Raw genomic sequence first — 115,343 nt, 5'->3', positions numbered from 1 at the left:
AATAACATAACCAAGGTTCGGACCATGGAATTTGGCCCAAGGGTTTGTCGTTGTATTCTTCCTCGTCATTTGTTTAAACCTCCCAATGCATGTAATCCTTCTTTCATAATGCGAAAGAATGCATTTTGCTCTTTTCATAATTGATGAACCAGTAATGAATGTAAATGTTATCTTTACTCTTATGTTATTACGATAATTTACATAATACCAAACATTATTACTTATCCGTTTTGTAAAAAAGCATTCACAATTACTTATCACCCAAGTTAATCTTTCATGTTATAAAGTAATTTTAAGGAAAAAATAGGTGATTTCATCTGGTACATCCGCACTTGGAACAAAATCTTCCATATGAAAATATAAGGTGAATTGTAAGAATGTTTTGTTAAAATGCGGTTTGATTTATGTATATTAAAATAATAAGCGCTTTCAAAAATATTATACAACAATATAACAGGATATAGTATAAAAAATAAAAAATTATGAATTTATCGTAAACTTTATTTCAATAGTGTTAAATATTGAAAGGAAAAAAGAAAAATTTGCTTGTAAGTGATGATTATGATTTGAAAATGGTTCATAAATCGTTAGTTTTTGCAAATATAGCAGAAAATAGCTTAAAAAGGGTAGCCAGCTTCATTCGTATAGGAGAAAAAATGTAATATTTTAAAAAGATAAAGTGCAGATAACAATATTAATTTTTCTCATTACAGAGGGATAAATATAATGAAAACCATCTATACAAATAAAGTTAACTATATGTTCCATTTTAGTTATGACAATAGTCGTGATCAAAAAGAATAGGCGGGAGTAAGAAGGATTGGAAAAGTTATGTAAATAATGTAAAGGATACTTGACGTAAAGGATGCTTTACATTTATACTCTGTTCAAGGAGGAGGGGGGATTTTCTTTGGAAAACAAAATGGTAGAATACAGAAAAAAATTGGGACTGTCTCAAGAGAAGTTAGCCGAAAAACTTGGTGTTTCTAGACAGACGATTATTTCAATTGAAAAAGGAAAATATGATCCATCACTTCCTTTAGCATTTGAAATTGCGAAAACATTTCAGACAACCATTGAGAATGTATTTATTTATGAAGGGAAAGAACGGGAATGATAGAGAAGGGGGAATATTAATGAATTATTCACAGAAGTACTTTTTGATTATAGGAATGTTTTTTTTAATTATGAGTGGATTCATGGTATTAGCAGGGATTATGACACATTCTGCGCCGCCAACTCCGACTTATACATTAGCATCGATGATGATTATGTGCTTTTGTTTAAGTTATCTTCACCCACAATTTAAAGAGAAAGACGAAAGGATGAAGTTAATCCGTCAAAAAGGGATGTTTTATTCTTTCTTTGCGTTATTGATATATTTCATTGTTTTTTCAATTGGGTTACATTTAGAAATCATTATATTGACAGCTGGAGAACTACTTAATATATTAGCTGCTTTAACGATTAGTACGGTTTTTATTTCGTTTGTTGTCTTATCTAAAAGATATTAAGTGGAAAATAATGAATTATAGGTCTTACATATAGGAAGGAGAAAAAATGCAATTTTTTTATGCGTTTAGTATAAGTATTATTTTAATTCTATTCATGTATTTCTTCGTTCGCAAAGATATTACGAAAGATAATACGCTGACAAAGAGAGGTTTTTATAAACTGATTGGATGTTTAGCGGCTATGTTTGTGGGGATTATTGTGTTGGTGGTATTGATGAGTAAGAAATTATAAGCTAGTAAAAGAGGTAGAAGATAGCAGGAATAAAACAGAATCAAGTCCAGTATGCAATAAGTTTGCATCTGGATTTCATTCTGTTTTATTTTTATTACATTTTTGTTACTACTCTTATTCTTATCTTAGAAACAATTATACTTATACATAGTATGATGATTTAGTCAATGGCCAAATTTAGGGAAAAGGAATGAATTTATGAAAAAACAAATCACAGCACTTTCTTTAGCTATGGTTCTGGGCTTCGGTTTCCAACCGATTGCTAGTTTAGCAGAAACATCAAATAACATAACGCAAGATTCTACTCAACAAGCTGGATGGAAATTAGAAAATGGTGAAAGGTTTTATTATGAAAATGGTAGTAAAAAAACAGGTTGGATTGTATTAAATAATCAATGGTATTACTTAGATGAATCAGCTGGCGGAGCGATGAAAACAGGTTGGTTGAAAGAAGGGAATAATTGGTATTACTTAGATGAAGCAGCCAGTGGAGCGATGAAAACAGGTTGGTTGAAAGAAGGAACTAATTGGTATTACTTAGATGAGGCAGCCAGTGGAGCGATGAAAACAGGTTGGTTGAAAGAAGGAACTAATTGGTATTACTTAGATGAATCAGCTGGCGGAGCGATGAAAACAGGTTGGTTGAAAGAAGGAACTAATTGGTATTACTTAGATGAATCAGCTGGCGGAGCGATGAAAACAGGTTGGTTGAAATACGGAGTAAATTGGTATTACTTAGATGAGGCAGCTGGCGGAGCGATGAAAACAGATTGGTTGAAATACGGAGAGAATTGGTATTACTTGGATGAATCAGCTGGCGGGGCAATGAAGACAGGCTGGTTGAAAACAGGTGGTAGTTGGTACTACTTGGATGCGGCAGCCAGCGGAGCGATGAAAACAGGTTGGTTGAAAGAAGGAGTAAATTGGTATTACTTGGATGGAGCAGCTGGCGGGGCAATGAAGACAGATTGGTTGAAGTACGGAGAGAATTGGTATTACTTGGATGCGGCAGCTAGCGGGGCAATGAAGACAGGCTGGTTGAAAACAGGTGGTAGTTGGTACTACTTGGATGCGGCAGCCAGCGGAGCGATGAAAACAGGTTGGTTGAAATACGGAGTAAGTTGGTATTACTTGGATGGAGCAGCTGGCGGGGCAATGAAGACAGGCTGGTTGAAAACAGGTGGTAGTTGGTATTACTTAGATGAAGCAGCCGGTGGAACGATGAAAACAGGTTGGAATAAGATTGACGAAAAAATGAATTATTTCAAAGATAGTGGACAATGGATAGGAAATACGCGTGAGCTAACGGTTAGATCAACAGCATACTCAAACGACCCGGAAGAAAATGGTGCGGAACCTGGTGAACATGTTTATACGAGTATGGGAGATGATTTAACTGCTAATCCAAATTTAAAAGTGATTGCTGTGGATTCTTCAGTTATTCCACTTGGCTCGAATGTATATGTAGAGGGATATGGACCAGCTGGAGCTAGGGATACTGGTGGAGCTATTAAAGGGAATAAAATAGACGTATTTATACCTTCAAAGCAGGAAGTTTGGAACTGGGGAGTTAGAACAGTAAAGGTATATGTATTACCTTAAAGTCATTGTAGTTCATGTACATATTGTAAAAAAATCATTATTACTATAGTAATATGCTTTTATTAGAAACAGCTTTTTCAAGTGAAGACTTGAAGAAGCTGTTTTGTTTAGTGCTAATATACTAGATTCTTTATTGTGTAAATTTATTGAGTGGGTGCAGCATGATGTAGGGTCGGTTTATGTTATGAATTTTGAATGGGCATTAGCTTCCTGGATCGGAATTCCGTCACCAGTCTGTATTTTTTCGGAAGAGTGTGGTAGAGCGGTCGCTATGGAACATAATGGTGATCTGTTTTCTTGTGATCATTACGTTTATCCTAAATATCGATTAGGAAATATTACAGATGGATTAGTAAATATGATAAATTCCCCATCACAGCTTGCCTTTGGTAAGAAGAAGCGAGATACACTGCCCTCAGTGTGTAGAAATTGCGAGGTTCGATTCGCTTGTCATGGCGAATGTCCTAAAAATAGATTTCTAGTTTCAAATCAAAATGAGCCAGGATTAAATTATCTATGCGCATCCTATAAGAAATATTTTAAGCATATTAATCCTTATATGAAAATGATGAAACAGCTGTTACAAGACGGCTTGCCTGCTTCCTATATGAAAGAAATACTTGCGGATCAAGGAGGTCTTTCGAAAATCTAAAATAGTATATTTCTAATTTTTCGAAAGCGTTGGGACTGTAATCACTTTAGTTGATCCAATTATCTAATACGAAATGCGTTAGTTCATATTCACGAATGATATCCGATATCCTTTTGGTTGGGTATTTACGCTGAAGCAGCAAGAATTTGTTGTTTTTTACGCATTAATTTGATTTTTTATGGAAAGATATGTTAGTAGGTATGCGATTTGAACGCTCTATTTTTTAGAGTATGAAAGGAGGAGTACGAATATGGTGGAAATTGAAGTAGGCGAAACTTTTACCATTAGCGATGAGAGTGATCAGGAGCAGGAAGTTGAAGTGCTGGGAACGATGAATGTCGAAGGAGCAGAATACATTGCTGTCGGCTTTGTAGAAGACCTTCAAAAGGAAACAGATGAAGACATTGACATCTTCTTTTTAAGAGTAGAAGATGATGGTGAATTGTCATACATTGAGAGTGACAAGGAGTTTGAAAAAGTGTCTGCTGCGTTTGAGGAAATGATGGATGAGCAAGATTAATATTGATTGGACAGAAGAGAGGGATAAATATATGCCCTCTCTTTGTGTATATATAGTTGAAAAATATTTCCCATAATTGATTATAAATAAAGGGAAAGTGACATTGATGTTTATTAAATATCTCATTGAATTCTTTTGTATAGCTTGAATCAGCAACCATGTTGGCTAAATCAACGAGTAAATTATCGTATAAAAATAGCGTTCTACCAATTGGTAGAACGCTATTTTGCCGTATTTTATCCCGCATTAACGGGCAGTAAGACCCCCACCTCAAGATTCAGAGAGAAACGAGGAAGATAGGTGGGGGATCAACTGTCCGTAAAAGCCCGATTGGTTCAACTAATAATCAGTGGGGGATGAAGAAAACCCCCACTGATTAAAGTTTCACTTTATGATCCCGACTGGTCTCGAACCAGCGACCTCCACCCTGTCAAGGTGGCGCTCTCCCTGCTGAGCTACGGGATCATGATAAAAGTGATGAATTATATATCTGATAATTCTGTCTGTTTGATTATACAAAATTAAGTGACACCTTACAATAGTTTTTACTATAATCTTTAAAATGGAACCTGATAGAATGACATGATTATATTTATTGCGAGCACATTTACATGTAGTTTAATAGTAAATAGTAAGGGGATTACTCACTCATGAAGCTAGAGTGATTTTTCGCCTTTCATCAAGTTGAATATTAATTTCATAAGATAATACGATTTAAAATTGATATAATTTAGGAGGTTACCTAAATAACTTGAAGGAGTGTGTCACTTTGTTTAAAAGGATAGGAAAAGGAATTGCTTTTGTTATTGGAGGCCTTGTTTTATTTGGATTAATATGCGGTGGCATTATGTTGTTTCATAAAGCAGATAAGAAAGAAATGAATGCTGAAAAGACTGAGCAAATCGAAGAGGTAGATAAATCAAAAGATATTGGAATGAAGATAAGAGAAATGCATAGTGATTTAAATACGATTACAGGTTGGGAAAGGTATGAGAATCTTGAGAAGACCGGATGCTCCAGCTTGGCAAGAGAACGAATGGGGATTCAAGTTAATTGATACCACTTTAAAAGAAGCTGCTTCGTTGACTAAAGGCAATTTATAAAGAAGATTTAGACCGAGCTAGAAAATTACTTCATATTTCAATTCAAAATCATGATACAACAGCTTTAGTATATGTTCACCGTATTTTACATGATCTTGATATCGGACAAAATGGATTGAAAGCAGGAAATAATTTTAACAGTGCGAAAGCTGATGCTGGTGATGCTAGCGCAATACCTATTTATGAGGATTATATGAAGCAACATAGCAAATGAATATTACATTTATATTTGTTTTGGTAGGATCTTCTTTTTACAATTTCATGGAAATAGGGTATAACAGAGATAGAAAATAGATTTATAAATATTTTATAGATTAAAGAGGTATATAAGAATGGTAAGAAAATCTTTCAAGATGCGTGTATCTAGAAATAGAACGATTTCAATAAATGGTGCGATTCTTGATGTTGATGTCTCTCATGATGAGTTTTTAGATGAGTTTATTGAATGGATAGATTCAAAGGGTTGGTCCTTCATGGGCATGACCGATGAGATTACAGAAGAGGAAGCTGGGAATAATTTAATAGATTTATTGGCTGATGAGAAGGATAAGAAAGAATGAGTCCTTCTTATTTTTATGTGTGTGATTATGTCTTTCCTTGTAAAATTATGATATAGTGAAAAATGGTAATTAATTTTCCATTTAAATACCAATTTAATGTCGGATTGGTAGAATTAGTATATAAGGTAAAAGAAAATAGAAAAGGGAGAGTCATATGGTAAATTGTAAGAAGATTTCGGTTTTCATTATGGTGATTTGTTTATTTTTTTTAACGCCTATGACATTGTACGCTGAAACTGGAACTGAACCAGTGTCGGCACCTGGTCCGGGTCCAAATGTGTTTGGGCAGTTTGCAGTTTCAATTGATGCAAAAACAGGGGATGTTTTGTATGACAAAAATGCACATCAACATGCATTTCCGGCAAGTATGACGAAAGTATTGACTGCTATTTTATTAATGGAGCATACGAAGCCAGAGGAGCAATTTACGTTTTCACAACCTGCATTAGATCAGGAAAAGAGTAATTATCAACTTGAATTTCAGGTAGGTGAAACAATCAATCGTAATACAGCACTAACAATTTTAATGGTATTAAGTGCAAATGATGTTGCGTATGCAATTGGTGAACGTATTGGTGGAAGTATAGAAAACTTTGCGAATATGATGAACGAGAAAGCGAAGCAGTTAGGAGCAAAGGATAGTCATTTTGTAACGCCGAATGGTTTACATGATCCGAATCATTATACGACGGCATATGATATGGCAATGATCACGAGAGGGGTTCAACAATACCCTGAGATTTTACAAGCTATGAATACGAAACGAACAACGGTTACAACATCTAGACAAACGGTTTCTATTTTTAATAAGGCTACTTATTTCGAAAATTCATATAGTATTGGTGGAAAAACAGGTTTTACAAATGAAGCACGCAATACACTTGTATTATTAAATGAGAAAGATGGTAATTGTATTGTCAATGTTGTGATGGCGTCACAAAGACCAGAGATTTACGAAGATATGCGTCAAATTGCAGATCATTCTTTCTCGCAATTTGCTAAGCAAATGGTTTTAGATAAAAATAATTGGCATCAGAAAGCAACATATTTAGATAAAAATATAGATTGTGAACTTGAAAAAAGTGCAGAATTGATGTTAAAGAAAGACGAAGGAAAGAATGTAAAAACAGTCTTTAGAACGGCTCCGGTTGATAAAGAAAAGCTATATCAAAAGGGGATTCATCGCGGGGATGTAATTGGAACAGTAGACGTGACAAAAAACAATCAAATGATTGAAAGCATTAATGTTCTGTCTAAGGAAGATATTACATTTGCAATGCCGAAAAAAAATATAAAGCCAGCTGAGCCTACGTATCCTTTTGGGTTGATGGTAAGTATTGGAGCTGGAATTATTGCTTTAATAATAATTGGTTTATATGTGGTAAGACGAGCTAAAAAGAATGCAGTTTCAGAAGTGGAATAGGCAATGATCAATTGCCTATTTTTTATTGCGTTTTTTATTCGTTCATTATAGTATTAATTTGGGTTCTCTTTTAAGAACATCTTAGGATATCCTAGTTTTTACGTGCATATACATAATAAAGAGGAGGAGATACAGATGAAACTAGTTTGGAAGATTATGAGTAACGTCATTTCATTTGTTTTATTTGCGTTAATGGTTTTTTTAGCGTTTATTGTCATCTCATCAAAAGCAAGCGGCGGGGATCCGACTGTAATGGGATATCAATTTAAAACAGTACTATCTGGATCGATGGAACCAACATTTTTAACAGGATCAATTATTGCAATCGAACCAACGAAAGATGGATCTAAATATAAAAAAGACGATGTAATTACTTTTAAAGAAAGCGATAAAAAAATTGTAACTCACCGTATTATTGATGTGAAAAACGTAAATGGGAAAGTAATGTATGAAACAAAAGGTGACAATAATAATGGCCCGGATTTAAAACCAGTCTTAGCAGAAAATGTTATTGGGAAATATGGAAATATTACAGTTCCATATGTGGGATATTTGTTGAATTATGCGAATTCAAAAGCAGGAGCAGCCTTACTTTTAATTATTCCAGGCATATGTTTACTTGGGTACTCTGCAATTTCTATTTTTAGTGCAATCCGTAGCATTGATAGCGAAAAGAAAAAGAAATCTGCAGATGTAGGACAATCTGTATAATTCCGTTATTTTCTCCATTTTAGAGATTATAAATATAAAGATATTATTGGGGAAACCTTCAATACTAGTTAATAATGATGCACAGCAAACAGTTGGTAGAGAGAAATAATTATATAAATAGGCTATCAAATTGATAGTCTATTTATATATATTATTTTCGAACTATTATACGGAGATATGTATACGAGAGATTAGATTGATGGAATTAGGTTTTTTACCACGCGAAAAGGTCATGTGTAACAAAAATGTAAAAAAATACTATATTTTTTATTTCATTTTCGGATTTTATTCTATATAATGAAATTATGTTCTTTATAGAGAATTGAATACGAGTAATGGGAGAGGTTGGAATGATGAAATCATCAAAAAAAATAAAAACAATACTCATGTTACCATGTATGTGTTCAATAGCTTTCTATATGGGATCACAAGTAGTTACGTATACAGAGGCTGCTTTTGTAAATGAGACAAAAATACATTCTACTGTTTCAACTGCAATTGTATTTCCAAAAACGATTGATACTTTGGTGAAAGAAGCAGAGCAGCATGAGAATTTGATTTTAAATGGAGCTGAAGGAATGAATCAGGAAACACAAGCTGATTCTGTAGAAGTACTCGAACAAAAAGCGCAGCAATGGAGAGAACAGTTTGAAAAAGTGAAAGTGGAACGTGAAGCCTTGCAACACATATATACAGAAATAGAAGATTATTATAAGCAATCAGTAGAAAATGTAAGAGTAAATAATAGCGATTCAAGTAAGCAAGTGCTTCAATATGTACAAGCGAGTTTTACTAAAGTAGGGAGTATTAAGGATAATGTTGATAAGAAAATATCAGTACAAAAAATGGAAGAATTTATTCTAACCCTACAAAAGAAAATAGAAGAGAAAAAAGCGCAACAGGTTAATAACACGTCTGGAAAAACAGAGCAAGAACAAGTCGTACCTTCTTCTGAGCAAAAAGAGTCAAACAGCCAGGAAGAAATAAAGCAACCATCAAACCCTAAACAAGAACAAGTCGTACCTTCTTCTGAGCAAAAAGAGTCAAACAGCCAGGAAGAAATAAAACAACCATCAAAACAAGAACAAGTTGTACCTTCTTCTGAGCAAAAAAAATCAAATAAACAAGAAGAAATAAAGCAACCATCAAACCCTAAACAAGAACAAGTCAATCAAGCTCAATAAGCGAAAAAGACCAATCCAGTATTACAACAGCCTGAAGAGAATAAAGAAGAAGTGCAGAAACAAGATTCAAGCGCTGTACATGAAAACCACTGATTTTTGGGTTATACCTTCTACAAATGTAGAGGTTAACATAAAAAAATGAAGTTCAGGGGGAATACGGAATGGGAATTAAGAAAAAATTAGGAATGGGTGTTGCATCAGCTGCGTTAGGACTATCTTTAATTGGTGGAGGAACATTTGCATACTTTAGTGATAAGGAAGTATCAAATAATACATTTGCAGCAGGTACATTAGATCTTTCTGTAGATCCAACTACGATTATTGATGTTAATAATATTAAGCCAGGGGATAAAATGACACGTGACTTTAAGCTTGTCAATAATGGTTCATTAGATATAAAAACTGTGAAATTATTAACTAATTATAATGTAATAGATTCAAAAGGAGATAATTCAGAAGACTTTGGTAAGCATATCCGTGTGAATTTCTTCTGGAATTGGGATAAATTAAGTGAGCCTATTTTCTCAACGACATTGGCTGATTTAAAAGCTATGTCTCCAGATGCAGTGGAAGAAAGTATTTTTGCAGGTTGGTTTGCTGAAAAGGGTGGTTTGAAGCATGGTGATTCCGACTATCTTTGGGTACAATATGAATTTGTAGATAATAAGCAAGATCAAAATCAATTCCAAGGTGATAAACTTGAGTTGAAATGGACATTTGAAGCAGAACAAACAGAAGGGTCAGAAAAATAATAGGATTGATAGAAAAAAGGTAGGTTTTTCCTGCCTTTTTTTCATACCAATTCTTGTTATATGAGGGATGTACATGAATAAGAAGTGGTTATTTATCATGAGTATATGTCTGATTCTAGTAGTTTTCATTGGTATTACAAAAAATATTGACCAAGTGTATGCAGAGGAGCGGCGAGAAATAGATATAAGCCTTGAGCCAAAAGAAGTACTATTTCATGTTTTAAATATGAAGCCAGGAGACTGGGCAAATCGAAGTATACGTATTAGTAATGAAGGAACAAAGAAATTATCATATAGTATAAAGAGCGAGGCTTCAGAGGGGTCTACGAAATTATATGAAGCTCTTACGGTCACTGTAAAAGATAAACAAGGAGTGCTGTACGAAGGAAGTCTAAAAGAACTTCAAAGTATGGAAAAGCGTACATTAGCAGTTGATAGAACTGACGAGCTTATCTATACGATACATGTTCCTAAAGAGTTAGGAAATGAGTATCAAGGATTACAAACAATGGTGAAATTTCTTTTTTATGCGGAAGAGCCAAACGGAAATGGTGCGGGTACAGAAAATGAAACGGGAAGCAATCAAATGCAACCTCCTGCATCCATAGATTCTAATAGTAACTGGCAGCTGCCACGTACAGGTGTGCAACAAAGCAGTATGGTTTTAATAGGAATTGGTTTAGTGGGGTGTGGGCTTTATTTTTATAAAAGGTATATTCAAATGAAGTATAGGAAGGATTAAGTCTTTTTAAGGATGAATAGAGAATAGTTTCAAAATTAATATTATTTTATAGTTGCAATTACACCTATATGTTCTTTATAATGAACGTATAGGTAGCTTTTTAAAGAACAGATAAATTCAAGGGGTATTGTACATACATTGGCCGTAGAAAAATAACAGGCGTTCGATTGGTTATACCTCTTATCCTACATTAAGAGATAACAATAAAAAAAAATAGCTAGGGGGAATTTACAGTGAGTTTAAAGAAAAAATTAGGTATGGGAGTCGCTTCAGCGGCATTGGGATTATCTTTAATCGGTGGAGGAACATTCGCTTACTTTAGTGACAAAGAAGTATCGAACAATACGTTTGCAGCGGGTACATTAGATCTTACTTTGGACCCTCAAACAATTGTAGATATTAAGGACCTTAAACCAGGCGATTCTGTTAAGAAAGAATTCTTATTAAAGAACAGCGGCACGTTAGCAATTAAAGATGTTAAATTAGCAACGAAGTACTCAGTTACAGATGCGAAAGGCGATAACGCTGGGGAAGATTTCGGTAAGCATATTAAAGTGAAATTTATTTGGAACTGGGATAAACAAAGCGAGCCTGTATATGAAACAACATTAGCAGATTTACAAAATGCTGATCCAGATCTTCTAGCAAAAGACATCTTTGCTCCAGAGTGGGGTGAAAAAGGTGGCTTAGAAGCTGGAACAGAAGACTACCTGTGGGTACAATTTGTATTTGAAGAAAATGGTAAAGATCAAAATAAATTCCAAGGCGATAAATTAAACTTAGAATGGACATTCAATGCAAGCCAAACTGAAGGCGAAGAGAGATAATCAATAAGGAAATAACAAACAAAAAAGCGGGGATTCCCCGCTTTTTTTGTAAATAAAAAAAGAGCGCCCCCCAGTATGCACTCCTCCTTGTATATATTATTCCTGGTTTTTCTTCCATTTTGTAAACTCTAAAAATTCACGGAATTGCTCTTTTGAGACACCGGAGTTCATAGCTTCTTTGACGAGGTGTGTCCATTCCGAATCCAATTGGTTTTCGGATGATGTTTCGTCATGAAGGAGTGTGTCCACTGGTATTTTCAGAACATTCGCAATTTTTTCAAGAAATTGAATGGAAGGGTTCTTTTGTAAATTACGTTCAATGGAACTAATATAAGACTTTGCAACACCTGCTTTTTCAGCAAGTTCTGTTAAAGAAATCCCTCTTTGCAACCGAAGGCGTTTTATACGTTCTCCTATCATCTTTGTGCACCTTTCTGTAAGTATGTAGTCGGCTTATGATGTCATTATTATAACACAAATTTCGTTAAAAAGAACGCCTCTGCTACGCTGCTAGTTTCTGGTAGGCTGGTTCATACGTTGGAAAAAGTGTTCGATATCTTGAATAGCGATCCCAGCATCTAAAGCTTCAAGCATTAAATCAATCCAATCCTGATCTAGCGTATCTGCCTTTTGTTTGTACAAAGTGTATTCCTCCCTAATGTGTAATGAATCGTACAAAATAAACAACCTTTTAAACACATTATAATATTTCAAAAAGTTAATTTGGTAAAAATAATGTTAATTTATTGTATATTTTGTAGGTAACACTAATAAAAAGTTACTAGTTTGTCATTCTATAAAGAAATTGTAATAGTTTTATCAAAAATTATCAATATCTTCAGAAATAACTGATATATAGAGGGATATTTTTGTGAAAAATATGTTATTTTTACAAACGTGTTACAAAAGTTACAAAATAGCACAAAATCAAACAAAATATTGAAAAGTTACTGAATTTTTATTATTATCTAAATATTGGTACATATTTTATTGGGGGAGGAAAAAAGGGATGAAAAAGAAACCGTTTAAAGTGTTATCAACACTTGCTGTAGCAGCTGTTCTTGGCTGCTCGTTTGGGGCTGGTAGCCAGTCTGTTTATGCAGAAACACCTGCAAAAACAGTACCTACAAGCCCGATTGATGATCATTTAATTCCAGAAGAGCGCTTAGCTAATGCTCTTAAAAACCGAGGAGTAATTGATTCATCAGCTTCAAATGAAGAGACAAAGAAAGCTGTCGAAAAGTATGTAGAGAAAAAGAAGGGTGACAAACCTGGAAAAGAAGAAACGACTGGGGATTCTGTTACAAAAGAAGCGTCTGATTTCCTGAAGAAGGTTAAAGATGCAAAGGCAGATACAAAAGAAAAATTAGAAACACCAGCAAATGGAAATGAAGCTGGAGCAGTTCCCGTTAAAGGCGCATTAAATGGTAAAGTGCCAACTACTTCTGCAAAGGCAAAAGAGTATAATGGAAACGTTCGTAAAGACAAAGTACTTGTTTTACTTGTAGAGTATGCTGATTTCAAACATAATAATATCGATAAAGAGCCTGGTTATATGTATTCTAGTGATTTTAACCAAGAACATTATCAAAAAATGTTATTTGGTAACGAACCATTTAAATTAGAAGATGGGACAAGCATTGAAACATTTAAGAAATATTATGAAGAACAATCTGGCGGTAGCTATACAGTAGATGGAACGGTTACAAAGTGGTTAACAGTTCCAGGTAAAGCGTCTGATTACGGTGCAGATGCTGGAGACGGCCATGATAATAAAGGCCCACTAGGACCTCGTGACCTGATCAAAGATGCATTAAAAGCAGCGGTAGATAGCGGTCTTGATTTATCAGAATTCGATCAATTTGATCAATATGATGTAAATAAAGATGGCAATCAAAATCAACCAGATGGCTTGATCGACCACTTAATGGTTATCCATGCTGGTGTTGGACAAGAAGCTGGTGGCGGTAAATTGGGTGATGATGCAATTTGGTCACATCGTTGGACAGTTGGTCAAAAACCATATGAAATAGAAGGTACAAAATCAAAAGTACCATACTGGAATGGCAAAATGGCAGCGTTTGACTACACAATTGAACCAGAAGATGGAGCGGTCGGTGTATTCGCGCATGAATATGGTCATGATTTAGGTCTTCCAGATGAGTATGATACAAAATATTCTGGCGGCGGCGAGCCAGTTCAGTCATGGTCTATTATGAGTGGTGGTAGCTGGGCTGGTGAAATTGCTGGAACAACGCCAACAAGTTTCTCTCCGCAAAACAAAGAGTTCTTCCAAAAAACAATTGGTGGAAACTGGGCGAATATTGTGGAATTAGATTATGAGAAGTTAAACCGAGGAATTGGTTATGCAACATACCTAGATCAAAGTGTAACAAAAACGGCTCGTCCAGGTATGATCCGTGTTAATTTACCGGATAAAGATGTAAAAGGAATTCAACCTGCGTTTGGTAAGAAGTACTACTATAGTACAAAAGGTGATGATCTTCATACAACATTAGAAACACCTTTATTTGATTTAACAAATGCAACAAATGCAAAGTTTGATTACAAATCATTATATGAAATTGAAACAGACTATGATTTCTTAGAAGTACATGCAGTAGCAGAAGATGGATCGAAAACATTAATCGATACAATTGGTAATAAAAATGTAAAAGGTGGTGCAGATACCACTCTTGGAAAATGGGTAGACAAATCTTATGATTTAAGCCAATTTAAAGGTAAGAAAGTGAAGCTTGTATTTGAATATATTACGGATGGTGGTTTAGCATTAGATGGATTTACTCTTGATAATGCAACATTAACAGTAGATGGTAATGTTGTATTCTCTGATGATGCAGAAGGTACACCAAAATTCAAACTAGATGGCTTCATTGCTTCTAATGGAATTGAAAAGAAAAAGCACAACTACTATGTAGAGTGGAGAAACTATGCTGGTGCTGACGAAGCGTTAAAATATGCTCGCGGTCCAGTATATAACACAGGTATGGTTGTATGGTATGCAGACTCAAGCTATACAGATAACTGGGTTGGCGTGCATCCAGGATACGGATTCCTTGGTGTAGTTGATTCTCATCCTGAAGCAATTGCAGGAACTTTAAATGGTAAGCCAACATTTAAAGATAGCACACGTTATCAAATTGCTGATGCAGCGTTCTCTTTCGATCAAACACCGGCATGGAAAGTTGTATCACAACCTCGTGGAACATTTGAATACAGTGGACTACCAGGTGTTGCGAAGTTCGACGATTCTAAAGCTTATATTAATAAGCAAATTCCAGATGCAGGACGCATTTTACCAAAACTTGGCCTGAAATTTGAAGTAGTTGGCCAATCGGATGATAAGTCTGCAGGTGCAGTTCGCTTATATCGTTAATTATGAAGAAGCTGTTGAAGGTTTTCCTTTCAACAGCTTTTTTTATGAGCAAATGTATTTTATATGAAATGCAAACTCGTATATAATTAAACTTTAAGAATAGGAAAATGTTAAGTAAAAGGTGGAATATATATTGAAGAACCAATATAAACCCTTTTTAAGGTGATAGAGAGCATCCGTCCAAGCGTAGAAGCGGTCAGATCTTTTTCCTGCCCCATGCCAAGTGAAAACAAAGAGAGAAAATGAGTGTAGGTCACTTTTTGTTTTCGTAACAGTAATGTATATGTTGAAATAGCAATGTAAATATAGAAGGAGGGATAATAGATGGATATCACTTCTATTGTGAACGAGCAAAAGTCATATTTTTATAAAGGTCACACAAGAAATATAGAAGAAAGAAAGCAACATTTAAAAAGATTATATGAAGGGATTCAGCGTTTTGAATCTGATATTTTTCAAGCGTTAAAATTGGATTTAAATAAATCAGATCATGAATCATTTACGACAGAGGTTGGATACGTATTAAAGGAGATTTCCTTTTTAATGAAACATCTTTCTTCATGGAGTAAGCCAAAGCGCGTTCGTACAGCACTTACACACATTGGTTCGAAGGGGAAAGTCGTTCCAGAGCCTTACGGTGTTACTCTTATAATGGCTCCGTGGAATTATCCCTTTCAACTTGCGATTGCACCCCTTGTAGGGGCAATAGCCGCTGGAAACACGGTTGTATTAAAGCCGTCAGAATTGACACCTAATGTTTCTAGTCTTCTTGCAAATATGTTACAAGAGTTATTTCCGGCTGAACTTGTTGCGGTTGTTGAAGGCGGTATTGAGGAGAGTACAGCACTGTTAAAAGAGCCGTTTGATTATATTTTTTTCACCGGTAGCGTTGGAGTGGGTAAAATTGTTATGGAGGCGGCAGCTAAAAGTTTGATTCCCCTTACGTTAGAGCTTGGTGGAAAGAGCCCATGTATTGTGCATAATGATGCAAAGTTAGAAATAGCAGCAAGGCGCATAGTTTGGGGGAAATTCTTGAATGCGGGACAAACATGTGTTGCGCCTGATTACATATATGTTCATTCTTCTGTAAAAGAACAATTTATTGAAGCACTACGAATTGAAATTAAAAATCAATATGGCGAAAAACCACTGCAAAATGAAAATTACGTTCGGATTGTCAGTAAACGTCATTTTGAAAGATTATGTTCTTTCTTACAAGATGGCAGGGTGGAAATTGGTGGGAAATATAATGAAGAAACGCTGCATATTGAGCCTAGTATTGTAACGAATATTACATGGCAGGATTCCGTTATGGAAGATGAAATTTTCGGTCCAATTTTGCCGATTATAGAGTATGAGAAAATAGAAGACATCATTGAAAGAATTCAGCGACAACCTAAATCATTAGCTTTATATGTATTTTCAGAGAGTAAAGAAATTCAAAGACAAATTACACGTAATATCTCATATGGCGGTGGGTGTATAAATGACGTTGTATATCATCTTGCTACGCCATATCTACCCTTTGGTGGTGTTGGGAGCAGTGGATTAGGAAGTTATCATGGAAAACAAAGTTTTCGCACATTTTCACACTATAAAAGCATTTTGTCCCAATCTACAGTATTTGATATGAAAATTCGTTATTCTTCTACAAAAAGTGCTTTAAAATTCATACGAAAGTTGTTAAAATGATGATGGTGTTTATCAGTAGGCGTAGCCGTATGATAAAAACCCCTTCTCACCTGAAGGGGTTTTTCTGTTCGACATATGTATCATGGGAAAATGAATCAAACATACTACATAAAGAATAGCTAAGGACGCTGTTAAACAATCGTTTTTGTTTGGATCGAAACAAAAGAATTGATAGAAAACTAATATTTATTCATGAATATAAAGATTAAAAATTTGAGGTAGATAGGACGGGAAAATGAAAAAGATTATTAAAGTTGAAGCAGTAGAAAAACATTTTGGAGATCAAGTGATTATACCACCTCTTTCTTTAGATATTAAAGAAGGAGAATTTTTAACAATTCTTGGACCGAGTGGGTGTGGTAAAACAACTTTACTTCGTATGATTGCAGGTTTTGAAACTCCTACAAAAGGGAATCTCTTACTTGACGAGGATAGAATTAACGATTTACCACCTTATAAGCGTCATATGAACCTAGTGTTCCAGCATTATGCATTATTTCCACATATGACGGTGGAGAAAAATATTTGTTTTGGTATGAAGATGCAAAAAGTATCAGCGGCAGAACAAAAAGAACGTGCAGAAGAAGCGATGCGCTTAACTCAGCTCCTTGAATTCCGTGATCGTAAGCCTACAAAACTTTCTGGTGGACAACAACAGCGTGTTGCAATTGCAAGAGCAATCGTAAATAATCCGCGTGTGTTATTACTGGATGAACCACTTGGAGCGCTTGATTTTAAGTTGAGAAAAGATTTGCAGCGTGAATTGAAAAATTTGCAGCGTAATTTAGGAATTACGTTCATTTATGTAACACATGATCAAGAAGAAGCAATGAGTATGAGTGATCGAATTGTTGTTATGAATAAAGGACATATTGAGCAAGTCGGAACGCCAAAGGAAATTTATAAAGAACCGAAAACATTGTTTGTTGCGACGTTCATTGGTGAAAATAATATTATAAAAAATGGGAAAAGCTACGTAGCAGTGCGCCCTGAAAATGTAAAAATACGTTCGGTTGAGCAACCGATTTTAAAAGAATACCATCTTGGGCATATTGAAGATGTTGAATTTGTTGGAAATATGGAAAAGCTTTATGTACGCGATGAAAAAACATCAGAACTATTAATGGCATATCAAACTGCCGAAGAAGCAGCGCAGTGGAGTATCGGTGATAATATATATGTAGGCTGGGAGCAAGAGGATGAGGTGACCTTAAATTGAAAAAAGGGAAACTACTCGCATTACCTACAGTTACATGGTTGCTAATCTTCTTTTTATTTCCGCTTGTATTCGTATTAGCATTTGCGTTCTTACAGCGCGGAGCATACGGGACAGTGGAAATGCAATTTACATTAGATAATATATCGCGCGTGTTTGATCCGTTGTATATGAATACATTATGGGAAACAGTGAAAATTGCAGTTATTACAACAGTACTTTGTTTACTCATTGGTTATCCATTTGCATATACAATTACAATTGTTGATCGTAAATATCGTTCTATTCTTCTATTATTAGCAACGATTCCGTTTTGGATTAACTTTCTTGTGCGCTCATATGCATGGATTGTTATTTTACGTTCACAAGGTCTTGTAAATACATTATTGCTGAAGTTAGGCATTATTAATGAACCTTTAAATTTATTATATAATACACCATCTGTAATATTAGGAATGGTATATTCTTTACTTCCATTTATGATTTTACCAGTGTATGCAGCGATTGAGCAGCTTGATAAACGTAAGTTAGAAGCAGCATATGATCTAGGGGCAACACCAATGAAGGCATTTTGGAATGTGACATTGCCAATGACGATGTCAGGGGTCGCTACTGGTTCGATTCTAGTATTTGTTTCATCTATCGGAATGTTTGTTGTATCAGACGTCATGGGTGGATCAAAAGTAGCATTGATCGGAAACGTGATTCAAAACCAATTCTTAGGTGCGCGTGACTGGCCATTTGGATCTGCATTATCAATGATTGTTGTTCTGTTCTCTGTTCTGTTAATTTACTTATATTATCGTGCAACGAAAGTATATAAATACGGAAACGGAGGGGAATAGACAAAGATGAAGAAGTTTTTAGTATCTTATTCTTGGTTGATTTTATTGTTCTTGTATTTTCCAATGATGGTTCTAATGGTATATTCTTTTAACGATTCGCGTATTAACGCAGAATGGGAAGGATTTACCTTCCATTGGTATACAGATTTGTTTCAAAAGCAAGATGTCATTGATGCATTTGTAAATAGTATTACAATTGCAATCGTGACGACAGTTGTGACAACGGTTCTTGGCGTGATTTTTGCTGTTGCATTACATCGTTATAAATATCGTTTTGAAGGAGCAATTAATGGTCTTGTATATTTACCGATTCTAATTCCAGATATCTTAATGGGATTATCATTACTCATTTTATTTAGTCAAATTGGGATGGAACTTGGACAAGTTACCATTATTATTGCACATATTACATTTAGTATTTCGTTTGTTGTTGTGATTTTAGCAGCACGTCTTTCTGGTATGGGACGTGATTTAGAAGAAGCGGCGAATGATTTAGGTGCAACCCCATGGCAAACGTTTCGTTATGTAACGCTTCCAGGAATTGCACCTGGGGTTATTTCAGCGGCATTATTAACATTTACATTATCAATCGATGATTTTGTGATTAGTTTCTTCGTGTCTGGACCAGGATCAACAACATTGCCATTATATATTTACAGTATGGTGAAACGCGGAGTAACACCTGAAATTAATGCTCTTTCTACAATATTAATTGTTGTTATTGTTGGATTAATGGTTGCATCGGAAATATTCCGTAATAAAGGTGCAGATGGTGAAGAAAACTCTGGAGGACATCTTCCATTATAAGAGAGAATTATAAAGAACGAGGAGGCAATGAATCGATGAAATGGATGAAAACAATAGCTGGTGCAGCAATTAGCTTCAGTCTTGTTGCCGGCGTACTTGCTGGCTGTGGTGAAAAGAAAGAAGAGCTAAATATTTATAGCTGGGCTGATAACTTTGATGAGCAAGTGTTAAAGGATTTTGAAAAAAAATATAACGTGAAAATTAACTATGATAAATACGCAAGTAATGAAGAAATGCTTGCGAAATTACAAGCTGGCGGTGCAAAATATGATTTAATTCAACCGTCAGATTACATGGTTAAAACGATGGCAAAAATGGATTTATTAGAGCCATTGGACAAGAAGAACATTCCAAATGTAAAAAATCTTGTTTCAAATTTTAAAACACCTTCATTTGATCCAGAGAATAAATACTCACTTGTATACACTTGGGGTGTAACAGGAATTGCTTACAATAAAAAGTATGTAAAAGAAGCGCCAACAAGTTGGAGCGACTTATGGAATGAGAAATATAAAGGACATGTTACTTTATTAAATGATTCTCGTGAAGTGTTAGGAGTGGGTCTGAAAAAGAACGGATTTTCAAACAGCACACAAAATGATGCAGAGTTAAAGACGGCAGCTGCTGACTTGCAAAAATTACTTCCTAACTTACTTGCATTTGATACAGATAATATTAAACAAAAGTTTATTACAGAGGATGCTTGGATTGGAACAGTCTGGTCTGGAGATGCAGCGTTCATTGCAAAAGATAATAAAGATGTAGAGTATGTTGTTCCAAAAGAAGGCGGTACAATTTGGGCGGATACATTAGCAATTCCAAAAGGTGCGAAACATAAAGATCTTGCCGAGAAGTTTATGAACTACTTAATGGATGAAAAAGTAAGTGTGAAAAACTATGAATCCATTGGATATAGTAATCCAAATGAAAAAGCATGGGAACTTCACAGTAAAGAGTATCGTGATAATCACATGATTTTCTTATCGAAAGACGAATTAGCTCGTACAGAGTGGCTTGTTGATGTAGACAATAAATTAAAAGAGTATGATCGTTACTGGACAGAGTTAAAAACAAAAGGAAAATAGAAACATAAAACTGAATCTTTTAGGTGGGAGAGAGGGTCCGGCCGGGCATAGAAGCGGTCAGATCCTTTTTTCGCCCCATGCGGTATGAAAACAGAAGGAGGGAATGAGTGGAAATCTCCTTTTGTTTTCATGGCCGTAACTTATATGTTGGAAATCAAAAATATATAAACACAGATTAAAAAAACGACAGAAGACCTAATTTTTTAGGCGGGAGAGAGGGTCCGGCCGAGCATAGAAGGGGTCAGATCCTTTTTCAGTCCCATGCCGCGTGAAAACAAAGGGAGAAAATGAGTGGAGATTCCTTTTTATTTTCATAGCCGCGATTTATGTGTTGGAAAAACAAACTGGATATATAATAAAATGCGGTTTCTAAATAGGAACCGCATTTTTTCATAATAGGAGGAAAAAATTTGAAACGAAAATTACATCGATATGAGCTCGCTTGTATTCTCTTGTTGTTTGCTGCATTTGCTCTCATTGCTTGGAGAGTACAAGCAGATGGTGTAACAACACTTGATATATATGTGAAAGATTTTGTAAGAGGATTACAAACAGAGAGTTCACTTGCTTTTTTTACATATTTTACAAAAATAGGATCTGCAATTGGGATTATAAGCACGCTTATTCTTAGTCTGTTCGTGTTTTGGAAGAAACGTTACTATGCAGCGATGATTGTGTATCCTATGGCTGTGTTAATAACACATCTTGTAAATAAAGGAATAAAAGAAATTATGAAAAGAGACCGTCCGAGTTTAAATGAAGCGCTTGATGCCCTTGGATATAGTTTTCCAAGCGGCCATGCTATGCTATCAATGATTACGTATGGATTTCTTGCTTATATCATTGCTGCAAACGTAAAAAATGTGGCTGGGAAAGTTGTTATTACGATTGCGATGGCACTGCTAATCTTATGGATTGGATTAAGTAGAATTATTTTATCTGTACATTATCCGACTGATATTTTAGCCGGCTATTGTTTAAGTGGCATTGCATTAATTATCGCTATTTATTTTCATCGTTTATTTTCAGAGCGATTTGAAACGAATCAAGAGAGATGAGACACGTGCGAAAAGGCTCAGATTACTGGGTTTTTCGGACGTTTTTTTTCATACTAAAATCTCTAATTGATTATGGTAATATGTGCTAAAATATATATAAATCCAAATGAAAAAACCGACATAAACCATTTTTTAAGTAGGAGAGAAGATACGTCCGTGGATAAAAGCGGTCAGAGCCTTTTTCAGCCCCATGCCAAATGAAAACAGAAAGAGAAAACAAGTAGCGGTCACTTTTTGTTCTTCATCGCAGCAACTTATATGTCGGAAAATTAAAATGGATTTATATAGAAAGATTCACTAATTATATAAAGTAGGTGAAGATGTGTGAAGACAAATGTACATAAAATAGATAAATGGGGGAAATTCGGTAGCTTTCTTTATCAACTTCGCTATACAGTCATAATTACATTAGTTTTGTTAGCGATAGCACTCGGCATTTTCGCACCAAAACTTCCAGGGGTATTAGGGGGCGATGGTTTCCAAACAAAAGGAGACTATCAAACGACAAAAGCAATTTTAGATAAAGATTTTAAACAGTCTCAAGATACGCTCCTTCTTGTTTTCCAGAAGAATAAAGGAATCTCAAAAGAGGATTTTCAAAAAAGAATCGAAGACATTACAACAAGAATTCAAACGAAAGAAACGTATGATTCATTCCATCATCCATTAGAAAATAAGGAAATGTTACAAGACGATATTGCGTATGCGACAATTTTATTTTCCGGGAAAACAAGTAAAGAACGGAATGAAAAGACATTACAATTTGCAAAAGAAATAGAAAAGGAAAGTAACGATACTTTGAAAGTATCACCAACAGGCTTTCCAAAGATTAATGAAGAAATTAATGAGCGAACACAAAATGATTTGAAAGTAGCAGAAATGATCGGATTGCCAATTGCCTTTCTTGTACTACTATTTTCATTCGGTAGCTTGCTTGCTTCAATCTTGCCGATTTTAAATGGGGCGCTGAGTGTTATTAGTACAATGGGCATTTTATATTTTATTGGTGTAGATAAAGAGTTATCTATTTTTGTATTAAATGTTGCACCTATGATTGGGCTTGCGCTATCAATTGACTTTGCATTGCTGTTTGTGAATCGGTTTCGAGAGGAAGTGGCATATCGGACAGTAAAAGAGGCGATAGCTGTCACATATCAAACAGCGGGGCGTGCTATTGTATTTTCAGGGTTATGTGTTTTTGTTGGTTTATCCGGTTTGTTTTTCTTTGAAATTGATTATATTCAGTCTGTTGCGATTAGCGGGATGATTGTTGTTGTAATGAGTATGTTATTTTCACTTACACTTCTTCCGGCATTGTTATCGTTAATAGGGAAGCGAATCTTGAAAAGGGATCAAACTGCACCTCGCACTTCAAATATGTGGCGTAAGTTCGCTCAATTTGTTATGAAGCATCCTATTATGATGATTATCGTTGTTACATTGTTTATTATTGTCTGTTTGTTGCCGCTTCGCACTGCTAATCTGCAATTTCCTGGTGTAGAAGCATTGCCAGAGAAAAGTGATACACGAATTGCATATGAAAGGTATGAAGAGTCATTTAACAAAATTGTAAAAACACATGCTGATGTTACGCTAGTACTAGAGATGAAAAGTAATGTCATAGAGAAAGAAAATTTACAGAAGTTAGAAGATGTTATTCGAAAACTGAAAAAAGATAAGCATGTATATAAAGTAAAAAGTCTATATGATGAACTAAACGGTATGAAACCTGAACAGCTTGCTACATTGTTACAATCCCCACAGCGTACGCAAGTGGAACCTGTACTGGAAGCATATACAAAAGGAAATAAAACAACTCTTCAAATTTCCTTGGATACAAAGCCGAGAACGGAAACTGCGAAGCAATGGGTTCGTGATTTTAAAGACACGTATAAAGATGACAGTATTACGTATTATTTAGGTGGTATGACAACATTTCAACAAGAGTTAGAGGATGAAATTAAAGATAAAGTTGTGGTTGGGATGTCCGTCATATTCGGTTCCACTTTCTTGATTTTGCTCTTTGCATTCCGATCTATACTTATTCCAATTAAGGCCATTGTGATGAATGTACTTAGTTTAAGTGCAACCATTGGTATTGTGATTTGGCTATTTGAAGGTGGACATTTTGGATTGGAAGAAAGTTCAGTTTTATTCGTGTTACCAATCTTTATATTCGGCCTTGTGTTCGGCTTAAGTATGGATTATGAAGTATTTCTTATTTCTCGTATTCATGAATTGTATGAAGAGACAGGAGATAATGATACGGCAACGTTAGAAGGACTTGTATCAACGAGTCGTATCATTACATCAGCTGCTCTCATTATGATTGTTGTAACAGGAGCATTCGCATTTACTGATATTTTACCAGTAAAGCAAATGGGACTCGGTGTGGCACTTGCTATTTTTCTTGATGCAACAATAATTCGACTTATGCTTGTACCAAGTTTAATGAAAATGTTCGGAGATTGGAACTGGTGGCTGCCGTTTCGAAAGAAAAAAGTAAAATCATCGGATTAAAAAAGCGCTCATCTTGTAGAGAGACCACTGAAAAACGGAAGTTTTTCAGTGGTCTTTTTTGATCCGCCATTCTTTCCATATATATTCATTTTGATTTACTGACATATCAATCGCGGATATGAACACAAAAGCGGATTTCCTCTCATTTCCTCCCTTTTTTTACACGGCATGGGGCGAAAAAAGGTACTAACCGCCTCTGTGCATGATCGGATCCTCCCTCTCACCCAAAAAGAAAAGTTTTTTAGCAGTTTCTCTTATAGGATGAGCGCTTTTTTATGAATAGCATCACCCTCTTTTTGCAAATAGTATGTGGTAAGAACAATACATATAAAAGCAGGTGAAGACAATGTTTCGCTATTTTAAATTTAAGTTAAATGATACTGTACAGTTTGCAGAAAATGATGGGCACATGTATCGCATTGTCGGCTATAGACTAGAAAAAGGGTTTTACCCAAAAGATGAATGGACTCATATTATTTATGAATTACTGAGGGAATTTGATGGGTACACAATGGATGCTGAAGAAGAGGAACTTGTGAAAGTAATTCAAGTGGAGGAAGAATATTATAAAATACATGAGATGTCCGGTTATCGGTACCCGGTGAAAATGAAATCGAAGCCAAAAGTTTCTCAGGAAGAAACGATAGATGATTTATTAGATGCTTACAATGACTACAAGCGATTAGCAGATTTTTTTAAAGATTTATCTTATGAGCAAAAAGCAGAACAAATGTTACGAGAAATAAAGAAATTACGTGCTTAGAGGGCAGTCTATTATGTAGACTGTCTTTTGCTTTAAACAATGCATAATGAATCATTTTCCGTTACAATAGTAGAATCAATAGAAATAAGGTGGATAAAGCATGGAAATGAAAAGAAAGGGAGAATGGTGCGAAATTACGGTTCCTGCTAAATGGAGCGGTATCAGCATTGATTCTTTGTTAAAAGAAGAATGGGGCGTCCCCAAAAAACTATTACATCAACTTCGTATGGAAAAAGGTATCATCGTCAATGGAGAACGAAAACGATGGAGTGAACCTTTAGCAGAAGGAGATAAATTGCAAGTTCATATGTTTATCCAGGAAGAATATGGTGTCCAGCCGGAGTTCGGTGATTTAGAAGTGATATTTGAAGACGATCACGTATTAATTGTAAATAAACCTGTGCATATGGATACGCATCCTTCTAGCAAAGGTGGAACAGGAACACTTGCAAACTTTGTTGCTTTTCATTTACAAATGCAAGGTGTGGAGACGAAAGTACGGCATATTCATCGATTAGATAAAGATACAACGGGTGGCGTTGTATTTGCAAAACATGGGATAGCTGGTGCTATTATGGATCGGTTATTAATGGAGCGTAACATTAAAAGAACGTATTTGGCATTGGTTGAAGGGAAAGTAAAAAAGAAGCAAGGGATAATTGACGCAGCGATTGGAAGAGATCGACATCATGCAACGAGGCGTCGTGTGTCTCCAAAAGGTGATCAAGCGGTAACGCATTATCGGGTAGAGAAATATTTTAAGCATCAAGATGTAACGCTTGTAACATTACAATTAGAGACAGGAAGAACACATCAAATTCGCGTTCATATGAGTCATAGTGGTCATCCACTGATTGGTGATACGTTATATGGTGGACAATCCACATATATGTCAAGTCAAGCCTTACATGCTATGCGGATTGTTTTTTTACATCCAATTACAAAAGAAGAGTTAACAGTAGAGGTTCCACTTCCTAGCTATTTAAATAACATCATGGAATCTTTTAAAATGTCGAATAAATAAAGTTTTTCTGTTTAGTTGAGAAAGATATTTTTTGCAGGAAATTTTTTGTGAAAACCGAAGCCGTAAATAGAAAAGAGAGGTGAAGATTACTTGGTAAGATATAAATATATTATGGGTATATTTCTTGCTGGCCTTCTATTTACGTTGTTTCTATATCCAAATTTACCGAATTATCTAGCGGTGCACTGGAATCAGAATGGTGAACCAAATGAATATGCGAGGAAGCAAGTTGTGGTATTATTTATTCCTTGTCTTATTGTTTTTTTTCATGGTCTGTTGTATATAATCTCACGTTACGTATATAAGTTGAATGAGAATGACCACTATATTGTAATGAGATTTAAAGAGAATGTATCGCTATTTTTATTATTTATTCATATGTTTATTCTTGCTATTGGCACTGGAATAGATATACCATTTCAAACGGGTCTTATAATAGGGATTAGTGGGTTTCTTTTTATGGTTAGTAAAGGATTTAAAAAAGGAAGAAAAAAAGAAGAGGAGCCGATTGTGTTACAGAAAATACGTTTGTTTAGTCAGCGTATTTTTCAATACATGTCGCTTATCATATTAATTTGTTTGTTTTTGAAACTACAATGGGGATTTTATCTACTAATCGGTGTGATTAGCTGTGGGTCTATTGCTTTTATGTGTTGTATTTTGTATTCATATATACTAGAAAATTATGAAACATAAAGTAAAACTTTAATCAGTGGGAGGCTTCTTTATTCCCCCGCTGATTATCAGCCCTCATCAATCGGGCTTTTACGGGCAGTTGATCCCAAAACCTAACGTCTTGTTTTCGCTGGATTTTGAGGTGGGGGTCTTACTGCTCGCGAATAGAGGGAAAAAAGGAGTCTTCTGTAATAGGAGACTCCTTATATATATAAATCCACTTTGATTTTCCAATATATAAGTCGCTGCTATGAAGAACAAAAGGAGACCTGTACTCATTGTCTCCTTTTGGTTTCACATGGCATGGGACAGAAAAAGGATCCGACCGCTTCTATGTACGGCCGGATCCTCTCTCCCCCTCTAAAAAGAAAGGTTTTAATTCATATACTTACTTCGTGATAAATTGTTGTGTCCAGTAGTTTCCACTTTCAACATAACCAACACCGATGTGAGTGTAACCACTATTTAAAATATTTGCACGGTGACCTTCACTATTCATCCAAGCTTGTACAACTTCTTCTGGTGTACGTTGGCCTTGTGCGATGTTTTCACCTGCAGATTTATAAGAAATACCGAACTTCTTCATCATATCGAATGGAGATCCGTATGTTGGGCTAGTATGATCGAAGTAGTTATTTTTTTGCATATCTTCAGATTTAGTACGTGCAACTTTACTTAATTCAGCGTCAACTTTTAATGCTGGTAAGCCTTGTTTTGCACGCTCAGCATTTGTTAATTCAACAACGCGTTGTTCAAATTCGCTTAAAGAGCCTTTTGCTTCTTCAGCTGGCTTATTTTCAGCAGGTTTTTGTGCTTCATTGTTATTAGTATTGTTGTTGTTGTTGTTATTTTCAGCTGGCTTTTGAGCCTCTGGTTTTGCTGTTTCTTCAGCCGGTTTTTGTTCTACCGGTTTAGTAGTTTCTGGTTTAGTAACCTCTGGTGTAGTAGGTACGTTTGGTTGCTGACCAGGAATGAAGCAGTTACCTTGTTGGAATTTTACTTGATTCCATTGTGCTAGAGAGTTAATTCCCATAGATTGTAAGTATTTTTGTAATTCTTGTTGATTCATATGTTGCATAAAGACTTTAGATTGCTGAATATTTTGAACCTTTATTGTAGATGGTTGTACCGTTGCTGCCTGGGCACTAAGAGTAGATGCTCCGAATGTAAATGCAGTTGCTGCTGCTACAGATAATAAAACACGCTTTTTCATGATATGTGTCCCCCTATGTAAAAGTTTTTTAACTGTTCTCACACAGATTTATTTTTGACAGCCTGTCCGACTGACAAATTCATCGTAGCATACAAATTGCCGGAAAAAAGATGGAAAAAAATACATAGACTATAAAATTACCTATTTTATCCTAGATTTCAATATGAGGTGGAATGCGAGAAAACTAGATTGTAAAAGGAATTTTCAGCATTTCCTGCTTTGCTTATAGAGGTAATATTTTGGTTATAATTACCTATTTAGGAAAGATGAAAACCATTCACACCAAGGGTTTCACCATTTTTTTGAGGGATATAATGGATGCTTTTTTACAAGGCTGTAATCTTTTTGTTGTTCTTTTTTTATAGACGGTAACATATTTTTAATCTTGTAGTGAATAAAAAAGCGGCTATCTCTTTACATAGAAGAAAGAGATAGCCGTTTTCACATTGTTACATATATTACGAGTTTGATTCAATTGCTTCTAATAATAAATCTACAATATGAATACCTCTCATTTTATGAGAAAGCTTTTCACGTTCAATGCCGAGTTTCATTTGTAGTAAGCACCCTGGATTTGCAGTGACAATTGTTGTTGCATCGGTTTCATGAACACGTTCCATTTTGTAATCTAAAAATTCCATGGATAATTCCGAATGTACAATATTATAAATACCAGCAGAACCGCAGCAACGATCCGCTTCTTTCATTTCACGATATGTCACACCTTGAATTGCTTGTAAGAGCATACGAGGTTGAGAAGATGTCCGCATGACATTACGCAAGTGACAAGAGTCTTGATACGTAATAATTTGCGGAGGAAGGCGTAAATCAGTTCGTTTATGAAAATCTAATTCTACTAAAATAGCAGTGATATCTTTTATTTTCGCAACAAATTGTTTTGCGCGTTCTGCCCATTTTGGATCATCTTTTAATAAGTAGTCATAATCTACGAGATACGCGCCGCAACCACCGGCGTTTGTAATAATATAATCAACTTTTAAATCTTCAAAGGCTTGGATGTTTCGTTTTGCAAGCTCTTTTGCGCCACCTTTTTCCCCGGCATGACCATGTAGTGCTCCGCAGCAACTTTGTTCTTTTGGGATCACAACATCACAGCCAGCAAGCTGAAGGAGTTTCATCGTAGCGTTGTTTGTTTCCAAAAACATTGTATCCATTAAACAGCCAGTAAAGAAAGCAACACGTTTTTTCTTTGTTGTTTCAGCTGGTAAAAATTTAGGGCGATTTTTCATTTCTTTCATCTTAGGTACTTTTGGTAAGACGAGATCCATTGTTGCGAGTGTTTCTGGGAACAACTTCATAATGCCTGTTTTATGTGTTAACGTTTGTAAGCCAGAGCGTTGATAAAAGCCGATTAGTCCTGTTAATGCTCGCATGCGATTTTGGTGAGGAAATAAGCCCTCGAATACAATTTTGCGAACAGCTTTGACTGGCATAGAGAACTTTTTATTTTGATTCATAATATCGCGTGCTTCTTCTAATAAATGTCCGTAATTTACGCCAGATGGGCAAACAGGTTCACAAGCGCGGCACCCAAGGCAAACATTTAATGTGTTTTCAACATCTTCATCCGGCTCAATTAATCCATCGACAACGCCCTTCATTAAAGCGATACGACCGCGCGGGGAATGAGACTCTTTATATCCAGATTGAATATAGGTAGGACAAGTTGGTAAACAAAATCCACATCGCATACAGTTTAATAATTCATCTTCATTCAGGCGTTCTTTAAATTCTTTTTGAATCTGTTCCTTATTTAATGTTGTCATCTTTCTACCACCACTCTTTTACGAGAGTCCTTGGCAAACATTTTTCCAGGATTCATAATGTTATGTGGATCGAAAGCTTGCTTAATACCTTTCATAGCAGCGATGCCTTCTTTTCCTAATTTCAACTCTAAATAAGGAGCTTTCATGGCACCAACGCCATGTTCACCTGTAATGGTACCACCAAGTTCAATTGCCTTTTCGAAAATTTCTGCAAAGGCTTGTTCAGCACGGTGCATTTCTTCAGCATTACGAGCATCGGTCATACATGTTGGATGTAAGTTTCCATCACCAGCATGCCCGAATGTACAAATAGAAATATCATATTTTTTAGCGATGGCATTAATTGCTTCAACCATAGGAGCAATTTGAGAACGTGGTACAGTAGCATCTTCTAAAATTGTGGTAGGTTTCAGTCTTGCTAAAGCAGAGAGCGCACTGCGACGCGCTGTACGGAGTGCATCTGCTTCTGTTTCATCCTTTGCAACACGAACATCAACCGCATGCATAGAACGGCAAACTTCAGCCATTTTTTCAATATCGCGGTTCACAACTTCAGGAGAGCCATCTTGTTCGATTAGGAGAATTGCTTTTACATCTGTTGGTAAACCAATCTGTGCAAATTCTTCTACCACTTCAATTGTTGGTTGATCTAAAAATTCAAGTGTTGCTGGAATAATTTTATTGGCAATAATTGCTGATACAGCACGAGCAGCTTCATTGATGTCTTGATATAATGCAAGCATTGTTTTCTTTGTTTCAGGCATTGGAACAAGTTTTAAAATGGCTTCTGTTACAACACCAAGTGTGCCTTCAGAGCCGATGAATAGGCGAGTTAAATCATAGCCAGCTACATCTTTTGCTAATTTACCACCGGTGCGAATGATATCACCATTTGGCAAGACAATCTCAAGGCCCATAACATAATCTCGTGTTACACCGTATTTTAAACCGCGTAAGCCACCGGAATTTTCATTGATATTCCCACCGATTGTAGAAATCTTCATAGAGCTTGGATCTGGTGGATAAAATAGCCCTTTTTCTTCCACTGCTTTAATAATATCAAGTGTAATGACACCAGCTTGCACGGTAATTGTTAAGTTTTCTTCATCTATTTCTAAAATATGATTCATATGGCGGAAGAGAAGAACAACTCCGCCTTCAAGTGGACATGTTCCTGCGCAAAGGTTTGTTCCAGAGCCCCGAACGTAAACTGGAACTTTATGATCGTTACATACTTTTAATATTTCAGCTACTTCGTTCGTATTGCGTGGTGCGACAACCGCATCAGGCATCGCTTGGAAATTTGGAGTTGCATCGTAACTATACGTTAAACGTCCCATGTTGGATGTATCTACATTATCTTTGCCAACAATAGATACGAACGAATCAATAATATGTTGTTCTAACATTAGAAAATCCCCCTCAAACTGTTAACTTGTTTATCCTATTCATAAGAGTTTGACTCATTTCATTATTCAGTGGTGTGTTGCAAAGAAAATTACTGATAGTAAGAAAATAAGAATATACACGTTGTAACAGTGTTTTCATTATAATCATAAAAAAGTAGGGGGTTTCTTTCTATGTATAATTAACTAAAGATTAATTGATTTTACTGTCTTTTTTTGTATGATTATCTAATAAAAGCAGTGCAAAGTATAAAATGATTAAATCTTTAAATTGTTTTGGGGCAAGTCCTGTGTAATCTTCTATTTTTTTAAGTCTGTAATGTAATGTATTAATATGAATGTGTAACATTTCTGCTGTTTGTTTATAGGATTGATTATGATCGATAAATAAGCGTAGTGTTTGCATGAGTTCAGTTGCAGGTAGCAAGCGATAAATGGTGCGTTGAAGAAATTCTTCGCGAGTGTCAGCGGTAATATCTTGTAAACACATTTCTAAACGTAAATCTTCATTAAATATAATGCCTTTCGTTTCAAAGGCAACCGAAAGCGCACGCAATGCTTGTTCGTATGATACATGCATTTCATTTGGCATTACTGTTTGTCCAATACCAATATATAGTGTAATCGGAAATAAAGATTCACAATCGTGTTTCAATTTCTTTAAAAATTGAAACATTCTTTTCTTTGCTTCCATTGCTGTAAATAGTATGAAACGATCATTTCCCCAGCGTACAAATAGTTCCTCTTTAGCTAACAAGTTACGAATATGCTGCCAAATTTTTCGTTGTAGCATCGTATCATCTTGATCAATTGAAAATAAAATAAGTTGTTTTTTCTTATGTAAATCAATACCGAGTGTTTTCGCACGGTCGAGAAAACTAGGAGACCAATCATTGCTTTGTAACCAATCAAAAACAAAAGCTTCATATGAACGTTGTTCTAGTTCTAGTTGTTCTAAAAAATAATTTTCATGAATTAATAATTCGGTCATTTTTCGTAATATTTCGCCGTATTGTGAAATGCTTTCAGGTTCACCTGTAATACCAATAACGCCGATTACTTCATCATGGAAAAGGAGAGGCAGATTCATTCCTGCTTTTACTCCTTGTAAATACCGCTCATCTTCTTTTGTAATAATGACAGTTTTCTTTTCTTTCGCACAGCGAAGAGCACCTTCATGAAATTGTCCAATGCGTGCTGCATTTGTGCTAGCGATAATTGTACCTTGTATATCAATTATTATAATACTTTCAGTAATTAGCCTTCGAACTTCACGGACAATTTTGTTTGCTAAATCGGGAAAAAGCATAATTTGCACACCTCTAGTTCTATTTGTTGTACATTATATATGTAGTTTTATTAAGATAGGAAGATTTCACACTTTCCTCACAAATATTTGCTATTTTACAATTATAACGAAATCATCTAAAGATGGAGGGAATCTTTTGAAGAAATACTTTTTTCTGCTATGTTTTTTGTTTCTGTTAGCAGGATGTCAGGGGAATTCATATACACCGATTGCTAAAAATAAAAGTATCATCATAACAACAAATATTAAAGAAGGTAGCGTTAGTTTTATTGATGAAAAGTCGAAAAAGACATTAACAACATGGGAATTAAAAGAACCTATTACAGGAATCGTGCTGCTGCCAAGTGGGGAAGACATGCTTGTATATGGTAAGCAGTTAGAATATGTATATATATACTCGTTAACAAAAGGAAACGAAGTGAACAAATGGAAAACGGGAAAAGGAATTACGAATGTCATCGTATCAATTGATGGAAAACAATTATTTATGGCTGATCAAAATGAACAAAAAGTGCGATTATTTACAATAAATGGAAAAGAGACAGGGGGTGTTTCGGTAGGAAAAGGTCCGCTAACAATGGTGCAGAATGATAAACAATTACATGTATTAAATTTTTATGATACACAGTTATCAACAATTGACTTAGACCAAAAGAAAGTTGTGCATTCATTTATGGTACCACCAGCATCAACAGGGGCAATGGTCAGCGCTGATGGAAAGGAAATATGGATTGGTGGACATGGAGATGGGAAGCAAGTGAATGAGAAAGTATTGGTTTATTCTTTAGCAGATGGACAGATGGTTCGCTCTTTACATGCACCATTTATGCCAGTTAGTCTTGCAGGAGATGAAAAATTCGTGTATGCATTAAGTCATGGATCAAATACATTAAGAAAATTTGATGCGCGAACATATCAAGAAGTAGGAGCTCTTGAGGCAGGATCTAATCCATTTGCTTTTTTGAAAAGTGGGAAAGAAGGTTATGTAGCTAGCTATGATAGTAATGAAGTGTATGTAATTGATATTCAGAAAATGAAGGTGAAACAAACGATTGCGGTTGGAAAGGGACCGTTTCAACTTACGCAGCGAGAAGGGAGAGAGGGAGAGAGATGAACAAACATAAAGTGTTACTTGTAGATGATGAAAGTGATATGAGACAGCTTGTTGGCATGTATTTAGATAATTTCGGATATGAATGGGGAGAAGCAGAGAACGGAAAAGATGCACTTCATATGCTTGATACAGATCATTACGATTTTGTTATTTTAGATATTATGATGCCACAGATGGATGGAATTTCAGTCTGTAAAGAAATTCGAAAAATATCGGATGTACCGATTATTTTTTTAACAGCAAAAGGAGAAGAATGGAACCGCGTTAATGGTTTGCGGATGGGAGCGGACGATTATATTGTAAAGCCATTTAGTCCAGGTGAGCTCGTTGCTCGTATGGAAGCTGTATTAAGAAGATATACGAAGCAAGAACAACAAGAAGAACTTCAATTTGGTCCAATCGTAATTAACGAAAAAAGTCGCCGAATTGAAATAGACGGAGAGCCTATTTCTCTTACTGTAAAAGAGTTTGATCTACTTTATTTTCTTTGTGGGCATAATGGACAAGTGTTTAGTCGTGAGCAATTACTTGAAAAAGTATGGGGATATGATTACGCAGGAAGTACGAGAACGGTAGATACACATGTGAAAACGATGCGTTTAAAACTTGGAGAAAGTGGAAACTACATTCAAACAGTTTGGGGTGTAGGTTATAAATTTGAGGTGTAACATGTTTACGATGGTACAAAAGCTTTGGCTTACGGTGGTATGTGCAGTATGTGTAACAGTTTCTTTTCTTTATTTCGTGTCCTTATATTCATATGAAAAGTTATATGTTCAAAACATTGAAGATTCGTTAGTAATGGAAGGGAAAAGGCTCGTATCGCAATATAAAAAGGACGAGGGTACGTTAGCGTTTGGAGAGAAAGTTCAGGCATTTGATCGTATCTCGAGTGCGGATGTACTTTTTGTTAGTAATCCTCGTGATTTAAGTGCTTGTATACCTTTTGATGTACATCATCATTCCCTTATTAGTGAGAGTGATAGACAAACATTGTTAGATGGAAAGACCGTTACGAAGGTTGGATATGAAGAACATTTCGAGCGTAATATTATGGGAGTTGTCATTCCTGTTTTAGAAGAAAAGAAATTAGTTGGGATTGTGTACTCATATATTCCATTAAAGAGTATTAAAGATTTAATCTATGATATGGGACTTATTTTAGCGCCATTAGCTTTCGTTATGATTTTACTTACAATATGGATTGGTAGAAAAATTATTATTGCGATTACAAAACCGCTCTCACAAATGGAACGGGTTGCAAATCATATGGCAACAGGAGATTTTTCTGAGCGTATTACGATTTCGTCGGAAGATGAAATCGGACGTTTAGGGAAAGCGTTTAATAAAATGGCAAATTCATTAGAAATGGAAGATGTCAAACGTAAGGAATTTTTAGCAAATGTTTCTCATGAACTGCGGACGCCACTGAGTTATATTAAGGGGTATAGTGAAGCGATATTAGATGGGATCGCAAAGGGACAGCAACAATCAAAATTTACACAGCTCATTCATAAAGAAGCTGGTCGTATGCAACGGCTTGTTCATGATTTATTGGATTTGGCGCAACTTGAAGGAGACCATTTTCCATTAAAAAAACAACCGATTGTATTTGCGCAGCTTATTGAAGATGTATTAGAAACGTACGAATTGAAATGTATGGAAAAAGAGCTGTATATTTCAACGGATCTTGATCCAGATATTATTGTAACGATTGATGAGGATCGGATGCAACAGGTGCTTCATAACTTGCTAGACAACGCTATTCGTTATACAAATCAAAATGGAAACATTTCTATACAATTGCAGAAAAAAGATAGGCAGTGTGAATTGAAAATAAAGGATACGGGAATTGGTATTGATGTTGAGTATTTAGAGCAGCTTGGCGAACGTTTCTATCGGGTTGATAAAGCGCGAAGTCGTAGGCATGGTGGAACAGGTCTTGGTCTTGCGATTGTCAAACAAATCGTGCATATCCATGATGGAGAATGGCGAGTCGAAAGTGAAAAAGGGAAGGGAACAACAGTTATTATAAAATTACCTGCGAATGAAGAAGGAAGTATGTTTTAGTTGTCAATTTCCCCACTTAAACGTAACACGTTTTGAAGTGGGGGGTCTTACTATCCGTGAATAGAGGGGGAAATAGGAAATGAAGGAGAATAATACCAGATTAAATACCAGTTACAACCCGCTACTGGGTATAATATCCATTAATTCCCTCCATATAACAAAAATTTGGCGATTTTATGAACAAAACATTTGTACTTCTTACTAATTCGTTCTAAAATGGTTATGGATGCTATGTTCTTATAAATCGTTTGAATTGTTGTTTGGATGATACTGAGGTGATTTAACTGGAGTACAAATCTATTAAGCCGAAAAAAATTTACGAAGAGGTATCTGAAGCCATTTTAACGATGATAAAAAATGGTACATTAAAACCTGGTGACAAACTTCTTCCTGTTCATCAATTAGCCGAGCAGTTTCAAGTTGGCAGATCTGCAGTTCGTGAAGCGCTCAGTGCCTTGCGAGCTATGGGGTTAATTGAAATGAAACAAGGGGAAGGAACATATGTGAAGAACTTCGATTCTTCAGCATTGACAAAACCTTTAAATAACATGTTGTTAATGAAGAAGGAAGATATTTTAGATTTATTGGAAGTACGAAAAGTGCTTGAAGTCGGGGCAGTTCGGGCAGCAGCAGTAAAACGTACAGAAGATAATTTGAAAAATATGAAGCATTGGTTAGATGAAATGGAAAAAAGCATGGGGAATGAAAGAGCTGGTGAAAAAGCGGACTTTCATTTTCATATGGGAATTGCAGAATCTTCACATAACAACATCTTACTCGAACTTATGAATCATGTTTCGGAAATGATTGCTGAGACGATTGGTGAGTCGAGACGCATTATTTTATATGGTGAACAAACAACAGCAGAACGACTTTTAGAAGAGCATCAAGTTATTTATGATGCGGTATTGAAACAAGATGTGGAATTTGCACAGCAAGCAATGCTAAATCATTTAACAAATGTAGAGCATATTGTCACAGGTAGACAAGATATAAATTCGTGATTTAGTCTTTCAAAATTTCATTTTTCTGATAGAATAGAGAAAGATTGAGTAAGCGTTTTCTTTTTAGGGAGAGGTTCAGGTAGGTCAATTATGCCTAGCTTCTTCTTTCCGTCAAGTCATCTGATGACCATATGATTGTTGGCAAAGTTGTAATGAGGGGGAATTATAATTATGAAAGTTACTTTGTTTGTTACTTGCTTAGTCGATATGTTTGAAACAAATGTTGGTAAAGCAACGGTTGAATTGTTGGAGCATTTAGGGTGTGAAATTGAATTTCCAGAAGCTCAAGTTTGCTGTGGACAACCAGCATATAACAGCGGTCATGTAGAAGCAGCAAAAGAAGCAATGAAGCATATGATTGAAACTTTCGAAGACGCAGAATATATCGTTACACCATCTGGTTCTTGTGCGACAATGTTTCATGAGTATCCACACGTTTTTAAAGATGATCCAAAATGGGCACCTCGTGCACAAAAAGTGGCAGATAAAACATATGAATTAACACAATTTATTGTTGATGTGTTAAAAGTTACAGATGTTGGTGCGCACTTAGAAGGAACAGCGACTGTTCACAAATCTTGTCATATGACACGTTTGCTAGGAGTAAAAGAAGCTCCAGGAATTTTACTATCAAATGTAAAAGGGCTAACTGTAAAAGAACTACCAAACGCACAAAATTGTTGTGGTTTTGGGGGAACGTTTTCAGTTAAAATGACACCAATCTCTGAACAAATGGTAGATGAGAAAGTGGATAGTGTGATGGAAACAGGTGCTGATTATTTAATTGGTGCTGACTGTGGGTGTTTGTTAAACATTGGCGGACGTATTGAGCGCTTAGGTAAAGAAGTAAAAGTAATGCATATTGCTGAGGTATTGAATAGTCGCTCATGAAGGGGGAACATAAGCTATGTCTATGAAAATCAGTGAGAAAAAATTTAATGATCGCGTTGGCGATGGAATTCAAGATTCATTTATGCGCGGGGCAGTATCTTCTGCACAAACGCGTTTATATACAAATCGCTTAAAAGCAGCCGATGAATTAGGAAACTGGGAAGAATGGCGTGAACTTGGTGAACAAATTCGTCAGCATACGTTAGAAAACTTAGACTACTATTTAATGCAACTGAGTGAAAATGTATCTAAAAGAGGCGGGCATGTTTTCTTTGCAAAAACGAAAGAAGAAGCAGCACAGTATATTCAAGAGGTAGCGAAGAAGAAGCAAGCAAAAAAAGTTGTAAAATCAAAGTCGATGGTAACGGAAGAAATTAGCATGAACCATGCACTTGAAGAAATTGGCTGTGAAGTATTAGAGAGTGACTTAGGTGAGTACATTTTACAAGTAGATAATGATCCACCATCTCATATCATTGCACCAGCACTTCATAAAAACAGAACGCAAATTCGTGATGTGTTTAAAGAAAAGCTTGGGTATGAAAATTCTGATGATCCATATGAAATGACAAAGTTTGTTCGTAAACAACTTCGTGAAAAATTTATGGATGCTGAAATTGGGGTAACGGGATGTAACTTTGCAGTTGCAAATACAGGCTCTCTTTGTCTAGTAACAAACGAAGGAAATGCTGACCTTGTTATGTCTATTCCCAAAACACAAATCGCGGTAATGGGTATGGAACGTATGGTTCCAACTATGGAAGAACTAGATGTTCTTGTTGGTTTACTGTGCCGTAGTGCGGTTGGTCAAAAATTAACGAGTTATGTAACGGTAGCAGGACCAATTCAGGAAGAGGAAGTAGACGGACCAGAAGAATTCCATTTAGTTGTTGTTGATAATGGACGTTCTACAATTTTAGGTTCTGAATTCCGTCAAGTATTGCAATGTATTCGCTGTGCAGCTTGTGTAAACGTATGTCCTGTATATCGTCATGTTGGTGGTCACTCTTATGGATCCATCTATTCTGGTCCAATTGGGGCAGTATTAACACCACTTTTAGGTGGATATGATGATTATAAAGAGCTTCCGTATGCTTCTAGTTTATGCGGAGCGTGTACAGAAGCTTGTCCGGTAAAAATTCCATTGCATGACTTGTTATTAAAACATCGCCAAGTCATTGTTGAGCAAGAAGGGCGAGCGCCACTTGCAGAAAAATTAGCAATGAAGATGTTTAGTATGGGTGCGTCTTCCGCATCTTTATACAAAATGGGATCTAAAATTGCTCCGGCTGCTATGAGTCCATTTACGTCTGGTAATCGTGTAACGAAAGGTGTAGGACCGCTGAAAAACTGGACGGATATTCGCGAGTTCCCAGCTCCAAGTAAAGAAAGATTCCGTGATTGGTATAAAGATCATAAGAAAGGCGGGAATGACTGATGACAGGGACAATTCAAAACCGTGATTCCTTTTTAGACAACATTGCGAAAGAACTTGGGCGTGCGCGTAAAACAGAAGGAGTACAGCGTCCGGTATGGAAGAATAATGTAAACGTAGAAACGTTGAAAGATTATTCAGAGGAAGAATTGTTAGCAGTATTCAAAAAACAATGTACCAACATTCATACGACTGTAATTGAAACAACAAAGGATGAACTGAGTGCAGTAGTTCGCAAAATAATTACTGAAAACGGCGGCGGTCCTATTTTATTATCGGGGGACGAACGTTTTGATACGTACGGTTTGAATGCTCTATTTTCTACAGAACTTCCGAACGAAAATGTTGAAGTAAACACTTGGGATCCAGAGAAAAAAGAAGAAAATATTCGCTTGGCTGAAAAAGCAAATATCGGTATTGCTTTTAGTGATTACACATTAGCAGAATCCGGTACAATTGTCGTGCAAAGTCATAAAGGACAAGGTCGTTCTTTACACTTCTTGCCTACGATTTATTTTGCAATCATTCCACGTGAAACAATTGTACCACGTATTACACAAGCGGTTTATGATATGAATACGCGTGTAGAGAATGGAGAAGAAGTTGCATCTTGTATTAACTTTATTACAGGTCCAAGTAACTCAGCTGATATTGAAATGAATCTTGTTGTAGGTGTACATGGACCATTAAAAGCATATTATTTTGTAGTGTAAAATGGGGAAAAGCAGGCCAAGAAATGGCCTGCTTTTTTATTAGAACAAAGATAATGCGAAATGGAAGTGTCGCTCTCTTTTTGCTATATTTTTTTGGGGAAGGAGAGGATGGTGTGATATTTTATTTATATGCTTTTTTAATAGGGACGGTGCTAGGTTCTTTTTATACGGTTGTAGCAGTACGCATTCCTATTGGACAATCTATTATTGCTCCTCGTTCTTATTGTGACTATTGTCGTCATACGCTAAGGTCAAAAGAGCTTATTCCAATTATTTCTTTTTGTTTACAAAGAGGTCGCTGCATTCATTGTAAAATGAAAGTACCCTTTATTTATACATTGTTTGAGGTGATAACAGGGGGAGCATTTCTTTTTTTTACGTATGTGATTGGAATGGATAAAGAACTAATTCTTATATGGACGTTACTTTCTTTACTCATTATTATTACAATGACAGATTTGTTCTATATGTTAATCCCGGATGTAATTTTATTCTCTTTTGCTTGTTTATTTGTACTAGAACATATTTTTATTTCACTCGTTCCTTGGTGGGAGGGCTTGATTGGTGGAGGAACGATATTTATTGTGTTATATCTCGTTCAAATTCTATTTCCGAATGGACTTGGAGGAGGTGATGTGAAATTACTTTCGCTACTTGGATTTATAATAGGGGCGAAAGCAATTTTTATTGTGCTTTGTTGTGCTTCTAGTTTGAGTCTTTGTTTCTTTGGAATTGGTATGTTACTCAAGCGTATTACATCAAGACAACCATTGCCATTCGGATCGTTTATTGCACTTGGAACAATATGTTATTTGGCTATGATATATCTGGAATAAAGTGAAACTGTAATCAGTGGAGGTATTACTGTCCGCAAATAGCGGGATAAAGGAGAAGTAGAAAATGAAAGTGTATATGGATGATCAAAGACCTTGCCCCTTCGGTTATGTCTTAGCGACAACAGTCGAAACTGCTTTAAATTTTTTGCGCAATTCTGATGTAGATATTATATCGCTCGATTATAATATGGGATGGCGTCAGAAAAATGGTTTGGATTTTTTAGAAGTTTTTTGTACGGAAGGCCTTTATGTACAGGAAATTCATTTACATACAAATGATTCAATTGGTATGCAGTACATGTTAGAGCGGATAAATAAAGGAAAAGAAACGAGAGAGATTTCCTCAAATATACAGGTGAAATGCACTGGAAGTTAAAAAGCTCCAAGGGGATCCTTGGAACTTTTTTAGTGTTTCATCTGTGCTTGTAAAGGGATGATTTCTTCTTGTTGAACTGCTTCTAGGTTATCTTCTGCCGCTTTAGGTTCTGGATTTTTTTGAGTTAAATAATGATATACCATCCCAACGAATACGGATCCGCCGATAATGTTGCCAATTGTAACCGGAATTAGGTTATGGATAGCACCAGCGAAAGAAACTGTATCAGGATGTGGTGATACTAAAGATAGTGCAAATAATGATAAGTTTGCAATACTATGTTCATAACCGGATAAGAAGAAAGTAAAGACAAGAAACATCATCATAAGTATTTTTGCTGTATCTCCTTTTACTTGAGAAGGAAGGAAACATGCAAGGCACACAAGCCAGTTACATAAAATCGCTTTGAAAAATAATTGCATTGTAGGTGTTCCCATTTTTCCTGCAACGACTATATTCATTAAATGTTTATGATCGATTGATTGGAAAATACCAGTTGCATAAAATAACAATGCAAAAAATACTGCACCTGCTAAGTTACCTGCATAACAAGCAACCCAGTTACGAAGTGTATCGCCAATTGTTGTTTCTTTTCGCAGAGTTGCGACTGTAAAATACATTGTATTTCCTGTGAATAATTCAGCTCCACCATATATAATTAATATGAGTGCAATTCCAAAAAACATAGAAGATGCTAAATATGTTGCGGGTGAATTTACAACATTGAAAAAATTTCCTAATTTAAAACATAGTACAATAGTAAAACCAATATAGATGCCAGCTAGTGCAGCGCGAATGAAATATTGCATTGGATTTGCATCCAACATTTGTTTCTTTTTCTGCGCAAGTTGTACAACGTAAGCTAATCCTTGTTCTAGCATAAGTAATACGCTCCTTTAGTACATTGTCTGTAAGTACTCTTTATATAAATAAGGTACACGTATTTACTCTTAGTTTCAATAAGTTTGTGCAATGTTTCACAAAAAGGACATACCTTCTAAATGAAAGCGTTAACAAATTGTGGTATGATATCATATGTTTGTAAAAATAGAGGGAAATGGAAACTTTTTATGTAATAAAATGAAACTTCTATCATTGGGGCGTTATCTTTCAAGGATGGCAAATGGATTAGTTATCCTCCATCTATCTATTTTGGAAGGGGGACTATTTAGAGTGAGGTAAATGAAAAAACGCTGTTGTTACAGCGCTTTTTCATCCAAATTCTTTTGTGTATTTTGGACACTTGTATCTTTAGATAAGAACCAACCACCCATTGCAATTCCAATTAGTACAATCCAAAATCCAATTTTCCATGGTGCTGATTCTGGGAAACTGTGTGGAATAACGCCTAAAGCAGGATGAGCCAATGTATAAACAGCTAATTTAACACCAACCCAACCAACAATTAAGAAAGCGGCAGTTTCTAAACCTGGTTTGCGTTTTAATAGTTGTACGAAAGCAGATGCAGCAAATCGCATAATGATTAAACCAATGAGCCCGCCTGCAAAAATAACAAGAAATTGTCCTGTATCAAGACTACCAATTGTACCAAGGCCTGTTTTTGGTAAAGTCATCGCTAATGCAACAGCTGCTAAAATGGAATCAACGGCAAACGCAATGTCGGCAACTTCAACTTTAAATACTGTCCACCAAAAGTTTTCTTGTTTTTTCTTTGTTTCTTTCTCTTCAGTTTCTTCATGTGTATTCTTTTTAACATATGTTTTGAATAAATGGTTACCAGCGATAAACATTAAGTAAATCGCCCCCAGTGCTTGCACTTGCCATACGTCGACTAAGAAAGAGATCATAAACAATGATCCGAAGCGGAACACGAAAGCTCCTGCTAATCCATAAAACAATGCTTTTTTTCTTTTTTCTTCTGGTAAATGTTTGACCATGATAGCAAGAACTAGCGCGTTATCAGCTGCTAAAATTCCTTCTAGTGCAACTAAAATTAATAATACCCAACCATACTCCAATAATAATGATACATCCATGTACATTCTCCTCTCAATTGTATAAATCCTAAACAAGTGAAGAGGTTTCCCCACTGTTTAGTTTCCCCATACTCCAACCTATCAACGATGGGAGGAATTGGAAAAGAATACAAAAAAGACCTCTGCCGTTGATAGGCAAAGGTCTTGCTAGACATATGTAATGAAAATGCCAACAAAGCCGGAAGAACTGAGTTCTACGTAATGACGACTTTGTTTCCAAGAATATATTCTTGGACGCTACTCCCCTTTGGAAATATGCTATTGTATTTTCATTATATGGATAATGTAAATGTTTGTCAACCTGTTAAAATGTCTTCGTTTGGATATTTTATCTTTCTTTGTTTTTTATGTGCAAAAGAAAATGCTAATGTTAAAGGACCCATTTTTCCAAAAAACATCATAAATATAATGGTTATCTTTCCGATTATTGTCAATTTTGAGGTAAGTCCCATACTGAGACCAACAGTCCCAAATGCCGAAAATACTTCAAAGGCACTCATTAAGAGGGGGACTTGTTCGGTGATACTTAAAATTAATATGGCGAAAAAAATAAATGAGATTGAAATGACTACAATGGCAAGTGATTTTACAATCAAACCATCTTTTATTGATTTTTTAAAGATAACAATGTCATCTTGCTCTTGTAAAAATTTAAGAACCCCGAGTAGCATAATTAAAAAAGTTGTTAATTTAATGCCGCCACCTGTTGAAGCACTACCAGCTCCAATGAACATGAGCAACATCATTAGTAAAAGGGATGGTTTTGTTAATTGTGCCATGTCTACAGTATTAAAGCCAGCTGTACGTGTGGAAACAGCTTGGAAATAGGCTGCTAGTCCTTCTTCAAACGGTGTAAATCCTTTCATAGAAATTGGATTATGGAATTCAAATATAAAAATTAAAATTGTAGCAGCAATATTTACAATAAGAGTAGATGAGAGCATAAGTTTAGAGTGTAATGTAAGGTTCTTAAAGTTGCGTTTTCTTTTTATATCCACTATGACTGTGAAACCAATTCCGCCTAAAATAATGAGAGAAGAAATGACTATGTTGACGAGTATACTATGAGATTGTGACATTAAATTATCAGTCCAAATGGAAAACCCGGCGTTGTTAAATGCTGAAATGGCATGAAAAAAACTATAATATAGTCCGTTAGAAACACCGTATTTTGGAACCCATTCAAAAGCAAGAAGAAGAGTAGCGAAACATTCAATGGTAAAAGAAAATAGAAATAATGATTTTGCGAGACGAATCACTCCGCCGATATTTGTTTGATTTAATGCTTGCTGTAGTAAAATTCGATTTTGGAGACCGATTTTTCTCCCGAGCATAATCGCGATTAATATAGCAAAGCTCATAATGCCGAGACCGCCAACTTGTATGAGTGTTAAAATAACAAGTTGCCCAAATAGGGTGAACACTTTTCCGGTGTCAACAACGCCGAGCCCTGTAACTGTAAATGCAGAAACAGTTGTAAATAATGCATCTAGCCAAGAAATTGAAGTTGTAGTGGAGATAGGCAGTTTTAATAGGCATGTTCCGATAATGGATAGTGCAATAAAAGATAACGTAAGTACACGAGGAGGACTCATTTTAATATTAATCCGTTTCATATTATATACCTTTCCTTTCGGCGTGCTCTTTGTAGTATGTCAAAAAGAATTACAATGTATGTTGAAAAGGAAAAGAGGCAGAATATATCTGCCCCTGAATCAATTATTTATAGAATTATCCACGTAATTGTTGTTGTGCTAAGGAAACGAGACGTTTTGTTACTTCGCCACCGACAGATCCGTTAGAACGAGATGCTGTATTCGAACCTAAGCTTACACCAAACTCTTGTGCAATTTCATATTTAAATTGTTCTAGGGCTTGCTCAGCACCAGGAACAAGTAATTTATTTGTTTTTACCATTGATAACACATCCTAATTTATATTCCAGTTTATTTGTTTTTAATGAGCAGTAAAGGAATGTTTTGCTGATACAAGCTCACTGTATAAACTGGTATCGTTAGTGTATGTGTTATATGTTTGGTCATACACGGAAGTAATCGGTGAGATTAGAAGTTATTGGATACGAAAAAAGAGTAGCACACATGCTACTCTTTTTTCATTATTGTTGCTGTACCTTCGACAACTATATCATTCCATTGATTATATACATTTGTTTGCAACGTAATAATTTTTTTATCATCACGTTTTTTGATAACTTCTGCGACTACGCGTAAGGTATCACCAATTTTTACAGGTGCACGAAATGATACATTTTGTGATAAATAAATTGTGTTTTTTCCTGGTAATTTTGTTCCGAGAATGGTCGAAATAAATCCTGAAACAAGCATACCATGTGCAATTCTTTCTTTAAACATTGTTGTTTTTGCAAAAGAGTCCAGAATATGAATTGGATTCACATCCCCGGTCAGTTTTGCAAAAGTGATAATATCTTCATTGGTAATCGTTTTTGTTAAGGATGCTTGATCGCCAACTTGAATCTCATCATAATGAAGCTCTTGAACAGACTGCGCTTCTTGAAATAGATTCATGTTTTCCTCCTTCTTTTCCATATCGAAAAATGTAAGCCATCTTGATGTAATGGGAGGAAGAAAGAGTCTAGTTTGTTCTGCGGTAAGCTGCCACATTTTCCTTACTTGATGGAAGTAAATAGATTTTTTGAGTTTTCCTCGAACTTTTTTACGAGTTCCAGTTGTGTAGATTTGAATTCTTCCAAAAAACCTTCTAATTGTTTTTGAACCTCGTCACGTTGAAGTTGTTGTTGTTCAATGAATTGTTTTGTTGTTTCTTCAAACTGGCCGCTCGTTTGAGTAAGAATTGTCAAAGATGTTTTTGTTGGAGACACAGTAAGTTGATGAAGATGATTAGAGAGTTCGTTCCATTTTTCTTGCCATTCGTTAATTTGTTCATTTAAGGAGTTGCCTGTGAATTGCTTCACGTATTCTGTATATTGACTATTAAATTGAGTAGTGAATTGTTGTAGTTCTTTTTCGAGTTCATCTACTCCTGCTGTTAATTTATGCAAAGCATCCTGCTGTTGTTTTAAAGTTTCTAAAGTAAGTTGCTCCAATTGTTTCCCTGCTGAAGAGAAAAGGGAAAGAGAATGTGACCAATTTTTCCAAAATGCATCGACCAGTTCGTATGGTTTAGTTTCCATGGTTTGACCTCCAAATATTTTTTTGCATATTGTGAACGCAGATTATTCTGCTGTACCACCAGGTGAAGATGAAGATTTTTTTTCATCCTTTTCTGGAGAAGTAGAAAATGGAAAGAATGCATTGGTGTATAACGTGAAGAATGTTCGCAACATATTTTGATAATGTTCAAAAGAGGTCGCGCATGTTGCTAAATATTGCTCTCCATATTCTGTTAAAGAATAAATTCGCTTTGCTGGCCCTCCTTCACTTGTATCCCAAGTGGAAGATATGAGGTTTTCTTTTTCTAACTTGCGCAAGGTTCTATAAACATTACCTTGGTCAACGGAAGAAAAGCCAATATCCATTAGCATTTGAATGAGTTTGTAACCGTGAAGACTCCAGTCTTTTAGACAGAGAAGTAAGAAGGGAACTAAGAAGTTTTTTGGCATGGAGTTTGGTTGTTTCGCTTGGTTTGTTTCCAAACTTTCTTGTTGTTCTGGTTCATTATGTAGCATGATTGTGCATCACCTCATGAATCAGTTAGATGGAATTTTTTGCTTATAAGTGCAATTTACACCTATCTGTTTTCTATGTCAATACATTTGTTGGAATATAGAAAAAAACAAAATACAGACTTGAAGTTTTATTCATAATATTGGAAAATAGTGAATAGGTTGAATTGTTTCAAAAACGAATGAAGGAGTGTAGGAGAAGTGATTGATCAAAAATTCGATCCACTACAAGCATGGAAAGAAGCTTATGAACAGACCGAAACATTTTGGGGAAAAGCGCTCAATGAAACAATCAAAACAGAAGAGTATTCTGCTTGGATGGGAAGCGTTCTAGATTTGAATTTGTTTTATCAGAAGATGTTGAATGATGCAACAAAAGGTTATTTAGAAAAAATGAACATGCCAACCCAAGACGATATCGCAAGAGTGGCTACGCTTGTTATTAACTTAGAAAATAAAGTTGATAACATCGAAGAGTTTTTGGAAGAAAAAGCAGATTCTTTAGGACAATCTCCTACGCTAAAACGTGATGTAATAAAAGTGAAACAAGATATTCGTACATTAGAAGATAAAGTGGATAAGATTTTAGAATTACTTGAAAAACAAAATGAAGTGTTAGCAAAATTACAGGAACCAGCGAAAGAAGTGGCGAAAGCGCCTCTGAAACCAGAGAATAAAAAGTAGTTAAGAAGTGTTGTTTATACGTTCAAAAAGGGAAAGGGAGAACCTCTTTTACGAATGGTATGAACAGCTGAAAATAGTTTGTATGTAGAATATCGTTTTAAAATATGTATCAGGGTGATGCATTCTTATATCTAACAAGTTCAATAAAGGGGGAATAGAAATGGTTCAATTAAATGGTAAAGTAGCAATCGTAACAGGTGGGGCAAAAGGGATTGGTAAAGCGATTACAGTAGCATTAGCAAAAGAGGGCGCAAAGGTTGTTATTAACTATAATAGCAGTAAAGAAGCGGCTGAAAATCTAGCGAATGAATTAGGAACAGAAGGTCATGATGTATATGCAGTTCAGGCAGATGTTTCTAAGCTAGAAGATGCGAAGCGCCTTGTAGATGAAGCTGTGAATCATTTTGGTAAGGTAGATATTCTTGTAAATAATGCTGGTATTACAAGAGACCGTACTTTCAAAAAATTAAACCGTGAAGATTGGGATCGCGTAATCGATGTAAACTTAAGTAGTATATTTAATACAACGAGTGCGGCACTTCCTTACATAACAGAATCAGAAGAGGGTAGAATCATTAGCATTTCTTCTATTATTGGACAAGCTGGTGGATTTGGACAAACAAACTATTCAGCAGCAAAAGCTGGTATGTTAGGATTTACAAAGTCATTAGCGCTAGAACTTGCGAAAACAAATGTAACAGTGAATGCGATTTGCCCAGGATTCATTGATACAGAAATGGTAGCAGAAGTGCCGGAAGATGTTCGTCAAAAAATCGTTTCTAAGATTCCAAAGAAACGTTTCGGACAAGCGGATGAAATTGCAAAAGGTGTTGTATACTTGTGCCGTGATGGAGCGTATATCACTGGTCAACAGTTAAATATTAACGGCGGATTATATATGTAATGAAGCAAAGAGAAAGTGCATATCCATAGCAGGAGTGCACTTCTTTCTTGAAGAAGGAAATCAATTAAAAAGGAGATAGGAAAATGACTACATTCGTAACAGAATGGGAAAAGCAATTGGAACTATACCCAGAAGAATATCGAAAAGCATACCGTCGTTTTAAAAGAGCGAGTGAAGTTTTACTACGTGAACCAGAGCCACAAGTTGGTTTAACTCCAAAAGAGGTCATTTGGACGAAAAATAAAACGAAGCTGTATCGTTACATTCCAAAGCAGGAAAAAACACATTCAGTTCCCATTTTATTGATCTATGCGCTAATTAATAAACCATATATTATGGATTTGACACCAGGAAATAGTTTGGTGGAATATTTAGTAGATCGTGGTTTTGATGTGTATATGCTTGATTGGGGCACATTCGGTTTAGAAGATAGTCATTTAAAGTTTGATGATTTTGTGTTCGACTATATTGCAAAAGCAGTTAAAAAAGTAATGCGAACTGCAAAAGCGGACGAGGTATCTCTACTCGGATATTGTATGGGTGGTACGCTAACATCCATTTATGCGGCACTTCATCCACATATGCCGATTCGAAATTTAATTTTTATGACAAGTCCATTTGATTTCTCTGAAACAGGATTATATGGTCCATTATTAGATGAAAAGTATTTTAACTTAGACAAAGCAGTTGATACATTTGGAAATATACCGCCGGAAATGATTGATTTCGGAAATAAAATGTTAAAGCCAGTTACAAACTTTGTTGGTCCGTATGTTGCTTTACTTGACCGCTCAGAAAATGAGCGCTTTGTTGAAAGCTGGAAGCTAATTCAAAAATGGGTTGGAGATGGTATCCCATTCCCAGGTGAATCGTATCGACAATGGATTCGCGATTTTTATCAAAATAATAAATTGGTTAAAGGTGAGCTCGTGATTCGAGGTCAAAAAGTAAAACTTGAAAACATTAAGGCAAATGTCTTAAATATTTCTGCAAAACGTGATCATATTGCATTGCCATGTCAAGTAGAGGCGCTCTTAGATCATATTTCTAGTACAGACAAACAGTATGTGTGCTTGCCGACAGGACATATGTCAGTTGTATACGGTGGAACGGCTGTAAAACAAACGTATCCTACAGTTGGAAATTGGCTTGAGGAACGCTCTAATTGAAGTGAAAAAGTGATTAATATGGCTTGAACAAATATCTTTTTTGTTCATACGAATGAAATGGAAAATCCAGCTAGCACAGGCTAGCTGGATTTTTTTATGTAAAGTAACAAAAAATAAAAGGTAGGAAATTCAATTGTAGGAGAGTAGTTATGAAATTAGCATTAGGAAAGTTATACTGGAATGAAGAAGCTTGTATGCCTTGTTATCCGATATTAGAAAATGATATGATATGTGATGTGCTTATTGTTGGAAGTGGAGAATCAGGCGCTCAAATTGCATATTTTTTAACAAAATTAGGAATGAGTGTCACGTTGATTGATAAACGAAAAATTGCACACGGAAGCACAGCTGCTAATACAGGATTACTACAATTTGTTCATGATAAGTCATTGACATCTTTGATTCATACATTTGGGGAAGCAAAAGGGGTGCGAGCTTATCAGCTTTGTTACGAGGCACTGCGAACATTGGAACAGGTTGTTCCAATGTTAGATATTGATCCTTGTTTTATTCCGAGAAGAAGCTTATATTATGCAAGTCAAAATGAAGATATTTCATTCCTTCAAGAAGAGTATCGTACATTACAACGTTACGGATTTCCTGTTGAGTATTTTACAGAATCTGATATTAAGAAACGATATTCATTTACAAAACCGGCAGCATTATATACACGAGGGGATGCAGAAGTGAACCCGTATATGTTAGCTCATGGTCTTATACATAAAGCAAACCAGCTAGGTGCTTCTATTTTTGAAAATACAGAGGTTGTGCATATTAAGCCTGTTCAAAAAGATTTGGTTTCTTACACAAAAATAGGTAAGAAAATTGTAGCGAAAGCAGTGATTATGGCTACAGGATATGAAACACTATTTGGGAAAAAAGAAGCAAATACAACGGTAGAAACCTCTTATGCTATTGTTACAAATGAGCAAGAGCATTTTAATGGGTGGCACGAACAATCATTAATTTGGGAAACTGCTCGGCCGTATTTGTATTTTCGTACGTACAAAAACAGAATTATTGTAGGCGGATTAGATGAAGCGATGCAACTTCAGAAATTTGGTGATACAAAGTTATTGCATAAACGAGAATTGCTAACTAAAATTATACAAGAGATGTTTCCGAATATTTCAAATGTTAGAGCTGAATATTATTGGGCTGCTGCATTTGGCGGAAGTCATGATGGTCTTCCTATTTGTAAAAAAGATGATAAAGTCTCTAATTTGTATTATGCATTACCGTATGGGGGAAATGGAACTGTATATGGAATGGTATTTGCAAAACTATTTCAGCAGTTATTTACAAATAAAGAAAATGATGATTTTTCTTTGTTTAATCGATAGAAAAAAGGTAGCGAAGTGATGGGATGAGAGATATAAAGAAATTTTTGCGAAAATTGCGTCCGGTACAGCTTATTGTTTTATTTTATTTCATGGCAGTAATTGTTTCTGTAATTTTATTAAGTTTACCATTTGTCATTAAGCCAGGTGTAAAATGGACTTTTATAGATGCGTTATTTATATCTGTTAGCGCTGTTAGTGTTACGGGGCTTTCAGTGGTTTCTATTCCAGATACGTTAAATACGGCAGGTATTATGATTTTAGCGCTCGTATTACAATTAGGCGGTTTAGGAATTATGGCACTTGGTACATTTGTTTGGATGATAACAGGTAAGAAAATAGGTTTGCAGCGAAGACGATTAATTATGGCAGATCATAACCAAGGAAATTTATCAGGACTTGTTGAGTTGATGCGGTCTATTTTAATTTTGATTATTTCGATAGAAGTGGTTGGGGCGCTTCTATTAGGAACAAGATTTTTACTCTATTTCCCAAGTTGGAAAGAAGCGTATTTTCATGGTTTTTTTGCCGCTGTTAGTGCAACAACCAATGGTGGATTTGATTTAACTGGTCAGTCGCTTATACCATATCAGAAAGACTATATTGTACAAATAATTCATATGCTTCTTATTATTTTAGGAGCAATTGGATTTCCTGTGCTAATGGAAGTAAAACAGTATTTGAGTAAGGAAAAACATCAATTGTTTCGTTTTTCACTATTTACAAAATTGACAACAACGACATTTTTCTCGCTTATTATTGTGGGAACAATCGTTATTTTTTTATTGGAGCGAAATCAGTTTTTGTTAGGGAAATCCTGGCATGAAACGGTATTTTATACGTTGTTTCAATCCGTTACAACGAGAAGTGGTGGATTAGCGACAATGGATATACGTGACTTGTCACAGCCGACGCTTTTATTTATGAGTGTTTTAATGTTTATTGGTGCTTCTCCAAGTTCAGTTGGAGGGGGAATACGTACAACGACGTTTGCTGTGAATATTCTTTCCCTATATACGTTTGCAAAAGGTGGTAGAACGGTACGTGTTTTTAAACGGCAATTGCATGAGGAAGACGTTTTAAAAGCGTCCGTTGTTATGACTATGGGGATTTTATTATGTGCTTCTGCTTTATTTATTTTATCGATGACTGAAAATGCACCATTTATGAGTTTAATTGTTGAAGTATGTTCTGCATTTGGAACGACTGGGTTATCAACAGGTATCACTTCTGATTTAACAACTGCTGGAAAACTTGTATTAATTGTTCTTATGTTTATTGGTCGTGTTGGTATTTTAACATTTATTTTAGCAAGTGGTGGAAGGGAACAACCGCCTCGCTATAAATATCCCAAAGAGAGAATTATTATTGGATAACATGAAACCATTCTACCTATAAAGGTAGAATGGTTTTTTAATCGTTAATACCAAATTGAGGGTGCATAAATGAATCTTCAACCCCGTCTGTTTTGTTTCGTAACACTTCTTGATTTTCTTCTGAAATCCATCCGATATCATTTGTTGGATGAATCCATTCTTCGCCAGCCATAATGGCCGGATCAACTTCATCACTCCAATTGTTAAGTGGGCTATTTTTAGAATTGTATTTACTATCTCCAATTACAACATCGTATTGATTAATAAAGGGCTGTTGCATTTGTTTTCCTGTTCCTTTAAAGGAGGGGAAATTCATTTGATGTGGCAAAGTTTCATCTAAAATGGGTGAATGAATTTGTTGTTTTTTCTTCAAAGTAATCGTTCCTTCTTTATTATAGTAGGAAATATAAATTTCCTGTTCAGATATAGTGTTTCCCTATATACGTTGCTTTGTACTTGTTAACACTTCCCATCAATAATTTTTGAAAGTTTTCTCAAACTAATATAGAAAGTAAGATGTCATTACAGGGAAGGAAGGTATTATTGATGGTAAAACGAAAAGTAAAACAACATGCGGCAATGAATCATAATAAAACTCCAAAAGAAAGTCTACCGGATGCGGAATTTGCGGTAGAGTATGAAAATGAAAATCCAGCGAAATATGCAAATCGTAATTCAAAAAAGGGTAAGCAAAAATGAGGCGTTTTTTACAAACGCCTCGTTTTTTTGTGGGATTTTTAATCTTTTTTTAATTATTTGTAAACTTCCTGTCTTTCTAGAAAAGAAAAAATAGAAAAAACATTGAAGTACCAACGTATTACACCAAAACAAACAACAAACAAAAGATTAATGTTGGTTTAATATTGCTTTTACACTTGATGTTTATATTTAAGTTGTACATAAGAAAAATAAAAGGAGAGAGAAACAGTGAAAAAACATTCTTTAAAGCTGTAGCAACCGGGGGAGTATTTTCTTTATTAATGGGGTGTGGTGCCAAGAAAGAAGAAACTGCGGGGGCGAAAGTGAAAGATGACAAATTGTCTGGATTATTAACAGTTTACACAGCAATTGAAGAAGAGCTTGCACCTATTTATCTTGATTCCTTTAAAAAGAAATACGCAGATGTGAAATTAAATATCGCTCGTGATTCAACTGGGGTTATTACAGCAAAATTGTTAGCAGAAGGGAAAAATACACAAGCGGATGTTGTATGGGGAACAGCGGCTTCTAGTCTTCTGGCTTTAGACAAGAAAGAAATGTTAAAAGAATATTCTCCAAAAGGTGTAGATCATGTACTTCCGCAATTAAAGATGATAAAAAGCCAGAAAAATGGATTCGCGACGATTAAAAATGATTATAAACTTCCGGATGGTTTCCCAAAAGATGCAACAGACAAGTTATATAAAAATAACGATTTTAAATGGGCGGCTGATAATCGCGATAAAATTTTAGAACGTTGGGAAAAAGAATTTGGTCAAAAAGCAGAACCGAAAAAGTAAGTGGGAGAGAAAAATGAGGTGAAGTTATGTCTATTGTTGGAGAAGAGAGAAAGCGTAGTATTCTTGAAAAAGTAGAGTTTAAGGGAAAAGTGAAAGTTTCAGAGCTAGCAAGTGAATTTTCAGTATCAACAGAAACCATTCGCAGATATTTAGAAGAGCTTGATCGGGAAAAAAAGTTGAAGAAAGTATACGGGGGAGCGGTTCAACTTCCGGGAGCAGGGATAGAGCCCCCTATGCTAGAAAGAGAAATGCTATATATTGAGGAAAAGAAAAGAATTGGCTATAAAGCAGCAACTTTTGTAGAAGATGGAGATGTCATTGTTATCGATGATGGAAGCACGCCCCTGCAAATGGTCCCGTATCTCGTTCATCGGAAAAACTTAACTGTTGTGACGAGTTCATTTCCTGTTGCAGCCCAATTAATTTCTTCTATAAATAAAAAAATGTTTGATGGTGAAGTATTATTTATTGGAGGAAAGGTATCGCCAAAACACTGTCGTGTATCAGGATCTATTTCACAGCAAGTCATTCGTCAGTTTCATTTTCATAAGGCATTTATTTCAATTGATGGCTTGTTACCTAGTTTTGGAATCTCGAGTTTTGAATTGGAAAAAGCTAAGTTATCAGAAGCGATGATTCAATTAGCGGAAAAGACATTTATTTTATGTGATCATACAAAAATGGGGGTAAAAGGAAATTATCGAATCGCCGGTTTTTCTGATATGGGGCACGTAATTTGCGATAAAAAAATGCCGCATAGTTTTGAAGAATTTATTACAAAAAATAATATTCGCTGGACGATTAGTTAAATATAGGTTTCCAATCCGAAAGTTGTAGGGCCTACTGTTTTATTATTTTACACGTAGATAAGAGAGGTACTTTGAAAAGTTTTGTATCAGTGCAAAAAAAATGGACACATTTTTCGGTTCCCTTCATATAATTTACCAACAGAAAAAAAGTTGACTGGAGGAAAGAAGGGGAAAAGGTGTCGGAACGCTTGTATAATAAACTTATATTGTATACAAATATATTACAAAAGATCGGCATTATTAATGAGCAAGAGAAGAGTGAGATGCTTCAAATGATGAACAAAAAGGCTCTGTGAAAGAGCTTTTTTTGTTGTGTAACATGTGCCTAATTTTCAGGTAGATGAAGAAATTGTATTGACAAAAAGAGATTCTCATGTGATAATTCAATTAAATTTTTGGAATAATCAAAAAATAATTCTTTTACATAGAAATGGCTAAACCATTACAGTGATATTCTCATGGGGGTGACGAAATGTTATTTTTTTTAAAGAAGTGGAAAGAGTTAAGAGATGTAAAAATGGAATTGGCTCTCCGTGATTGGTTTTATGGTACAAAAATTAGTTTATCTATGCGGACATCACAAGAACCATTAACATTTTTAGTAAATATTGAAGGAAGAGACAAAGGGTTATTTGCAGAAGAGGATTTTATTGTAGTAAATAGTATGTGCGAGCCTGTATTTGCAAATGATGAAAAACCAGCAGTTGAATCGTTTATGCATGCAGATATTTATAAAAAAGGTAATGCGGAGTGTATTTTGCAAGTTCAAACTGTAGATAGTCATTTAATATCAGAGTTATATGGAAAAGAAGGAGCAGTTACATTTGAAAAACGCACTGTAGAACGTGTTTTTGGAAAAGAAGGAATTACAGAGATTACGATTCCGATTGTAGAAAATGAAAAGAAGTTTGCTGATTTATTAGAGAATCATGTTCCTAATTTTATAGAAGGCGGCGGTGCTATACTTGTTCATAATTACGGAATGATTGTATGGGGAAACTCGCCAGAAGAGACGAAAAAATGGTTAGAGGGGTTAGAGTATTTAATGAATTATCACGTGAAATTATTGATGATTAAAGGAACTAAGAGTTCAGTTATATAAAGAGAACAATTCGTTACGTGCAAACTAATAAATGAAAGCGTTTTAAAAATAATTTCACTCATAAAATATGGGTCTCCTTATTATATATAGATTACATGTCGTCATGTGAGGAGGAACGTATTTTGCGAGTTAAATATCATTTTCTGCCGAAACAACAGGTGACATTTTGTAAGGATAATGATTCGGGGGAACAGGCGTTAAAAATTATGAACGTGAAGGGATATAGAGCGATCCCTGTACTTGCAGAAGATGAGAAGAGATTTAAAGGGATCATTTATAAAGTAGATATTTTAGAACGTAAATGTAATGAGGGTTTAGAAGATGTATGTGTGAAAGATATTATGGAAGATAAATCTGCATTTATTTTTGAAAAGGATTCTTTTTTTCGAGCCTTTTATGTAATTAGGCGTCTTCCATTTTTAGCTGTATTGAATGAGTACAATGAATTTGTTGGCATTTTAACACATTCTAATATATTTGATGTCATTGAAGATTCATTTGGGATGCAAACGGGTGGTTATATAATAACAATCGCAACGCAAGATTGTAAGGGGACAATTAAGGAGTTAGGAACGTTGCTCAGGTCTTATCATATTGGTGGATTATTTACATTGGACAATGGTGATCAATATATTCGTCGTGTTATTGTGAACATTACAGATGACTTAAGTGAAAAAGCATTAGAATCATTAATTGCAAAAATAGAGAAAAAAGGATTTCGCGTGAGTCATGTAGATTATATATAAGGTAGTAGTATGAAAAATAGAGAGCAGCATATAGCTGCTCTCTATTTTTGTTTGGAGACAGGTGGTGGTGAGAGGACAAGGTCGGATAAGAAAATAAAGTCTGCATGTTCACGTACTTTAGGAATGGTGGACTCAATAACACGAGAAGTAATTTCCCCAGGAGGGCCGACATGACCAATTGCTACTACGACAGGTTTTTCTTTAATTTTTTGTAGAAGTAACTGTGCTTGCTTTGTAATATGAGATGATGTATAAACATCATCAAAGAATAATTGATTTTCTACAATAGGAACTTCTAATTCCTTTCCGATTTTTGGTACTACGCTATTGGGATTTGTTTTACTATCTAAATAAAATAGGCCATGTTTTTTACATACTGATAGTATGATTCGCATAATTCTTTCATCAGCTGTTACTTTAGAACCCATATGATTATTCATCCCAATTGCATGTGGTACTTCTTGAATCGCTTGTTCGACCCGACTTTCAATTTCATGATCACTTAAATCAGTTGTAATAGCTTTAGGACCAAGCCATTCTTTTTTTCCTTTAATAGGCTCCATTGGCATATGAATAATAACTTCATGCCCTTTTTGATGTGCAGCTACTGCATCTTGTTTTGTAGATGGAAGAAAGGGCATAACAGCTACAGTAAGTGGAATGGGAAGTGATAACATCCTTTCAGTTCCCTTCATATTATTTCCAAAGTCGTCGATTACAATGGCAACTTTATTTGTATGGGCATACGTTTGAAAAGGAAAAATGACAGTAGATAATAAAATGAAAAAAATAATGATATGTTTACGCATATAAAAAGTTCCTTTCTGAGTGGGTGATTTGTTATAAATAAAGTTTTATCAAATTTCTAGTTAGTAAAACAAATTAGATATGTAATTTGCATGAACTGCACTAAAATCCTGATTGGTAAGTGCTAATAATCAGTGGGGATGAAGAAAGCTCGCACTGATTAAGGTTTCACTTTATAGAAAATTTATCTTTTTTAATAAAATAAGGTACTGTATTTGTGAAGATGGACACGCAAATCTATAATTATGATTTGCGTTTTTTACATAAATTAAACGAGAAAAATGTCGAAGTGCTGGAAATTAAAAAATGTAAAAGAAGGGTTTATTTGTCGTTTGGAAAAAATAATATGAAAAAAATGTCTATTATTGCGAATGTATTTACAAAGATAGAATAATTTGTAATAATTCTCAAAGTGAGGATAAAGATTTGTAAATTACAGGGAGAAAATGTTAAAATTTCTGAGTATTCTAATTCGATTGCAATATACATTTGTAGCCTCAATGTATGGAGTGAAAATGAAGTAGAGAGTATGGAAGAATAATGAGGGGGATATGGATGTTTACAGCAAAACGGGAGTATACAATGGAAAAACTTTCGCGTGATATTCATATGAAACGTGAAGAAATGATTCATTTAGGTTTAACAAACGGATTAAACAGTACTGAAACAATTCAAGTGAGTCAAGAATTGGACAAGCTTATTGTACAGTATCAACGATATAAAGAACAAAAAACACCAAGATGGTTCGCATTTATGAAGGTACCCTTTTCCCAAATGGAATATGAAGGAAAAACAAGTGCTTTTTGGAAAATGTTTGTGACTGCTTTTATGAAATAAACATAATTACCCTCCGCAGAGAAGGATAATTATGCTGAATCTAATGGAAGCTTTATATGAACTGTGGTTCCTTTATTTTCTGTGCTATCAATCACAATTTGTCCATCATACATTTCTATAATTCGTTTGCATATGACAAGACCAAGACCTGTTCCGGTGTCTTTACTGGTAAAGAACGGATGAAAGAGGTGTTTTTGAATATGTTTTGGAATACCTTTTCCTGTGTCAACAATGTGTAATTTTGCGTGCTCTTTATTACTGGTTACCTGAATTGTTAATACATCACCAGATGACATAGCTTCAATTGCATTTTTTGTAATATTTAAAACCACTTGTTTCATATGATCTTTTGAACAACGGATATGAACAGGATGGTCTGGTAACTGCAAGGTGAATATAATATTATGTAAATTTGCTTCCGATCGAATAATTAATGAGACCTCTTTGATAATATCCCTTACATCATACTTTTTTTCGATAATCGCTGTTGGTTTACCAAGAATAAGAAATTCGCTAACAATTTCATTGATACGTTTTATTTCTTGTTCGATAACAGAAAAATAAAATTGGTCTTGTTCTTGTATATGTTTTTCCTTTAAGAGTGTTACAAGACCTTTAATTCCAGTAAGTGGATTACGGATTTCATGAGCTGTACTAGCTGCAAAAGTACCAACTAATTCAATTTTTTGTATTTCATTTTGTTGTCTCTCTAATCTTGTTTGTCTTTTCAGCAAAATATATTGAACGAGTAAAAATAAAATTGTCATTAAAAATAAAGTAACCATACATTCTACCGCAACGGTTTTGTATAAAGTTGTTTTATGAATAGGTAATGGAGAAACAGCAACTTTCCATTTTAATTTTTGTAGTGGAGTAGAAATTTTGTTTGTATGTTGCCCAGTTGGTTCGCTATTATCATCTGTTAAAAAGACTACATCATGCTCATCGGTTACTTCAAAATGATATTGTGGTTTAATAGCATTTAAAGCAGACGATATATAATCAAAGCGTAAACTGGCCAACAATAAACCAGAAATTTGTTTGTGTTTTGTAAAAATGGGTGTGGCAATCATAATAGCTTGGTGTCCAAGAACCCGATCTGTAATGACAGATGATACAGTTGTTTTTTTTGATTTAAAAGCTTCTGCTATATAATACCGATCTGCAACATGAATTGGTGTTGTTAAACCTTTTGATGCTACAGTGATTAGGCCGTTTTTATTTGTATAATATAATCCGGAAAAACGCTCGTCTTTTTCATCGGTATCGTGTAATATTTGCTGAATTCCGTTTGTATTTTCTGTTTCTGTATTTACGACCATAGCAAGCATCTCTAAGGCGGAAATTGCTTCGCCAATATGGTGATCTAAGTAGTCCCTATATAAAAATAAAACAGTATGAGCAGCTTGTTTGTTTTCCTGTTGCATTTGGTAGGTGTGATAAGAATAGAAAGTTGCACCGATTCCCAGTGTCGGTAATATAACAAGCAGTATATAAAAAGTTATGCTTCGTAATTTTCCATTCAAGATTGCTACTCCTTTTTTATTATCATTATATATAAACTGTGTTAAAATTGTCATGTTTTTATTTCATGTGTGAAAGTTAGTACTTAGCATGTGTGAAAGAGTAAAACTGAGAAATGATTGAGCGATCATTCGGAGACAAAGATGAACCATTGATAGCTATTTTGCTTTATGGAAAACCTTTTTATTTGGTAGATTGTCTCGGATTTTTGTGAATTTAAGTGAAGGGTTGAAATCGTATGAAGTTGAATGATGAGAGGGAAGAGATTTCTCAATCTTTAAAATTGTTTATTGCATTATCGCGTGTGCACCGCTTTGTTATGGATGCTACAAATAAATCAATACAAAGTAACGGACTAAATCCAACTGAGTTTGCTGTATTAGAATTGATATATCATAAAGGAAGTCAGCCGCTTCAACAAATTGGAGAGCGTATTTTAATTGCAAGTGGAAGTATTACGTATGTTGTTGATAAGTTAGAAAAAAAGGGGCTTGTGAAACGAATTCCATGCCCGAATGATCGCCGTGTTATATATGCACAGTTAACAGGAGAAGGGGAGACCTTCATCGCTTCTATTTTTCCAAAGCATGAAAAAGTTATACAGGATTCCTTTGGAATGTTAACAAAAGATGAGAAAAATGAGCTGTTATCTTTGCTTAAACAAGTTGGGAAATATGAAAAGTGATAGAAAACCTTTCTTTTTTGATGGGAGAGAGCGACCGGCCATGCGTAGAAGCGGTCAGATCCTTTTTCAGCCTCATGCCAAGTGAAAACAAAAGGAGAAAATGAATAGTAATTTCATTCACTGTTCTACAAGAAGTATGGATGGAATGTTACAGTTTCTAATGGATTCTGTTGAAGAATAAAAGGAGATTCAGAAAAGGAAATGGAATTATAGTAAGGATACATATAATTGAGAGGAGGCATATTCATGTCATTTAAGAACTATGAATATAAACGCCCAAATACGGAAGAGTTGCAAGAAAAATTCACTGTAGCTTTAGAACAGTTTGAGAATGTAAAGACGGTAGAAGAGCAAAAGCAAGTAATTGGTGTAATTAATGAGATTCGCAATGATTTTGGTACAATGGGAAATATTTGTCATATCCGCCATTCTGTTGATACAACGGATCCGTTTTATAAGGAAGAACAAGATTTTTTTGATGAGTATTCTCCGATTGTACAAGGCTATGTAACGAAATATTATAAAGCATTGATGAATTCTCCGTTTCGTGATGAATTGGAGGCTTATTATGGGAAACAATTATTTGCTTTAGCAGAATGTGATTCAAAAACATATTCAGATGAGGTTGTGAAAGATTTACAATTAGAAAATAAATTATCTTCGCAATATACACAACTTTTAGCGGCTGCAAAAATTGATTTTGAAGGAGAAGAGAGAACATTATCACAACTTGGACCTTTTATGCAACATACGGATAGAGATATGCGTAAAAGAGCAAGTGAAGCTTATTATGGTTTTTTAGAAGAGCATGAAGAAGAGTTAGACCGTATTTATGATGAACTTGTAAAAGTAAGAACGAAGATTGCGAAAACACTTGGTTTTAAAAACTTTGTTGAACTTGGATATGCAAGAATGTATCGCACAGATTATAATGCGGAAATGGTTGCAAATTATCGTAAACAAGTACTAGATTACATCGTTCCAGTTGCGACAGAATTACGAAAAAGGCAGCAAGCACGCATTGGTGTAGAAAAGCTTGCTTACTATGATGAGAATTTTGAATATGCAACAGGTAATCCGACTCCAAAGGGAGATGCAGAGTGGATTATTAATCATGGGAAGACAATGTATAAAGAATTATCAAAAGAAACAGATGAGTTTTTCAACTTTATGTTAGATAATGAATTATTAGACTTAGTTGCGAAAAAAGGAAAAGCTGGTGGCGGTTATTGTACATACATTGAAAATTATAAAGCTCCGTTTATTTTCTCGAACTTTAATGGGACATCAGGTGATATTGATGTGTTAACACACGAGGCAGGTCATGCGTTTCAAGTATATGAGAGCCGGAAGTTTGAAATTCCAGAGTACAATTGGCCAACGTACGAAGCGTGTGAAATTCATTCTATGAGTATGGAATTTTTCACGTGGCCATGGATGAAATTATTCTTTGAGGAAGATACGGATAAATATTATTTCTCTCATTTAAGTTCAGCACTTCTATTTTTACCATACGGTGTATCTGTTGATGAATATCAACATTATGTATATGAAAATCCGGAAGCATCTCCAGAGGATCGCAAAGCGGCATGGCGTAATATTGAAAGAAAGTACTTACCACATCGAGACTATGAAGACAATGATTATTTAGAACGCGGTGGTTTCTGGCAGCGTCAAGGGCATATTTATAGCTCACCTTTCTACTATATTGATTATACATTGGCTCAAATTTGTGCACTGCAATTTTGGAAGCGAGCAAGAGACAATAGACAAGAAGCGTGGGAAGACTATGTGAACCTTTGTCAAAAGGGTGGAAGTCAATCCTTCTTACAATTAGTAGAAATTGCGAATTTGACATCTCCATTTACAGATGGGTGTGTGCAAGGCGTAATCACTGAGATTCAAGCGTGGTTACATGCAGTGGATGACACAAAATTGTAAAAATCAACCTTGTTTTTTTCACATTTTGTAATCGACACATTCATAAAACAATGAGATAATATAAGAAAATTCAGATTTATTCAAAGGGTGTTTCTAAGTTGGAAACACCCTTTTTTACCAAAAAAGAGGGGGGAGAATTATGCTTCAATCTAATATGAATGTTAGTTTGGAAACTTTGCTGCAATCGTTACAATCTACAAGAAACACACTATTATCAGAAATTGAGATGTTAAATGATACGGAAGTGAATGTAAAACCGCGCCGTGATAAATGGAGTATCATTCAAATTATGCATCATCTACACCTAATTGAACAATCTGTCACTTCATCCCTTGTGTATGCTTTACAGAAAAAAGACAGAAAAGTAGTTCCACTCAAGGATCTCCAACTTACTCTTGATCGAACATATAAACGAGAAGCTCCTCAACAAATGCAACCAACAGAAACATTAATGAAAAAACAACAAGGAATTCAATTACTCGAACATTCACGCGCAGAATTATTGCATACGCTGCATAGTATTATAGACGAAAAAGAATTGTTCGAAAATTCGTTAAAACATCCTGTGTTTCAGGAGCTTAATCTATATCAATGGATTCAATTCCTTGATTTACATGAACAACGCCATCTTACACAGTTAAAAGAAGCAAAATATGCGATTTTGCAAAGGTAAAGAAAAATTCCCATTTACATGGGAACTATATTGAATAAATAAGAAGAAGCGAGGTAGTAATTATCCCGCTTCTTCTTATTTATCCCGGCTCTTCGAGGGTAGTAATATCCACTCCTCAAGATGCAGAAAAAGAAGATGGGTAGGGGATAAACCACTTATAAAATCCTAATTAATGAGGACTAATTATTAGTGGAGGATGAAGAAACTGGATTGATGCATATTTTTATCTTTTATTTTGGAATAATACATAAAGAGAACATAGAAGGAGTTGAAAGCATGTCACACAAAAAGAAAGAGCAAGAGCGTAGTTGGAAGGCACGAAAAGAAAATCAAAAACCGCATGGGAAAGTAAAGACTTTTGCGGAACTTGTTGATGAAACGGAAAAAACGTGATGATTTCATCACGTTTTTTGTATGAGTGGGAAAGTTAATAGAAAGGTTGTACCAATGTCTTTTTCACTTGTAATATCGATTTTTCCACCCATTGCTTTTACGATGCTGAATACGACCATCATCCCAAGTCCAGTGCCTTTTTCTTTCGTTGAATAGAAGGGAGAACCAAGACGTTTTAGTTGTTCTAGATCCATGCCAATACCAGTATCTTTTATGGACAACTGTATCTGTGTATGACTCGGTATTAATGTGAGAATAAGATCTCCCCCTTTTGGCATGGCTTCAATACAATTTTTTAAAATGTTTAATAAGCATTGGTTAAATTTTTGTTTTTCTCCAGAAATACAAAAGATATTGCTTTGCTTTGTGTAAGTTATACGAACATTTGTCAAATTAGCTAGTGGAGTAATGAGAGATACAGCATGAAGTAATTCATCTTCGATTTGTAATACTTGTTCTTTTTCTATACTTGGTTTTGCAAATGTTAGATAATCTGTGAGTACGTGATTTGCTTGTTCAATACCACGTATAGCAATTTCTGTATATAATTTTCGATCTTCTTCAGAGCATTCTTCGGATTGTAGGAGTTGTAAAAAACCTTTCGTTGAAGTTAAAGGATTACGAACTTCATGAGAGATAGAGGCAGCCATTTCTCCGATTAGGTGAAATTTTTCAGCGTTAATCAGTTCTTCTTGTAGGCGTATTTGTAATTGTAGTACGTTTAGTAAATAAAGAATAAGAATGGTACCAATGATGGTACATAATTCATACACAATAATATAAGTGAGGTAATATTCATTGTTAGGAACTTCAGCAAGGAAAAAAGGAATCCAGCTAAATACGTATACAAAACTATATAAAATAGCAAGTACTACTTTTATATGATTGCTCCCTCTTTGAAAGAGTCTGTATGTGGCAAGGAGAATAATATATAAGAAAATGGAAGCTATAATAGATGGAAAAACTCCTATGCCTCCTAATAAAAAACGGTATATGTTTAATACAGCTAAAATCGATCCACCCGCAATAGGACCTCCTGTTAATGTACTAACAATTAATACAATATGACGCATATCAAATTGAAATCCATTATCCATCCTTGCTGCAAAAGAAATACAAAGAATTGTTGCAGCACTGCAAAATAATATAAATACGGTTGAATTTAATTTAGGTGAATGTTTCCCTTTTTGATTCCAAAATGAGTGGTATATTAGCATCATAACGAGGATGGATAATATGTTTAAAAAGAGATAAATAATAAAGAGTTTCAGGTTTATCTCCTCCCTATTTTCATATGTATGGTGTTATATAAGTACAAATTGAAAAACCGACATAAAACCTTTCCTTTTAGGTGAGAGAGCATCCGGCCATGCATAGAAGCAGTCAGCCCTTCTTTCTGCCCCATGCAAAGTGAAAACAAAGAGAGAAAATAAGTAGCGGTCACCTTTTGTTCTTTATAGCAGCGACTTATATGTTGGAAAATCAAAATGGATTTATATAAGTATAATCATACTATTAAAATACAAGAAAATGAATCTTAATCCTGAAAAAAAGACAGAAAAATCAGATGTTTTTCTGGATATGTGCAGTATGTTACAATATGTGTTGTTAATGAAAGAAGAAATTCCATGTATAACATGGGAGAGGTTCGCGAACTCCCTCTATAAAAAACTATGGAAACAACAATATCCTTAGGTATTGTTTTGTTTTTTTATTGTGACAGTTCAAGAACGTTCTTTCTTCTTATTCGTAGTAGAGAAGGAGAATGAGTGAGATGAAAAAAGAAAAAGCAGTTGTCGTTTTTAGTGGTGGCCAGGATAGTACAACATGTTTGTTTTGGGCAATGCAGCAGTTCGCAGAGGTCGAAACTGTGACATTTAATTATAATCAACGTCATAAGTTAGAAATTGACTGTGCAGCTGATATTGCGAAAGAGTTAGGAATTAAACATACAGTACTTGACATGAGCCTATTAAATCAACTTGCTCCAAATGCGTTAACGAGGACGGATATGGAGATTACACATGAAGAAGGTGAATTGCCATCAACATTTGTAGATGGACGAAATTTACTATTCTTATCATTTGCAGCTGTGCTAGCAAAACAAGTTGGAGCACGTCATATTGTAACGGGCGTATGTGAAACAGATTTTAGCGGTTACCCTGATTGTCGTGATGTATTTGTGAAATCGTTAAACGTTACTTTAAATTTATCTATGGATTATCCATTTGTTATTCATACACCACTTATGTGGATTGATAAAGCAGAAACATGGAAATTGTCAGACGAACTTGGCGCATTTGAGTTTGTTAGAGAAAAAACATTAACATGTTATAACGGAATAATCGGTGATGGCTGCGGTGAATGTCCAGCTTGTAAACTTCGTAAAGCAGGTTTAGATACGTATTTACAAGAACGCGAAGGAGCGAACGCATAATGGAACAAAATTTTTTTGGATTTCGCATTGTAGAAAATTTACAAAAAGTGGACAAGGACATTCAACGTGAACAACTGAAATATCATAATAAACGAGTGATGGTAAGTAAGGAATTTACATTTGATGCAGCGCATCATTTGCACTGTTATGAAGGGAAATGTAAAAATTTACATGGTCACACATACAAAGTTGTTTTTGGAATTAGTGGATATGTAAATGAGATTGGACTTGCTATTGACTTTGGAGATATAAAAGAAATTTGGAAAAATGAAATAGAAATTTATTTGGATCATCGTTATTTAAATGAAACATTACCAGCGATGAATACGACAGCTGAAAATATGGTCGTTTGGATATATGAGAAGATGGTAGAGGCACTTACAAAAGAAGACCGTGCAAATGAATATAAAGGAGCACGGGTTGAATTTGTTCGTCTATTTGAAACACCAACAAGTTATGCGGAAGTAAGACGGGAGTGGATGATCGGTGAGTAAAATTCCTGTTCTGGAAATTTTCGGGCCGACCATTCAAGGTGAAGGAATGGTTGTTGGACAAAAGACGATGTTCATTCGTACAGCAGGTTGTGACTATAGTTGCGCGTGGTGCGATTCGTCCTTTACATGGGATGGATCAGCGAAAGAACAAATTCGGCAAATGACTCCCGAGGAGATATGGAGTGAGCTTGTAGAAATTGGTGGGGAAAATTTTTCACATGTAACGATTTCAGGTGGGAATCCAGTGTTGTTGAAAAATATAGACGATTTTCTGTCTTTATTACAAGAAAAACAAATTCGCACCGCCATTGAGACGCAAGGAAGTAAATGGCAGGAATGGTTGCTTCATATTGACGAAATAACAATTTCGCCAAAGCCACCAAGCTCACAGATGAAAACTGATTTTATTATGCTGGATTCTGTTATTGAAAGATTAGCAGGAAAAGATTTTAGCTTAAAAGTCGTTGTATTTGATGATCACGATTTTGAATATGCGATAAAAGTGCATGAGCGTTATCCGCACGTACCGTTTTTCTTACAAGTTGGAAATGATGATACAAAAACAGTGGATGATGCAATGCTTATCAGGAATTTACTACAAAAATATGAATGGCTCATTGAAAAAGCTGTTCATTGCAAAGAAATGAATGACGCAAAAGTATTACCTCAGCTTCACGCGTTAGTGTGGGGAAATAAACGAGGCGTATAAGGAATCGAATTGAAGGGATGTATGAAAAATGGCAGGAAGATTAGATGAAGATTTAAAAGATGTAACGTTACTTGGAAACCAAAATACAAAATATTTATTTGAATATAGCCCAGAAATTTTAGAGATATTTGATAATAATCATCCAAACCGTGATTATTTTGTAAAGTTCAACTGTCCTGAATTTACAAGCTTATGTCCAAAAACAGGACAACCAGATTTTGCAACGATCTATATTAGTTATATTCCAGAGCAAAAAATGGTGGAGAGTAAATCATTAAAATTATATTTATTTAGTTTCCGTAACCATGGAGATTTTCATGAAGATTGTATGAATGTCATTATGAATGATTTAATCAAATTAATGGATCCACGTTATATTGAAGTGTGGGGGAAATTCACACCACGTGGTGGTATCTCGATTGATCCATATTGTAACTATGGTCGTCCTGGTACAAAATATGAAAAAATGGCAGAATATCGCATGATGAATCACGATTTATATCCTGAAACAATCGATAATCGTTAATGAAAAAAGGATCTGTATGATACATACAGATCCTTTTTTTCTATTATATTATGCATGTTGATTGATAACTGTATAGTTTTTGTGATTTACAACTGTAAGAGGTTCCATATCTAGTTCTCTAAAATTCTCCATGATTGTTATATCGACAATAACGGAGTTTTTATTTACTTTTTGAACACGGCCTTGCATTCCACCTTTAAATTCGATAATATCTCCAGTTTCTGCGGTTTTCATAAGCAACTCTCCTTGTTACAGTTTTACCAAAAAAAGAACAATGTTGTTCTTTTTTATTTCCCTTTATTTTGAACTATATTCCCCTGTTTGTAAATGTTTCCATAAGAAAATTTCAAAAAATAGTCATTTTTCATAAGAAATGTATAAAGTATTTTTCTATTTTAGGAGAGGGAATTGATAAAAAAGTGCTTATATCAGTATATAGGGGTATAATAAACTGGGGGCGGTAAAAATGTTGTTTGAAATTGTAGGAAGTTTTATAATGATCCTTTTATTCTTATTTTCATATAAGCAATTAAAAATAATTCGTATCCATGAAACAGATACATATTTTGATGGATTAGATGGTATGCATGCTTCTGTTACTCATGAGAGCGGTGCGGATATGTAAGGAAGTATGACTTTCTCTTTCTCCATGGTATGATGATAATAAGAAAAAGTGCATAATAATATAGGTGATGAGCGGTGAATGGAGAGTGGAGAAGATGCGAATTTCTTTTATTCGTCACGGTCGCTTGAACAATGTTACAGAATCAATGACAGTATCATCGTTCCACAAATGGATGGAGCAGTACGATTTAGACGGTATGAAAAAAAGTATGGACATACCAATTGAGACGGTTGAAGTAATCGAATCTGCGAAGCTTATTGTAACGAGTAATCAAAAACGTGCGGTACAGTCAGCGGCAGAATTAACGAATTCTCTTTCTTTTATACAAAGCTCCCTTTTTCGAGAGGCAGAAGTACCATCTAGTTTCTTTGTTCCGAAATGGGTGAAGTGCAAACCGGAAGTATGGACATTTATTGGGCGTACATTATGGATGGTTGGATATTCTAAAGGTGTTGAGTCTTATCGTGAAGTACAAGGAAGAGCGAAGCAAGCAGCTGATACATTAGTCGGATATGCGTTAGTACATGGGCATATTGCGCTCATAGGGCACAGTTATTTTAATACGATGATTGGGGCTGAGCTACGTGCTAGAGGATGGTCTGGTCCGCCTATTTTTTATGGGAAGCCATGGAGTTGTACAGAATATACATTTCATGAAGCGATGAATGGAAATATATTGAATACCAATTTAACATAAAGGCACACGATTACAATAAAGAATCGTGTGCTTTTTTTTAAGAAACGAAAGCTTTTTTATATAGTGGTTTCACTAAATGAGCATATGGCTCTCCAACAAGCATAACCGTTTTATCCTCTTGGTAGCCAAGTTTTTTATATAAAGAGAAAGCTCGATTGTTTTCTAAATTTACAAGTAATGCAATTTTCTCATAGCCTTTTTCATAGGCATCATTTTCTGCTGCTTTAATCAATTTTGAGCCGATTCCTCGTCCGCCATATGTGTTTGAAACGGATAATGTGTCAATATAATATTCATCGAGCTCAGCTTCTTTTTCTAGCGTAATAGATGAATCTTGATGGATTTTTCGTAAGTGTTTTACAATGGGAGTATCTAGTTGTTTTGCATGGCTGCCATGATAGGCTACGATGATTCCAATTGCTTGTCCATCTTGTTCTTCAACGAAACAGTTCTCGTAGCTAAGTCGATTTTCTTTTTTTGAAAACCAAGTTTCAAGCCCTGTCAAGACTTCTGTTCCTGTTCTCCCACCTGTGATTTTTTCAGCAATTTCATGCAGAGCGTTATACAATAAAGGAGATATTGCCTTCGCATCTGTCTTTTTTGCTTTCCGAATCATAGTATCCCTCCTAGTTGTCATTCTTATTGTAACATAAAATAAAGTTTCAACCAGTTATTCATCAATTTCTTGAATTTTATAGGATAAGCTTGAATATCGAATTGATTCAGTATAGATGAACCGTTATGGTAGTATATGATACTTGCTGTGAATGTAAGAAATTTAGCATTGTCGACTTGTGGAAGATAGGATAAAATATTGCAGAGAGGTGAAATACATGGATAAACAATTAGCAAATACAATTTTAGATCAACTGAAAAATGGAGAGATAGAAGAGTATATTGTAACTAAGGATGTATTTTATGCGTTTCGTGAGGTTGTAGTAAATCGAGAAGATTTTAAACATTTCAGTGGGAATGCACAGCACGGCGGGAAAATTATTTATACATATATAGAAACACCGCGTTCTTAATAGAAGGAAAAGGAGAGGAGAATTATGGGAGAATTTAAACAAAGTATTTTACCGCACTGGGACTACATGTGGAAAGATGGTACAGGAAAACGATTCGTAGGAATGGTTATGTTTCCTGAGAAACGTACAGAAGAAGTTATAGAAAAATTGAAAGTAGCATATGAGCAAGAAATTCACATTCGAGCAACTGTGAAATTTCAGCATATGAATCAATATGTAGAGGGAATAGTTGTATATTTTGATGAAGAAGCGCCAGTATTTACAATGCAAGATAAAGACGAAAATTTACATCATTTATTTATAAAGGATATTTTACGTATTGAACATTGCGAATGAGCGATGCTTTGTGTACAGTCTTTTTAAAATTCTCATCACACTAACGAATAAATTGGTGTGCCATAATAATTGTCCTTTTCATTATAATGATATGTTTTATTGTGTAACAAAAAAGAAAGTATATGTACTCGATTTAATAAATGTTTAATTCACAAGAGAGAGAAGTCCTTACTTGTGTGATCTGAATAATGTGTAACCGGTTTCGAACAGATTATCTCGTAAATTCTGTTCTTTTTTATGTGATGCTGGAGAAATATATTTCTCCAGCATTTACTGTTTTTTGACAAAACATATTGATAACATTTTTGTAAATATGATTAAATTCGTTGACAACTTTTTCGAAAAGCACTTTATTGACATGAGTTTTAGAATGTTGTTTCATAGTCTTTGTATTGAAAAAAAGGACTTGTCATGTCGAAAAGTAAAAGTTAAAAAAAGAAAGAATTTATACATATATCTTGTGTCTTGTTTTGAAACATAATACAATATATAGAGAAATCATGAAACGACATCTAGATATTAAAGAAAGAAGGGGAGGGTCGGAAATGTTAGTTGCATATGATTCTATGACAGGAAACGTGAAGCGTTTCATCCACAAATTAAATATGCCGGCCGTTCAAATTAATGACGATCTAGTATTAGACGAAGATTTTGTTCTTATTACGTATACAACAGGTTTTGGAAATGTGCCGGAACGTGTTTTAGAATTTTTAGAACGCAATAATACAAATTTAAAAGGCGTATCTGCAAGTGGCAATCGCAACTGGGGAGATATGTTCGGAGCAAGTGCAGATAAAATCTCATCCAGATACGAAGTACCTATTGTATCAAAATTTGAGTTATCTGGAACAAATAAAGATGTAGAATATTTTAAAGAAAGGGTGCGGGAGATTGCGACACATTGAACTGAATAATGAAATCACGCAAATGCAAGACGGTTTCTACCAGCTTCATAAAGATAAAGAAGCATTAGAAGTCTTTATGGAAGAAGCGAGAGCGAATACCGTTCATTTTGATAGCGTGGCAGAGCGAATCGAGTATATGAATAAGCACGATTACTATTACAACGTTCTGGACGAGTATAAGTTGGAGGAAGTAGAGGAAGTATACAACGTTGCATACGGTGAAAACTTCGAGTTCCAATCTTATATGGCGGCATCTAAGTTTTATAAGGATTATGCATTAAAAACAAATAATCAAAAACAATACTTAGAAAGCTACGAAGATCGTGTATCAATTGTGTCATTATACTTAGGACGCGGCGATGTTAATAAAGCAAAACAATTTGCAAGCATGATTGTAAAACAAAACTACCAACCAGCGACACCAACCTTTTTGAATGCAGGAAGAAGCAGAAGAGGAGAAATGGTGTCTTGTTTCTTGTTAGAGATGGATGATAGCTTAAATTCGATTGGATTTAATATCAATACAGCGATGCAGCTATCGAAAATTGGTGGCGGAGTTGCTTTAAATCTTTCTAAGCTACGCGCACGCGGTGAGCAAATTAAAGGCATTGATAACGCAGCAAGCGGTGTTGTACCAGTTATGAAATTGCTTGAAGATTCGTTTTCATATGCGAATCAGTTGGGTCAACGAAAAGGTGCCGGTGCGGTATATTTAAACATTTTCCATTGGGATATTATTGAATTCCTTGATACAAAAAAAATAAATGCCGATGAGAAGAGCCGTATTCAGTCTCTATCAATCGGTATTATCGTTCCAAGTAAGTTCTTTGAGCTTGCAGAGAAAAACGAACCATTCCATGTTTTCGCACCTTATACGGTATATAAAGAGTACGGAAAACATTTAGATGATATAGACATCGACGAGATGTATGATGAACTAATGAGCAATCCGAATGTGAAGAAGAAGCCACTTGATATTAGTGCGCGTGATATGCTCATTAAGATCGCAATGATTCAACTTGAGTCTGGTTATCCATACTTAATGTTTAAATCAAATGCAAATAAGCAACATCCTTTAAAAGATATTGGAACTGTGAAGATGTCGAACTTGTGTTAAATATGTAGCACCTTCTAGTAGAAATGCTAGTCGAAAACTCCGTTAAACGGGGAAAGCCTCAATGAGAGGTAACCTACCGTGCTAAGTCTTATCTTAGAATGAATCGTATGCGATTCAGAAGGTATCTTATTATTTTGTATGGTGCATAGATTACAGAACAACATAAAATAATAAGAGACTTTCTGAAAGATTAAGATAAGTAAAAGCCTAACGACTATCCCATATGGGAGTAGAGCGCAAGCGATTGGCGTTCGAAAAGCGGAGCACCTAATCAGGTTATGCTGTAGGTGATGATATAGTCTGTCCTGTATGGTGACATACAGCAGTTGCTTGAGCAACGGATTGAGAGTAGCGACCTCAGTTGAACATTAGAGACCGAAATCTTCCAGTTACAAGAAACATCTGAAATTAATGACTATGGTACAGATGACATTATCCGCCGTGATATTAACTGTAACTTAGGATCATTAAACATTGTAAACGTAATGGAGAATAAAGAAATTCGTGAAGCAGTTCATGCAGGAATGGAAGCATTAACAGCTGTTTCTGATATGACTGTTATTCCAAACGCGCCGACTGTGAAAAAAGCAAATGATGAGCTTCATTCAGTTGGACTTGGTGCTATGAACTTACATGGATATTTAGCGAAAAATAAAATTGCTTATGAAAGTGCAGAAGCGAAAGAATTTGTTCGTACATTCTTTATGATGTTAAATTACTACTCCATTGAAAAGAGTATGGGTATTGCGAAAGAAAAGGGCGAAACATTTAAAGACTTCGATAAGTCGGATTATGCAAATGGCTCATACTTTGAAAAGTATGAAACAACAGACTATAGTCCTGTAACTGAGAAAGTACAGCAGTTATTTGAAGGAATCTATATTCCAACAAAAGAAGATTGGACAAGTCTAAAAGAGGGAGTACAGAAGCACGGTTTATACAACTCATATAGATTGGCTATCGCTCCGACACAATCGATCAGTTACGTGCAAAATGCAACTTCAAGCGTAATGCCGATCGTAAGTCAAATTGAATCAAGAACGTATGCGAATGCGACAACATATTACCCAATGCCGTATTTATCAAAAGATACGTTCTGGTATTATAAATCTTCTTACGATATCAATCAGTTTAAACTAATTGATTTAATCGCAGAAATTCAAGAGCATATTGACCAAGGAATTAGTACAATTCTTTATGTAAATAGCGATATTTCTACGCGTGAATTAGCACGTTATTACATCTATGCACATAAAAAAGGTCTAAAGAGTTTGTATTATACAAGAACACGTAAGTTAAGCGTGGAAGAGTGCGTTGCTTGTACAGTTTGATGCAAACTATAATTGATTGATATACAAAATAAAGAGTAAGACATCATGAGCAGGGTTTTTCTGACCCTGCTCATGCTTAGTTATAAAATTTAAGATGTCTAACTTGCGGTTAAGTTTTCATCGTAAAGTGAAAGCTTTACCGCAAGTTAGAAGAGCTTAATTATAGAGAGAAGGGGCGATTCAATGCGCGCGGTAAACTGGAACAAAAAAGAAGACGATTTTAGTTTAATGTTTTGGAAGCAAAACATCGCTCAGTTTTGGACAGAAGAAGAGATCGCTGTATCTTCTGACAAAAATACTTGGGTGCAATTATCAAAAGAAGAGCAAATTGCGTATAAGCGTGTATTAGGTGGTTTAACACTTTTAGATACGAAGCAAGGCGGCGAAGGGATGCCACTTGTACTTGTTCATCTTGAGAATTTACAAGCGAAAAGTGTATTAGCTTTCATGGGTGCTATGGAAGAAGTACATGCGAAGAGTTACAGTCATATCTTTACGACACTCGCAACAGAAGAAGAAATTGATGAGATCTTTGAATGGGTAGATAGCCATCCATTACTTGAGAAAAAAGCGGGTATTATTACAGGTTATTATCGTCGTTTATTGAAGCCACAAGTAACGAAAAAAGAATTATACATGGCTATGGTAGCAAGTGTATTCTTAGAAAGTTACTTGTTCTATAGCGGATTTTTCTATCCGCTTTACTTAGCAGGACAAGGAAAGTTAACAGCGAGTGGTGAAATTATTAACTTAATAATTCGTGACGAGTCAATTCACGGCGTATTCGTTGGTATTTTAGCACAACAAATCTTCGCGGAACTTTCTGCGGAAGAAAAACAAGAAGTGCAAAAAGAAACACAAGAGTTATTGATAGAACTGTATGAAATTGAAATGGTATATACAGAAGAAATTTATACATCCATTGGTCTTGTTGAAGATGTAAATCGCTTTGTTCGTTACAATGCGAATAAAGGGCTTATGAACTTAGGATTAGAACCGCGCTTTGAGGAAGAAGAAATTAACCCAATCGTATTAAACGGTTTACGTACAGATACGAAAAACCATGATTTCTTCTCTGTAAAAGGGAATGGTTATGTAAAAGCAACAAATGTTGAAAAGTTATCAGACGATGATTTCGTATTCGATTTTTAATAGATAAGATTGAAAAAGCTGTCTTTCATATAAAGGCAGCTTTTTTGTTATGAATAGTTTACATAATGTTATTATCTCATGGTAAGTTTTTATTCGCCGACTGATTAAAGTTTCACTTCATTTGTATTTATTGGTATGAGAGATTGAATAAGTTATGTCAAAATGAATAGAAAAATAACGAAGCAATTAGAAACATAATCCCACCCGTAATTTCATTGGACCATAAAAAAATAGGGCTGTTTAGTAAATTTTTTAACAAAGGCAATTTTGGCTCGAAAATTGCATGAATATTTAAAAAATAAAGGAGGTTTTTGAAATGACATATATAACATACGCTGTTCGTCGAAAGCATTTTCTGTTTAGTTATCAATCTTTACATGAAAATTAGATAGAGAAAGTAGGAGGAATGATAGGTGGGAAAAGGAGTTGGGTTAAAACGTTCATTAGGACTTTGGTCAATTGTTATGCTAGGTGTCGGGTATATGACACCAATGGTAGGATTTGATACATTTGGAATCGTTTCTGAAAAAACGGGCGGGCATGTTCCAGGAGCTTATTTAATTGCATTAGCGGGGATGTTATTTACAGCTGCAAGCTACGGCAAAATGGTAAAGGTTTTTCCTACTGCAGGATCTGCTTATACTTATACACAAAAGACAATTAGTGCAAGACTTGGTTTTCTTGTTGGATGGTCAGCATTATTGGATTATTTGTTTTTACCAATGGTGAACGCACTATTAACGAGAATTTATATGTCAGCACTTTTTCCAAGTGTTCCAGATTGGGCATGGGTCATTGGATTTGTCCTACTTATTACACTTATCAATATTATTAGTGTAAATGTTACTGCTAATTTCAATACGTTCCTAGTAACATTTCAAGTGCTAGTAATGGCTGTGTTTGTTTTTCTAGTTATAAAAGGTTTGATAGCAGGAGAGGGAACCGGAGAAGTCTTTTCCATTCAGCCGTTTTTCCAATCAGATATACAAATATCACCGTTAGTTGCAGGGGCAACTATTCTGTGTTTTTCATTTTTAGGTTTTGATGCAGTAACTACATTTTCAGAAGAAACACCAAACGCAAAGAAGACGATTCCTCGAGCTATTTTTCTTACTGCTTTAATTGGCGGAATTTTATTCATTGTCACTACGTACTTTACACAATCCTTTTTTCCAGATGCATCCGTATTTAAAGATCAAGAATCAGCAGCTCCAGAAATTGCATTATACGTCGGAGGAAAATTATTTCAAACTTTCTTTTTAGTAGGAACATTTATGGGAACAATAGCATCAGGCTTAGCTTCTCATACAAGTGTATCGCGATTATTATACGTAATGGGGCGAGATAATGTAATTCCGCAGAAGATATTTGGATACATTCATCCTCGCTTGCGAACTCCAGTATATAACATTATTTTTGTGGGAATTATTGCGCTCTCTGCTATGTTTATTGATTTAGAAACAGCAGCATCTCTTATTAACTTCGGAGCGCTTATTGCATTTACATTTGTTAATTTATCTGTAATTTCCTACTATGTTATAAAGCAAAAAAGATATAAAACAACAAAAGATTTTTTGAATTTCTTAGTTATGCCTATTTTAGGTGCAGGTACAGTGGCTGTGTTATGGTTTAACCTCAATATTCATTCGCTTATTCTTGGACTTAGCTGGGCTGCCATTGGAATCGGTTATCTTTTATATATTACGAACATGTTTCGTTCAGCACCTCCGCAAATGCATTTTGAAGAAGTGCAGGAAATGTAAAATAATAAAAAACATCGGGATTTATCCGGTGTTTTTAATTTTGTAGAGTCTACAATTATGCAATAATGAATAAATCATTCAACTATTCATAAAGAACGTGAGACATTTTGTAAATAAGGGAAAGAGTTGAGGTTGAAACGATAATATAAACATTATATTTCCAGTTGGCACGATTATTGCTTTATAACACTAGTAAAAATAAATAAATGAGGTGTTATCGTGGCAATTCAATCAGAAAAAGAGGATGTAACACAATCTATTCAAGAAAAAGTTGAGTCGGAAAATGCTTTAGAGGAATTTCAAGCCATATTAAAAGAAGCACTCCATGTTTTGCATTATCCAGAGGAAGTATTCGAGTTTCTTAAGAAGCCGATGCGTTTTTTAGAAGTAAGTATTCCTGTTCGAATGGATGATGGAACAACAAAGGTATTTCAAGGATATCGCGCTCAGCATAATGATGCAGCAGGGCCAACAAAAGGTGGTATCAGGTTTCATCCAGATGTTACAGCAGAGGAAGTAAAAGCGTTGGCAGGATGGATGAGCTTAAAATGCGGAGTTACAGGACTTCCATATGGAGGAGCAAAGGGCGGAATTATTTGTGATCCGCAGAAGATGAGCTTTAGAGAATTAGAGTTACTTAGCCGTGGCTATGTAAGAGCAGTGAGCCAAATTGTTGGACCTACTAAAGATATTCCAGCTCCTGATATGTATACAAATGCTCAGATTATGGCTTGGATGCTGGATGAGTATGATCATATTAGGGAATTTGATTCTCCTGGTTTTATTACTGGAAAGCCGTTAATGCTAGGAGGATCACAAGGGCGAGAAACAGCTACTTCTAAAGGGGTATTATACACGCTCCAATTAGTAAGTGAATTAAAACATATTCCAATTCAAAATATGCGGGTAATCATTCAAGGGTTTGGAAACGTTGGAAGTCATTTGGCAAAATATTTATATGATATTGGTGTGAAAGTAGTAGGAGTATCTGATGCTTTAGGTGGCATTTATAACTCAGACGGTCTAGATGTTCCTTATTTATTAGAGAATCGAGATTCTTTTGGTGTTGTATCGAACCTCTTTAGTAAAACAATCTCTAACCAAGAGTTGCTAGAAAAAGAATGTGATGTACTCATTCCAGCAGCAATTGGAGGAGTAATTACGAAACATAATGCAGAAAGACTTGGGTGTAAGATTATCATTGAGGCTGCAAATGGTCCGACAACGAAAGAGGCGATAACAATATTAGAAGAGAAAGATGTTTTAGTTGTTCCGGATATTTTAGCGAACTCTGGAGGTGTTATTGTTTCTTATTTTGAGTGGTGCCAAAATAACCAAGGATATTATTGGACAGAGCAATATGTAGACCAATGTTTAAAAGAAAAAATTACCTCTAGCTTTTCTGATGTATTTAATACTTCAAAACGGTTTGGGGTAAATATGAAAATTGCTGCTTATATAGAAGGGGTTCGTAAAATTGTAGAAGCGTCGCGTCTAAGAGGATGGTTGCATTTTTAAGCTAAAGGGAGGAATCAAATGAAACTGGACATTTTATTAGAACAAATTGAAAAGCAACCAATTGGTTATTACTGTATTGTGTCGAATCATCATCGCTATGATATAGCAGTCACGTATTCACAGCAATTTTTTGGAAAAGCAATGGTTACATCTATTCAAAATGGAAGAATGATTTTATTAAGTCAGGAAGATATCGAAGAAGAGCAATACTGGGCACCTAAGCTAGGAATTGAAATAGAAGATGTAGAAGATTTTCAAAGCTTTTTTCATATGATTCTCCAGTCACAAATGTTGGCAGAGCAATATTAATAGAATAAAGGAAGGGAATGATTCATTTTGTATTATGAAATAGTTACGAGCCCATGCTATGGAACAGTTGAAAAAGTTGCTATTGATAAGGACTCTCGAATTTATGAATGGGAACCATTGTTTGCTATTAAAGATATGAATGGTAAGCTAGAAGTAATTAAAATGGGATGTAGTGGGGAAGTACAATCTTTAGAGGTAGAAGCAGGAGATAAAGTAATTCCAGGTATGGTATTAGCGTATATTCAAGAAGATCTTTTAATTAGTGGGAGTGATTGATTTTAGGGAGGAAGATGGAACTATTCATCTTCCTTTTTTTATTAAAGTAAGTAAAAAAAGTATATTGTCAGATTAATTAAAAAAATCAGATTTTAATGATACAATACAAGTTAAGCAGTTTAAAGGAGGAGTAACAGAATGTTTTCCATTGCTCATAACAAAATTAGACCTATTGTTTCCATATCGATCGATCAATCTGAACAGGAATGGAATATAGATGCTGAAAATATGAAAGAATCTTTTCTGTTTTTAAAAAGAGAAGATCAATTATTTGCATACGTCCATGTTAAGGAGCTGCTATCAAGAAGTAAGCGCTTAACGACTAAAATGTTACTTTCAAATGCTGTTTCACTAGATACAATATGTCATCTTAGCAAAAACATTTCCTTAACAGCTCTCTTTCAAATTATTGGGGCACCTATTGCCATAGTGAAAAATGAAAGAGGAGAGTTAACAGGATACATAAGAAGAGAGGATGTTTTTGCAGAATTATTTAAGCAAGAAAATAAAAGTGTAGATATACTAAAAATCATCTTAACGTCTATTCCAATGGGGATTTTTGTAGTAGACCGTGAAAAGAAAATTGTGAATTGTAATGAATCTGGTTTGAAGATGATTAAATCTACTCCTGAAAAAGTAATGAATGTGCCAGCAGAACAGATTTTTAATGGGGAACATATTCGCAATGTATTTGCAACCGGAAAAACGATTTTAAATCAATTACAAATAACAAATGAGATGGGGGTATTAGTTGACTACAGTCCTATCCCAAACTTCGATCAAAGAATTGAAGGAATGGTCATTATTGTGCAAGATTTACCGATGGTTGAGGATATGGCTATGGAAATTGAATATATAAAGGATTTAAATAAAGATTTACATGCAATTTTATCTAGCATTTATGATGAAATATTAGTAGTTAATCATAAAGGGGAATTAATCCGTTATAGTGAAACCATTATCAATGATTTTTGGGGAGGGGATTTGAAAGATCTTTTAGGAAAAAATCTTTTAGATTTAGAGAAGAAGGGATTATTTAGTCCATCTGTCACGCGATTGGTGCTAGAACAAAAGAAAAAGGTATCAATTGTACAAGAGACAAAAAGTGGTAGAAAGATATTAGCCGTTGGAAATCCTGTGTTTAACGAAAATGGAGAGCTTCATCGTATTATTATTGCCTCAAGAGATATTACAGAAGCAACAAGGTTAAAGACGGAATTGCATGAGATAAAAAAGATATCCGAACAATATAAGAAAGAGTTGGACAGCTTTAAAAATAAAGATCGCTTTCTGAAGAAATTGATTTATTGTAGTCCGAAAATGGAGCAAATTATTACTCAAGCAAAAAAAATAGCTGATTTTTCTTCAAATGTTCTTATTTCTGGAGAATCAGGTGTTGGGAAAGAAGTGATTGCACAAGCGATTCATCAACTTGGAAACAGATCTTCAAAGCCGTTTTTAAAATTAAACTGCGGTGCGATTCCAGAGACGTTGTTAGAAAGCGAACTGTTCGGTTATACGAAAGGTGCTTTTACTGGTGCTGATAAAAATGGAAAAGAAGGATATTTTAAGCGAGCGGATCAAGGGATTTTATTTTTGGATGAGATTGGAGAAATGCCTTTACATCTGCAAGTAAAATTACTCAGAGTATTGCAAGAACAAGAGGTAATTCCAATTGGAAGCACAATACCTACGAAAATCAATGTTCAAATTATTGCTGCCACGAATAAACGCCTTGAAAAAATGGTCGAAGCGGGCACGTTCCGAGAAGATTTATTTTATCGCTTAAATGTAATTCCGCTGCAAGTTCCCCCACTTAGAGAACGAATGGAAGATGTTCCACTACTCGCGTTTCATTTTTTACAAGAGTTAAATGAAAAATATAATAAAAACTATCATTTAACTCCTGATGCACTAAATTTACTAGAGTTTTATTCCTGGCCAGGAAATGTAAGAGAATTACAGAATATGATTGAACGTTTAGTAGTATCAGCAGATGATTCAGTCATTGATGCTGAATTTGTTAGTAAATTTCTAACTCCTGGATATGATTTTAAAAAATCAAAGCCGGTGATTACAAGAGTTTTACCATTACAAGAAGCGTTACATTCTGTAGAAGAACAATTAATTTTACTTGCGATGAAGCAGTATAAAACAACAACAAAGGCAGCGAAGGCTCTTGGGATAAGCCAGTCTTCTGTTAGTCGTAAATATCAAAAAATCATGAATGAACAGGAAATAACGGTTGATACAATTTCGTATTTTTAAAGGAGAAAGGGGGAGTCTACATAGACTGCCCCTTCTCTTTGTTGTAATTATGCGAAATGTAATAATCTATGCGAAAATGCATAACTTTGTATAGGTTATTTAAGGAAATCGTCAGTTTTTGTATGATTGCTTCGTATTTCAAATGTTGGCACAATTATTGCTTATATAATATATGAATGATTGACAAAGGGGGATTATATACAGTGCTAGATTTAAAAATGTATCTAAACGGTGAATGGAGAGATTCTAGTAATCAAGAGAAAAGACCGATTATTAACCCTGCGAATGGCAAGGTTATCGCATATGCACCTGAAGGAACGATCGAGGATGCGAAATACGCGATTGAAGTGGCAAGAGCTACTTTTGATAGCGGGATTTGGTCAGAAACATCCGCTGCTGAAAGAGCATCTTATTTATTTAAAATAGCAGATGAAATTGATAAAAATTTGGAAGAACTTGCGCGTCTGGAAACAATGGATAATGGAAAAACATATCGAGAGGCTGAAGGAGATATTGGAGATGCAGCAGCTTGTTTCCGCTATTATGCTGGGCTGATTACAAAGCCGGATGGGCAAACGTATCATGTAGCTGATCCGATGCAAGCTATGGTAGTGAGAGAGCCAGTGGGTGTTTGTGGTTTAATCGTTCCTTGGAATTACCCATTATTAATGAGTGTCTGGAAAATTGCACCTGCTTTAGCAGCTGGAAACACGATTGTGTTTAAACCTTCTGAAGTGACACCAATCACTGCAACAAAATTATTCGAAATAATGGAAAATGTAGAGCTGCCAAAAGGTGTTGCCAATATGGTAATGGGTGCCGGGCCAACAGTAGGAAATGAGATCGCAGCAAGTAATAAAGTTGATATGATCTCCTTTACGGGCGGAACAAAAACAGGAAAGCACATTATGAGAACAGCGGCAGATAATATGAAAAAGATTTCGCTAGAACTTGGCGGGAAATCTCCAAATATTATTTTTGCAGATGCAGATTTTGAAACAGCTGTTGATTATGCTCTGTTTGGTATTTATGCAGGTGCTGGACAAGTATGTTCAGCAGGATCAAGAATTCTTGTAGAAGAAAGCGTTTACGATAGATTTGTTAATCGTTTCGTAGAACGAGCAAAGCAAATTAATGTTGGACCTGGTGATAACCCAGAATCAGAGATGGGGCCACTTGTAAGTCAAGAGCATATGGAAAAAGTATTACGCTATATAGAGATTGGAAAAGATGAAGGAGCAGAAATTGTTTGCGGAGGAAAGCGTATACTGGCGGATGGGAAAGGTGATGGTTTCTTTATTGAACCAACGGTCTTTGTCAATGTAAAACCTGATATGCGTATTGTGCAGGAAGAAATTTTTGGTCCTGTTGTAGTTATCCAAAAATTCAAAAATGAACAGGAAGCAATTGAACTAGCAAACGGTACAGATTACGGCTTAGCTGGAGGTGTATTTACAGTTGAGGGTGCTAAAGCGATGCGTGTAATCCGTAAGCTCCGCGCAGGAATTACGTGGATTAATAGTTACCACCCAACATACAACGAGGCGCCTTGGGGCGGATATAAACAAAGTGGTATCGGTCGTAGCTTAGGAACGTTTGGTTTAGAGGAATTCCAAGAAATTAAGCAGATTAATATAAATCTAGAAGTAGAACCAATTGGTTGGTTTGCAAATAAAAAGACTGTAGAGGTGAAATAGATGGGAACGAATGTGAAAAATAAATCTAACGAACAAGATGTGAAGAATACGAGTGTAAATGATTATATTACAAAAGTACTGCAGCTAATTGAAAAAGAGAAAGTTTCTGCAGAAGAGGCGAACTGGATCCAAAAAGAAACAGTAGATGGATTTAGAGAACACGTAAATCCTGGCTTCCTCGCATATAGAAAAACAGTAACAAAAGATGGGCAATTTGCAGCAGTAGAATGGTCTGATGAAGGATCTTGCTTCATGGATATCAATGGTAAAAAATATATTGATTGTTTAGGTGGATTCGGAATTTATAATGTTGGACACCGTAATCCCAAAGTGGTAAAAGCTGTAACGGATCAGTTAAAGCGTCAAGCATTGCATAGTCAGGACTTACTAGATCCACTTCGTGCGATTCTTGCAAAAATTTTAGCGGATATTACACCTGGTGATTTGAAATATGCTTTCTTTACAAATAGTGGGACAGAAAGTGTAGAGGCAGCATTAAAATTAGCAAAAATGTATAGTGAGCGAACAACTTTCATTTCCACAACACGTGCTTTCCACGGTAAGAGTCTTGGTTCTTTATCTGGAACAGCAAAAGGAATGTTCCGTAAACCATTCTTACCATTAATTCCAGGCTTCCGTCACGTCCCATTTGGTGATATTGATATGATGAGAAAAACATTTGAAACATGCGCGTTAGTTGGAGAAGATGTTGCAGCTGTTATTTTAGAACCAATCCAAGGAGAGGGCGGTATTATTTTACCTCCAGAAAATTATTTGAAACAAGTGAGAGAGCTTTGTGATGAATTCGGATCACTACTTATTTTTGATGAAGTACAAACAGGAATGGGACGCACTGGGAAAATGTTTGCTGCAGAATTATATGATGTTGTACCGGATATTATTTGTCTTGCAAAGGCATTTGGCGGGGGCGTAATGCCAGCGGGTGCAATTGTTGCTAAAGAAAAAGTATTCAAAAGCTGGTTTGAAAATCCATTCATGCATACAACAACGTTTGGTGGAAATCCACTTGCATGTGCTGCTGCAATTGCAACAATCCATGTATTATTGGAAGATAAATTACCAGAACGAGCTGCGGAAGTTGGGGAGTATTTCTTAAAAGGGTTGAAAAAGGCAGCGGAAGGACATGAAGACAAAGTGTTTGAAATCCGTGGCCAAGGTTTAATGATTGGTATTGAGTTCCATAAGGATGAAATTGGTTATGAAGTATCGAAGGCGATGTTTGATCAAGGAATTCTTGTTGCAGGAACATTAATCAATTCGAAAACAATTCGTATCGAACCATCGCTTACAATTAGTTATGAAGAAGTAGATACAGTGATCAATGCATTCAAATCCGTATTATCACAAGTAAAAGCATAATAATATTTTATACAATAGCGTGTAAATACAAACCAGTAAAACCAACATGTCTCCTTTTTTTCTCATTGGTTTTACTGGTTTTTACTATAGGAGGAGAAGGGGTTGGAGGGAGCATTACACGGAATCAAAATTATTGATTTATCTCGGGTTCTTGCCGGTCCTTTTTGTACGATGATTCTCGGTGATTTAGGGGCTGAGGTAATTAAAGTTGAGAATATAGGAAATGGTGATGATACAAGAGGATGGGGACCGCCTTTTGTAGAAGGAGAAAGTGCTTATTTTCTTTGTGCGAATCGCAATAAAGAGTCGCTTACATTAAATTTAAAATCAGAAATGGGAAAGGATATTTTGAAAAAGCTTGTTTCTCATGCTGATATCGTTGTGCAAAACTTCAAGCCTGGGACACTTGAAAGAATGGGACTTGGTTATGATGTGTTACAGGAAGTGAAGGGAGACATTATTCTAGCTTCTATTAGTGGGTTTGGTCAAAAGGGTCCTGCTTCACATCTTCCTGGCTATGATTATATGATTCAAGCAATGAGTGGGCTTATGAGTATAACAGGAGGAAAGGATGAAGAGCCTGCAAAAGTAGGGGTTGCCATTTCAGATGTTCTCACAGGTCTTTTTACGTGTATCGGGATTTTAGCGGCTCTGCAGCACCGGAATAGAACGGGAGAAGGGCAAGAAATTGATATTTCTTTATTTGATTCCCAATTAGCAGCATTAGTAAATGTAGCGAGTAATTATTTGTGTACAGGAGAATTGCCAGAGAGACTTGGGAATCAGCATCCGAATATTGTTCCGTATCAAGTGTTTAAGGCGAAGGATGGAGACCTTGTTGTTGCGGTCGGAAACGATGAACAGTTCCATAGGTTTTGTGTATTGCTTGGTAGACAAGATTTATCTCGTTTAGATCGTTATACAACAAATGCAAATCGCCTTTTGTATAAGGAAGAGCTCATAGACATAATTGCAAAAGAAATGAAGAAGAAAAAGAAAGAGGAATGGAAACAATTGTTGGATGAAGCAGGTATTCCAAATGGACCAATTCTCAATGTGAAAGAAGCGCTAGAAACAGAGCAAGCAGGGGCGCGAGAGATGACAGTTCATATGGAGCATCCAACAATTGAGAATCTTAAACTTGTAGGTTCACCATTAAAACTTGCAAAGACACCGGTGCGAATGCAGAAACATCCGCCACTCCATGGAGAACATACAGAACAGATTTTGAAAAATTTGGGGTATTCTCAGGAAAGTATTAGGGAAATGAAAAAAAACCAATGGATATAAGGAGGCAGTACAAATGAATTTTTCTTTATCAGAAGAACAACAAAGTGTTAGAAAAGTAGTGAGATCATTCGTAGATAATGAAATTATCCCATACATTAAAGAATGGGATGAAAAAGGGCATTTTGAAGAAAAAATCTTGAAGCGTTTAGCAGAATTGCAATTTATGGGCGTTTGTATTCCAGAGCAATATGGCGGCGTGGGTATGGATTATAATACGCTGGCTATCATTTGCGAGGAATTGGAACGCGGTGACACAGCTTTCCGTACAGCTGTATCTGTACATACAGGGTTAAATAGTATGACACTTCTGCAATGGGGAACAGAAGAACAAAAACAAAAGTACCTTGTTTCACAAGCGAAAGGTGAAAAAATTGGGGCTTTCGGTTTAACAGAACCAAATGCAGGGTCAGATGTTGTTGCTATGCAAACAACAGCAGTGAAACAAGGTCATCACTATGTATTAAATGGATCTAAAACATGGATTTCGTTATGTGATGTTGCAGATCACTTCTTAATATTTGCGAAAACAAATCCAGAATTAAAGCACCGAGGTATTTCTTGTTTTATCGTAGAACGAACATTTCCAGGAGTATCGACAAAAGCGATAAAAGGAAAGCTTGGTATTCGAGCTGGAAATACAGGTGAAGTATTTTTAGATGATGTAAAAGTACCAGTGGAAAACCTTCTTGGAGAAGAAGGTGAAGGGTTTAAAATTGCAATGGCTTCATTAGATAATGGACGTTTCACAGTAGCAGCAGGCGCATGCGGACTCATTCAAGCAAGCTTAGAAGCGAGTGTAAAGTATTGTGAAGAGAGAAAGACATTTGGTAAAGAAATTGGAAAACATCAGCTTGTACAGCAAATGATTGCGAAAATGTCTGCGAATCTTGAAATATCACGTTTATTGGTTTATAAAGCAGGATGGCTAAAAAATGAAGGGAAACGTAATACACGTGAAACGTCTTTAGCGAAATGGATCGCTTGTGACGCTGCATTTGAAGCGGCAAATGATGCAGTGCAGGTGCACGGGGCATATGGATATTCAAATGAATTTCCAGTAGAACGATATTTGCGAAATGCAAAAGCTCCAGTTATTTACGAAGGAACACGTGAGATTCATACCATTATGCAGGCAGAATATGCACTTGGCTATCGTTCTGATAAGGAACTCCGTAATATGTTACCGAAGTGGCCTTTTGAAGAAAGTGAGGCAGAAATGGTAACGAAATAAAATAGGAAGGTAGTGCAACGAAGGTTGCACTACCTTTTTTTTATATTTTTAATTTACAAGTATTTACATCCCTTTTGTCTTAGTGTACTATTTAACTAGTACACTAAGACAAAAGGAGGGAAGAAATGAAAATAGAATTTTCTCCTAACACACCGATTTATATTCAGGTGATGGAATACATAAAAAAAGAAATTGTAACAGGTCATCTATCACCTGGCGACAAAATTCCCTCTGTACGTGAATTAGCAAGCGAGTTACAAGTAAATCCAAATACGATCCAGCGTACATTTCAAGAGCTAGAGCGAGATGGTATTGTTGTAACACGTAGAGGGATGGGAAGATATGTAACAAGCGAGGGAGAGAAAATTATGGAGCTGCGCAAAGATATGGCAAAAGAGTTGCTTCATTCTTTTATAAACGGAATGGACAATTTAGGTTTTACAGAAGAGGAAATTCTCTCAATCCTCCGTTCCTCATTGGAAGAGAAAAGGGAGGAGAGCTGATGACAGGGCTATTAAAAATAGAGAACTTATGGAAGCGATATGGTTTAAAGGCAGTGATTCGTGAGCTAAACCTAGAGATTACAGAAGGAAAGATTATTGGCCTTGTTGGAGATAACGGTAGTGGAAAAACAACATTATTGAAAATGATTGCAGGTTTGCAGCACCCTTCGGAAGGAAATGTCACAATTGCAGGTAAGAAGGTGGGTTTAGAAACAAAAAAGATTGTTTCATTTATGCCGGATCGACCTGTATTTGATGAGTGGATGACTGTAAAAGATGCTATATTTTTCTATCGTGATTTTTATCAAGACTTTGAGATCCAAAAGGCAGTAGATGCAATCACTGAATTTAAAATACCATTAGAAGAAAAAATTAAAGTATTGTCAAAGGGAATGATTGAAAAATTACAGTTGATTTTAACATTTTCAAGAAAAGCAAAACTCTACATATTAGATGAACCGCTTGGCGGAATTGATCCCGTTTCACGTGAACATGTGCTAGAACTCATTTTACAGTTTTATCGTGAAGACAGTACGATTTTAATTTCGACTCATTTAATTGGAGAGATTGAAAATATATTTGATGAAGTCACCTTTTTGAAGGATGGAGAGATTGTACTGCATGAAAATGTAGAAGAACTGCGTTTTCAAAGAGGGAAAGCGGTGACTGAATTGTTTAAGGAGGTGTTTGGGAAATGAGTCAACTCCTTAGATATTTATATAATTGTAATAAAAAGAAGGTATGGGTAATTTATTTCGGATTTATTACCACTTCATTAATTCTATTATTTAATATGAAGGGATCTTCGGGGGTAAGGGTTTCAAATAGACAAGATATAATATTAATTATATTTATATTATTATTTTGTATGACTGCATTTTCTATCTTCTTACTGGCGATCTCTTCTTTCAGAAAAATAGTGAGAGGATCTATGATTCGGTATGCTGCAATTCCATCAAAGAAATATATATATGCGAATTTATTGTTTTTTATAATAATGTTTACTCTGTTGTCTTTAATAGGCATTGTTTTTTTACATCTTCTTTCTTTAAATATATATGAGAACAAGGCAAGTGGAGAGGTTCAACAGGGCATTAATAGTTTGTACAATTATGGTTTATTACACCATCTGTTCTCTATCTTTTTATGGCTTGTAGATTTAATAAGTACATTAATTTCTGTGTATTTCATAATCGTAGTTATAAAACTATTTAATGTGAAATCCTCATTAAATAAGGTGCTATTTATATTTTTCTTTGTCGTTTTCGGTGGAATCCAGTTTTTTATAACTAATATGTTAGCAAAAATAGATAGATATGTATTTTCTGTAAAGAATGTTGGATTTATAGATAAAAATGGTTTTTTCGAAACATCTTTTTATTTTAATGATGGTTCAAATATTTCTTATTTAAGTTTTAGTTTATTGTTAATCTTTCTATTGGTATTAATAACAGGTCGCATCATCGATAAAAAACTAGAAGTCTAAAGGAGGAACAATCATTGGGAAACGTAGTAGTGAAATTAGAAAACGTCCATAAAAAAATAGGAAAAAATGAAATTATTCGTGGTCTTTCATTTGAAGTTCGTGAAGGGGAGGTATATGGATTTCTTGGACCGAATGGAAGCGGGAAAACGACGACAATTCGGATGATGACTGGTCTGATTTCAATGACAAAAGGCGATATCACAATTTGTGGTCATAGCATTCGTACAGAACGTGAGAAGGCGTTAGAACAAATTGGAGCGATTGTCGAGAATCCTGAACTCTATGACTATATGACAGGAATGCAAAATTTAAGGCATTTTGCAAATATGGCAATTACACCAATTAGTAAAGAGCGTATCGTTGAAATTGTAAAGCTTGTTGAATTAGAGCATGCCATTCATAAAAAAGTGAAAACATATTCACTTGGAATGAAACAACGTCTTGGTATTGCGCAAGCACTTTTACATAATCCGAAAATTTTAATATTAGATGAACCGACAAACGGATTAGATCCAGCGGGTATTCGCCAAATTCGTGATTATTTACAACGATTAGCGAAAGAAGAAAACATTGCGGTTATCGTATCAAGTCATTTATTAAGCGAAATTGAACTTATGTGTGATCGTGTAGTTATTATTAAGCAAGGTCAGTTTGTGCAAGAGTATAACTTACATGAGCAAGCAAAGCATGGTGAAACGGTTGTAGTGGCATTTGAGGTAGATCAAATTCAGAAAGCGAATGAAATTATTAAAGGTAAGGCACAAGGAAGCGTAGTTGAGACATCTGTAGCGAAAGAAAAGATTCCGCAAATTGTAAAACAACTTGTGCATGCTGATGTACTTGTATATGGTGTGACAGTGCAAAATAAAACGTTAGAGGATGAGTTCTTAGCGATTACTGGGGGAGTGAAAGCGTAATGTTTAAATTAATTCAAAATGAATTACTAAAGCTACATGCGAAAAAAGGTATGTATATATTGATAGGCGTAATTGCTGCATTGGAAGTTTTAGGTGTCCTCGCAATATTGAAATGGGGTGAAGCTAAAGATTTTAATGGAACATATTTAGATTTTACGAAGTCAGATATTAGTTTAGTTATTTTATTTGCAACAATTTTCGGTATTACGATTGCTTCTCGTACGATTACAGAGGAGTTTCAAAAAGGAACGATTAAGCAATTATTAATTCGTCCGAGAAAAAGAATTATGATTTTATTTTCTAAATACATTTCTGTATTACTAACAATGTTATTTGTTGTCTTTGCAGGTATGTTAATTGCAATGATTATCGGTGCAATTGCAATGGACGGAGGGAAAACAGATTTAACGTTAAGCATATTGCTTAAGTCAATCTTATATCAACTTCTTGCACCGTTCTTCTTTGCAACACTTGCCTTTTTCTTGGCAAATGTTTTTAGAAAATCAGTATTACCATTAATCATTACATTGTTCTTATTCTTCTTGCAAGGGGCAATTAATATAGCTCTTATGATGTTTGCAAAAGGTATTGCTAAATTTGTTGTGTTTTTCCATTTGAACTTAAGTATGTACGACAGCAACAAATTAATTAGTGGCGGTGTTGAACCACCATTTACAGAATTTAATTTCACAACATCGCTATTACTTGTAATTGTGTATTTTGTAGTGTTACTTGTTGCATCGAGTGCATTATTCCAAAAGCGTGATGTATTATAAAATATTTATATAAACAATAATATATATGAAGAACTAAATGAGTATAAAAAGAAAGGTGTTATTAAATCAAATCGATTTGTATTTTTAGTAATATGACTTTACATGTATATATGAAATAAAAAAGATCCCCGGCAAGCGGGGATTTTCCTTAACCAACTTTTTCTTCTGTTTTTTCACGATCCCAGCATTCTGTATTTTCTAAACCAGGAATGCTGTCAGCGTAGAAGACTGGGTCTTGTCCAGCCTCTTTTTGCTTCATATAGTCTTTCAATGCTGCAAATGCATATTTGCTTAAGAAAATAATTGTAACTAAGTTGAAAATTGCCATAACGCCCATGAATAGGTCAGCTAAATCCCATACAACTTGAATGGTTGCAACAGAACCCAGGAATACCATACCAATTACAGCGATGCGGTAAATCATAAGTGTTGTTTTGCTTCCTTTTAAGAACTCGATATTTGTCTCACCATAATAGTAATTTCCGATTAGAGAACTGAAAGCAAACAAGAAGATTGCTACAGCGACAAAGATTGGAGCCCAAGGACCAATATGCGCTTTTAACGCTTCTTGTGTTAACTGAATACCATTTAAATCTGTTCCAGTATGAACGTCCGATAAAAGGATAATAAAAGCAGTACAACTGCATATTAATAATGTATCTGTAAAGACACCAAGTGTTTGAATAAAACCTTGTTTAACAGGGTGTGTTACGTTAGCAGTCGCAGCTGCGTTTGGTGCACTACCCATACCAGCTTCATTGGAGAATAAACCACGTTTGACACCAAGTAAAACAGCTGCACCAAAGCTACCGCCCGCGATTTCTTTTATGCCAAATGCGTGTGCTAAAATTTCTTTTATCATTTCTGGAATCAATGTAATATTTGTCACGACAACAAATAGTGCAACTGCAACATAAATGATTGCCATAACTGGTACAATCATTTCTACAACACGTGCGATTCGCTTTACGCCACCAAAAATAATAACAGATAATAGGGCAGCTAATGAAACTCCAACTATTTTTGGATCGATATGAAAAGCACCATCGAATGCAGATGTTACGGTATTTGCTTGTACAGCGTTAAAGACTAAACCGAAACTAACTGTGATTAAAACGGAGAAAATCATACCCATCCAGCGTTTGTTTAAACCTTTTTCCATGTAGTATGCTGGTCCACCACGGAATGTTTTACCGTCTTGAATTTTATAAATTTGTGCAAGTGTACTTTCAACGAAAGCAGATGCGCCGCCAATCATAGCGATAAGCCACATCCAAAAGACAGCACCTGGTCCACCCGTAGAAATAGCAATTGCTACACCAGCTAAGTTACCTGTTCCAACACGTGATGCTGTACTCATGCAAAACGCTTGGAATGAAGAAACACCATGCTTTTCTTTTTGTGCTTTACGTGTAGAAGGGCTTGCGCCATCGCCTAGCAAACGGATCATTTCACGAATGTGACGGAACTGAACAAATCCAGCTCTTATTGTAAAATAACAACCTACAGTGATTAACAATGTAATTAAAATATAACCCCATAAATATTCGTTTGTTGTTGTAATAAACTTATGAATCGGAGTAATGACATTTTCAAAAAAATCCATGTACGTAATCCTCCTTATTCTTATCATGATAATGTGTTTTGAAAAAATAGGTATAAAAAGCGACGTTTAACATTATAACAGAAAGTCTTGCAAAGAGGAAATTACAAAATAGATTTCTTATTATATATTTTAATAGGTATAGTATTTAAAAGCGAACTGAGAAAAATAGGAAGAATTTTAATGATATTCATATTAAAATATAAATATATCATCTTGGGGGTGTTTTTTATTCAGTACGCATTTTCACGTATACGACTTCGAAATTTTTTTGCATGGATGATTTTGGGTATAGTAGTAATGGTGCTACCGCTATCCTTTGCAGGCGCTTCAGAAAATGTCATGGATGTTGCAGTGCAAATTTCGGTGTTTTTTGTATTTCCACTACTATGGTTATATTTAAAAACACGAAAAAATAATGTTATATTTACTAGCTTCTTTGATAAACCATCACGGTTAAACTGGAAGATAATCATAGTTGCAACCGCAATGGGAATGATTTTTGCATTCGGTGTATCTTTTATTCAATTGTACATATTAGCACATCTTGTTCCAGATTTCTTAATGGGTGTATTAAGTGATGATAGTGTAATTGATATGAGTAGCACATATACAAAAATCTTTAGCTTTATTTCAGCATGTGTTTTTGCACCTATTATGGAGGAAGTTATCTTTCGAGGTTTCTTTTTACAGCGTATGACGTTTAAGTGGGGGATAAAACGTGCTGTAATTGTGTCCTCTCTTATTTTTGGTTTAGGACATTTTGATGTAGTCGGTGCTTTTGTATTTGGTGTTGTCATGTGTCTTCTTTACATAAAAACGAAAAATATATGGACGAATATTGCTGTTCATGCGTTGAATAATTGTATAGCAACTACCATCCAATTAACGAGTGGTGAAGGAACAGATGATGTCATTTCGATTGCTGAATTACAAGGACAAAGTAATTTATGGATTGGACTCGTTGTAATTCTGATCAGTTTATTATGGTTGGCACCTTTTATTCGTAAAAATTGGCGAACTGTAAAAGAAGTGGGGGTACCACCTCTTCGTTTTATCAATGAAGATAAGGCAGTTGTACCATTACAACAAAATAAAATGTATAGTCAAGTCATTTTAACGGATCAACTTATGGCTGTAGAGTTGCCAGATGAGGCTGTGAATCAGTTGAGATTAGAAGAGAATGATTATGTAAAGGTTGTAGTAGAGAATGAAAAAATTATTATAACAAAAGCAGAACATTGATAAGAGTATAGGAAACGAAAAATAGCAGCTCTCCAATATAAATGAGGAGAGCTGCTATTTTAATGGATAACAATTTCAACGTGGAAGTTGTTTCCGTTTTTTACATATTTAATATCTGTGACTGTACGAACCATTTTTAAAATTTCCACCTTTTCCCCAATTCGAGGGATGGTGGGAACATTATCCCAAATGCCAAGTAAATCATCTTCTTGTATCGTTTTTTCGTAAAACCAAATTTTCAATGTAATGCCCCTTTCTCGAATTTTATGTATTTTAATACATAATAAAACATTTTTATTCTTTTTGTAAGGGGTTTTTTATTATATTTTGAATAAAAATTAATTTTGTTCTTCTGGAAAAATATGTTCGATATCAGGAGTAAGGGATACTTCCGATAATACGATATGAGAAACAGTTGTTGCATATGAAGAAACATCATTAATAAACTCTTCAAGTTCAACTAATGAAGGAACAGAAATTTTAACGATATAACAAAGACTTCCAGTTACGCGATAGCAAAAGCTTGCCGATGGATACGATTGAATAAATTGTTGCATGCGCGTTGTATCACCATTTTTTAAGGTGATTTCTAAAATACAATCTAAGACGAGCCCAGCTTTTTTATAATCAATATCAATTGTATATTTTTGAATGACTCCTTCATTTTCTAACTTACGAACACGTTCTGCAGTAGAAGGCGCGGATAAGTTTACGCGTTTTGATAATTCTCGCATAGAGAGGCGACTATCATTATATAATTCATTTAAAATTTTACGATCTACACGATCTAATTGCATATGTAAATATACCTCCAGTAAACTAATCATTTTTGTAAAGAAAATATATAAATAAAGATTCATATGAAATGTGAAAAGGCTATACTTTATTTTACAATAAAACAGAAAGGAATAGGAGGAGAAATGATGGAGAGAATTTCATTATCAGATGTAGGAGAAACAAAGTTTCAAAAATTATTAGGGCATTGTCCAGATATACTACATGCTTGGAGTGTATTAGAAAACACATTATATGAAAAAGGGGCACTTTCTGCAGAATTAAAAGAACAAGTACGTAGAACACTTGCTTTTGGAAATGAGTGTTTGTATTGCATGGCAAAAGGAAAGCCAGATGATGTGCAAAAGGTAGAAGAGATTAGTACTGCTGTAACCTTTGCACATGTATTTGTACATAATCGTTCAGCGATAGATGATAAGATGTTTGATGTGTTGAAACAGTATTGGAGTGAGGCAGAGATTGTAGAGCTCTGTGTATATATTTGCTTTATTACTGCTTCACAACAACTTGGATTTTTATTTCAATTACAGCCAGGAGAGGAGAAGGAATAATGCTGAAACAGTCAGCACTTGTTATTATTGATGTACAAAAAGCGTTTAATCTACCTTATTGGGGCGAGCGAAATAATCCTTTTGCAGAAGAGAATATGAAAAGTTTATTAGAAGAGTGGAGAAAAAGAGCATTAACTATTATTCATATTCAACATGTGAATAAAGAAAACGTAGAGTCAATGTTTCACCCAAATACAGAAACAGTTAAATTCAAAGAAGAAGTGCAACCATTACAGGGAGAAATAGTCATTCAAAAGTGTGTGAACAGTGCATTTATTGGAACTGATTTAGAAAAGCTACTAAAAGAGAAGAACTGTAACTCAGTTATTATCGTTGGATTAACGACGAACCACTGTGTAGAAACAACGACACGGATGGCTAGAAATCTAGGGTTTTCAACGTATTTAGTAAGTGATGCAACGGCTACATTTAATCGAAAGGGACCAGATGGTGTACAATACTGTGCAGAAGAAATTCATAATATGACACTCGTAAATCTTCATGAGGAATTCGCTACCATCGTTACAACATCGGGAATATTGGAGAAGGTAAGATTTGTTCAGTTGTAACGATGAATGATTGATATTATTTCAATAAAATATTTGAATAATTATGTGGAAAAAAATAAGAATATTTCGTATAATTAAAGTACAATCATTTTGAAAACAGGGGTGGCAGCATATGGAACAAATTCCAGTAAAGAAAATAGAAACAGTACTCGTTTTAGCAGAAGAGGATAAACAAAAACAAAAGGAATTTTATGAATTGCTATTAACAACTCATTTTTATGTTGCTGGATCTATAGAGGCGGATGATTCTGCATCAGAAGGAACACTTCGTTTGCGTTATTTCCAAGGAGAGGGTAGATGGATCGTACCGTTCTTTACGCAATTAGAATTTGTGAAAGATGTGTTGCCGGAAGAAACGCCCCTTATTACGATACGTGGAAAAGAATTATTTGAAAACCTAGATAAAGAAGCAACAGCGGTATTGAATGTTGGCACAGAGCTTAGCAAAACATTTATTCCGGAAGAAATTGCAGATATAGCTTCTGGACGTATATTTAATTATTATCAGTAAAAAATTGTTGTCAGCCTCTTATAGTCAACTCGGCATAAGGGAACATAAAGAAAGGAAAAGCGATATATGCTTTTCCTTTTTTGTGTAAATGAAAAAGTATATAGGAAACTGCTTTTTAATTCGATATGAATTTCACACCTGAAGGGATAGAAAGTGTATTTCTTTCCGTGTCCATTGTGGCAGTAACACCGAGTGGTATTCCGACATTTGGCTGTATATGCCCGATAGGGAGACCAAATAATACCGGAATATTGTATGGAGCGAGATAGTTATACAATATGGTTTGTAATGATAGAGACTGCTTTGAGGCTATACAATCATGGCAGCTTGTGAAGACAACTCCTGCACATTCATGCAATTTTCCTGCTAAATGTAATTGGTTGAACATGCGATCAATACGATACGGTTCTTCTCCAATATCTTCAAGTAATACAATTTTATTCGCTGTATAGATTTCATAGGGGGTACCCAGTGTACTTACTAAAACGGTTAAATTGCCTCCAACTAATGGTGCGGAAACTGTACAAGTAGATGTAGTGGTAATGCATTCTGCTGCTGGTAAAATAGTTGAATACGGATAGAATAGTTGATTGAAAGAAGATAAAGAAAGAGAATTCACTCCTTTTCCTAATTCTTCAATCATAGGTCCATGGAATGTAATGAGTCCTGCATATTGTGAAAAGGCAATATGCAAAGCAGTAATATCACTATATCCCCAAAAAATCTTCGGGTTGTTTTGGATGAGTTCATATTGAATATGAGGAAGGAGACGACCGCTTCCGTATCCACCTCTTGCGCAAAAAACGGCTTGCACTTCAGGATTGGAAAAGGATTCATGTAAATCCTGAAGGCGGATTGCATCATTTCCAGCTAGATAGCCGTATTTCTCGTAAACACTTTGACCAATTATTACGGATAGGCCCATTGTTTCTAATACTTTTTTTCCTGCAAGGACGTGTTCTATTACTGGAGGGCCTGCTGGAGCAATAATCATTACCGTATCGCCTTGTTGTAAGACATTTGGCTGAATCATTTAAATCTCCTCCTTCGTTTTCAATATATTCGTTTATAAGCAGTTCAATCCTTTTAAAAGAAGGGAAAAGTTTGTTGAGTCGAGAAGATATAAGGGGGCATAGGGAGGGAAAGAAGGATGTTTACAAGCAGAGTAAATGATGTATTACAAATAAAGTATCCAATTATTCAGGCTGGTATGGCAGGTGCAATTACGACACCAGAGCTTGTTGCGGCTGTGTGTAATAGCGGCGGCCTAGGGACGCTCGGGGCTGGTTATATGAGTCCGGAACAAATTCGTCAATCTATTTATAAAATAAGAGAGTTAACAGATAAGCCGTTTGCAGTAAATTTGTTACTTACGAAAGAAATACAAATTGAGGAAGAAAAAGTACAAGTAGCAAGAAATTTATTAGAGCCGATACGAAAAGAATTAGGTATAGATGAGTATAATCAATCATTACAACTTCCGAAAAGTTATAAAGAACAATTGCACGTGTTAAAGGAAGAAAAAGTTCCGGTTATAAGCTTTGCATTTCACACGTTAGAACAAGAGGAAATTGTATCGTTGAAGAAAGAGGGCATAAAGATAATTGGAACAGCTACAAATGTGGCAGAAGCGAAGGTGCTTGCTGAATTAGAGGTAGATGTAATTGTTGGACAAGGTAGCGAGGCTGGAGGACACCGCGGGACTTTTATTGGGAAAGAACAAGATTCTATGATCGGTACATTTGCATTAATTCCACAAATGGTAGCCGCAGTATCAAATATCCCAATTGTAGCGGCAGGAGGCATTATGAATGGACAAGGTCTTGTTGCAGCAATGGCACTAGGTGCAGAAGGCATTCAAATGGGAACAGCATTTTTAACAAGTGAAGAAAGTATTACACATAATGTACATAAAAAAGCGGTACTGCACAGTACAGATACGAGTACAACTGTAACGAGATCATTTTCTGGAAAATATGCAAGGGGGATTCGAAATACATTTATAGAACAACATGAAGAAAAAGAAGAAATGCTCCCAATGTATCCAGTTCAAAATGTATTAACCGCTAAAATACGTCAAGAAGCTGCAAAACAAAACAAAGGGGAATATATGTCACTCTGGGCTGGACAAGCTTCTTCATTAGCAAGAAAAGAATCAGCTCAGCAAATTGTTGAACGAGTGTTGGGAGAAGTAAAGGTAACCGTAGAAAATTTACAAAGCATATACAAAAAGACCACTTGAATAATTCAAGTGGTCTTTTTATTAGTTTGCTTTATAAAATTGCTGGATGGCTTCGTCGATGTATACCCAGCCTTTCCATCCTAAGTGCATATGATCTTTTAAGAAGTATTTGTCATACTCATGGTTTGAAAAGTCAGCAATTGGATAGCCAGCTTGTTTAATTTGCTCATGAACTTTCTTATAGTATAATTCGCGTCGTTCTTTCGGGAATCCAGCATAATCATACCAAGGACCTTTTACAGGAACAGAAATGAAGAGTGGTTTTGCACCAGATTGTTTTAATAAATCGAGCGCAATTTGTAAATCTTCATATTCTGGAGAGTGATGATAAGCGTCATTTTTTAAGTAATCTTTGCGTTGCTTCAATTTCTTTTTAATTTTGCTATTGAAGTAATCATCTTCGATACCATACTGATTTGATTTTGATTCTAATTCACCAGTTTGATCCGCGTGTTTACGTGCTTCATTCCAGTTCATTTGTTTCAATGCTGGATCAAGTTGTTCTTTATGCGGTTTAATATTGAACATCACTGTAAATATGTCTTTGCGATCTAAAATATTACGGTAAAGATAAGCAAATGGTTTCGCTGCAATTGCTTTTATCTTATGTTTAGTATCATCATAGACAATGCCTTCTAAAGATGTTTTTAATAACGTCTCTTTTTTTACAATTTCAAAGTTCAATAAACGTTTTGCAATTTGTTTTTTCATTTCAGGCTTTAAATCATTGTTAAAAATGAAATGGTAGCCTTGTTGTTTTGAAAAGTTAGGTGCAAAGTGTGTTTCATCAATGCCTTGTGGTACAAACCATTGTGGTGAAAGAACAAAGACCATTTTTTTATCTTTTAATTGATCCATTGTAGATGCAAAGTTTAGCACATGGATAAGGTCTTGCGTTCCACCACGACCAAGAAGAAATGGTGTGAATCCTTCAGGTTTTACTTTAAAGTAATTGGATGGATGAAAAGCATCCATTCTCGCAAATTCCGATGAACCATACATCGGAAGGTATTTCGGATCTTCTAACATTTTTTGCTGTAAAATCATACTTTGTATTTTTTCTTCTTTTAGAGAAGTTGCAGCTTGTTCTACTTTCTTGTCACTTACAAGTGGAAGTAGGAAGCGTGTTGGGATAAGTAAGAATACAGCAAAAAGGGCCAATGCTAAGAGCATCGGACCAAAAGTTGCTTTTTTCATCGGATATCTTCCAACTTCTTAATAATCATGTTTGGTGTTGCCCACTCATCGCGGTCAAAATCAGAAATAGATACTTCGATATCTAGACGTTCTTGGAATTCTACTAATAAAGATACTGTACCGAAAGAATCAAGGATACCTTCTTCAAATAATTGTACATCTGGATTTTCTTTTACAATATCATTTTCACAAACTTCTTCTAAAATATCTAATACTTGATCTTTAAATTCTGCCATTTTTAAAATCTCCTTTATATCCGAAATATATTATGTGTAACTTCTTAGCTGTAAGAAAAGAAGCTATTCATTAAAAGTATCTGTTAAGGTGACCAGAGAAGATTAGGAAACCGAAACATACGAAATGGAACGTAATTACTACTGCAAGAACATGCATGAATTTATTGTTTGGCCAAAATTTATGTTTCTTGTTTTTTCGTTCGAAAATATCAAACGAAATAAACAAAACAGTATGGTAAAGGCCGTAAATAATGTACTGGTAAACATGTTCACCTAGAATATGCCAAACGCCCATAATGAAAAAGTTTAAAAATGCACCGATATATGAAATCGTGTAGCGATTTTTAAGTAGCTTTTTCTTTGTTGCGAAAAAAACAAAGCGCATATAAATAAAATCACGGAACCAGAATGATAAGGTCATGTGCCAACGGTTCCAGAAATCTTTAATGTTACGACTAATAAATGGTTTATTAAAGTTTTCTGGTGTTTTAATACCCATCATATAACTGACACCAATTACGAATGCACTATAACCTGCGAAGTCGAAGAATAGGTATAAACTGTAACTATACATATAAATCGCATTAGAGAAAATGGTATCTTGATTCGCAAATACTGCATCAACAAAATGCTTCTGCAATAAATAAGCGATAATAAACTTATACAGGAAACCTTGGAAAATACGATTAATACCTGTATAGAGTAACTTTTGATATTCTTCAGCACTTGGTGGCTTTTGAATATCTTTTTGGAACCTACGATAACGATCAATAGGTCCAGTCGAGATAGCTGGGAAGAACAGAACAAATTCCCAGAAATTAAAGAATGAGAATTCTTTAATTAAACCGTCACGAATCTCAAATACCATTTGTACTGCTCTGAATGTTACATAAGACATACCAGCAAATACAATGAATTTTAATTCATGTACAAATGGTGCGATTTTTGCCAGAATTAGTGGCAAAATCGATAAAATAACAGCCATGTAAAACATGGACGTATTATTATTTTGTTTTCTTAATAATAAATAGCCTTTAATAAGGATGTATTGCCAAATGATAAATACTGCTAACATCATTGCTTGCTTCGGTTTGTCAGAGAAAATAAGTGCAAGCATTACTAACGTTAGAACGGCATTATATTTACGCAACATTTTACCTTTTAATCCAGCTATGATAGTAGGTATTAATAAAATGCCCACTATAGCGAAAAAATAAAATGATCCATATGCGGTCATGCTGTAACCTCACTCAATAATTTTTTGCGATCTACCTTTCCATTTGGTGTCATTGGAATAGAAGATTGATACATGAATTTACGTGGAATCATGTAGTTTGGTAATCGCTCATTGAGTTCTTTTTTGATTGCAGATGTCAATTTGAATTCTTTTTCAAATGAATGCTCTCCAGGAACAACAACCGCTAATAAATAATCGTATTTTTCACCTTTTTTAATTGGAACAACAACTGCTCCTTCTACGTAAGCACACGCGCGAAGGTGATGTTCGATTTCTTCTAATTCCATTCGATAACCGTGAAGCTTAATTTGGAAATCAAGACGACCATTATAGAATAGAAGACCATTTTCTACATAGCCAGCATCACCTGTTTTGTAGGCGCGCTCACCATCAATCATTGTGAATACTTTTTCTGTTAATTCAGGGCTTCCTAAATAACCAACGCTTACGCTTGGACCAACAATTACGATTTCACCTTTTTCACCATCTGGTGCAATCGTGCCATCTTCTTTCATAATAAGAAGGCGACAGTCTGATTTACAGTAGCCAACAGGAAGAGATTTATATTTATCAACAACTTCTTGTGTAACGTGAATGCCTGTTACAGCAACAGTAGCTTCTGTAGGACCGTACGTATTCATAATTGCTGCTTTCGGGAAGCGCTCAATTAATTTTCTAGCTACTTCATTTGGTAATACTTCACCGCAGAATAAGAATGTTTTCATGTTTGGTAGCATACTTTCAGAGAAAGAAGCTTCCATTAAACACATTTCTGCGAAAGATGGTGTGGAAGTCCATACTTGAATATCCGATTGCTCTAAAGAAGCAAACAAGTCTTTTGGACGTGCAATCATATCTTTATCGATTGCCCAAAGTGTACCACCTGTTACTAACGATGGGTAAATGTCCATTACAGATAAATCGAATGAGAACGGTGCTTGGTTTAAGAATACTTGTCCTGTTTGTAAGTTGAAATCTTCAACCGCCCATTTTGTAAAGCTAACAAGGCAATTATAAGTAATCTGCACACCTTTCGGGTTACCTGTGCTCCCTGATGTGTAAATAATGTAGAAGTTCTCATCATCTTTTACCGCATGCTCAGGGTTTGGCGTTTGCCCTTTATGAGTAAAGAAAATGTCTTTTAAGTTGTCTTCACATACGATGCGAACTGGTAAGTCAGTTACAGCAACTTCTACCGGAGATAGAAGTAACTTCGCACCAGAACTTTCAGCAATACGTAGTACACGATCAGCTGGAATAGATAAATCTACAGGAATGTAAGCATGTCCAGCTTTCACACACCCTAAAAAGTTGATGATCATTTCAGGTTGCATATGGCCATAAACCATAATTGGTGAACGATCATCGGGATACTCAGAAGAAATCCAGTGCGCCAATGCATCAGAATCTTCCTTTAATTGTTTGTACGTAATTTTCGCATCTCGCCAAACGAAAGCGGTTTGATCAGGAGTTTCTGTCGCCCACTTTTCGATTTGTTCTAATAACTTCATAACGTTCCCACCCTAAAATTCATTGTAAATAAATGTGCTTGTGTTTGTATCATGGAAACCATACAACCAAAGCAAAGCAAATAAAATTGCAAGGTAATAAAAAGTTTTTGCAAACCATTGTGTGAGTGGTCGAGACCATATCTCTTTTAATCTTTCCATGTCTTTCCCTCTCTTATGAAATAGTAACTATATGTAGGTATCATGTCCTACATCATTGTGAAAAAAACGAAATTCCACATTTTAGGTAAAATTAAGACAAAAAGGCTCTTTTTTGATAGTAGCACTAAATACTAAAAAAGAAAATCCCTAACTTAGCAATTATATTACATTCTATATGAATTTGTAATGGGTTTGTCTTTTTTTAATGAGTTGTGAGTGTATAAATCGATTTTTTGAAAATGAAAATCTTACAAGGAAATTAAATAATCACAGTGAAATAAGAAATGTGAAGAATGAAAAGGAGGTTGTCAGGAATGGAGCGTTTGAAAAAGGTATGGCAGACATATGTGTCAGAGGAAAATATTATAAAGTGGCGGAGACATTTTCACCAATTTCCTGAACTATCATTCCACGAGGAAAAAACTTCACAATTTATATATGATACATTATGTTCATTTTCAGCTTTCGAGGTGACAAGACCGACGCGGTATAGTGTGATGGCAAAGAAAAAAGGAAAGAAGGCAGGCAAAGTAATAGCAATTCGTGCAGATATGGATGCCCTGCCAATTCAGGAAGAAACGTCTAAACCATATGCATCAGTTATTTCAGGGGTTATGCATGCATGTGGGCATGATGCACATACCGCTATTTTATTAGGTACAGCAGAAGCGATAGCAAATAAGAATGAGGATTGGGAAGGAGAAATTCGCCTTTTATTTCAACATGCTGAAGAAGTGTATCCTGGTGGTGGACAGGAAATGGTGAGAGCTGGTGTGATGGATGGTGTGGATTATATTATCGGCCTACATGTAATGTCTGGATTAGGAACTGGGAAGATTGGAGTTGTATATGGGCCTATGATGGCTGCTCCCGATGTATTTACGATTGAAGTAAAAGGAAGAGGTGGCCATGCTGCTAGGCCGGAAGAAACAGTAGATCCGATAGCAGTTGGTGCGCAAATCATTACGAACTTACAACATATTGTATCTAGAAATACAGGCGCTTTTATGCAAAGAGTTGTTTCCATAACACAATTTCACGGGGGAACAGCAGATAATATTATTCCTGATACAGCATATTTAATGGGAACAGTCCGGTCCTTTGATCAAAAACTAAGGAAAGAATCGGAAGAGATGATTGAACAAATTGCTAAGGGGATTGCAGAGGCACATGGTGCAGCGTATACGTATACATATCGCTATGGATATGACCCGGTTATCAATGATACGTTTATTACAAAAATAGTAGAAGAAAGTGCGGTAGAGTTGTTTGGAGAGGAGAGAATTGTAAAGCTAGCTCCTTCGATGGGAGGGGAAGATTTCTCGGCATATTTAAAAAAAGCGCCAGGCTGTTTTATTAAATTAGGAACTGGAAATGAGAAAATCAAAACTTGTTATCCTCATCATCATCCAAAGTTTGATGTGGATGAATCAGCTTTAATTAATGGGGCAGAGTTATTTTTACAGGCGACAATGAATTTACTAAAAGCTTAAGAGAGTACAAAAAAAGGCAACTGCGCTTATCGCAGTTGCTTCTATTTCTTTCCGTTAGAGAGGGCTGAGAAAGAACTATGCTCATTTATAGTATATGAATAACTGGCGGACAAGCTTGTACCTTTTCATTATTTTTTTGAAAATAGTGATTGACTTTGATAATCATTTTCATTTAATCTAAAAGTATAGTCGGAATTGATAATTATTATCAATGTGTTCACAAGTGCAGAATGGATGAGGGAGAGATGAAAAAGATATTTCGCCTTGGGCAAAGGGAAATTAAAAATAAAGATATAGAATAGCAACGGCGTGTAATTCGTGCTGAATATGTAGATGAGAAGAAAGGAAACAAGGAAGAAGAAGCGATACATAATCAAGGGAGAGATTCAGTTGAATAAATTTGTAATGATTTTTGCAAGTATGAGTGGAAATACAGAGGAGATGGCTGATCATATAGCTGGAGCGATTCGTGAAACAGGCAATGATATTGAAGTGATTGACATTATGACGACGCCAGAAGCTTCTATATTAGAAGAATATGATGGGATTATTTTAGGAGCGTATACGTGGGGAGATGGTGAGCTTCCTGATGATTTCTTAGATTTTTATGACGAAATGGAAGAAATTCATTTAGCAGGTAAAAAAGCAGCAGTATTTGGATCTTGTGATTCTGCTTATCCGAAATACGGGGCAGCTGTTGATATCTTAATAGAAAAGTTACAAGAGCGCGGTGCTGAAGTTGTAATGGAAGGGCTAAAAGTAGAACTAACGCCAGAAGATGAAGATGTAGAGAAATGTCTTCAGTTTGGTGCTGAATTTGTAAAACACCTTTCTTAATGGTGAGAGGGAGATGAAGATGGGTGCAGGGGAAAATATCAATTAAAACGATGACAGATTATCATTTATATGATTTTATGCGTTGTCCACATAAGTTTTATTTTCGCTATATAAAAAGAAGAGAACCTTCTTCGTTTGAATGGCAACAAATGGTTCAATCGATTGTAAATCAAATTATTATTGACTATTACACATCACCTGTAGAAAAACAAACAACAATGCTGTTGTTAAAACGATTAGAGAAGCATTGGGATAAAGTGCGTATTGGAATGTTCGCTTCTAAAGCAGAATATTATATTGTTCTTGCAAAGTTAACGGACCATCTAATACAGTTTGTGAAAAATGATGCGAGTAAAACACCACCTTTATTTTTATATGAGAAGTTACAAACATATATGGACGAGTTAGGTGTGCACATTTCATTAACGTTTGAAGTGGGTGAATGGTCTACACAATCGTTTGTAATTAAAAAGTATGTTGTTGATGCAAATGAAGAAATGCTTGCTCTTTTTCAAAAGCTTACGGCAGTGTTTAGCTACAAAGTTTTTGGGATTCTTCCCGAAAGAATTGAAGTTGTTAATTTAATGGAAGGAACTAGGTATGAATCTGTTCCAAAAGAGCAAGATATTATGGCTGGAATGAACGATTTATATAGAATGAAAGAAATGTTACAGCAACTAGAACATTACACAGAACGTACATTTTGTTCTGAATGTATTGGATGTGCTTTTCGTAATGAATGCAAAGTAGACGAGATGCAAGATGCATTGATAGCGAAGAATACTATACTACATTAAGGGGTGCAAATTTGCATCTCTTTTTGGTATTGACATGAAAAGCTTTTCATCATTTACGGTATATACGTAGGGGAACTTATGATGGGAGGAATACTTAATGGGAAATGGAGTGAAAGTATTTCAATGGTTAAAAGAACAACAGGCTCCTTTTTGGGTCCAATTGCAAATTTTGCAGGCGTTTCAAATGTATAAATTAATTGTAGAAATGGATAAAAAATTAATGATATATGAGGAAAAGAAGAATAGGGAAAGAAGTTAATTCCTTCCCTGAAGTATAGTTTGTAAATGTTTTCGATTCTTCTGTATCTCCTGGTCGTTATTTGTTTCAAAGTTATAAACAAGGTTATGGAGTAATGGACTATACTGATAAAATTGAATGACACGCTTAAAGAAAGATAAATCATGATGGGAAGTGAGAGTACAGTACCGTTTATATATGGCATTTGTAAATTCACTACCAAAATTGTTATATAATCCAGCGAAGTCAAAGGCAGGATCTCCAATTTGAGCATCACCAAAATCGATAATACCAGCAATGCTTCTTTTCTCCCCATCAAATAAAATGTGATGATGTGTAAAGTCAGCGTGGATCATTGTTTTTTGGAAATTAGATGCATACATATGTTCAAAAAAATCCTCGAATAAACAATCAAAAGCTTTTTTTTCTAACAATGTAAGTGTGCAAGTAAGATGAACGTGTAATTTCGTTTGAATCTGTCGCCAATATGAGATAGGTTTCTCAGTATCAAACCCCCATTTTACAGCATGTTCTATTGGGACGGTATGTAAAGAAGCGAGAAAGATAGCAAGCTGCGAGATAACTGTTTCACGTTCTTTTACAGTTAATCTTTCTATTATTTGTACTGTTAATGGCTCCCCATGAATGAGTTTATAATAACTACAATATGGAATTAAATCGGATTCATTTTTATATAAGATGTGATATTTGGGAACTTCTATCCCTTGTAAAGAATGAGAAAGTATCTCGCATAGTTCTTTTTCGCGAGGTATTCGTTTTGCATACTGGGATTTACGTGGAAAACGGAAGAGCCATTCATTGTTAATAATAATGGCTACATTATCCCAGCCATTATCGTTTTGTTCATAAGAGTGTATAGGAATATTGGGTAGTGATTGCTGGATATCTCGCATATAAGATGTCATATGATTTTCTCCTTTTTTGTGGATATATGCATTAATATTATCAGAATTTTTAAACTCTGTGATAAGATGGAATAAATATATCGAAAAAAGAGAGGGACATAATGTTTAAATGAAATGCAGTTAAGTTATAGAATGAAGATTATAAAAGAAGATAATACGTTTAAAATTGCTGAGCAACGGTAACGTGTAGAATAAAAATGTCCCCGAAAAGTGGGGACATCTTTTGTATTCACAGGTTCTCGTTTTGTTGCCCAATTTCTTTTTTTGCAATTTCTAGATTGCCTTGTTCGACTTGTTTATGCACATTTATAGAATCACCAGCATAACCTTTTTGTGTTTTTACAACTCTTTTAGAAAAGAGTGAGGATTGTTTGGTCATAATATAGTTCCCTTCCCATTAAAAGTAGACGAAAATGATGAGTACAAGTAATATTGTCCCGAAAATACCAATCCCAACTAAAAAGGAAGTATTTTTATATTGAGGCGGTTTATGAATATCTTGCCTGTATCCAGTTGAGATTTCAGGAGCAAACTCTTCATCGTAGGGCTGCTGTTTTTTCTTTTCATCCATAGATTTACACCTTTCTTTTTTATTATGTTACACGTTTAAGGAGGAACTATGCATGATGAAAAAAGCCGCTATGATTAGCGACTCTTTTGTGATGTATATTTACGTTGTACTTGCAAGAGACGAACGAGCAGAAAGGTAGCTCCAAATGCTAGCCCTATAATAAGACCAATCCAATAACCTTTAGCTGCCCAAGAAGTATAGGTTGCTAATATATAACCTAGAGGTAGACCAATGATCCAGTAGGCAATAAGTGTCATAATCAAGGTAACATTCACATCTTTATAACCACGGAGTGCACCTTGCACTGGAGTAGCAATTGCATCGGAAATTTGAAATAAAATCGCAAAAATGAGAAACTCTTTTGCTAAATCATGAACAGCAATATCTGTTGTATAAATAGATGCAATTGGATCGTCAAAGAAAAAGAGTAAGATAGAATATAGCAAGGCAAAAGCAAGTGCCAAACCAATTCCAATAAAACTGTATTGCTTTGCGTTTTCACAGCGATTTGCTCCAACTTCAAAACCCACTGCAATTGTCATGGCCATTGCTAAACTTAAAGGTGTCATATATAAAAGGGAAGCAAAGTTCATTGCTGCTTGATGTGCAGCGATTGTTGTTGTGCTAAAATTACTCATCATGAGTGTTACGGCAGCGAAAATACTCGTTTCAAAAAAGATGGCGAATCCGATAGGTACCCCAAGTTTTAATAATTCTTTCCAGCTTGAAATAGAAAGTCGGTATAAGCGCCTGAAGATACCAAAAGATGTAAACGGTTCTTTCGTACGGATAATAATAATCGTAATAAATAAAATGCACCAATATGTTGCGGTAGAAGCAATTGCTGCACCAACGCCTCCTAGTTTCGGAAAGCCGAAATTACCGAAAATAAATACATAGTTTAAAATGATGTTAATAGGTAAGGAAAGTAATGTAATAATCATTGTTGTACGTGTTTTTCCTAATGCATCAATAAACCCACGTAATACAGTATAGACAAATAAAGGAATGATACCAATTGCAATAATGCTTAAAAATTGAGAAGCAATGTGTTCGACCTGCTCTTCTAAACGCATGCCTTTTAGAATTGGTGAAACGGCAAAGAAACCAATGAGAATAACAAGTAAACTAACTCCGATTGCCAAATACACGGCTTGTATCACGATATGAGGAACATCCTCTTTTTGTTTTGAGCCAACAAGTTGAGCGATAATAGGCGTGGTAGCCATTAAGATTCCTGTTAATCCCGTACTAATCGGAATCCATATACTTGTTCCAATTGCGACCCCTGCTAAGTCAGTAGCACTTGCATGCCCTGACATTGTTGTATCAAAAAAACTCATTGCAAATAAAGACATTTGCGTTACAAAAATCGGGAAAAATAGTAATACAAATTGTTTTATTTTTTGTGAAAATGAATTGGTTTCTTTCATAAAAGCTCCTTTCTATGTAGGACCAAACTCTTTCTATCATACAATTTAATAAGAAAATAGAAAAGAAATACACATATGTGAATGTATTGTTATATTTTGAAAGAATGAAAAAAGAGATGCACTTTGAAATTGGATAAGGTATTATGATAAGGTGTGAAAAAAGTATATATAAGGTATTAAGGTAAGGAGGCACTACTCGTGGCTGATTGGTTAATTGGTTTAATCATGGGAGCTGTTGAAGGATTAACGGAATTTTTACCGGTTTCATCAACGGGACATATGATTTTAACAGGACATTTAATTGGATTTGATGATGATAGAGCGAAAGTATTTGAAGTTGTCATCCAATTGGGATCGATTTTAGCGGTTGTCGTTGTATTTTGGAAACGTTTATGGTCATTAGTTGGGATTGGCAAGGTAACACAAGGACCATCTTTAAATTTATTACATATCATTATTGGTATGATTCCAGCAGGAGTACTTGGTGTTTTATTCCATAGTAAAATTAAAGAAGTTTTATTTGGACCAGGACCCGTTGTTATCAGTTTAATCGTTGGTGGTATTTTAATGATTGTTGCTGAGAAATTTTCAAGACCAAGTACAGCGAAAACATTGGACGAGATTACGTATAAACAAGCATTCACAATTGGAATGTTCCAATGTTTAGCATTGTGGCCAGGATTTTCACGTTCTGGATCTACAATCAGTGGTGGATTATTAGCTCGTGTATCTCATACAGCAGCTGCTGAATATACATTTATTTTAGCGGTACCAATGATGGTTGCAGCATCAGGGTTAGATTTAATTAAAAGCTGGGACGTATTAAGTTCAGCAGATATCACATTATTTGCAACTGGTTTTATTACGGCTTTCCTTGTAGCAATGCTTGCGATTGTTTCATTCTTAAAATTATTAGCTCGTGTAAAGTTAACACCATTTGCTTATTATCGTTTTATTTTAGCTGCGGTGTTCTATTATTTCTTCATTATGTAATAAAAAAACTGCCATTTGGCAGTTTTTTTATTTTACTATTTTTTCAATCATATTTTCCATCACATGTTCCCAAAGTGAAGTGTCGTCAGCTAATGTAGCACGGAAATTAGCATACATGTCTTTCTGTTTTTCTTCAAATTGTGGATCATCTTTTTCAGGTAATGTAGCACGCATAGAAGTTACTAATTCTTGCACTTTTGGAGCACGTGGTCCCCAAACCGCTTGTTCTTTTCCATCCTTATCAATAAAAATAAAGATTGGAATGGCACGGGCTGTTCCATTTGTTAAATATTGATCCATTAACTCCAAATTTTCATCACGGATGAGTAATCTCATTTCAATATTGGAAACTTCGCAAATACGTTTCATAACAGGTACGCAAAGAAGAGCGTCTCCGCACCAATCAGCGGATAGTACAATAACACGCCATCCGTCGTTTTGACGTTCTTCTAAAACAGGAAGCAATTCGTTCGGAATTAAAAAGTTATTATAAATATGTAGTAATTCATACTGGTTCACAGTCATGTTATTTACGTATGTATCAAAGGACATACCCTTATTGGCCCATTGTTGTAATGTCATATGTAACACCTCTTTAGTATATTTTTGTTTTTATTGTATCAATTTTTATCGTGAAATGCTTGTAATCTTACTCTTTCTTTTTGTTATCAGTAGGCCATACCTTATCCAAGATAAAAAAGAAAAGGACAATAAGTAGTTCAGCTTTATTGGAGATCGTTACACTTTCTATCCAATCATCTGCAGTATGAATAACGAGCCAATCAAGCGAGATTTCTATGAGGGAAAGCAGTAAAAAGGATAGTCATTTTGACATGTGCGTGAGCAGAGGGGTTAAAAGTACTTTGAAAAATAAAATCAAGAAACTACTAATTCCATCTAGTATAAGGGCTAATAAAAAAAAGAGAAGTAGTGCAGTTCGTGATGTATATTCTACACCAATGAGACGAAAAACTCCGACATACATAAAGAAAATGAGTGCAAAAGCAATAATTATAAGAAGGGTAATACTACTAATAACAATCGCTTTATCTTTTCCACTTAGATCTGAAAACCTTTCTTCGTCTGGATTCATGATATCCCCCCAAAAAGTTCATCTTATAAAGTGAAACTTTAATCAGTAGGGGGCTTTATCCCCCGCTGATTATTAGCCCTCATCAATCGAGCTTTTATGGGCAGTCCACCCCACCTAACTTCTTTGCTCTCGCTGAATTTGGAGGTGGGGGTCTGACTGCCCGTTAATACGGGATAAAAGGAAAAAATTCATATTTTATTATATCATGAATACTTGATGGGAAGTGAAAACAAAAAAGGTGCGACGAATCGCACCTTTTTTGTGGCTGATGTGAGTTTCAGCATGTTAGAAAAGCAACCTGTATCATTTATTTCCAAATAGATAATAAATGATACGTGCTCTAGTGAATAACGGAGATTTTTTACTATTGGGTTTTGTTTTGGGAGTGTATCTATCAAATAAGTGAATACATTATGAGTGATTGTATGGGAAAAAAAGATGACAAAATGTAAAATATAAGGTAATATAATTCATAATGTTTTTATTTAACTATATGAAATAAAAGGGAGATGTAAACGGTGTCTCATAATCGCGAACAATTAATGGAGGATCTATCTGCAAATGTTTTTGCTATGTTTCGTTCATTGCGGAATGATATGGGAAAAATTTTTGGAGATTACATACCATGGAATGAATTTCTCGTGCTCCGTATATTAAATCGTAATGAAAAAGAGATGGTTTCTCGCGTAGCAAATGAACTACATGTATCAAACAGTCATATTACAGCTGTTACAGAAAAGCTAATTAATAAAGGTTTTGTAACGCGTTCACGTTCTACATCTGATCGTCGTGTTGTATATTTGGAAATTACGGAACAAGGAAAAGAGTTAGTTGCAAAAATGGAATTGGCAAAAAAACAGTATTTAAAAGAAAGGTTTTCGGCCCTATCTGAAGAAGAAATGCATCTAATGATATCTATTTCGAAAAAACTTATATAGAAAAAAAGCCAGATGAACTATGGCTAATCGAGAATCCTTCCTTGTTTTAGGAAGGTTTTTTTATTCATACTAAAATGAAAAATTGAAATTTGTTACATAGAAGAATGCGATGTGTATGATTGGGATAGGAAAGACATACTAACAATGATGGAAGATGAAAGGAGGAAGAAAGATGACGAATCGCAACGGGAGTCAAGGAAGTGGAAATCAAGGTTCACCAAAAACAGGGCAGTTTCAACAAGAGTTTAGTTCGGAGTTTATAACTGGTAATGATAATAAGGGAAAAGAATATCGTTCGAACAAAGGAAGTAAGTCAAAAAAGGAGTGAATAGATTCACTCCTTTTTTGTTAGGAAATTTGAATTGTATTTTAAGATAAGAAAATAGACCATCTTGTTAATACAAGATGGCCATGAAAGGGGACAATTTATGTCAATTTTAATTAGGGATGGAAAGCTGTTCGAGACACTGGGGAATGTCTCATTATTAGGGAGGAACAGCTTCGATAGATATAATATAAAAGATAGATGTGACCTCAATGTGAACTTGAAGTGAAAGGTATGGGAATTTTAAAAATTTCCCTCTTTTTAAATAATAGAGGGAAGGTAGAACATAGTTAGAGGTCCCATAGTCTAATGAATAGTGGATAAAAAATAGACCATCTCGTTAATACAAGATGGCCATGGAAGGGGACAATTTATGTCAATTTTAATTAGGGATGGAAAGCTGTTCGAGACACTGGGGAATGTCTCATTATTAGGGAGGAACAGCTTCGATAGATATAATATAAAAGATAGGTGTGACTTCAATGTGAATTCGAAGTGAAAGGTATGGGGATTTTTCAGTTGAAATCTATGGAAAAAAGGATTATGCTCAACTATATTATGAGATTATAAAGATTTATCCAAAATAATGAGTTTGCTCTAAAAGTATGAGGAATTGAAAAAAGTTAGGTGGAAAATTACTTTCCGTAAGATTTGGTCCGGTCAAAACGAACGATTAGTGTATGGAAAGAGGTTTTACTTTATTAAGGGAGTTAGTGATATGGAAGTAACAAAAAAACAAGGATTTTATAATCGTTTTATACGATTAAGTCCGCCGCAAATTTTAGCAATGGGCTTTTTTTGTTTAATTGTTGTCGGGGGAATGTTATTGAAACTACCATTCGCGACAAAAGAATCAATTAGTTGGGTAGATGCGTTTTTTACAGCAACCTCGGCAGCGACAGTAACCGGTTTAGGAGTTGTAGATACTGCTAGTACGTTTACAATGTTTGGTCAAATTATCATTATGTTGTTAATTCAGACAGGTGGTCTTGGATTAATGACAATCGCAATTTTAATTGTATGGGTGTTAGGAAAAAAAATTGGTTTACGTCATCGATTATTAATTGGAGAAGCGTTTAACCAAACGAATATTGGTGGTCTTGTAAAATTAGTGAAGCGTGTCTTTATTTTTTCTATTTGTATTGAGTTAGTAGGAGTTGTTTTTTTATCCATTCGATTTATCCCGGAATTTGGTTTCGGCAAAGGTTTATATTATAGTATTTTTCATGTTATCGCCTCTTATAATAATGCGGGATTTGCACTATGGCCAGATAATTTAACCAGATTTGTAGGAGATCCTATTATTAATATTGGAATTTGTTCTTTAATTGTTATAGGTGGTTTAGGTTTTACGGTGTTAATTGATATATGGTATAGCCGTAGTTTTCAGAAACTATCACTTCATTCGAAAATTATGATTGTTGGAACAGTAGCGCTTAATGTTATTGCGATGATTGTGATTTTTATATTGGAGTATAATAATGTGAAAACATTAGGATCACTATCTTTAGGTGAAAAGATATGGGCTTCATTTTTCCAGGGGATTACACCGCGTACAGCAGGATTTAATACGGTTGATTATGGAGGAATGGAAGAATCATCAATATTGTTTACGATGATTTTAATGTTTATCGGTGCAGGAAGTGTGTCGACAGGTGGCGGAATTAAGTTAACAACATTTGTTATTTTAATTACATCGGTTATTTCCTTTTTTAGAAAGAAGGAAGACTTTGTTTTATTTCATCGTACAATCAAAATGTCAACAGTAACAAGAGCGTTAGCGATTGTAGTTGCCAGTCAAATTCTTATTTTTACAGCAGTATTTTTATTAATGCTTACAGAAAACTTTAGTTTTATTCAACTTTTATTCGAAACAATTTCAGCGTTTGGTACAGTGGGGTTATCAATGGGAATTACGGCTAAGTTATCTGTAATTGGAAAATGTATCATTATGTTTGTTATGTTTTGTGGGTTAATTGGTCCGTTAACGCTTGTATTCTCTCTAGCGCGACCAGCTAAACAAAAAATTCGATACCCATCAGAAGATGTTTTCACAGGATAAGGTATCTCGCAAAGCGCGAGATACCTTTTTTCTTTAAAAAAGTGAGAACAATAAACCGATGATTGCAGCGCGGAATAACAGAGCAACAATTGCAGCAATGCCGCCCACAATAGCAGCGATGCCACCGGTTACAGTAGCTCCACGATTATAGGCATAAATACCTAGTAAAACAGAAACAAGTCCGAAGAGTGTAGGAAATGTAAAGAGTGATAATACAGCAAGAGCAAGAGCGATAAACCCTGCTGTGGATCCCGCTGTTTTTGATTTTACATCGTCTTTATCGTTATAGTTGATACGCTGAGGAGCAACCTCTGCTGCGTACTCTTCTTTATAGTACTCTTCTTCAGTTCTAGGTTGTTCATTAATTTTATTAGTCAACGTAATGTCTCCTTTCATAACAAGGTTCATTAGTAGTATGTATATCTTTTTCTTTTTTATCCGGCAGGAAATAGACAGTCATATCATTACTTTATTTCGTTATTTGCAGGCGGTAATACTCCCACCTCAAAATTCAGTGAAAGCACAGGAGTTAGGTGAGAGATAAACTGCCTGTAAAAGTCCGATTAGTGAGGGCTGATTAAATTTTCACTTTATTAGACTGAAGTGAAGGATATGTATATTGTTTTTAGATTCTAAGCTGAAGAAAGCTGATAATGGAACAGTGTTTTTTCATGAATTGTAAAACTTGGTATGAGTTCCTCTATTTTGGAAAGTATAAAAAAGAATTAAGAGGAAAAAGGTGGTTTAAATGATGGAACATCCAATTGAAAACTTAATGAAAACGGCAATGACAAATTTAAAAGAGATGGTCGATGTAAATACAATTGTCGGAAGCCCTGTTTCAACAGCGGACGGAAAGGTTGTTTTAACTGTTTCAAAAGTTGCCTTTGGTTTTGGCGCAGGAGGAAGTGATTTTAAAGGGGAAACGTCTGTAGGGAAAAGTTTGGCAGGACAAGGACAACAAAAAGAGGCGAAACAAGGGCATCCGTTTGGAGGTGGAAGTGGTGCAGGAGTTTCAATTGATCCTGTTGCGTTTCTAGTAGTAGGATCTGGCGGTGTACAAGTGTTACATTTACATAGTGGCACACACTTGATTGAAAAGGCTTTGAGTACAGTTCCAAGTACTATAGATAAGTTTGTAAACGGTCTTTAAAAAGTAAACTTGCATTTTTTAGGAATTATGATATATTAGAAAAAGTGTGTTCAGAAACGACAAATATAATTGGAATGTAAATATATATGATTTATGAAATAAGGGAGAGGTAGTTATGATTAACATCAAGAATTTTGCTGTCGGCTTATGTATGTTAGTAAGCGGATTTGTTGTGTATGTAGTAAAAGAAAAGGCTCCATTCTAAAACAGACAGATTGTGATGTCTGTTTTTAATTTGTTAAAATAAATATTGACGGATTTATTTTTAAGTGTTATGATGATATTTCGTGTCTCGGTTACAGCTAGTATATATTGGATATTTCTTGTAAATGCAATATGAAAAATTTGCGAAAGATCGGGTAATTTTACCAACAACTTTTGTGAATAGACCCAAAAAGTTGTATTTGTAAGCTTATACACATGCTAGTGTATCAGGAGCGGTCAGAGGAACCGTGTTGATGAGAGAGAGGTAGGGCTTTCATCCAGTATATGTTACTTTCCCGTTTAGGTGAATATAAAAAAAGAAGTCTCCTTGTTATAAGGAGGCTTCTTTTTTTTATAAACTACTTTCAATTCGTTGACAAATTTCATCGGTTGTTAAGCCACTTGCTTCAATAACGGGCCCTTTTATTACTGCATTACTAATTCC

124 protein-coding genes, 1 tRNA gene, 3 pseudogenes and 2 riboswitches (2 of these 130 cut by a window edge) are annotated in these 115,343 nt (G+C 35.2%); of the genes and pseudogenes, 90 read left to right on the top strand and 38 right to left on the bottom strand.

The features are described 5' to 3' along the window. Window positions 1-69, bottom strand: partial view of a 2-oxoglutarate dehydrogenase E1 component gene (locus tag ACM6HU_RS25240; protein WP_414848502.1) — the start only. It extends 2,799 nt beyond the left edge of the window; the window shows 69 of its 2,868 coding nt (coding positions 1-69); the start codon lies at window positions 67-69; the stop codon falls past the left edge of the window. Window positions 70-910: 841 nt separating this feature from the next. Here ACM6HU_RS25240 and ACM6HU_RS25235 point away from each other — a divergent pair. The 6 genes from ACM6HU_RS25235 (at window position 911) to ACM6HU_RS25210 (ending at window position 4,520) form a co-directional block, all read left to right on the top strand. Continuing rightward, a complete protein-coding gene (locus ACM6HU_RS25235; RefSeq protein WP_016113854.1) occupies window positions 911-1,117 on the top strand; it encodes a helix-turn-helix transcriptional regulator in 207 nt (68 codons plus the stop codon). A gap of 19 nt (window positions 1,118-1,136) precedes the next feature. Next, complete coding sequence (locus tag ACM6HU_RS25230) at window positions 1,137-1,514, top strand: hypothetical protein (RefSeq protein ID WP_016113855.1); 378 nt, start codon at window positions 1,137-1,139, stop codon at window positions 1,512-1,514. Between the two features lie 46 nt (window positions 1,515-1,560). After that, a complete protein-coding gene (locus ACM6HU_RS25225) occupies window positions 1,561-1,746 on the top strand; it encodes a DUF3976 domain-containing protein (RefSeq protein ID WP_016113856.1) in 186 nt (61 codons plus the stop codon). Between the two features lie 198 nt (window positions 1,747-1,944). Next, entirely contained in the window at window positions 1,945-3,348 is a 1,404-nt protein-coding gene (locus ACM6HU_RS25220; RefSeq protein WP_414848501.1) for a 3D domain-containing protein, read from the top strand. 184 nt (window positions 3,349-3,532) lie between these two features. Beyond that, window positions 3,533-4,000, top strand: coding sequence for an SPASM domain-containing protein (locus ACM6HU_RS25215; RefSeq protein ID WP_229161495.1), 468 nt, complete (start codon window positions 3,533-3,535; stop codon window positions 3,998-4,000). Between the two features lie 250 nt (window positions 4,001-4,250). Continuing rightward, window positions 4,251-4,520: a DUF1292 domain-containing protein gene (locus tag ACM6HU_RS25210; RefSeq protein ID WP_016113860.1), complete on the top strand. Its 270-nt coding sequence runs from the start codon at window positions 4,251-4,253 to the stop codon at window positions 4,518-4,520. 392 nt (window positions 4,521-4,912) lie between these two features. Here ACM6HU_RS25210 and ACM6HU_RS25205 read toward each other — a convergent pair. Beyond that, window positions 4,913-4,985, bottom strand: a tRNA-Val gene (locus ACM6HU_RS25205). Window positions 4,986-5,289: 304 nt separating this feature from the next. On the opposite strand from ACM6HU_RS25205, the gene ACM6HU_RS25200 reads away from it, so the two are divergent. From ACM6HU_RS25200 to calY, 8 genes are all read left to right on the top strand, one after another. Further along, on the top strand, window positions 5,290-5,577 hold the full coding sequence (locus ACM6HU_RS25200; RefSeq protein ID WP_016113883.1) for a hypothetical protein: 288 nt from the start codon (window positions 5,290-5,292) through the stop codon (window positions 5,575-5,577). A gap of 378 nt (window positions 5,578-5,955) precedes the next feature. Then, window positions 5,956-6,183: a hypothetical protein gene (locus ACM6HU_RS25195; protein ID WP_016113884.1), complete on the top strand. Its 228-nt coding sequence runs from the start codon at window positions 5,956-5,958 to the stop codon at window positions 6,181-6,183. A 154-nt stretch (window positions 6,184-6,337) separates the two neighbouring features. After that, on the top strand, window positions 6,338-7,606 hold the full coding sequence (locus tag ACM6HU_RS25190; RefSeq protein WP_016113885.1) for a D-alanyl-D-alanine carboxypeptidase family protein: 1,269 nt from the start codon (window positions 6,338-6,340) through the stop codon (window positions 7,604-7,606). A 135-nt stretch (window positions 7,607-7,741) separates the two neighbouring features. After that, complete coding sequence (gene sipW, locus ACM6HU_RS25185) at window positions 7,742-8,317, top strand: signal peptidase I SipW (protein ID WP_016113886.1); 576 nt, start codon at window positions 7,742-7,744, stop codon at window positions 8,315-8,317. Window positions 8,318-8,670: 353 nt separating this feature from the next. Then, the gene (locus tag ACM6HU_RS25180; protein ID WP_229170311.1) at window positions 8,671-9,501 is read left to right on the top strand and encodes a DUF4047 domain-containing protein; all 831 of its coding nucleotides are present in this window, start codon (window positions 8,671-8,673) and stop codon (window positions 9,499-9,501) included. A gap of 161 nt (window positions 9,502-9,662) precedes the next feature. Beyond that, on the top strand, window positions 9,663-10,253 hold the full coding sequence (locus ACM6HU_RS25175) for a CalY family protein (RefSeq protein ID WP_016113888.1): 591 nt from the start codon (window positions 9,663-9,665) through the stop codon (window positions 10,251-10,253). A gap of 73 nt (window positions 10,254-10,326) precedes the next feature. After that, entirely contained in the window at window positions 10,327-10,995 is a 669-nt protein-coding gene (locus ACM6HU_RS25170) for a TasA family protein (RefSeq protein WP_016113889.1), read from the top strand. Window positions 10,996-11,228: 233 nt separating this feature from the next. Beyond that, window positions 11,229-11,822: a biofilm matrix protein CalY gene (calY, locus tag ACM6HU_RS25165; protein ID WP_016113890.1), complete on the top strand. Its 594-nt coding sequence runs from the start codon at window positions 11,229-11,231 to the stop codon at window positions 11,820-11,822. Between the two features lie 96 nt (window positions 11,823-11,918). Here calY and ACM6HU_RS25160 read toward each other — a convergent pair whose 3' ends face one another. Both ACM6HU_RS25160 and ACM6HU_RS25155 read right to left on the bottom strand, forming a co-directional pair. After that, window positions 11,919-12,242: a helix-turn-helix domain-containing protein gene (locus ACM6HU_RS25160; protein WP_016113891.1), complete on the bottom strand. Its 324-nt coding sequence runs from the start codon at window positions 12,240-12,242 to the stop codon at window positions 11,919-11,921. A 90-nt stretch (window positions 12,243-12,332) separates the two neighbouring features. Beyond that, a complete protein-coding gene (locus tag ACM6HU_RS25155) occupies window positions 12,333-12,464 on the bottom strand; it encodes an anti-repressor SinI family protein (RefSeq protein WP_016113892.1) in 132 nt (43 codons plus the stop codon). A 367-nt stretch (window positions 12,465-12,831) separates the two neighbouring features. Between ACM6HU_RS25155 and ACM6HU_RS25150 the strand changes: the two genes are divergently transcribed. The 11 genes from ACM6HU_RS25150 to ACM6HU_RS25100 all read left to right on the top strand — a co-directional run bounded on the left by ACM6HU_RS25150 (window position 12,832) and on the right by ACM6HU_RS25100 (window position 26,925). Next, window positions 12,832-15,219 carry an immune inhibitor A domain-containing protein gene (locus tag ACM6HU_RS25150; RefSeq protein WP_016113893.1) on the top strand — a complete coding sequence of 796 codons (2,388 nt, stop codon included), beginning with the start codon at window positions 12,832-12,834 and terminating at the stop codon, window positions 15,217-15,219. A gap of 324 nt (window positions 15,220-15,543) precedes the next feature. After that, entirely contained in the window at window positions 15,544-16,911 is a 1,368-nt protein-coding gene (locus tag ACM6HU_RS25145) for an aldehyde dehydrogenase (RefSeq protein WP_016113894.1), read from the top strand. 235 nt (window positions 16,912-17,146) lie between these two features. Then, complete coding sequence (locus tag ACM6HU_RS25140) at window positions 17,147-18,130, top strand: ABC transporter ATP-binding protein (RefSeq protein WP_016113895.1); 984 nt, start codon at window positions 17,147-17,149, stop codon at window positions 18,128-18,130. Beyond that, the gene (potB, locus tag ACM6HU_RS25135; protein ID WP_016113896.1) at window positions 18,127-18,972 is read left to right on the top strand and encodes a spermidine/putrescine ABC transporter permease PotB; all 846 of its coding nucleotides are present in this window, start codon (window positions 18,127-18,129) and stop codon (window positions 18,970-18,972) included. The genes ACM6HU_RS25140 and potB overlap by 4 nt, the downstream gene beginning before the upstream one ends. Window positions 18,973-18,978: 6 nt before the next feature. Further along, a complete protein-coding gene (potC, locus tag ACM6HU_RS25130) occupies window positions 18,979-19,779 on the top strand; it encodes a spermidine/putrescine ABC transporter permease PotC (RefSeq protein ID WP_016113897.1) in 801 nt (266 codons plus the stop codon). Window positions 19,780-19,814: 35 nt separating this feature from the next. After that, a complete protein-coding gene (locus ACM6HU_RS25125; protein WP_003196038.1) occupies window positions 19,815-20,864 on the top strand; it encodes a spermidine/putrescine ABC transporter substrate-binding protein in 1,050 nt (349 codons plus the stop codon). Between the two features lie 410 nt (window positions 20,865-21,274). Then, a complete protein-coding gene (locus tag ACM6HU_RS25120; protein WP_016113898.1) occupies window positions 21,275-21,922 on the top strand; it encodes a phosphatase PAP2 family protein in 648 nt (215 codons plus the stop codon). Window positions 21,923-22,246: 324 nt separating this feature from the next. Continuing rightward, on the top strand, window positions 22,247-24,442 hold the full coding sequence (locus ACM6HU_RS25115) for an MMPL family transporter (protein ID WP_016131258.1): 2,196 nt from the start codon (window positions 22,247-22,249) through the stop codon (window positions 24,440-24,442). Between the two features lie 346 nt (window positions 24,443-24,788). Continuing rightward, window positions 24,789-25,205 (top strand): hypothetical protein, encoded by a 417-nt coding sequence (locus ACM6HU_RS25110; RefSeq protein WP_016113900.1) that lies wholly within the window; start codon window positions 24,789-24,791, stop codon window positions 25,203-25,205. Window positions 25,206-25,305: 100 nt separating this feature from the next. Next, window positions 25,306-26,229 (top strand): RluA family pseudouridine synthase, encoded by a 924-nt coding sequence (locus tag ACM6HU_RS25105; protein WP_016113901.1) that lies wholly within the window; start codon window positions 25,306-25,308, stop codon window positions 26,227-26,229. 90 nt (window positions 26,230-26,319) lie between these two features. Beyond that, window positions 26,320-26,925, top strand: a complete 606-nt coding sequence (locus tag ACM6HU_RS25100) for a DUF1648 domain-containing protein (protein ID WP_016113902.1) — start codon at window positions 26,320-26,322, stop codon at window positions 26,923-26,925. A 367-nt stretch (window positions 26,926-27,292) separates the two neighbouring features. Here ACM6HU_RS25100 and ACM6HU_RS25095 read toward each other — a convergent pair whose 3' ends face one another. The 4 genes from ACM6HU_RS25095 to ACM6HU_RS25080 form a co-directional block, all read right to left on the bottom strand. After that, the gene (locus tag ACM6HU_RS25095; RefSeq protein WP_414848500.1) at window positions 27,293-28,117 is read right to left on the bottom strand and encodes a CAP domain-containing protein; all 825 of its coding nucleotides are present in this window, start codon (window positions 28,115-28,117) and stop codon (window positions 27,293-27,295) included. Between the two features lie 458 nt (window positions 28,118-28,575). Next, the gene (locus tag ACM6HU_RS25090; protein WP_414848499.1) at window positions 28,576-29,904 is read right to left on the bottom strand and encodes a (Fe-S)-binding protein; all 1,329 of its coding nucleotides are present in this window, start codon (window positions 29,902-29,904) and stop codon (window positions 28,576-28,578) included. Further along, on the bottom strand, window positions 29,901-31,313 hold the full coding sequence (glcD, locus tag ACM6HU_RS25085) for a glycolate oxidase subunit GlcD (RefSeq protein ID WP_088093987.1): 1,413 nt from the start codon (window positions 31,311-31,313) through the stop codon (window positions 29,901-29,903). Before glcD ends, ACM6HU_RS25090 begins: the two co-directional genes overlap by 4 nt. Before the next feature lie 190 nt (window positions 31,314-31,503). After that, window positions 31,504-32,619 (bottom strand): CdaR family transcriptional regulator, encoded by a 1,116-nt coding sequence (locus ACM6HU_RS25080; RefSeq protein ID WP_088093988.1) that lies wholly within the window; start codon window positions 32,617-32,619, stop codon window positions 31,504-31,506. A gap of 136 nt (window positions 32,620-32,755) precedes the next feature. On the opposite strand from ACM6HU_RS25080, the gene ACM6HU_RS25075 reads away from it, so the two are divergent. The 9 genes from ACM6HU_RS25075 to ACM6HU_RS25035 all read left to right on the top strand — a co-directional run bounded on the left by ACM6HU_RS25075 (window position 32,756) and on the right by ACM6HU_RS25035 (window position 41,058). Next, window positions 32,756-33,733 (top strand): YncE family protein, encoded by a 978-nt coding sequence (locus tag ACM6HU_RS25075; protein ID WP_016113907.1) that lies wholly within the window; start codon window positions 32,756-32,758, stop codon window positions 33,731-33,733. Further along, window positions 33,730-34,401: a response regulator transcription factor gene (locus ACM6HU_RS25070; protein WP_016113908.1), complete on the top strand. Its 672-nt coding sequence runs from the start codon at window positions 33,730-33,732 to the stop codon at window positions 34,399-34,401. Before ACM6HU_RS25075 ends, ACM6HU_RS25070 begins: the two co-directional genes overlap by 4 nt. Before the next feature lies 1 nt (window position 34,402). Then, window positions 34,403-35,803 carry a sensor histidine kinase gene (locus ACM6HU_RS25065; RefSeq protein ID WP_016113909.1) on the top strand — a complete coding sequence of 467 codons (1,401 nt, stop codon included), beginning with the start codon at window positions 34,403-34,405 and terminating at the stop codon, window positions 35,801-35,803. Between the two features lie 314 nt (window positions 35,804-36,117). Further along, complete coding sequence (locus tag ACM6HU_RS25060; protein WP_255254994.1) at window positions 36,118-36,807, top strand: FadR/GntR family transcriptional regulator; 690 nt, start codon at window positions 36,118-36,120, stop codon at window positions 36,805-36,807. 171 nt (window positions 36,808-36,978) lie between these two features. Next, a complete protein-coding gene (locus ACM6HU_RS25055) occupies window positions 36,979-37,698 on the top strand; it encodes a (Fe-S)-binding protein (protein ID WP_016113911.1) in 720 nt (239 codons plus the stop codon). A gap of 16 nt (window positions 37,699-37,714) precedes the next feature. Then, window positions 37,715-39,136 carry a LutB/LldF family L-lactate oxidation iron-sulfur protein gene (locus ACM6HU_RS25050; RefSeq protein ID WP_088093989.1) on the top strand — a complete coding sequence of 474 codons (1,422 nt, stop codon included), beginning with the start codon at window positions 37,715-37,717 and terminating at the stop codon, window positions 39,134-39,136. After that, window positions 39,136-39,846, top strand: coding sequence for a LutC/YkgG family protein (locus ACM6HU_RS25045; RefSeq protein ID WP_016113913.1), 711 nt, complete (start codon window positions 39,136-39,138; stop codon window positions 39,844-39,846). Before ACM6HU_RS25050 ends, ACM6HU_RS25045 begins: the two co-directional genes overlap by 1 nt. Before the next feature lie 53 nt (window positions 39,847-39,899). Next, window positions 39,900-40,682, top strand: coding sequence for a prepilin peptidase (locus ACM6HU_RS25040; RefSeq protein ID WP_414848498.1), 783 nt, complete (start codon window positions 39,900-39,902; stop codon window positions 40,680-40,682). A gap of 64 nt (window positions 40,683-40,746) precedes the next feature. After that, complete coding sequence (locus ACM6HU_RS25035; protein ID WP_016113915.1) at window positions 40,747-41,058, top strand: cyclic-phosphate processing receiver domain-containing protein; 312 nt, start codon at window positions 40,747-40,749, stop codon at window positions 41,056-41,058. Between the two features lie 29 nt (window positions 41,059-41,087). Here ACM6HU_RS25035 and ACM6HU_RS25030 read toward each other — a convergent pair whose 3' ends face one another. From ACM6HU_RS25030 to phaQ, 7 genes are all read right to left on the bottom strand, one after another. Next, complete coding sequence (locus tag ACM6HU_RS25030) at window positions 41,088-41,939, bottom strand: formate/nitrite transporter family protein (protein WP_088093990.1); 852 nt, start codon at window positions 41,937-41,939, stop codon at window positions 41,088-41,090. Between the two features lie 318 nt (window positions 41,940-42,257). Continuing rightward, window positions 42,258-43,055: a TerC family protein gene (locus tag ACM6HU_RS25025; protein WP_088093991.1), complete on the bottom strand. Its 798-nt coding sequence runs from the start codon at window positions 43,053-43,055 to the stop codon at window positions 42,258-42,260. A gap of 92 nt (window positions 43,056-43,147) precedes the next feature. Then, window positions 43,148-43,313, bottom strand: a riboswitch (yybP-ykoY riboswitch). Window positions 43,314-43,351: 38 nt separating this feature from the next. Then, the gene (locus tag ACM6HU_RS25020) at window positions 43,352-44,671 is read right to left on the bottom strand and encodes a TrkH family potassium uptake protein (RefSeq protein WP_016113918.1); all 1,320 of its coding nucleotides are present in this window, start codon (window positions 44,669-44,671) and stop codon (window positions 43,352-43,354) included. 115 nt (window positions 44,672-44,786) lie between these two features. Next, entirely contained in the window at window positions 44,787-44,972 is a 186-nt protein-coding gene (locus ACM6HU_RS25015; RefSeq protein ID WP_000241213.1) for an alpha/beta-type small acid-soluble spore protein, read from the bottom strand. A 185-nt stretch (window positions 44,973-45,157) separates the two neighbouring features. Continuing rightward, entirely contained in the window at window positions 45,158-45,601 is a 444-nt protein-coding gene (locus ACM6HU_RS25010; RefSeq protein WP_016113919.1) for a MaoC family dehydratase, read from the bottom strand. Window positions 45,602-45,702: 101 nt separating this feature from the next. Continuing rightward, window positions 45,703-46,227, bottom strand: coding sequence for a polyhydroxyalkanoic acid inclusion protein PhaP (gene phaP / locus ACM6HU_RS25005; RefSeq protein WP_016113920.1), 525 nt, complete (start codon window positions 46,225-46,227; stop codon window positions 45,703-45,705). Between the two features lie 42 nt (window positions 46,228-46,269). Continuing rightward, a complete protein-coding gene (gene phaQ, locus ACM6HU_RS25000) occupies window positions 46,270-46,722 on the bottom strand; it encodes a poly-beta-hydroxybutyrate-responsive repressor (protein WP_003196063.1) in 453 nt (150 codons plus the stop codon). Between the two features lie 198 nt (window positions 46,723-46,920). On the opposite strand from phaQ, the gene phaR reads away from it, so the two are divergent. The 5 genes from phaR to ACM6HU_RS24975 all read left to right on the top strand — a co-directional run bounded on the left by phaR (window position 46,921) and on the right by ACM6HU_RS24975 (window position 52,192). Next, window positions 46,921-47,403, top strand: coding sequence for a polyhydroxyalkanoic acid synthase subunit PhaR (gene phaR, locus ACM6HU_RS24995; RefSeq protein ID WP_414848497.1), 483 nt, complete (start codon window positions 46,921-46,923; stop codon window positions 47,401-47,403). A gap of 160 nt (window positions 47,404-47,563) precedes the next feature. Beyond that, window positions 47,564-48,307 (top strand): acetoacetyl-CoA reductase, encoded by a 744-nt coding sequence (locus ACM6HU_RS24990; RefSeq protein ID WP_016131263.1) that lies wholly within the window; start codon window positions 47,564-47,566, stop codon window positions 48,305-48,307. An 83-nt stretch (window positions 48,308-48,390) separates the two neighbouring features. Continuing rightward, a complete protein-coding gene (gene phaC / locus ACM6HU_RS24985; protein WP_016113923.1) occupies window positions 48,391-49,476 on the top strand; it encodes a class III poly(R)-hydroxyalkanoic acid synthase subunit PhaC in 1,086 nt (361 codons plus the stop codon). Between the two features lie 149 nt (window positions 49,477-49,625). Continuing rightward, complete coding sequence (locus ACM6HU_RS24980; protein ID WP_016113924.1) at window positions 49,626-50,819, top strand: NAD(P)/FAD-dependent oxidoreductase; 1,194 nt, start codon at window positions 49,626-49,628, stop codon at window positions 50,817-50,819. A 23-nt stretch (window positions 50,820-50,842) separates the two neighbouring features. Then, on the top strand, window positions 50,843-52,192 hold the full coding sequence (locus ACM6HU_RS24975) for a TrkH family potassium uptake protein (RefSeq protein ID WP_016113925.1): 1,350 nt from the start codon (window positions 50,843-50,845) through the stop codon (window positions 52,190-52,192). 37 nt (window positions 52,193-52,229) lie between these two features. Here the strand turns inward: ACM6HU_RS24975 and ACM6HU_RS24970 are convergent, their stop codons facing one another. Next, complete coding sequence (locus tag ACM6HU_RS24970; protein ID WP_016113926.1) at window positions 52,230-52,565, bottom strand: DUF3905 domain-containing protein; 336 nt, start codon at window positions 52,563-52,565, stop codon at window positions 52,230-52,232. Window positions 52,566-52,738: 173 nt separating this feature from the next. Between ACM6HU_RS24970 and ACM6HU_RS24965 the strand changes: the two genes are divergently transcribed. The 5 genes and pseudogenes from ACM6HU_RS24965 to cbpA all read left to right on the top strand — a co-directional run bounded on the left by ACM6HU_RS24965 (window position 52,739) and on the right by cbpA (window position 56,348). After that, the gene (locus tag ACM6HU_RS24965) at window positions 52,739-52,891 is read left to right on the top strand and encodes a hypothetical protein (protein WP_000240797.1); all 153 of its coding nucleotides are present in this window, start codon (window positions 52,739-52,741) and stop codon (window positions 52,889-52,891) included. Between the two features lie 179 nt (window positions 52,892-53,070). Continuing rightward, window positions 53,071-53,691 (top strand): annotated as a pseudogene (locus tag ACM6HU_RS24960) (2-aminoethylphosphonate-binding protein). A gap of 26 nt (window positions 53,692-53,717) precedes the next feature. Continuing rightward, entirely contained in the window at window positions 53,718-54,500 is a 783-nt protein-coding gene (locus ACM6HU_RS24955) for a DeoR/GlpR family DNA-binding transcription regulator (RefSeq protein WP_016131264.1), read from the top strand. 472 nt (window positions 54,501-54,972) lie between these two features. Beyond that, window positions 54,973-55,602 carry a class II aldolase/adducin family protein gene (locus ACM6HU_RS24950; protein WP_003196074.1) on the top strand — a complete coding sequence of 210 codons (630 nt, stop codon included), beginning with the start codon at window positions 54,973-54,975 and terminating at the stop codon, window positions 55,600-55,602. A 122-nt stretch (window positions 55,603-55,724) separates the two neighbouring features. Next, on the top strand, window positions 55,725-56,348 hold the full coding sequence (cbpA, locus tag ACM6HU_RS24945) for a cyclic di-AMP binding protein CbpA (RefSeq protein WP_016113929.1): 624 nt from the start codon (window positions 55,725-55,727) through the stop codon (window positions 56,346-56,348). A gap of 41 nt (window positions 56,349-56,389) precedes the next feature. On the opposite strand, the gene ACM6HU_RS24940 is transcribed toward cbpA, so the two are convergent. Beyond that, a complete protein-coding gene (locus ACM6HU_RS24940) occupies window positions 56,390-57,157 on the bottom strand; it encodes a divergent polysaccharide deacetylase family protein (protein WP_016113930.1) in 768 nt (255 codons plus the stop codon). A 553-nt stretch (window positions 57,158-57,710) separates the two neighbouring features. On the opposite strand from ACM6HU_RS24940, the gene ACM6HU_RS24935 reads away from it, so the two are divergent. After that, window positions 57,711-57,992 (top strand): aspartyl-phosphate phosphatase Spo0E family protein, encoded by a 282-nt coding sequence (locus ACM6HU_RS24935; RefSeq protein ID WP_016113931.1) that lies wholly within the window; start codon window positions 57,711-57,713, stop codon window positions 57,990-57,992. 29 nt (window positions 57,993-58,021) lie between these two features. Here the strand turns inward: ACM6HU_RS24935 and ACM6HU_RS24930 are convergent, their stop codons facing one another. Beyond that, window positions 58,022-59,518, bottom strand: coding sequence for a DUF3149 domain-containing protein (locus ACM6HU_RS24930; protein WP_016113932.1), 1,497 nt, complete (start codon window positions 59,516-59,518; stop codon window positions 58,022-58,024). Window positions 59,519-59,754: 236 nt separating this feature from the next. Here ACM6HU_RS24930 and ACM6HU_RS24925 point away from each other — a divergent pair, with 236 nt between their 5' ends. The 4 genes from ACM6HU_RS24925 (at window position 59,755) to ACM6HU_RS24910 (ending at window position 63,208) form a co-directional block, all read left to right on the top strand. Then, window positions 59,755-60,201, top strand: coding sequence for a MarR family winged helix-turn-helix transcriptional regulator (locus ACM6HU_RS24925; RefSeq protein WP_016113933.1), 447 nt, complete (start codon window positions 59,755-59,757; stop codon window positions 60,199-60,201). 246 nt (window positions 60,202-60,447) lie between these two features. Then, the gene (locus tag ACM6HU_RS24920) at window positions 60,448-62,142 is read left to right on the top strand and encodes a M3 family oligoendopeptidase (protein WP_016131266.1); all 1,695 of its coding nucleotides are present in this window, start codon (window positions 60,448-60,450) and stop codon (window positions 62,140-62,142) included. 139 nt (window positions 62,143-62,281) lie between these two features. After that, entirely contained in the window at window positions 62,282-62,815 is a 534-nt protein-coding gene (locus ACM6HU_RS24915) for a DinB family protein (protein ID WP_016113935.1), read from the top strand. Between the two features lie 276 nt (window positions 62,816-63,091). Then, the gene (locus ACM6HU_RS24910) at window positions 63,092-63,208 is read left to right on the top strand and encodes a DUF6254 family protein (RefSeq protein WP_000018497.1); all 117 of its coding nucleotides are present in this window, start codon (window positions 63,092-63,094) and stop codon (window positions 63,206-63,208) included. An 8-nt stretch (window positions 63,209-63,216) separates the two neighbouring features. Here ACM6HU_RS24910 and ACM6HU_RS24905 read toward each other — a convergent pair whose 3' ends face one another. Next, entirely contained in the window at window positions 63,217-64,425 is a 1,209-nt protein-coding gene (locus ACM6HU_RS24905; protein ID WP_033671053.1) for an ATP-binding protein, read from the bottom strand. A 420-nt stretch (window positions 64,426-64,845) separates the two neighbouring features. After that, a riboswitch (PreQ1 riboswitch) is annotated at window positions 64,846-64,889 on the top strand. Between the two features lie 93 nt (window positions 64,890-64,982). Here ACM6HU_RS24905 and queC point away from each other — a divergent pair. The 4 genes from queC to queF are packed head-to-tail and all read left to right on the top strand — an operon-like array spanning window position 64,983 to window position 67,374. Continuing rightward, complete coding sequence (queC, locus tag ACM6HU_RS24900; RefSeq protein WP_016113937.1) at window positions 64,983-65,645, top strand: 7-cyano-7-deazaguanine synthase QueC; 663 nt, start codon at window positions 64,983-64,985, stop codon at window positions 65,643-65,645. Next, window positions 65,645-66,139, top strand: coding sequence for a 6-carboxytetrahydropterin synthase QueD (gene queD / locus ACM6HU_RS24895; RefSeq protein WP_016113938.1), 495 nt, complete (start codon window positions 65,645-65,647; stop codon window positions 66,137-66,139). Before queC ends, queD begins: the two co-directional genes overlap by 1 nt. Continuing rightward, entirely contained in the window at window positions 66,132-66,848 is a 717-nt protein-coding gene (gene queE / locus ACM6HU_RS24890) for a 7-carboxy-7-deazaguanine synthase QueE (RefSeq protein ID WP_016113939.1), read from the top strand. The genes queD and queE overlap by 8 nt, the downstream gene beginning before the upstream one ends. Before the next feature lie 28 nt (window positions 66,849-66,876). Further along, window positions 66,877-67,374, top strand: a complete 498-nt coding sequence (gene queF, locus ACM6HU_RS24885) for a preQ(1) synthase (RefSeq protein WP_016113940.1) — start codon at window positions 66,877-66,879, stop codon at window positions 67,372-67,374. A gap of 48 nt (window positions 67,375-67,422) precedes the next feature. On the opposite strand, the gene ACM6HU_RS24880 is transcribed toward queF, so the two are convergent. Beyond that, a complete protein-coding gene (locus ACM6HU_RS24880; protein WP_003196089.1) occupies window positions 67,423-67,608 on the bottom strand; it encodes a YkvS family protein in 186 nt (61 codons plus the stop codon). Window positions 67,609-67,840: 232 nt separating this feature from the next. On the opposite strand from ACM6HU_RS24880, the gene ACM6HU_RS24875 reads away from it, so the two are divergent. After that, window positions 67,841-67,999, top strand: coding sequence for a hypothetical protein (locus tag ACM6HU_RS24875; RefSeq protein ID WP_016113941.1), 159 nt, complete (start codon window positions 67,841-67,843; stop codon window positions 67,997-67,999). Between the two features lie 94 nt (window positions 68,000-68,093). Continuing rightward, a complete protein-coding gene (locus tag ACM6HU_RS24870; RefSeq protein WP_016113942.1) occupies window positions 68,094-68,696 on the top strand; it encodes a hypothetical protein in 603 nt (200 codons plus the stop codon). Between the two features lie 37 nt (window positions 68,697-68,733). Here the strand turns inward: ACM6HU_RS24870 and ACM6HU_RS24865 are convergent, their stop codons facing one another. Then, a complete protein-coding gene (locus ACM6HU_RS24865) occupies window positions 68,734-69,312 on the bottom strand; it encodes a GNAT family N-acetyltransferase (RefSeq protein WP_016113943.1) in 579 nt (192 codons plus the stop codon). Between the two features lie 217 nt (window positions 69,313-69,529). Here ACM6HU_RS24865 and ACM6HU_RS24860 point away from each other — a divergent pair, with 217 nt between their 5' ends. From ACM6HU_RS24860 to ACM6HU_RS24765, 20 genes and pseudogenes are all read left to right on the top strand, one after another. Next, window positions 69,530-69,724, top strand: a complete 195-nt coding sequence (locus ACM6HU_RS24860; RefSeq protein ID WP_016113944.1) for a hypothetical protein — start codon at window positions 69,530-69,532, stop codon at window positions 69,722-69,724. 24 nt (window positions 69,725-69,748) lie between these two features. Then, window positions 69,749-70,060: a hypothetical protein gene (locus tag ACM6HU_RS24855; protein WP_016113945.1), complete on the top strand. Its 312-nt coding sequence runs from the start codon at window positions 69,749-69,751 to the stop codon at window positions 70,058-70,060. Between the two features lie 545 nt (window positions 70,061-70,605). After that, complete coding sequence (nrdI, locus tag ACM6HU_RS24850) at window positions 70,606-70,965, top strand: class Ib ribonucleoside-diphosphate reductase assembly flavoprotein NrdI (RefSeq protein ID WP_016113946.1); 360 nt, start codon at window positions 70,606-70,608, stop codon at window positions 70,963-70,965. Continuing rightward, window positions 70,952-72,079, top strand: a pseudogene (locus tag ACM6HU_RS24845) (ribonucleotide reductase N-terminal alpha domain-containing protein); the annotation flags it as partial. The gene nrdI and the pseudogene ACM6HU_RS24845, both read left to right, overlap by 14 nt. 383 nt (window positions 72,080-72,462) lie before the next feature. Beyond that, window positions 72,463-73,413 (top strand): ribonucleotide reductase, encoded by a 951-nt coding sequence (locus ACM6HU_RS24840; RefSeq protein ID WP_306471790.1) that lies wholly within the window; start codon window positions 72,463-72,465, stop codon window positions 73,411-73,413. 183 nt (window positions 73,414-73,596) lie between these two features. Continuing rightward, window positions 73,597-74,565, top strand: coding sequence for a class 1b ribonucleoside-diphosphate reductase subunit beta (nrdF, locus tag ACM6HU_RS24835; protein ID WP_414848496.1), 969 nt, complete (start codon window positions 73,597-73,599; stop codon window positions 74,563-74,565). A gap of 413 nt (window positions 74,566-74,978) precedes the next feature. After that, complete coding sequence (locus tag ACM6HU_RS24830; protein WP_016113950.1) at window positions 74,979-76,328, top strand: APC family permease; 1,350 nt, start codon at window positions 74,979-74,981, stop codon at window positions 76,326-76,328. Window positions 76,329-76,547: 219 nt separating this feature from the next. Continuing rightward, window positions 76,548-77,846, top strand: a complete 1,299-nt coding sequence (locus tag ACM6HU_RS24825) for a Glu/Leu/Phe/Val family dehydrogenase (RefSeq protein ID WP_016113951.1) — start codon at window positions 76,548-76,550, stop codon at window positions 77,844-77,846. An 18-nt stretch (window positions 77,847-77,864) separates the two neighbouring features. Continuing rightward, window positions 77,865-78,155: an SAV0927 family protein gene (locus tag ACM6HU_RS24820; RefSeq protein WP_016113952.1), complete on the top strand. Its 291-nt coding sequence runs from the start codon at window positions 77,865-77,867 to the stop codon at window positions 78,153-78,155. A 27-nt stretch (window positions 78,156-78,182) separates the two neighbouring features. After that, complete coding sequence (locus ACM6HU_RS24815) at window positions 78,183-78,431, top strand: hypothetical protein (RefSeq protein ID WP_016113953.1); 249 nt, start codon at window positions 78,183-78,185, stop codon at window positions 78,429-78,431. Between the two features lie 138 nt (window positions 78,432-78,569). After that, on the top strand, window positions 78,570-80,699 hold the full coding sequence (locus tag ACM6HU_RS24810; RefSeq protein WP_016113954.1) for a sigma 54-interacting transcriptional regulator: 2,130 nt from the start codon (window positions 78,570-78,572) through the stop codon (window positions 80,697-80,699). Window positions 80,700-80,902: 203 nt separating this feature from the next. After that, window positions 80,903-82,396 carry an aldehyde dehydrogenase family protein gene (locus ACM6HU_RS24805; RefSeq protein ID WP_016132627.1) on the top strand — a complete coding sequence of 498 codons (1,494 nt, stop codon included), beginning with the start codon at window positions 80,903-80,905 and terminating at the stop codon, window positions 82,394-82,396. Next, complete coding sequence (locus ACM6HU_RS24800; protein WP_016132628.1) at window positions 82,397-83,776, top strand: putrescine aminotransferase; 1,380 nt, start codon at window positions 82,397-82,399, stop codon at window positions 83,774-83,776. A 102-nt stretch (window positions 83,777-83,878) separates the two neighbouring features. After that, window positions 83,879-85,066, top strand: a complete 1,188-nt coding sequence (locus ACM6HU_RS24795; RefSeq protein WP_016113957.1) for a CaiB/BaiF CoA transferase family protein — start codon at window positions 83,879-83,881, stop codon at window positions 85,064-85,066. 13 nt (window positions 85,067-85,079) lie between these two features. Then, a complete protein-coding gene (locus ACM6HU_RS24790; protein ID WP_016113958.1) occupies window positions 85,080-86,297 on the top strand; it encodes an acyl-CoA dehydrogenase family protein in 1,218 nt (405 codons plus the stop codon). A gap of 125 nt (window positions 86,298-86,422) precedes the next feature. Then, window positions 86,423-86,800 carry a GntR family transcriptional regulator gene (locus ACM6HU_RS24785; protein ID WP_016113959.1) on the top strand — a complete coding sequence of 126 codons (378 nt, stop codon included), beginning with the start codon at window positions 86,423-86,425 and terminating at the stop codon, window positions 86,798-86,800. Continuing rightward, entirely contained in the window at window positions 86,800-87,498 is a 699-nt protein-coding gene (locus ACM6HU_RS24780) for an ABC transporter ATP-binding protein (RefSeq protein WP_016113960.1), read from the top strand. The genes ACM6HU_RS24785 and ACM6HU_RS24780 overlap by 1 nt, the downstream gene beginning before the upstream one ends. Continuing rightward, window positions 87,495-88,286, top strand: coding sequence for a hypothetical protein (locus tag ACM6HU_RS24775; protein WP_016113961.1), 792 nt, complete (start codon window positions 87,495-87,497; stop codon window positions 88,284-88,286). The genes ACM6HU_RS24780 and ACM6HU_RS24775 overlap by 4 nt, the downstream gene beginning before the upstream one ends. A gap of 14 nt (window positions 88,287-88,300) precedes the next feature. Beyond that, on the top strand, window positions 88,301-89,203 hold the full coding sequence (locus ACM6HU_RS24770) for an ABC transporter ATP-binding protein (RefSeq protein WP_016131270.1): 903 nt from the start codon (window positions 88,301-88,303) through the stop codon (window positions 89,201-89,203). Beyond that, window positions 89,203-89,979 carry an ABC transporter permease gene (locus ACM6HU_RS24765; RefSeq protein ID WP_016113963.1) on the top strand — a complete coding sequence of 259 codons (777 nt, stop codon included), beginning with the start codon at window positions 89,203-89,205 and terminating at the stop codon, window positions 89,977-89,979. Before ACM6HU_RS24770 ends, ACM6HU_RS24765 begins: the two co-directional genes overlap by 1 nt. Before the next feature lie 148 nt (window positions 89,980-90,127). On the opposite strand, the gene ACM6HU_RS24760 is transcribed toward ACM6HU_RS24765, so the two are convergent. Then, entirely contained in the window at window positions 90,128-91,585 is a 1,458-nt protein-coding gene (locus tag ACM6HU_RS24760; protein ID WP_016132630.1) for an alanine/glycine:cation symporter family protein, read from the bottom strand. 228 nt (window positions 91,586-91,813) lie between these two features. Between ACM6HU_RS24760 and ACM6HU_RS24755 the strand changes: the two genes are divergently transcribed. After that, a complete protein-coding gene (locus ACM6HU_RS24755; RefSeq protein ID WP_033671054.1) occupies window positions 91,814-92,827 on the top strand; it encodes a CPBP family intramembrane glutamic endopeptidase in 1,014 nt (337 codons plus the stop codon). A gap of 59 nt (window positions 92,828-92,886) precedes the next feature. On the opposite strand, the gene ACM6HU_RS24750 is transcribed toward ACM6HU_RS24755, so the two are convergent. Beyond that, on the bottom strand, window positions 92,887-93,069 hold the full coding sequence (locus tag ACM6HU_RS24750) for a DUF3913 family protein (protein ID WP_003196117.1): 183 nt from the start codon (window positions 93,067-93,069) through the stop codon (window positions 92,887-92,889). Between the two features lie 96 nt (window positions 93,070-93,165). After that, window positions 93,166-93,624: an Lrp/AsnC family transcriptional regulator gene (locus ACM6HU_RS24745; RefSeq protein ID WP_003196118.1), complete on the bottom strand. Its 459-nt coding sequence runs from the start codon at window positions 93,622-93,624 to the stop codon at window positions 93,166-93,168. A gap of 126 nt (window positions 93,625-93,750) precedes the next feature. On the opposite strand from ACM6HU_RS24745, the gene ACM6HU_RS24740 reads away from it, so the two are divergent. The 3 genes from ACM6HU_RS24740 to ACM6HU_RS24730 all read left to right on the top strand — a co-directional run bounded on the left by ACM6HU_RS24740 (window position 93,751) and on the right by ACM6HU_RS24730 (window position 95,253). Continuing rightward, window positions 93,751-94,173 (top strand): carboxymuconolactone decarboxylase family protein, encoded by a 423-nt coding sequence (locus ACM6HU_RS24740; protein WP_016132632.1) that lies wholly within the window; start codon window positions 93,751-93,753, stop codon window positions 94,171-94,173. Further along, the gene (locus tag ACM6HU_RS24735) at window positions 94,173-94,742 is read left to right on the top strand and encodes a cysteine hydrolase family protein (RefSeq protein WP_275857420.1); all 570 of its coding nucleotides are present in this window, start codon (window positions 94,173-94,175) and stop codon (window positions 94,740-94,742) included. The genes ACM6HU_RS24740 and ACM6HU_RS24735 overlap by 1 nt, the downstream gene beginning before the upstream one ends. Window positions 94,743-94,854: 112 nt before the next feature. Then, window positions 94,855-95,253 carry an SseB family protein gene (locus ACM6HU_RS24730; RefSeq protein ID WP_016113969.1) on the top strand — a complete coding sequence of 133 codons (399 nt, stop codon included), beginning with the start codon at window positions 94,855-94,857 and terminating at the stop codon, window positions 95,251-95,253. A 115-nt stretch (window positions 95,254-95,368) separates the two neighbouring features. On the opposite strand, the gene ACM6HU_RS24725 is transcribed toward ACM6HU_RS24730, so the two are convergent. Continuing rightward, entirely contained in the window at window positions 95,369-96,286 is a 918-nt protein-coding gene (locus ACM6HU_RS24725; protein ID WP_275857421.1) for a S66 peptidase family protein, read from the bottom strand. A 117-nt stretch (window positions 96,287-96,403) separates the two neighbouring features. Between ACM6HU_RS24725 and ACM6HU_RS24720 the strand changes: the two genes are divergently transcribed. After that, window positions 96,404-97,495 carry an NAD(P)H-dependent flavin oxidoreductase gene (locus tag ACM6HU_RS24720; protein WP_275857422.1) on the top strand — a complete coding sequence of 364 codons (1,092 nt, stop codon included), beginning with the start codon at window positions 96,404-96,406 and terminating at the stop codon, window positions 97,493-97,495. Window positions 97,496-97,516: 21 nt separating this feature from the next. On the opposite strand, the gene dltD is transcribed toward ACM6HU_RS24720, so the two are convergent. The 5 genes from dltD to ACM6HU_RS24695 form a co-directional block, all read right to left on the bottom strand. Further along, window positions 97,517-98,692 carry a D-alanyl-lipoteichoic acid biosynthesis protein DltD gene (gene dltD / locus ACM6HU_RS24715; RefSeq protein WP_275857423.1) on the bottom strand — a complete coding sequence of 392 codons (1,176 nt, stop codon included), beginning with the start codon at window positions 98,690-98,692 and terminating at the stop codon, window positions 97,517-97,519. Further along, window positions 98,689-98,928 (bottom strand): D-alanine--poly(phosphoribitol) ligase subunit DltC, encoded by a 240-nt coding sequence (gene dltC, locus ACM6HU_RS24710; protein WP_016113973.1) that lies wholly within the window; start codon window positions 98,926-98,928, stop codon window positions 98,689-98,691. Before dltC ends, dltD begins: the two co-directional genes overlap by 4 nt. A 70-nt stretch (window positions 98,929-98,998) precedes the next feature. Further along, window positions 98,999-100,165, bottom strand: a complete 1,167-nt coding sequence (dltB, locus tag ACM6HU_RS24705) for a D-alanyl-lipoteichoic acid biosynthesis protein DltB (protein WP_016113974.1) — start codon at window positions 100,163-100,165, stop codon at window positions 98,999-99,001. After that, window positions 100,162-101,676, bottom strand: a complete 1,515-nt coding sequence (gene dltA, locus ACM6HU_RS24700) for a D-alanine--poly(phosphoribitol) ligase subunit DltA (RefSeq protein WP_016113975.1) — start codon at window positions 101,674-101,676, stop codon at window positions 100,162-100,164. The genes dltB and dltA overlap by 4 nt, the downstream gene beginning before the upstream one ends. Window positions 101,677-101,688: 12 nt before the next feature. Next, window positions 101,689-101,835, bottom strand: coding sequence for a teichoic acid D-Ala incorporation-associated protein DltX (locus tag ACM6HU_RS24695; protein WP_003206349.1), 147 nt, complete (start codon window positions 101,833-101,835; stop codon window positions 101,689-101,691). A 314-nt stretch (window positions 101,836-102,149) separates the two neighbouring features. Here ACM6HU_RS24695 and ACM6HU_RS24690 point away from each other — a divergent pair, with 314 nt between their 5' ends. From ACM6HU_RS24690 to ACM6HU_RS24675, 4 genes are all read left to right on the top strand, one after another. Continuing rightward, a complete protein-coding gene (locus ACM6HU_RS24690) occupies window positions 102,150-103,328 on the top strand; it encodes a M20 metallopeptidase family protein (RefSeq protein ID WP_016113976.1) in 1,179 nt (392 codons plus the stop codon). Window positions 103,329-103,718: 390 nt separating this feature from the next. Next, on the top strand, window positions 103,719-104,165 hold the full coding sequence (locus ACM6HU_RS24685) for a flavodoxin (protein ID WP_016113977.1): 447 nt from the start codon (window positions 103,719-103,721) through the stop codon (window positions 104,163-104,165). Between the two features lie 23 nt (window positions 104,166-104,188). Then, on the top strand, window positions 104,189-104,962 hold the full coding sequence (locus tag ACM6HU_RS24680) for a hypothetical protein (RefSeq protein ID WP_016131273.1): 774 nt from the start codon (window positions 104,189-104,191) through the stop codon (window positions 104,960-104,962). A 97-nt stretch (window positions 104,963-105,059) separates the two neighbouring features. After that, the gene (locus ACM6HU_RS24675) at window positions 105,060-105,221 is read left to right on the top strand and encodes a hypothetical protein (RefSeq protein ID WP_016113979.1); all 162 of its coding nucleotides are present in this window, start codon (window positions 105,060-105,062) and stop codon (window positions 105,219-105,221) included. Here ACM6HU_RS24675 and ACM6HU_RS24670 read toward each other — a convergent pair. From ACM6HU_RS24670 to ACM6HU_RS24655, 4 genes are all read right to left on the bottom strand, one after another. Then, entirely contained in the window at window positions 105,218-106,126 is a 909-nt protein-coding gene (locus ACM6HU_RS24670) for an aminoglycoside phosphotransferase family protein (RefSeq protein ID WP_275857426.1), read from the bottom strand. The genes ACM6HU_RS24675 and ACM6HU_RS24670 overlap by 4 nt on opposite strands. A gap of 229 nt (window positions 106,127-106,355) precedes the next feature. Next, complete coding sequence (locus ACM6HU_RS24665; RefSeq protein ID WP_003196135.1) at window positions 106,356-106,505, bottom strand: hypothetical protein; 150 nt, start codon at window positions 106,503-106,505, stop codon at window positions 106,356-106,358. A gap of 18 nt (window positions 106,506-106,523) precedes the next feature. Further along, window positions 106,524-106,697: a 2-isopropylmalate synthase gene (locus ACM6HU_RS24660; RefSeq protein ID WP_275857427.1), complete on the bottom strand. Its 174-nt coding sequence runs from the start codon at window positions 106,695-106,697 to the stop codon at window positions 106,524-106,526. A gap of 74 nt (window positions 106,698-106,771) precedes the next feature. Then, window positions 106,772-108,130: an MATE family efflux transporter gene (locus ACM6HU_RS24655; RefSeq protein WP_088093998.1), complete on the bottom strand. Its 1,359-nt coding sequence runs from the start codon at window positions 108,128-108,130 to the stop codon at window positions 106,772-106,774. A 198-nt stretch (window positions 108,131-108,328) separates the two neighbouring features. Between ACM6HU_RS24655 and bacA the strand changes: the two genes are divergently transcribed. Further along, on the top strand, window positions 108,329-109,123 hold the full coding sequence (gene bacA, locus ACM6HU_RS24650; RefSeq protein WP_003196138.1) for an undecaprenyl-diphosphate phosphatase: 795 nt from the start codon (window positions 108,329-108,331) through the stop codon (window positions 109,121-109,123). A 27-nt stretch (window positions 109,124-109,150) separates the two neighbouring features. On the opposite strand, the gene ACM6HU_RS24645 is transcribed toward bacA, so the two are convergent. Both ACM6HU_RS24645 and ACM6HU_RS24640 read right to left on the bottom strand, forming a co-directional pair. Next, entirely contained in the window at window positions 109,151-109,705 is a 555-nt protein-coding gene (locus ACM6HU_RS24645; RefSeq protein ID WP_088093999.1) for a thioredoxin family protein, read from the bottom strand. A gap of 67 nt (window positions 109,706-109,772) precedes the next feature. Next, window positions 109,773-110,216, bottom strand: a pseudogene (locus ACM6HU_RS24640) (YrvL family regulatory protein). Window positions 110,217-110,734: 518 nt separating this feature from the next. On the opposite strand from ACM6HU_RS24640, the gene ACM6HU_RS24635 reads away from it, so the two are divergent. The 3 genes from ACM6HU_RS24635 (at window position 110,735) to ACM6HU_RS24625 (ending at window position 113,541) form a co-directional block, all read left to right on the top strand. Further along, a complete protein-coding gene (locus tag ACM6HU_RS24635; protein WP_003206336.1) occupies window positions 110,735-111,154 on the top strand; it encodes a MarR family winged helix-turn-helix transcriptional regulator in 420 nt (139 codons plus the stop codon). Between the two features lie 172 nt (window positions 111,155-111,326). Beyond that, entirely contained in the window at window positions 111,327-111,482 is a 156-nt protein-coding gene (locus tag ACM6HU_RS24630; RefSeq protein ID WP_016113985.1) for a hypothetical protein, read from the top strand. A 715-nt stretch (window positions 111,483-112,197) separates the two neighbouring features. Further along, window positions 112,198-113,541, top strand: a complete 1,344-nt coding sequence (locus ACM6HU_RS24625; RefSeq protein ID WP_088094142.1) for a TrkH family potassium uptake protein — start codon at window positions 112,198-112,200, stop codon at window positions 113,539-113,541. Window positions 113,542-113,574: 33 nt separating this feature from the next. On the opposite strand, the gene ACM6HU_RS24620 is transcribed toward ACM6HU_RS24625, so the two are convergent. Further along, a complete protein-coding gene (locus tag ACM6HU_RS24620; RefSeq protein WP_098116843.1) occupies window positions 113,575-113,937 on the bottom strand; it encodes an imidazole glycerol phosphate synthase in 363 nt (120 codons plus the stop codon). Between the two features lie 355 nt (window positions 113,938-114,292). Between ACM6HU_RS24620 and ytfJ the strand changes: the two genes are divergently transcribed. Together ytfJ and ACM6HU_RS24610 are read left to right on the top strand one after the other, a co-directional pair. Beyond that, on the top strand, window positions 114,293-114,694 hold the full coding sequence (gene ytfJ, locus ACM6HU_RS24615) for a GerW family sporulation protein (protein ID WP_033671827.1): 402 nt from the start codon (window positions 114,293-114,295) through the stop codon (window positions 114,692-114,694). Window positions 114,695-114,809: 115 nt separating this feature from the next. Next, entirely contained in the window at window positions 114,810-114,899 is a 90-nt protein-coding gene (locus ACM6HU_RS24610; protein ID WP_016113989.1) for a hypothetical protein, read from the top strand. Between the two features lie 351 nt (window positions 114,900-115,250). Here the strand turns inward: ACM6HU_RS24610 and ACM6HU_RS24605 are convergent, their stop codons facing one another. Continuing rightward, on the bottom strand, window positions 115,251-115,343 hold the 3' end of the coding sequence (locus ACM6HU_RS24605; RefSeq protein WP_003196153.1) for a YkuS family protein. The gene runs 147 nt beyond the window's last position; 93 of the gene's 240 nt are visible here — the last part of the coding sequence; the start codon falls outside the window, past its right edge; its stop codon occupies window positions 115,251-115,253.

The sequence above is a fragment of the Bacillus sp. IT-79MI2 genome, from assembly GCF_949768135.1.
Lineage (GTDB): Bacteria > Bacillota > Bacilli > Bacillales > Bacillaceae_G > Bacillus_A > Bacillus_A pseudomycoides.
This window is presented reverse-complemented; position numbering and strand designations above follow the sequence as displayed.

Bases quoted from the DNA above. Each gene is read 5' to 3' on its own strand.
- ACM6HU_RS25125 (WP_003196038.1), top strand. From the start codon at position 19,815: ATGAAATGGATGAAAACAATAGCTGGTGCAGCAATTAGCTTCAGTCTT.
- ACM6HU_RS24780 (WP_016113960.1), top strand. From the start codon at position 86,800: ATGACAGGGCTATTAAAAATAGAGAACTTATGGAAGCGATATGGTTTA.
- ACM6HU_RS24940 (WP_016113930.1), bottom strand. From the start codon at position 57,157: ATGCGTAAACATATCATTATTTTTTTCATTTTATTATCTACTGTCATT.
- ACM6HU_RS25175 (WP_016113888.1), top strand. From the start codon at position 9,663: ATGGGAATTAAGAAAAAATTAGGAATGGGTGTTGCATCAGCTGCGTTA.
- ACM6HU_RS24915 (WP_016113935.1), top strand. From the start codon at position 62,282: ATGCTTCAATCTAATATGAATGTTAGTTTGGAAACTTTGCTGCAATCG.
- dltC (WP_016113973.1), bottom strand. From the start codon at position 98,928: ATGGCAGAATTTAAAGATCAAGTATTAGATATTTTAGAAGAAGTTTGT.
- dltB (WP_016113974.1), bottom strand. From the start codon at position 100,165: ATGACCGCATATGGATCATTTTATTTTTTCGCTATAGTGGGCATTTTA.
- dltD (WP_275857423.1), bottom strand. From the start codon at position 98,692: ATGAAAAAAGCAACTTTTGGTCCGATGCTCTTAGCATTGGCCCTTTTT.
- ACM6HU_RS24655 (WP_088093998.1), bottom strand. From the start codon at position 108,130: ATGAAAGAAACCAATTCATTTTCACAAAAAATAAAACAATTTGTATTA.
- ACM6HU_RS24790 (WP_016113958.1), top strand. From the start codon at position 85,080: ATGAATTTTTCTTTATCAGAAGAACAACAAAGTGTTAGAAAAGTAGTG.
- ACM6HU_RS25015 (WP_000241213.1), bottom strand. From the start codon at position 44,972: ATGGTAAAAACAAATAAATTACTTGTTCCTGGTGCTGAGCAAGCCCTA.
- ACM6HU_RS24785 (WP_016113959.1), top strand. From the start codon at position 86,423: ATGAAAATAGAATTTTCTCCTAACACACCGATTTATATTCAGGTGATG.
- ACM6HU_RS24865 (WP_016113943.1), bottom strand. From the start codon at position 69,312: ATGATTCGGAAAGCAAAAAAGACAGATGCGAAGGCAATATCTCCTTTA.
- ACM6HU_RS25050 (WP_088093989.1), top strand. From the start codon at position 37,715: ATGTCTATGAAAATCAGTGAGAAAAAATTTAATGATCGCGTTGGCGAT.
- ACM6HU_RS24955 (WP_016131264.1), top strand. From the start codon at position 53,718: ATGTCTATTGTTGGAGAAGAGAGAAAGCGTAGTATTCTTGAAAAAGTA.
- queD (WP_016113938.1), top strand. From the start codon at position 65,645: ATGGAACAAAATTTTTTTGGATTTCGCATTGTAGAAAATTTACAAAAA.
- ACM6HU_RS24880 (WP_003196089.1), bottom strand. From the start codon at position 67,608: ATGAAAACCGCAGAAACTGGAGATATTATCGAATTTAAAGGTGGAATG.
- nrdF (WP_414848496.1), top strand. From the start codon at position 73,597: ATGCGCGCGGTAAACTGGAACAAAAAAGAAGACGATTTTAGTTTAATG.
- ACM6HU_RS24765 (WP_016113963.1), top strand. From the start codon at position 89,203: ATGTTTAAATTAATTCAAAATGAATTACTAAAGCTACATGCGAAAAAA.
- ACM6HU_RS24730 (WP_016113969.1), top strand. From the start codon at position 94,855: ATGGAACAAATTCCAGTAAAGAAAATAGAAACAGTACTCGTTTTAGCA.
- ACM6HU_RS24855 (WP_016113945.1), top strand. From the start codon at position 69,749: ATGGGAGAATTTAAACAAAGTATTTTACCGCACTGGGACTACATGTGG.
- ACM6HU_RS25190 (WP_016113885.1), top strand. From the start codon at position 6,338: ATGGTAAATTGTAAGAAGATTTCGGTTTTCATTATGGTGATTTGTTTA.
- ACM6HU_RS25065 (WP_016113909.1), top strand. From the start codon at position 34,403: ATGTTTACGATGGTACAAAAGCTTTGGCTTACGGTGGTATGTGCAGTA.
- ACM6HU_RS24950 (WP_003196074.1), top strand. From the start codon at position 54,973: ATGTTATTTTTTTTAAAGAAGTGGAAAGAGTTAAGAGATGTAAAAATG.
- ACM6HU_RS24965 (WP_000240797.1), top strand. From the start codon at position 52,739: ATGGTAAAACGAAAAGTAAAACAACATGCGGCAATGAATCATAATAAA.
- ACM6HU_RS24980 (WP_016113924.1), top strand. From the start codon at position 49,626: ATGAAATTAGCATTAGGAAAGTTATACTGGAATGAAGAAGCTTGTATG.
- potC (WP_016113897.1), top strand. From the start codon at position 18,979: ATGAAGAAGTTTTTAGTATCTTATTCTTGGTTGATTTTATTGTTCTTG.
- ACM6HU_RS24800 (WP_016132628.1), top strand. From the start codon at position 82,397: ATGGGAACGAATGTGAAAAATAAATCTAACGAACAAGATGTGAAGAAT.
- ACM6HU_RS24745 (WP_003196118.1), bottom strand. From the start codon at position 93,624: ATGCAATTAGATCGTGTAGATCGTAAAATTTTAAATGAATTATATAAT.
- ACM6HU_RS25035 (WP_016113915.1), top strand. From the start codon at position 40,747: ATGAAAGTGTATATGGATGATCAAAGACCTTGCCCCTTCGGTTATGTC.
- ACM6HU_RS24665 (WP_003196135.1), bottom strand. From the start codon at position 106,505: ATGACCAAACAATCCTCACTCTTTTCTAAAAGAGTTGTAAAAACACAA.
- ACM6HU_RS25140 (WP_016113895.1), top strand. From the start codon at position 17,147: ATGAAAAAGATTATTAAAGTTGAAGCAGTAGAAAAACATTTTGGAGAT.
- ACM6HU_RS24670 (WP_275857426.1), bottom strand. From the start codon at position 106,126: ATGACATCTTATATGCGAGATATCCAGCAATCACTACCCAATATTCCT.
- ACM6HU_RS24975 (WP_016113925.1), top strand. From the start codon at position 50,843: ATGAGAGATATAAAGAAATTTTTGCGAAAATTGCGTCCGGTACAGCTT.
- ACM6HU_RS25180 (WP_229170311.1), top strand. From the start codon at position 8,671: ATGAAATCATCAAAAAAAATAAAAACAATACTCATGTTACCATGTATG.
- phaP (WP_016113920.1), bottom strand. From the start codon at position 46,227: ATGGAAACTAAACCATACGAACTGGTCGATGCATTTTGGAAAAATTGG.
- ACM6HU_RS25025 (WP_088093991.1), bottom strand. From the start codon at position 43,055: ATGGATGTATCATTATTATTGGAGTATGGTTGGGTATTATTAATTTTA.
- sipW (WP_016113886.1), top strand. From the start codon at position 7,742: ATGAAACTAGTTTGGAAGATTATGAGTAACGTCATTTCATTTGTTTTA.
- ACM6HU_RS25090 (WP_414848499.1), bottom strand. From the start codon at position 29,904: ATGACAACATTAAATAAGGAACAGATTCAAAAAGAATTTAAAGAACGC.
- ACM6HU_RS25110 (WP_016113900.1), top strand. From the start codon at position 24,789: ATGTTTCGCTATTTTAAATTTAAGTTAAATGATACTGTACAGTTTGCA.
- ACM6HU_RS24775 (WP_016113961.1), top strand. From the start codon at position 87,495: ATGAGTCAACTCCTTAGATATTTATATAATTGTAATAAAAAGAAGGTA.
- queF (WP_016113940.1), top strand. From the start codon at position 66,877: ATGGCAGGAAGATTAGATGAAGATTTAAAAGATGTAACGTTACTTGGA.
- ACM6HU_RS24870 (WP_016113942.1), top strand. From the start codon at position 68,094: ATGCGAATTTCTTTTATTCGTCACGGTCGCTTGAACAATGTTACAGAA.
- ACM6HU_RS25045 (WP_016113913.1), top strand. From the start codon at position 39,136: ATGACAGGGACAATTCAAAACCGTGATTCCTTTTTAGACAACATTGCG.
- ACM6HU_RS25055 (WP_016113911.1), top strand. From the start codon at position 36,979: ATGAAAGTTACTTTGTTTGTTACTTGCTTAGTCGATATGTTTGAAACA.
- ACM6HU_RS24990 (WP_016131263.1), top strand. From the start codon at position 47,564: ATGGTTCAATTAAATGGTAAAGTAGCAATCGTAACAGGTGGGGCAAAA.
- ACM6HU_RS24645 (WP_088093999.1), bottom strand. From the start codon at position 109,705: ATGACATTACAACAATGGGCCAATAAGGGTATGTCCTTTGATACATAC.
- ACM6HU_RS24735 (WP_275857420.1), top strand. From the start codon at position 94,173: ATGCTGAAACAGTCAGCACTTGTTATTATTGATGTACAAAAAGCGTTT.
- dltA (WP_016113975.1), bottom strand. From the start codon at position 101,676: ATGAAGTTATTAGAACAAATCGAAAAGTGGGCGACAGAAACTCCTGAT.
- ACM6HU_RS25080 (WP_088093988.1), bottom strand. From the start codon at position 32,619: ATGCTTTTTCCCGATTTAGCAAACAAAATTGTCCGTGAAGTTCGAAGG.
- ACM6HU_RS25170 (WP_016113889.1), top strand. From the start codon at position 10,327: ATGAATAAGAAGTGGTTATTTATCATGAGTATATGTCTGATTCTAGTA.
- ytfJ (WP_033671827.1), top strand. From the start codon at position 114,293: ATGGAACATCCAATTGAAAACTTAATGAAAACGGCAATGACAAATTTA.
- ACM6HU_RS24925 (WP_016113933.1), top strand. From the start codon at position 59,755: ATGAAGTTGAATGATGAGAGGGAAGAGATTTCTCAATCTTTAAAATTG.
- ACM6HU_RS24610 (WP_016113989.1), top strand. From the start codon at position 114,810: ATGATTAACATCAAGAATTTTGCTGTCGGCTTATGTATGTTAGTAAGC.
- ACM6HU_RS24695 (WP_003206349.1), bottom strand. From the start codon at position 101,835: ATGGAAAGATTAAAAGAGATATGGTCTCGACCACTCACACAATGGTTT.
- ACM6HU_RS24820 (WP_016113952.1), top strand. From the start codon at position 77,865: ATGAAACTGGACATTTTATTAGAACAAATTGAAAAGCAACCAATTGGT.
- ACM6HU_RS24690 (WP_016113976.1), top strand. From the start codon at position 102,150: ATGGAGCGTTTGAAAAAGGTATGGCAGACATATGTGTCAGAGGAAAAT.
- ACM6HU_RS25105 (WP_016113901.1), top strand. From the start codon at position 25,306: ATGGAAATGAAAAGAAAGGGAGAATGGTGCGAAATTACGGTTCCTGCT.
- ACM6HU_RS25150 (WP_016113893.1), top strand. From the start codon at position 12,832: ATGAAAAAGAAACCGTTTAAAGTGTTATCAACACTTGCTGTAGCAGCT.
- ACM6HU_RS24740 (WP_016132632.1), top strand. From the start codon at position 93,751: ATGGAGAGAATTTCATTATCAGATGTAGGAGAAACAAAGTTTCAAAAA.
- queC (WP_016113937.1), top strand. From the start codon at position 64,983: ATGAAAAAAGAAAAAGCAGTTGTCGTTTTTAGTGGTGGCCAGGATAGT.
- phaC (WP_016113923.1), top strand. From the start codon at position 48,391: ATGACTACATTCGTAACAGAATGGGAAAAGCAATTGGAACTATACCCA.
- ACM6HU_RS25225 (WP_016113856.1), top strand. From the start codon at position 1,561: ATGCAATTTTTTTATGCGTTTAGTATAAGTATTATTTTAATTCTATTC.
- ACM6HU_RS24620 (WP_098116843.1), bottom strand. From the start codon at position 113,937: ATGAAAGGAGACATTACGTTGACTAATAAAATTAATGAACAACCTAGA.
- ACM6HU_RS25160 (WP_016113891.1), bottom strand. From the start codon at position 12,242: ATGATAGGAGAACGTATAAAACGCCTTCGGTTGCAAAGAGGGATTTCT.
- ACM6HU_RS24660 (WP_275857427.1), bottom strand. From the start codon at position 106,697: ATGGATGAAAAGAAAAAACAGCAGCCCTACGATGAAGAGTTTGCTCCT.
- ACM6HU_RS25145 (WP_016113894.1), top strand. From the start codon at position 15,544: ATGGATATCACTTCTATTGTGAACGAGCAAAAGTCATATTTTTATAAA.
- ACM6HU_RS24760 (WP_016132630.1), bottom strand. From the start codon at position 91,585: ATGGATTTTTTTGAAAATGTCATTACTCCGATTCATAAGTTTATTACA.
- ACM6HU_RS25220 (WP_414848501.1), top strand. From the start codon at position 1,945: ATGAAAAAACAAATCACAGCACTTTCTTTAGCTATGGTTCTGGGCTTC.
- nrdI (WP_016113946.1), top strand. From the start codon at position 70,606: ATGTTAGTTGCATATGATTCTATGACAGGAAACGTGAAGCGTTTCATC.
- ACM6HU_RS24675 (WP_016113979.1), top strand. From the start codon at position 105,060: ATGGGAAATGGAGTGAAAGTATTTCAATGGTTAAAAGAACAACAGGCT.
- ACM6HU_RS24625 (WP_088094142.1), top strand. From the start codon at position 112,198: ATGGAAGTAACAAAAAAACAAGGATTTTATAATCGTTTTATACGATTA.
- ACM6HU_RS25020 (WP_016113918.1), bottom strand. From the start codon at position 44,671: ATGAAACGGATTAATATTAAAATGAGTCCTCCTCGTGTACTTACGTTA.
- ACM6HU_RS24905 (WP_033671053.1), bottom strand. From the start codon at position 64,425: ATGCTAATATACCACTCATTTTGGAATCAAAAAGGGAAACATTCACCT.
- ACM6HU_RS25210 (WP_016113860.1), top strand. From the start codon at position 4,251: ATGGTGGAAATTGAAGTAGGCGAAACTTTTACCATTAGCGATGAGAGT.
- ACM6HU_RS25195 (WP_016113884.1), top strand. From the start codon at position 5,956: ATGGTAAGAAAATCTTTCAAGATGCGTGTATCTAGAAATAGAACGATT.
- ACM6HU_RS24875 (WP_016113941.1), top strand. From the start codon at position 67,841: ATGTTGTTTGAAATTGTAGGAAGTTTTATAATGATCCTTTTATTCTTA.
- ACM6HU_RS25230 (WP_016113855.1), top strand. From the start codon at position 1,137: ATGAATTATTCACAGAAGTACTTTTTGATTATAGGAATGTTTTTTTTA.
- ACM6HU_RS25215 (WP_229161495.1), top strand. From the start codon at position 3,533: ATGAATTTTGAATGGGCATTAGCTTCCTGGATCGGAATTCCGTCACCA.
- ACM6HU_RS24910 (WP_000018497.1), top strand. From the start codon at position 63,092: ATGTCACACAAAAAGAAAGAGCAAGAGCGTAGTTGGAAGGCACGAAAA.
- ACM6HU_RS25095 (WP_414848500.1), bottom strand. From the start codon at position 28,117: ATGAAAAAGCGTGTTTTATTATCTGTAGCAGCAGCAACTGCATTTACA.
- ACM6HU_RS24810 (WP_016113954.1), top strand. From the start codon at position 78,570: ATGTTTTCCATTGCTCATAACAAAATTAGACCTATTGTTTCCATATCG.
- ACM6HU_RS25040 (WP_414848498.1), top strand. From the start codon at position 39,900: ATGCGAAATGGAAGTGTCGCTCTCTTTTTGCTATATTTTTTTGGGGAA.
- ACM6HU_RS25070 (WP_016113908.1), top strand. From the start codon at position 33,730: ATGAACAAACATAAAGTGTTACTTGTAGATGATGAAAGTGATATGAGA.
- ACM6HU_RS24860 (WP_016113944.1), top strand. From the start codon at position 69,530: ATGGATAAACAATTAGCAAATACAATTTTAGATCAACTGAAAAATGGA.
- ACM6HU_RS24630 (WP_016113985.1), top strand. From the start codon at position 111,327: ATGACGAATCGCAACGGGAGTCAAGGAAGTGGAAATCAAGGTTCACCA.
- ACM6HU_RS25030 (WP_088093990.1), bottom strand. From the start codon at position 41,939: ATGCTAGAACAAGGATTAGCTTACGTTGTACAACTTGCGCAGAAAAAG.
- phaQ (WP_003196063.1), bottom strand. From the start codon at position 46,722: ATGCTACATAATGAACCAGAACAACAAGAAAGTTTGGAAACAAACCAA.
- ACM6HU_RS24720 (WP_275857422.1), top strand. From the start codon at position 96,404: ATGTTTACAAGCAGAGTAAATGATGTATTACAAATAAAGTATCCAATT.
- ACM6HU_RS24935 (WP_016113931.1), top strand. From the start codon at position 57,711: ATGTTTACAGCAAAACGGGAGTATACAATGGAAAAACTTTCGCGTGAT.
- ACM6HU_RS24725 (WP_275857421.1), bottom strand. From the start codon at position 96,286: ATGATTCAGCCAAATGTCTTACAACAAGGCGATACGGTAATGATTATT.
- ACM6HU_RS25010 (WP_016113919.1), bottom strand. From the start codon at position 45,601: ATGAATCTATTTCAAGAAGCGCAGTCTGTTCAAGAGCTTCATTATGAT.
- glcD (WP_088093987.1), bottom strand. From the start codon at position 31,313: ATGTTAGAACAACATATTATTGATTCGTTCGTATCTATTGTTGGCAAA.
- ACM6HU_RS24920 (WP_016131266.1), top strand. From the start codon at position 60,448: ATGTCATTTAAGAACTATGAATATAAACGCCCAAATACGGAAGAGTTG.